Genomic DNA, 111,623 nt, shown 5'->3' on the forward strand with positions numbered 1-111,623 from the left:
GGCAAGGAGAGCCCCAAGCAGGCTCTTGACAACGCTGTCAACGCCGCCGACCGGCTGCTCCAGCAGGGCTGAGGGCCATGGCGACCCCGGTCCGCATCAGGCGCCAACTGCCCGCCAGCCCCTGGTTGTTCGCCGCACCGGGGCTGCTCGTCACCGGCGCCTTCGTGCTCTACCCGTTCGTCTCCACCCTGGTGAACTCCTTCACCGACCGCCGCACCCTGCTGCCGGGCCACTTCGTGGGCCTCGCCAACTTCCGCGAGCTGCTCCACGACGACATGTTCTGGACCGGCCTGCGCAACAGCACCCTGTACATCGTCGGGGTCGTGCCCGCCCTGGTCGTCCTGCCGCTGCTGCTCGCGCTGCTGGTGCAGAAGAACATCCCCGGCATCACCTTCTTCCGCTCCGCCTTCTACACCCCGGTCGTCGCCTCGATCGTGGTGGTCGGGCTGATCTGGGTGTGGCTGCTGGACGAACGCGGACTGGTCAACTCGCTGCTGGAGACGATCGGGATCGGCCGGGTCGGCTTCCTCAGCGACCAGTGGCTGCTCCTGCTGAGCGCGATGGCCGTCACGGTCTGGAAGGGCCTCGGCTACTACATGATCATCTATCTTGCGGCGCTGGCGAACGTGCCGCGCGAACTGCACGAGGCCGCCGCCGTCGACGGCGCGGGCCCGGTGCGCCGCTTCCTCTCGGTCACCGTGCCCGCCGTGCGCTCCACCATGGTGCTGGTCGCCGCGCTCTCCTCGGTCGCCGCCTTCAAGGTGTTCTCCGAGGTGTACCTGATGGCCGGCCCGAGCGGCGGCCCGGCCGGCGAGGACACCACCCTCGTCATGCTCGTCCAGCGCACCGGCACCGGCCTGACCGGCCGCGTCGGCTACGCCTCCGCGCTCTCGGTCGTCGTCTTCGTCGTCACCGTCGCGCTCATGCTGCTCGTGCTGCGCGCCGACCGGAGGGAGGAGTCGTGAGCCTCCTGGAGAAGGTACGCCCCGAGCCGCCGCTCACCGTACGCAAGGAGCCGCGGGTCACCGACGAACACGGCCGTCGTGTCCGCGTCGGCGAGCTTCTCTGGCGCTACCTGCTGCTACTCGCCGTCCTCGCGCTGACCGTCGGGCCGTTCCTCTGGCAGCTGTCCACCTCCCTGAAGGGCCCCACCGAGGACATCTACAGCTCACCGCCCAGCTTCCTGCCCGCCCATCCGACCCTGCACAACTACACGCGGGTCGCCGACACCATCCCCGTCTGGGACTACGCCCTGAACTCCCTGAAGGTCGCCACCGCCAACGTCGTCACCAACTGCGTCGGCTCCGCGCTCGCCGGATACGCCCTCGCCCGGCTGCGCTTTCGCGGCCGACGCGTGACCACGCTGGTGTTCGTGCTGGCGATGCTCGTGCCCGTCGAGGGCATCGTCATCGCCCAGTTCACCACCATGCGCGAACTCGGCCTGAACAACACGCTCATCGGGGTCGTGCTGCCCGGCGCGATCGGCGCGATGAACGTGCTGCTGATGCGGAACGCCTTCCGCAACCTGCCGTACGAGATCGAGGAGGCGGCCTACGTCGACGGCGCCAACGTCTGGCAGCGGTTCCTGCGCGTCGCCCTGCCCTCGGTGAAGGGAACGCTCGCTGTCGTCGCGATCTTCGCCTTCATGGGCGCCTGGGACGACTTCCTGTGGCCCCTGATCGTGCTCAGCGACCCGTCCAAGTTCACCCTCACCATCGGCCTCAACTACCTGCACGGCACCTTCGCCAACGACGAACGCCTCGTCGCCGCCGGCACCGTGATCGCCGTGGCCCCGCTCATCGCGCTGTTCGCCTGCCTGCAGCGGTACTTCTTCCGCGGGGTCGGCGAGGGCGCCGTCAAGGGCTGAACCCCCGTACGTCACAAGGACACTCCATGCCCCCTGCCGTGCGCTTCGGCGTCAACTACACCCCGAGCGTCGGGTGGTTCCACCACTGGCTCGACTTCGACCTGGACCCCGTGCGCGCCGACCTCGACGCGATCGCCGCGCTCGGCCTCGACCACGTCCGGGTCTTCCCGCTGTGGCCCTGCTTCCAGCCCAACCGGACCCTGATCCGCCCGCGCGCCGTCGAGCAGCTCGTGGCCCTCGCCGACGCCGCCGCCGAACGCGGCCTGGACGTCAACGTCGACGGACTGCAAGGGCACTTGAGCAGCTTCGACTTCCTGCCCGCGTGGACGCGCACCTGGCACCGGCGCAACCTCTTCACCGACCCGGACGTGGTCGAGGGCCAGGCCGCCTATCTGCGCACCCTCGCCGCCGCCCTCGCCGACCGGCCCAACTTCATCGGCATGACCGTCGGCAACGAGGTCAACCAGTTCGCCGCCGGCCCGCATCCCGACCCCGACCGCATCACGGCGGATCAGGCCGAACGGTGGCTGGTGCGGATGCTGGACGCCTGCGCCGAGGGCGCCCCGGACCGGCTGCACCTGCACGCCTCCTACGACGCCGCCTGGTACCAGGACGACCAGCCCTTCACCCCCGGCCACTCCGCCCGGCTCGGCGACGCGACCGCCGTGCACTCCTGGGTGTTCAACGGCACCGCCCAGCGCCACGGCCGTACCTCCGTGCCGTCCGAACACCACGCGGCCTACCTGGTGGAGCTGAGCAAGGCCTGGGCCGGGGAGCCGCACCGGCCCGTCTGGCTCCAGGAGGTCGGCGCGCCCGCCCCGCTCGTGCCCGCCGAGCACGCCGCCGCCTTCGCCGAGGCGACCATCGGCAACGTCCTGGACTGTCCCGACCTGTGGGGCGTCACCTGGTGGTGCTCCTACGACGTCTCGCGCGACCTCGCCGACTTCCCCGAACTCGAGTACGGGCTCGGCCTGTTCACCAACGACCGCGAGCCCAAGGACATCGCCCGCGTGCTGGCCGAGGCGGCACACCGGCCGCACCCGGCCCCCGCCCCGCGCACCACGGCCCTCGTCGTGCCCGACGATCCGGGCCGCCGCTCCCGCTGCGCCCCCGGCGGAGCCGTCTTCGACGCCTTCTTCCGGCTCGTCGCCGACGGCGCGCGCCCCACCACCGTCCTCGACACCCGCGCGGACGACAAGGACCACCTCGCCGCGCGGGGCATCACCGAGGTCGTCGCTCCCGATCAGGTACTCCCCACCCCACACGGAGGCACCCGCTCGTGAACCCCAGCAGACGTACCGTCCTGATCGCCGGCGCCGCCGGCCTCTTCCCGCTGCCCGCCTTCGCGGCCGCCCGCCCCAAAGCCGCCGCGACCCCGCCGTACGCCTCCTACTGGTACCCGGACTCGCTCCCCGCCGGCGATCCGGGCCCCGGCATCACCTGGCGCAGCCTGAAGAGCTGGCGCGCGGCCGACGACCCGGACCTCGCCTTCAACGCCGCGTCGGTGCCGCTCGCCGCCCGCTTCACCCCGACCCCGGTGAACACCACGGCCCGCTCCGGCGAGGCCCGCATCCAGGCCCTGGTCTCCTTCGGGCCGACGTCCGCCAACCCCTCCCAGGGCTCGGCCACCGCCGACTACTACGCCCTCACCCACTGGGCCTACCTGGACGAGCTGGTCTTCTGGGGCGGCTCGGCGGGCGAGGGCCTGATCCTCGCGCCCAACGCGCCGATCGTGGACGCGGCCCACCGGCACGGCGTCCCGGTGCTCGGGAACGTCTTCCTGCCGCCGGTGGCGTACGGAGGCCTGCTGCAGTGGACCCGGGACCTCGTGCAGAAGGACGCCTCCGGGCACTACCCGCTCGCCGCGCAACTCGTCGCGGTCGCGGCGGCCTACGGCTTCGACGGCTGGTTCGTGAACGCCGAGACGGGCGGCGGGAACAGCGCGCTGGGCCAGGCCATGCTCGGGTTCGTCAAGGAGCTGAAGGCGCTCGGGGCGGCGCGGGGACAGCGGGTGACCTGGTACGACGCGATGACCGTGAACGGCACGGTCAGCTGGCAGGGCGCGCTGAACAGCCAGAACCAGGCCTTCTTCCAGGCCGCCGACGACATGTTCGTGGACTTCCGGTGGAGCGCGGCCACGCTCGCCTCCTCGGGGACGAACGCGGAACAACTGGGACGAAGCAGCTATGAGTTGTGGGCAGGCGTCGACGTCGAGTCGAACGGGTCCGGTACGTCGGTGGACTGGGACGCGATCGTGCCGTCCGGTGAGCCGCACGTCACCTCGATCGGCTTCTACCGGCCGGAGTGGACCCGCAACCACCTGCCCGCCGACCAGCGCGCTCCGGAGGACTTCCACGCTGCCGACGACCGGTTCTGGACCGGGCGGTCGCTTGACCCGTCCCGGCCGGACGCGAGCGATCCGTGGCGGGCGCCGGCGGTGTCGGTCGCGGACCGGTCGACCGTGACCTCGCTGCCGTTCGCGACCGTGTTCAACACGGGGCACGGGCGGCGCTGGTACGAGGACGGGGCCGTCACCTCCGACGCCGCCTGGAACCACCTCGGGCTCCAGGACCGGCTGCCGGCGCGGCGGTGGGTGGTGCGCACGGCGGGGGAGCGGCCGGCGGTCTCCTTCGACTTCGCCGATGCCTGGCGGGGCGGGAGCAGTGTGCTGGTGGACGGTGAACTCGATCAACCGGTCGTGCTGGATCTGTACGCGACCCGGCTCCCGGTCGGTGTGAACACGGTTGTCGAGCTGACGTACCGGACGGACGCGGGTGCTGTGAACGTCGAGCTGGCGGTGGCGACGGCCGAGCCGAGCGAGGCCGGGGCGACACCCCCGTACACGTATCTGGCTGTGAACTCGATCAACAGGGGCAGGTCTGTGAAGTCGACCAACGGCTGGCAGACCGTGACACTTCCGCTCACCGCGCTCACCGCGCTGACCGGCACCGGCACCATCCACGCCCTCGGCGTCCGGCTCACCGCCGCCGACGGACCGGTGCGCTGGCGCCTCGGCGGCCTCGCCGTCCGGGACACCGTCACCGCCCCCGCGGCCCCCACGGGCGCCCGCGTCACCGTCGCGACCGGCGGCGACCTCCGGCTCGCGTGGAACGCCGCCCCCGGCGCCGTCCGCCACTACGAGCTCCACCGCCTCCTTTCCGACGGCACCCGCCGCTTCCTCGGCGGCACCTGTCAGCGCGCCTACTTCCTCACCGGCCTGCAACCCGAACAGGGAGAGGCCGCCGCACGATTCGAACTGCGTGCCGTGGGGGAGCTCTACAACGCCTCGACCGCCGTCACCGTCACCCACCCCTGGTAACCACCGCCATCACCCCGGAACCCGCAGGGAGCACCCCGCATGCATGACGACCGCACTCTGGTGGAAGCCCGCCTCAGGCGGGTCCTCGACGAACGCATCCGCCCCGCCGTGTACCCCGAATCCGTGCCGCTGCAGGTCGCGGTGTGGCACGCGCCCGGCGAGCCCGTGCCGGTCGAGGAGGGACTCGCCGCCGAGGCCGAGCCGATCGAGGTCGGCGCCCGCTGGGGTGCTCCCTGGGGCACCAGCTGGTTCCGGGTGACCGGGACCGTGCCCGAGGCGTGGGCCGGGAGGACCGTGGAGGCCCTGCTCGACCTGGGCTTCGACGAGAACATGCCCGGCTTCCAGTGCGAGGGCCTGGTCTACCGGCCCGACGGCAGCCCGGTGAAGGGCCTCAACCCCCGCAACCAGTGGGTGCGGATCGGTGCCCCGGTCGCGGGCGGTGAGGAGGTGGTCCTGCACATCGAGGCCGCCTCCAACCCGGTCATCCTCGACTACCACCCCTTCCGGCCTACGCGGCTCGGCGACAAGGACACCGCCGGGCGCGAGCCGCAGTACACGCTCACCCGCATGGACCTCGCCGTCTTCGACGAGGCGGTGTGGCAGCTGGTCATGGACCTGGAGGTGCTCGGCGAGCTGATGGCCGAGCTGCCCGTGGACTCCGCGCGCCGGCACGACGTCCTGCGCGCCGTCGAGCGGGCCCTGGACGCCGTCGACCTCCAGGACGTGAACGGCACGGCCGACCGGGCCCGCGCCGAGCTCACCGCTGTGCTGGCGGCCCCGGCCGTACCGTCCGCGCACCGGATCAGCGCCGTCGGGCACGCGCACATCGACTCGGCCTGGCTGTGGCCGCTCAGGGAGACGGTCCGCAAGGTGGCCCGGACGACCTCCAACATGACCGCGCTGATCGAGGACGAGCCGGAGTTCGTCTTCGCCATGTCCCAGGCCCAGCAGTGGGCGTGGGTGAAGGAGCACCGGCCCGAGGTGTGGGCGCGGGTGAAGAAGGCCGTGGCGGAGGGGCGGTTCGTGCCGGCCGGCGGGATGTGGGTCGAGTCCGACACCAACATGCCCGGCTCGGAGGCGATGGCCCGGCAGTTCGTGCACGGCAAGCGGTTCTTCCTCGACGAGTTCGGCATCGAGAACGAGGAGGCCTGGCTGCCCGACACCTTCGGCTTCGCCGCCGGACTCCCGCAGATCATCAAGGCCGCCGGGTCCAAGTGGCTGCTGACCCAGAAGATCTCCTGGTCGCAGACGAACACGTTCCCGCACCACACCTTCCAGTGGGAGGGCATCGACGGCACCCGGATCTTCACCCACTTCCCGCCCGTCGACACCTACAACTGCTCCATGAAGGGCGGCGAGATCGCCCACGCGGCACGGAACTTCAAGGACAAGGGCCGGGCCCGGCACTCCCTCGCGCCCACCGGCTGGGGCGACGGAGGCGGCGGCACCACCCGCGAGATGGTCGCCAAGGCGGCCCGGCTGCGCGACCTCGAAGGCTCGGCCACCGTCGTCTGGGAGACCCCCCGCGCCTTCTTCGAGAAGGCCGAGGCCGAATACCCCGAACCACCGGTCTGGGTCGGTGAGTTGTACCTCGAACTGCACCGCGCCACCCTCACCAGCCAGGCGAAGACCAAGCAGGGCAACCGGCGCAGCGAGCACCTGCTGCGGGAGGCCGAGCTGTGGGCGGCCACCGCGGCCGTGCGCACCGGATTCCGCTACCCCTACGAGGAGCTGGACCGGATCTGGAAGACGGTCCTGCTGCACCAGTTCCACGACATCCTGCCCGGCTCGTCCATCGCCTGGGTGCACCGGGAGGCGCGGGCGACGTACGAGCGGATCGCCGGGGAGCTGGAGGGGATCACCGGTGCGGCGCAGCGCGCCCTGGCGGGGGAGGGGGCCCGGCACCTGGTCTTCAACGCGGCCCCGCACAGCCGTCACGGTGTTCCCGCCGGAGGTGCCGGCGTGCCGGCCCTGCCGCAGGGAACGCAGGTGTCCCCCCGCGCCGCGGGCGGTCACGTCCTGGGCAACGGGCTGCTCCGCATCGAGATCGACGCCCACGGCCTCGTCGTCTCCGCGTACGACCTCGACGCCGACCGCGAGACCATCGCCCCCGGCCGGGCCGCCAACCTGCTCCAAGTCCACCCTGACTTCCCGAACATGTGGGACGCCTGGGACGTCGACTCCTTCTACCGCAACACCGTCACCGACCTCACGGAGGCCGAGTCGGTGGAGGCCGGCGAGGACGGCGCGTCGGTGCGGATCATACGGAGCTTCGGCGCCTCCCGGGTAACCCAGGTGCTGACGCTGCCGCCGGGCGAGCGGAGGCTGCTCATCGACACCGAGGTCGACTGGCACGAGACGGAGAAGTTCCTGAAGCTGGCCTTCCCTCTCGATCTGCACGCCGAACGGTACGCGTCCGAGACCCAGTTCGGGCACGTCTTCCGCCCCACGCACACCAACACCTCCTGGGAGGCGGCCAAGTTCGAGGCGTGCAACCACCGCTTCGTCCACCTGGAGGAGCCCGGCTGGGGCGTCGCGGTCGTCAACGACTCGACGTACGGCCACGACGTGACCCGCACGGTGCGCACCGACGGCGACCGCGGTACGACGACCACGGTGCGCGTCTCCCTCCTGCGCGCCCCGCGCTTCCCCGACCCCGAGACCGACCAGGGCGTCCACCGCTTCCGGCACGCTCTCGTCCCGGGCGCCTCGATCGCCGACGCGGTCCGCGAGGGCTGGCGGGTCAACCTGCCGGAACGGCACGTCACCGGTGCCCATGAGGTCGCCCCGCTGGTCACCGTCGACAATGAGGCTGTCGTGATCACGGCCGTGAAACTCGCCGACGACGGCAGCGGGGACGTGGTGGTCCGCTTCCACGAGGCCCACGGCGGCCGGGCCCGGGCCACCCTCACGGCCGGCTTCGAGGTCGCGGACGTCACGGCGGCGGACCTGCTGGAACGGCCGACCGGCGACACCGAGCCGCCGCAGCGCGACGGCGACCGGATCACGGTACGGCTGCGGCCTTTCGAGCTGGTGACGCTCAGGCTGCAGCGGGCCTGACGGGGACGCGCACCGGCACCGGTCGGCCTCTTCATCGCCGGTTGCCTGATCTCGGCGAGGTGCGCACGGCGGTGGAGGACGTGGCGGGTGCCCGGGTGCCCGCCGGTCCCGGTCCGGTGGACGGCGTGCACGCTGCGCCGTCGACCGGAACCCGCAGCCAATGCACACTGAGGCCGGATACGCCGGGATCGGGCGGGCGAGCCTAGGCACAAGGGCGACGCCGCCGGCACGCCGGGCGGGCGGCGAGCGCGCACAGCACGGCGAAGCCGTTCGCGGTGCCCACCGGTCGGAGCGCGAACCCGGTGGTGCCGCACGCCCATTGGGCCATCTCGTCGCAGGCGGTGTCGGTGCCCGGCAGCAGCCTAGGGCTGTCCACCAAGCCCGCAGGTCGGCCGTCGCGTCCGGCGCCAGGCCGCGCGCGGCGGCCCGGCCGGGTGGGGCACCGCGGGTCCCGCCGGGGCGGCGGCGAGCGCTGTACGACCGGTGGATGTGCCGGTCCACGGCACGGTGGAGCCGGGGTCTTCCACCATCGGCGAACCAGTGCTCCACCTGGATGGACAAGCCGGGAAAGCGGGGTTGTCGGCTCCGCGCGCGTCTGACGATCAGCCCGGCAGTCTGCCGGGCCCGCTGCCGTCCTGTGCCCCGAGCTGAGCCCGCAGCCACTCCTCCACCTCGCCGACGTGGGCCGCTGCCGCCGCCCGGGCCGCCTCCGGGTCGCGGGCGGTGAGGGCGCGGTGGATGGCGGCGTGTTCGCGGCGGGTGCGGGCGAAGGCGCCCTCCTCCTGGTAGCCGCGCCAGACGCGGGCGCGGAAGGTGCGGGAGGACAGGCCCTCCAGGATGGCGGCCATGGTCTCGTTGCCGGCGGCCGCGGCGATCTCGCGGTGGAAGGCGAGGTCGTGGGCGAGGATCTCCTCGGGGTCGTCGGTGGCGTTCATCGCCGCCAAGTGCTTCTCGACGGCGGCGAGTTGGTTGTCGGTGATGCGCGCGGCGGCCAGCGCGGTCGCCGTCGACTCCAGGATCCGGCGGACTTCGAGGAGTTCCACCAGGCGCGGGCCCCGGGACAGGTCCGCGACCACCCCGAAGGTCTCCAGCAGGTCGCCGGCCTCCAGTGCGGTGACGTAGATGCCGGAGCCGTGCCGGGCCTCCAGGACGCCCATCACGGTCAGGGCGCGGATCGCCTCCCGCATCGAGCTGCGGGAGATGCCCAGCCGGGCCGCCAGGTCCCGCTCGGTGGGCAGCCGCTGGCCGGGCTCCAGCCGGCCCTCGGCGATCATCGCCTTGATCTCCTCGATGGCGCGCTGTGTCACCGTGCCCTTCTGCGGCACCTCTTCCTCGTCCACGCCGCTCCTCCTTCCCCCCGGTGCGCCGCAGTCTAACCAGCCAAGTGGTCCGACCACTACGCCCTGAATCCTCGAATTTTCGCTGCAAGAGGGTGTTGACTCCGCCGATTGGTCTGATAAATATGCGGCGTCTGCTCGAACACCCTCGACGAGGAGCCGCGAGATGCCCGCCAGCACTGTCAGGAAGCGCAGCAGGTCCCGGATCATCGGCGCGGTGGCTCTGGCCGCCGGTGCCTCGCTCATGCTCGCCGCCTGCGGCAGCACCAAGGACACCGCCGGCGCGGGCAGCGGCGGCACCGGCAAGGTCGGCGTGATCCTGCCGCTGCTGACCTCGCCGTTCTGGCAGTCGTACAACGACTACGTGCCCAAGATGGCCAAGTCCGAGGGCGTCGAGGTGCTGAAGACGGTCAACTCCAACAGCGACCCGTCGCAGCAGATCACCGACATCGACAACGAACTCACCCAGGGCGTCAAGGGGTTGGTGGTCGCGCCGCTGGACAGCGCCGCCATCCAGGCCGGACTCGACCAGGCCGAGCGCAAGGGCGTGCCCGTGGTCGCCGTGGACGTCGCACCCGACAAGGGCAAGGTCGCCATGGTGGTGCGCGCCGACAACGTGGCCTACGGCGAGAAGGCCTGCGACTACCTCGGACAGCACGCCGGCAGCGGCAAGGTAGTACAGATCATGGGCGACCTCGCCTCGGTCAACGGCCGCGACCGCTCCGAGGCATTCCGGTCCTGCGTGAAGAAGAAGTACCCGAAGCTCAAGGTGCTGGAGATCCCCGCCAAGTGGGAGTCCGACACCGCGGCCGCCAAGCTGGACACACTCCTCAACGCCAACCCGGACATCAAGGGCATCTACCTGCAGGCGGGTGGCGTCTACCTGGCGCCCACCCTGCAGACCCTGAAGTCCAAGGGCATGCTGAAGCCGGCCGGGCAGAAGGGCCACATCGCGATCGTCTCCAACGACGGCATCCCCCAGGAGTACGACGCCATCCGCAAGGGCCAGATCGACGCCACGGTCTCCCAGCCGGCCGACGCCTACGCCAAGTACGGCCTGTACTACATCAAGGCGGCGATGGCGGGAAAGACGTTCAAGCCCGGGCCCACCGACCACGGCTCCGTGATCGTCAAGCTGCCCAGCGGGATCCTGGAGGACCAGTTGCCCGCGCCGCTGGTCACCAAGGCCAACGTCGACGACCCCAAGCTGTGGGGCAACACGGTCAAATGAGTACGCCGCTTGTGGAAGCCGAGGGCATCGTCAAACGGTACGGCCCCACCGTCGCCCTCGCCGACGGCCGGCTCACCGTCCTGCCCGGCGAGTCCCACGCCCTGGTCGGCCGTAACGGCGCCGGCAAGTCCACCCTCGTCAACGTCCTCACCGGCCTGCAGGCCCCGGACGCGGGCACGGTCCGCTTCGACGGCGAGCCGGCGCCCCCGCTCGCCGACCGGGACGCCTGGCGCCGCAGGGTCGCCTGCGTCTACCAGAAGCCCACGGTCGTCCCGGAGCTGACGGTCGCCGAGAACCTGTTCCTCAACCGGCAGCCGACCGGCCGCGGCGTCATCAGCTGGCGCCGGTTGCGCCAGCAGGCCGCCGAACTCCTCGACACCTGGGACGTGCGCGTCGACCCCGAGGCGCGCACCGCCGACCTCAGGGTCGAGGACCGGCAGATGGTGGAGATCGCACGGGCGTTGAGCTTCGGCGCCCGGTTCATCGTGCTGGACGAGCCCACCGCCCAGCTCGACAACCGGGAGATCGAGCGGCTGTTCACCCGCATGCGCTCCCTGCAGGACTCCGGTGTCACCTTCCTGTTCATCTCGCACCACCTCCAGGAGGTGTACGAGGTCTGCCAGACGGTCACCGTGCTGCGCGACGCCCGCTGGATCACCACCGCCCCCGTCGCCGACCTGCCGAAGGCGGCGCTGGTGGAGGCCATGGCGGGGGAGTCGGTCGCCGAACAGGCCGTACAGGGCGGGACGGCGGACGACGACGCCCCCGTCCTGCTGGAGGCGCACGGGCTCACCTCACCGGCGTACGAGGAGGTCGATCTCACCGTCCGTCGCGGTGAGGTCGTCGGACTCGCCGGCTCCAGCGGCAGCGGCAAGACCGAGCTCGCCGAGTCCTTCGCCGGACTGCACACCCCGACCGGCGGCACCGCCGAACTGGACGGCGAACGGCTGCGGTTCGGGGACGTACGGGCCGCCCTGAGCGCCGGGGTCGGCTGTGTGCCGCGCGACCGGCACGAGCAGGGACTGGTGTCCGGCATGAGCATCGGCGACAACGCCACGCTGAGCGTGCTGGAGCGGCTGGGCCGGGCCGGATTCGTCGCGCCGGACGCAAGGCGCCGGTTCGCCGCCGAGCTGATCGACCGCCTCGACATCCATGCCGAGGGCCCCGACCAGCCGGTGTCCGACCTCTCCGGCGGCAACGCCCAGAAGGTGGTGATGGCCCGCGCCCTCGCCTCCGACCCGCGCCTGCTGGTGCTGATCAACCCCACCGCCGGCGTCGACGTGAAGTCCAAGGAGTCGCTGCTCGCCCGCATGGACAGCGCCCGCGAGGACGGCACCGCCGTCCTCGTCGTCTCCGACGAACTCGACGACCTGCGCCGCTGCGACCGCGTCCTCGTCCTCTTCCACGGCCGTGTCGTCGCCGAGCACCCGGCCGGCTGGCGCGACCACGAGCTGATCGCCTCCATCGAAGGAGTTGACCATGGCTGACACCCGGGCCGCCCCGCCGCTCGCGCCCCCGAAGACCCCGGACGCCCGCTCGGCCCGGACCGTCCTGCTCCGCCGGGCCCGCGAACTCGCCCTCGTCCCCGCCCTGTTGCTGCTCATGGTGCTGGGCGCGGTGGTCAACGACTCGTTCCTGACCGAGCGGAACCTCATCTCGATCCTCGGCGCCTCCGCCGCGCTCGCGATGGTCGTGCTCGCCGAGTCCCTCGTCCTGATCACCGGCAAGTTCGACCTGTCCCTGGAGTCGGTGGTCGGCATCGCGCCGGCCGTCGGCGCCCTGCTGGTGCTGCCCGCGAGCCAGTCCGGCTGGGGCACCGGCTTCCCGGCCGGACTCGCCCTGCTCGCGATCCCCGTGGTCGGCGCGGTCATCGGCGCCTTCAACGGCGTTCTCGTCGTGAAGTTCCGGCTCAACGCGTTCATCGTGACGCTCGCGATGCTCATCGTGCTGCGCGGCCTGCTGGTCGGCGCCACCAAGGGCAAGACCCTGTTCGGCATGCCCGACAGCTTCTACTCCCTGGCCACCACCACCTTCCTCAACGTGCCGCTGTCGGTGTGGCTCGCCGCCCTCGCCTTCGCCGTCGCCGGGTTCGTGCTGAAGTACCACCGCACCGGTCGCGCCCTGTACGCGATCGGCGGCAACGCCGACGCCGCCCGCGCGGCCGGCGTCCGGGTGGACCGGGTCATGCTCGGCGTGTACGTCGTGGCGGGCGTGCTCGCCTCGCTCGGCGGGCTGCTGCAGACCGGGTACGTCGGCGCGATCAGCGCCAACCAGGGCCAGAACATGATCTTCACGGTGTTCGCGGCCGCGGTGATCGGCGGCATCAGCCTGGACGGCGGCAAGGGCACCATGTTCGGCGCCCTGACCGGTGTCCTCCTCCTCGGCGTCGTGCAGAACCTGCTCACCCTCGCCCAGGTCCCGTCGTTCTGGATCCAGGCCATCTACGGCGGGATCATCCTCGTCGCCCTCGTGATCGCGCGCGTCACGACGGGCCGCGCCCAGGACTGACCCAGCCGTCAAGTGCCCGACGACCGAAAGGACTTCAGTGTCCCAGGCCCCCGCCCGCGTCATCGCGGTCGACACCCACGACATCCGTTTCCCCACCTCGCGCGAGCTGGACGGCTCCGACGCGATGAACCCGGACCCCGACTACTCGGCGGCCTACGTCGTGCTGCGTACCGACGCCGCCGACGGGCACGAGGGACACGGGTTCGTCTTCACCATCGGGCGGGGCAACGACGTCCAGGTCGCCGCGATCGACGCGCTGCGGGACCATGTGCTCGGCCGCGACGTGGCCGAGCTGTGCGCCGACCCCGGCTCGCTCTTCCGGGACCTGATCGGCGACAGCCAGCTGCGCTGGCTCGGCCCCGAGAAGGGCGTGATGCACATGGCGGTCGGCGCCGTCGTCAACGCCGTCTGGGACCTCGCCACCCGCCGCGCCGGAAAGCCGCTGTGGCAGCTGCTGGCCGACGCAGAACCCGAGTGGCTGGTCGGGCAGATCGACTTCCGGTACATCGCGGACGCGCTCACCCCCACCGAGGCCCTCGACCTGCTGAGGCGGGGGAGGGAGGGAGCCGGGGAGCGCCGGGTACGGCTGCTGGAGCACGGCTACCCCGCCTACACCACGTCCCCGGGCTGGCTCGGCTACGACGACGACAAGCTCGGCCGGCTCGCCGCGCAGGCCGTCGCCGACGGCTTCACACAGATCAAGCTGAAGGTCGGCGCCGACCTCGACGACGACATCCGGCGCTGCCGGGTCGCCCGCGCGGTCGTCGGACCGGACATCCGGCTCGCCGTCGACGCCAACCAGCGCTGGAACGTGGACGAGGCGATCCGCTGGACCAAGGCCCTCGCCGAGTTCGACCCGTACTGGATCGAGGAGCCCACCAGCCCCGACGACGTCCTCGGCCACGCCACGATCCGCCGCGCGGTGGCCCCGGTGAAGGTCGCCACCGGCGAACACGTGCACAACCGGATCATGTTCAAGCAGCTCCTCCAGGCGGGCGCCCTCGACATCGTCCAGATCGACGCGGCCCGCGTCGCCGGCGTCAACGAGAACCTCGCCATCCTGTTGCTCGCCGCCAAGTTCGGCGTGCCCGTCTGCCCGCACGCGGGCGGCGTCGGCCTGTGCGAACTCGTCCAGCACCTGTCGATGTTCGACTACCTGGCCGTCTCGGGCACCACCGAGGACCGGGTCATCGAGTACGTCGACCACCTCCACGAGCACTTCGTCACGCCCGTCGTCATCCACGACGGCCACTACACCGCACCCACCGCGCCAGGCTTCTCCGCCGCCCTCCGCCCCGAGTCGATCGCGCGGTACACCTTCCCCGGCGGCACCTACTGGGCCGCCGACCCCGAGACCCAGAAGGGACAGGCCGCATGAGCGACTTCGAGGGCCTGAAGGCCCTGGTCACCGGTGGTGCCTCCGGCATCGGCCGGGCCACCGCCGATCTGCTCGCCGCCCGAGGCGCCCGGGTCGCCGTCCTCGACCGGGACCCTGCGGACGTCGACAAGCCGCTCCTCGCCTACCGCGCCGACGTGACCGACGACGCCTCCGTCCGCCTGGCCGTCGAGCGGGCGGCCGAGGACCTCGGCGGGCTGGACGTCCTGGTCAACAACGCCGGGATCGGCGCCCAGGGCACGGTCGAGGACAACGACGACGCCGAGTGGCAACGCGTCTTCGACGTCAACGTCCTCGGCATGGTCCGCACCGCCCGCGCCGCCCTGCCGCACCTGCGCCGCTCGGACCACGCCGCGATCGTCAACACCTGCTCCATCGCGGCCACCGCCGGACTGCCCCAGCGCGCCCTGTACAGCGCCACCAAGGGGGCCGTGTACTCCCTGACCCTCGCCATGGCCGCCGACCACGTCCGCGAGGGCATCCGCGTCAACTGCGTCAATCCCGGTACGGCGGACACGCCGTGGATCGGACAACTGCTGGACGCGGCCCCCGACCCGGCCGCCGAACGCGCCGCCCTGGAGGCTCGCCAGCCCACCGGCCGACTGGTCTCCGCCGCCGAGGTCGCGGGTGCCATCGCCTACTTGGCCAGTCCGCTGTCCGGCGCCACCACCGGCACCGCCCTCGCCGTCGACGGCGGCATGCAGGGGCTCAGGCTGCGGCCGGTGGGACGGTGACGCGACTCGGCCGCAGCCAGGTCGAGGTCACCCCGCTCGGCTTCGGCGCCGCGACACTCGGCAACCTCTACCGTCCGGTGGACGAGGAGCAGGCGCGGGAGGCCGTACGGGCCGCCTGGCAGCGCGGCATCCGGTACTTCGACACCGCCCCGCACTACGGGCTCGGGCTGTCCGAACGCCGGCTCGGCGCCGCCCTGCGCGCCTACGACCGCGCCCGCTTCACCGTCTCCACCAAGGTCGGCCGCCGCCTGGAACCCGCCGCCGGCACGGGCGACGACCTGGCGCACGGCTTCGCCGTACCCGACACCCACCGCCGGGTGTGGGACTTCAGCGCCGACGGCGTCCGCCGCACCCTGGAGGCGAGCCTGGACCGTCTCGGCCTGGACCGCGTCGACATCGTCTACCTGCACGACCCCGACGACCACGCCGAGCAGGCCTTCCGCGAGGGCTACCCGGCCCTGGAGAAGCTGCGCGCCGAGGGCGTCGTCGGCGCGATCGGCGCCGGCATGAACCAGACCGCGATGCTCACCCGGTTCGTCCGCGACACCGACGTGGACGTGGTCCTGTGCGCGGGCCGCTACACCCTGCTCGACCAGAGCGCCGGCGCCGAACTGCTGCCCACGGCCGCCGAGCACGGAGTGTCGGTGGTCCTCGGCGGCGTCTTCAACTCGGGCCTGCTGGCGGATCCGACGCCCGAGTCGACGTACGACTACAGCCGTGTCCCCCCGGAGTTGCTGGACCGGGTCCTGCGCATGAAGGCGGTCGCCGAGCGGCACGGCACCACCCTGCGTGCCGCCGCACTGGCCTTCGCCTCCGCCCACCCGGCCGTCGCCAGTGTCCTGCCCGGACCTCGCTCCGCGCCCGAAGTCCACGACTGCGCCGAACAGTTCGCCTCCACCGTCCCGGCCGAGTTCTGGCAGGAACTGCGGGAGTCCGGCCTGCTGCCCCGAGAGGAGGGCCCGTCATGAGAGTCGCCTTGCACACCGAGGTCCGCGCCGACAGGATCGCCGAGTACGAGGCGGCCCATCGCGAGGTCCCGGAGGGACTGACCCGCGCCATCCGCGCCGCCGGCGTCACCTCCTGGACCATCTGGCGGTGGGGATCCCCCCGCGCGAGCGAAGCCGAGCGTGGGGGAGGCACCGACCTGTTCCATCTGCTGGAGTGCGCCGACCACGCCCGCCTGCTCGCCGAACTGGAGCAGCTGCCGGTCAACGTGGCCTGGCAGGCCCGTATGGCCGAGCTGCTCGACGTCGTGCACGACTACTCCAGCGAGGGCGCGGACGCCGGGCTGCCCGTCGTGTGGGAGCTGCCGTGACCGTCGACGCCCACCACCACGTCTGGGACCTGTCCGTCCGCGACCAGGACTGGATCAAGGGGCCCGAACTCCAGCCCCTGCGCCGGAACTTCGGCCTCGCCGACCTGGATCCGGAGGCCCGCGCGGCCGGAGTGGACCGTACGGTCCTCGTCCAGACCGTCACCGTCGCCGGGGAGACGCCCGAGCTCCTCGCGCTCGCGGCCGGACACGGCCTCGTTGCCGGGGTCGTGGGCTGGACCGACCTCACCCGCCCCGACATCGCCGACGCACTGTCCCGGCTGCGCGAACTCCCCGGGGGCTCTTTCCTGAAGGGCATCCGGCACCAGGTCCAGGACGAGCCGGACCCGTGGTGGCTGCTGCGGAAGGACGTACAGCGCGGCCTCGCGGCCGTGGCGACCGCGGGGCTCGTGTACGACCTGGTCGTGCTGCCCCACCAGCTCCCGGCCTGCGCCGAGGCCGCCGCCCTGCTGCCGCAACTGACGTTCGTCCTCGACCATTTGGGCAAGCCGCCGATCGCCACGGGAGAACGCGAACCCTGGGCGTCCGCCCTGCGGGCACTCGCCGCCCTCCCCAACACCGTCGCCAAACTCTCCGGCCTGGTCACCGAGGCCGACCACGCCTCCTGGACGACGGCCGACCTACGGCCGTACACGGACACGGCACTGGAGGCCTTCGGCCCCGACCGGCTGATGTTCGGTTCCGACTGGCCGGTGTGCACGCTGGCCGCCACCTACACCGAAGTGCGCACCGCCATGTCCGAGCTGACCGCGGACCTCGGCGACGCGGACCGCCATGCCCTCTTCGAGGGCACCGCCGCGGCCGTCTACGGTCTGTGACCCACGGCGTGGGCGACGGGCGCTGTGGGGACCCGTACCTCACAATGGCCGACATGGCCGATGATCAGCACCGCTCGCCCGCCGCTCCCTTGCTGCGCGCCCCCGAGGACGGTGAACGCATCGACGTCGCCGGCGTCGCGCACTTCTTCCGGCTCACCGGCGAGCACACGGGCGGGCGCTTCGCCTTCGAGGAGTTCGGCCTCGCCCCCGGCACCATCGGCGCCAGGCCACACGTGCACGATGCACACGACGAGTACTTCTACGTGCTCGAGGGCGAGTTGACGCTCCACACCGGCGAGGGCGAGGTGACGGCCGGCCCCGGTCACCTGCTCGCCGCGACCCGCGGCACCCCGCACGGCTTCCGCAATGCCGGCCCGGTCCCGGCACGCGCGTTGTGCCTGATGACCCCGGCCGGGTACGAGAACTACTTCCGCGACGTGCACGCCGCCGTGAGCGCCGGGGCCGAGGCGACCGAGGAACTGCTGGCCGAGTTCCGCGGCCGCTACCGGACCCGGTCCTACCCGATTCCCCCGGAGAACCGAAAGGAGCCGTAGGCCGAGCCCTCGGGCCGACCCCCCGTGCCGAAGCCTCCCGTCGGAGGGCCCGGCCGCTCACGACCGCCCGGCCACCTCCGCCAACCGCGTCGGTGGCAGGTACTCCCGGACGTACGTCCGCTCCCAGCACGCCCCGCTGTCCCGCAGCTCCCGCCAGGTGGTGTAGCGGTAACGGAACAGGCGGGCGCGGACATACCGGGGCGGGGTGTCCGAGGGGAACGGGGAGCGGCGCAGCAGGCGCAGGGTGTCGCGGTCGTTCTCCAGCAGGCGTTCCACCAGACCCCCGAACCATTCACCCGCATAGCCCGGGGACAGCGCCGCGAACCACATCAGCCAGTCCAGGCGCAGATGGTAGGGGGCGAACTGGCGGGGCCAGTGCCGGGTGTCGCCCGGTTTGCCGCGGAACTCGTACTCCCGCCAGTCCGAGTCCTCGCGCGGCACGTCGTCCAGCGTGCCCTCGACCACCACCTCGTAGCGGACCCGGCTCACGCTGCCGAACGCGCCGTAGGTGTTCACCAGGTGCAGCGGGTCGAAGGAGCGGTTCATGACCTGACGGCGGGAGATCATGTTGACCACCGGGCGGTAGCTCAGGAAGAGCAGCAGCGCGGCGACCGCGAGCACCAGGACCTCGTACCACAGCGGCGCCGCCGGCACGGAGGGCGCGGACGCGGGGATCCGCAGCGCGGACAGGGCCAGCACGATGGTGATCCAGTTCAGCCAGGAGAAGTTGCCGGACAGCACCAGCCACAGCTGGGTGACGATCATCAGGGCAGCGGCGGCCGAGGCGATCGGCTGCGGGGTGAACAGCAGCACCGGCACGACCAGTTGGGTGACATGGTTGGCGGCCACCTCCACCCGGTGCAGCGGCTTCGGCAGATGGTGGAAGAACCAGCTCAGCGGGCCCGGCATCGGCTGTGTCTCGTGGTGGTAGTCGAGGCAGGTCAGTTTCCGCCAGCAGGCGTCACCGCGCATCTTGATCAGCCCGGCGCCGAACTCGACCCGGAACAGGATCCAGCGCAGCAGGAACAGCACGACGATCGGCGGCGCCACCTCGTCGTTGCCGAGGAACGCGGCCAGGAAGCCCGTCTCCAGCAGCAGCGACTCCCAGCCGAACGCGTACCACGTCTGGCCCACGTTGACGATCGACAGATACAGCGCCCAGGGCACCAGCCACAGCAGGATCCCGGCCCACAGCGGAAGCAGGGAGTCCGCGCCGGCGAGCAGCGCCGCCGACACCGCGGCACCGGCCCAGGCGCACCCCGCGAAGAAGCGGTCGGAGTAGTGCAGATGGAACAGGCTCGGCGCCCGTTTGAAGGGGATCCGTGCCACGAACCGGGGGATCGGCAGCATGCCGCGCTCGCCCAGCAGCGCCCGGAACTGCAGGGCCGCCGTCAGGAAAGCCACCAGGTACAGGGCGGCCAGAGCCCGCTGGAAGACCAGCCGGGTCAGCCAGTAGTCGGGAGCGGTGAACCAGTTCACGGCTGTGCGCGCCCTTCGTCGCGGCTGGACCGCCGGTGTCGCCTTCATCATGACCTGCCCCCGAGTTGCCAGCCAATCGGCCGCGATGCAAACAATGGGGGGAATTCACCCACAGTGATGCGGAGTGTACGGTGCGGATATCCACCGGATTCATCGTCACGGCCTGCGCTCTCTCGGTGGCGCTCCTCGTCGCCGGCTGCGCACGCCTCGGCGTCAAGGAGGCCCGGATGGGCGAGGAGGTCTATCTCCTGCCCGCCGCGATGCAAGGGCCGGACCCCTTCACCGGTTCCACGGTCACCGCACCGACGGCGTCCGGCACCGGGAGCGCCGACCCGACCGCGTCGCCGCGTGCCGGCGCGGTCGAGCCCACGGCCGCCGGACCGCCCGTCACCGGATCCTCCCCGCCTGCACTGGCCGCCGGGCTGGTCGCCGTACCCCCGCGCCCCATGCGCGTGCTGTCCGGAGCGACGCCCGGCCTCTACGGCGGTACCGTCCGCGTCGCCGGCTGCGACGTCGAACGGCAGATCGGGTATCTGACGGCGAACCGGGCCAAGGGTGACGCCTTCGCCCGCGCGGCCGGTGTCTCCGCGAGCGGCGTTCCCGGCTATCTGCGCGGCCTGGCCCCCGTGATGCTGCGCGCCGACACCCGGGTCACCGACCATGGCTACCGCGGCGGGCGGGCGGTCGACTACCAGGCCGTTCTCCAGGCCGGCACCGCGGTCCTCGTCGACGACCGCGGGCTGCCCCGGGTGCGCTGCGTCTGCGGCAACCCGCTGGGCTCGCCCGCGCCGACCGCCGGCTTCAGCGCCCGTGGCAGTGCCTGGTCCGGCTACCGTCCGGACCGGGTGATCGCGGTGACGCCCGCGCCCCGCGCGGTCGACAGCATCACGATCGTCAACGCCGAGACGCGCACCTGGATCGAGCGCCGCATCGGTCACGACGTACGCCACGACCGGGTCGTCCCCGCGCCCGACTGGGCCACCGCCCCGCCCGACGGCGACCCCGACCCCGACCCGGCGGACACCGCCTCCCCCGGCACCGCACCGCCGTACACCCTGCCCAGTCCGCAGCGGAGCGGGCCGGGGACCTCCCCGGGACCGGGCGGCGGGCGGTCCACGCCCGCCACCCTCACGGCACCGGACACGCCCGCCGGACGCGGCGCCCCGGTCCCCGGTACGGCCGACCCGAGCCCGTCGTCCCTCGATCTCGTCCCGGACGCCCCCGGCAGCCACGACCCGCTCTACGACTTCGGCCCACCGGACGCCCGGTCCAGCGCGGTCCCCGACGCGACGGACGGCGAAGTCACCGCGGACCTCTCCGGCGGCTGAGCCGGTTCGGCACGGGCGCTCACGCCCGGGATGCGGCCGGAGGAAGAGGTCGAAGAATCGGATAAATCCTGGCAAGGTGGGCGCATGGCAGTTCGGGGAGCGAGTGCCGTGTCACTCCCGGAGGACTGGCCCGCCCACCCGGATCCGATCCTGGCGCTCAACCGCATGGGCACCTTCGACTGGGACCTGGACACGGGTCTGTTCCACATGGACGCCCAGGCCCACGAGGTGTTCGACCTGCTGCCCGAGGAGTACGACGGACGCCCCGAGTCCCTCGCCGTCCGGGTGCCGCCGACGGAGTCCGCCCGGCTGGACGCGATGGTGGCCCGCGCCATCAAGGACGGCAGCGAGAACTACGGGGCCTACTTCCGCATCCGCTGCCGCGACGGCACCCCGCGCTGGACCCACACGCAGGGCTACATCCGCCGGGACGACACCGGCCGCCCGCGCCGGGTCGTCGGCATCGTCCGCGACGCCACCGAGGAGCTCGCCGAGAGCGGGGCACGCAGCCTGCGGGCCGCCCAGGACGAGGCGTTCCGCCAGCAGACCAACGTCGCGCAGGCCGTCTCCGCCGCCCTCGCCCACGCCCGCAGCGTCCAGGAGGTCATCGACGCCCTCAAGGACACCCGCGGCATCCGCCACCTCGGCGCGGCCAGCCTGGTGATGGGGCTGGTCGAGGCCGGCCGCATCCGGCTGGTCGCGGAGGGACCCGTCGAAGCCTCTGTCCCCGGCACCCAGATCACCCGGATCGACGAGCAGTACCCGATGAGCGAGGTCGTCCGCACGCTCCGCCCGCGGTTCATCGAGTCCCCGGAGGAGTTCGCCGAGCGCTATCCGATCCTCTGGCCGCACCTCACCGACCTGCACGTCACCTCGGCCGCCTATCTGCCGCTGATCGCCCAGGCCCGCGCGATCGGCGGGATGGGGCTGCTCTACAGCGACCGGCGCGGCTTCTCCACCGAGGAGCGCGCCGTGCTGGTCGCGCTCGGCAGCAGCATCGCGCAGAGCCTGCAGCGCGCCATGCTCTACGAGCAGGAGCAGGACCTCGCCCGGGGGCTGCAGCAGGCCATGCTGCCGCGCACCATACCCAGTGTCCGCGGCGCCGACATCGCCGTCCGCTACCGCGCCGGCACCGCCGCGGGCGCCCTCGGCCGGGACATCGGCGGCGACTGGTACGACCTGATCCCGCTGCCCGGCGGCCGGGTCGGCGCGGTCATCGGCGACGTCCAGGGCCACGACACCCACGCGGCGGCCGTCATGGGCCAGCTGCGGATCGTGCTGCGCGCCTACGCCGCGGAGGGACACACCCCGGCCGCCGTGATGGCCCGTGCCTCCGTCTTCCTGCACGAACTCGACACCGACCGCTTCGCCACCTGCCTGTACGCCGAGGCCGACCTGTCCACCGGGGTGGTGCAGGCCGTCCGGGCCGGGCACATCGATCTGCTGATCCGGCACGGCGACGGCAGCTGCCGCCGGGTGCCGGTCGAGGGCGGGCTGCCGCTCGGCCTGTCCGCCGAGTTCGGCCGGCTGGAGTACCCCGTATCCACCCTCGAACTCGACCCCGGCCACACCCTGCTGCTGTGCACCGACGGGCTAGTCGAACAGCCCGGCGCCGACCTCGACGACGGCATACGCCGCCTTCTGTCGCTCGTCGCGGACGGCCCCGAGGACGTGCGGGAGCTCGCCGACCGGCTGATCCAGGTGGCCGAGGAGCGGGGCGGCGACGACGACGTGGCGCTGCTCCTGCTGCGCCGGCGCACCCCGGAGGCCCCGCCCGCCGGCGGCCGGCTCCAGCAGCACGTGGCGCCCGGCGACCCGGAAGCCCTCAGCCAGGCCCGGCACCTGATCCGCGCGGCGGTCCGCTCCTGGGGCCACCGCGACCGGGACGACGAGATCGAGCTCGTCGCCGACGAGCTGATCACCAACGCGCTGATGCACACCGAGGGTTCCGCGATCGTGACCCTGCGGGCCCTCGACGGCGGCCACCGCAGGCTGCGGATCGAGGTCGAGGACTCCTCCAGCGCCCTGCCGCGCCGCCGCGAGGCGGGGGAGGACGGCGTCTCCGGCCGGGGCCTGCTGCTCGTGGAGATGCTCGCCGACGCGTGGGGCGTCGAGGCGCGGGGCGGCGGCAAGGCGGTGTGGTGCGAGTTCCGCCGGGGCGGCTGAGGCGCCGCACCCGGTTTGCCGGTGCCGGATGGCACTCTGGACCCATGCCGGAACTGCCTGAGGTAGAAGCGCTGAAGGACTTCCTCACCACGCACCTGGTCGGCCGCCGGGTGGCGCGGGTGCTGCCGGTCGCCGTCAGCGTCCTGAAGACGTACGACCCTCCGGTCACGGCCTTCGAGGGCGCCGAGGTCACGGCTGTGCACCGGCACGGCAAGTTCCTGGACCTGGCGGCGGACAGCGGGCTGCACCTGGTGACCCACCTGGCGCGGGCCGGCTGGCTGCAGTGGAAGGACCGGCTGCCGTCCGGCCCGCCCAAGCCGGGCAAGGGCCCGCTCGCGCTGCGCGTGGCACTGGACACCGGCGAGGGCTTCGACCTCACCGAGGCCGGTACCCAGAAACGCCTCGCGGTCTACGTCGTCCGTGATCCGCGCCAGGTCGAGGGCATCGCCCGCCTCGGCCCGGACCCGCTGGCCGGCGACTTCGACGAGGACCGCCTCGCCGCCCTCCTCAAGGACGAGAGACGTCAGCTGAAGGGCGCCCTGCGCGACCAGTCCCTGATCGCCGGCGTCGGCAACGCCTACAGCGACGAGATCCTGCACGCCGCGAAGATGTCCCCGTTCAAGCTCGCCGCCTCCCTGACCCCTCAGGAGACCCATCGGCTCTACGCGGCACTCCGCTCGACGCTCACCGAGGCGGTCGACCGCTCCCGGGGCCTGGCCGCCGGACGGCTGAAGGCCGAGAAGAAGAGCGGCCTGCGCGTCCACGGCCGCACCGGCGAGCCCTGCCCGGTGTGCGGCGACACCATCCGCGAGGTCTCCTTCAGCGACTCCGCGCTCCAGTACTGCCCCACCTGCCAGACGGGCGGCAAGCCCCTGGCGGACCGCAGACTGTCCCGGCTGCTGAAATGAGCCCCGGCCGCGATCCGGTGTGACTACGGCGCGTCGACGGACACCAGGCGCTGCCCGTCCGTCGTGCGCACGTCGTAGTGGGCGATCTCGTCGGGGTGCATCGTGGAGGATCCGAGCGCGGTGAAGGTGCCGGTGGCGTGGCCGGGTTCCATCCAGGTGCCGGCGACCTCCTCGGAGCCGTCGCGGCCCACGACGACGAGCCGGCAGGCGTGCGGGCCGGTGCCGTCCTTCACCTTCAGGGTCAGCCGGCTGCCCGTGTCGCCGTCGGCTGCGGTGACCTCGGCCCACACCCCGGTCTTTGGATCGGTCGCCGCGGTGACGTGCGCGGACGGTTCCGCGTGGCCGGCGAAGGCCACGATGCCCGGACCGGCCACGGCCAGCACCACGGATGCGGCCAGGCCGTACAGAAAGCGCCGGCGGCGCGCCCGATGCCGGTGCGCGACCTCGCCGAGCAGCCGGTCCAGCAGCCGGGGACCGGGCTGCGCCATGGGGTGCACAAAGCGCGGCGTGGCCCGGCGGTACAGCATCAACTGCCGTGTGGCGGGACCGAATTCGGTCACCTGTGCCGCGCACTGAGGGCACTCCATGAGGTGGTCCTCGAAGCGGAAGGCCTCCGCCTCGTCCAGCACGCCGAGCGCGTATGCGCCGACGTCGCGATGCCTTTCCAGGGACCTCATGCCGAATCCTCGTGCCGATGGGTGCGGGTGGGGTTACTCCGTGCACCCACCCGTACGCAGCCGACAGCCGAATCACTCAAGCCACCCACAGAATCCCGGACGAGAGATTCGGAGCCGCGCGGCCCGCGGATTGGTCCGATTCCGGAAAACTTCAGAAAGCCCCGGCGCGACGGGTCAGAACAGATGGATCGCGAGGTGCCCGAGGGGCAGCCCGAGCCGCCAGGCCGGGGTCCACACCTTCGGCCCGTCGTCCTCGCCGGCCGGCCCCCCGCCGCCCGGCACCGCGTCCAGGTCCGGCGCGAGCAGCTCGGTCTCCTCCAGCCAGCGCCAGGCGTCGGCGGCGAGGGCCAGGTCGGGCGAGCGGGTGCCGGAGCGCTCGGCCCGCTCGGTCAGCTCGGCCATGCGCTCGCGCACCCAGTCCCGCCACGGCTGGTCGTAGGCGGTCAGGGAGAGCCAGTTCTCCAGCTGGGAGATCACCCGGATGCCGGACAGCTCCCCGTCGGTGTCGGACAGGAAGACGGTGAGCGCCAGCGCGTCCCGGCCGGCCCGGAACTCGAAGGAGGTCGGCGGCATCAGGTCGCCGGTGCGCAGCAGTTCGTCGGCGATGTACTCGGCGTACAACCAGGCCATGGGGACGGCCAGTTCACCGCCGTCGGTGCCGTCCGTGCTCTCGTGCCCTCTGTGCTGCATCCCTTCCTGCCCTTCCTCCGGTACGTGCGCGTCGCCCGAGCCTCGTCGGGGTCGTGGCCCCGGCCGTCTGCCCGGAACGCGGATGAGGACAGCCCATTGCCCGAACGGGGGCCACAGCAAGGCGCTTTACCGAGGTTTGACCCGGCCTCCGGTTTCAGTGCAGGTCGGCCGCATAATCCGGAAGGACCCGGCGCAGCGCGCGCAGCGCGTAATACGCGCGGGACTTCACGGTACCGGGTGGAACGCCCAGGGTCTGCGCCGCTTCCGCCACACTGGCCCCGAGGAAATACACGAGTACCAGGACGTCACGGTGTTCCGGCGTGAGTGTCTTCACAGCCTCCCGGACATCGAGCATCGCGGCGGCCCGTTCGGCGTGATCGGCGGTCACCCGCGCGCTCTCCGGGATGTCGGCGCAGGTCTCCGGGGGCCGGGCCTGCCGGGCCCGCCGGGCGTCGATCGCGAGCCGCCGGGCGACCGTCAGCAGCCAGGGCCGTACCGAGTCGAAGTCCTCGGCGTGCAGCGCCTCGGGATGCTGCCAGGCGCGTACCAGGGTCTCCTGGACCAGGTCCTCGGCGCGCTGCCGGTCCCCGTCGCAGAGCCTGAGCAGCAGGGCGAAGAGCGGTCCGCCGTGCTCGCGCTGGAGCGCGGCCAGTTCGTGCTCGGCGGTCGTGGTCCCGTGGGCCCGTGCCGCCGCCTTGTGGATCAGTGAGGTTCCGGCCGTCATGGCCGTATGGCAGCGCAGGGCACGGCCGGGGGACAGGCCGCGCGCACGGCTCTGCGACGGACGGTCGATCGCGTCGGCGAACGGTCGGACGAACGGTCCTGCCCCCCCGCCGGGGGTTCATTCGGCGGGCCGCACCTCGGCCAGTGCCGAGCGCCGGTAGGAGTAGCCGAAGTAGATCACGCACCCGATCACGAACCACACCGCGAACCGCACCCAGGTCTGCCACTGCAGGAACGTGATCAACCAGACCGAGAAGATGCAGCCCAGTGCGGGTACGACCGGCATCCACGGGGTACGGAAGGTGCGCGGCAGCTCCGGGCGCCGGTAGCGCAGCACGATCACCGCCGCGCACACCACCACGAACGCCAGCAGGATGCCGATGTTGGTCAGCTCGGCGGCCGAGCCGATCGGGACGAACCCGGCGATGGCGGCCGAGGCCACCCCGGCGATCCAGGTCACCCGGGTCGGCACATGCCGCGTCGGGTGGGTCCTGGCGAACCACGGGGGCAGCAGACCGTCACGGGACATCGAGAACCACACCCGGGTCACGCCCAGCATGAACGTGAACATCACGGTGAGGATGCCGATGATCGCGCCCACCGCGATCACGTCCGCGAGCGCGTCCAGGCCCACGGACTTGAACGCGCTGGAGAAGCCGCTCTCCGGGTCGATGGACTTGTAGTTCTGCATGCCCGTCAGCACCAGGCAGGCCGCCACGTACAGCACCATCGAGATCATCAGCGAGTAGATGATCGCCTTCGGCATGTGCCGCTGGGCGTCCTTGGACTCCTCGGCGGCCGTCGACATGGCGTCGTAGCCGAACACCGCGAAGAACACGGTCGCCGCGCCGGTGAAGGCACCGCCGATGCCGAACGGGAAGAACGGGTGGTAGTTCGCCGAGTCGATGTGGAACACGCCCACTCCGATCACCAGCAGCACCACCAGCACCTTCAGTGCGACGACGAACGTCTCGAAGCGGGCCGCGCTGCGCATGCCCAGGTTCAGCAGCCAGGCGATCAGCAGGCACAGGATCGCCGCGAACAGGTCCACCCGGTGCCCGGCCCCGGTGCCCGGCGCCCCCAGCATCCACTGCGGCAGTTGCGCGCCCATCTCCTCGACCAGGAAGCCGAAGTAGCCCGAGATGCCGATCGCCACCACCGCCACGATCGCGGTGTACTCCAGCAGCAGGTCCCAGCCGATGAACCAGCCCGCGAACTCGCCGAGCACCGCATAGCCGTAGGTGTACGCCGATCCCGCCTTCGGGATCAGTCCGGCGAACTCGGCGTACGACAGCGCCGCACAGGCGCTCGCCACACCGGCGATCAGGAACGACACCACCACCGCCGGACCCGCCGTGCCGTTGGCGACCGTGCCCGCGAGCGTGAAGATGCCGGCGCCGATGATGCCGCCCACCCCGATCGCGGTGAGCTGCCACAGTCCGAGCGAGCGGTCCAGCCGGGTGCCCTCGCCGACCTCGGTCTCCTCGATGTGTTCGATGGGTTTGCGCCGGAGAATCCCCTCACCCGCGCGGAGCCTGGCCATGCGCCTCACCTCTTCGCCGACGGCAGCGGCTGACGGCGGATCATGATGGCTCAGGTGCGCCGCACTGGGAAGACGCCACGCACGGCCCAGGCGGGCGTCCAGGTGCGGGACGCGGGCCGGGCCGGCATGCGTGCGGTGAGATGGGCGCGCAGCGCGGCGAGTCCCGGGTGCGTGTTGGCCGCGGCCCAGACCAGGGAGTGCGGGTACACCGGGGTCGGGTCGACGAGCGGGATGCGCCGCAGGTCGTGCCCGGCGGGCCAGACGAGCCGGGTCTGCTCGCCGACGAAGGTGGCGAGCGAGGCGGAGTCCGCGACCGTGTCGAGCAGGGGCTCGGTGCCGAAGTCCGGGCCGACCGAGTCGATGGTCAGCCCGAACTCGGCGGCGAGGGCCGTGTAGTAGGCGGCCCACTCGGTGCCGTCCACGATGCCCGGCATCCAGATCCGGTGCCCGGCCAGCTGCTCGGGCGTCACCGACCGGGCCCCGGCGAGCGGGTGCCGCGGGCCGGTGAGCAGCTGGAGCGGCTCGTCCAGCACCCGGGCCGCCCGCAGCCCCTCGGGAAGCCGGGTGGTCACCGCGCGGAAGGTCGCGTCGATCGTGCCCGCCCCCACGGCGGCCACGGCCGAACCGGCATCGAAGAGCGTCACGACGTCGAGGGCCGTGCCGGGCTGTGCCTCGTGGAAGGAGCGCAGCAGGGCGGCGGGGGCCAGCTTGGCCCCGATCACGTCGACCCGCAGCGCCCGCCGTCCCGGCCGTACCGAGGCCAGCGCCCGTTCCTCGGCCAGCAGCAGCTCCCGGGCGTGCGGCAGGAACGCCTGCCCGTCGATGGTCGGCTGCGCCCCGCGCGCCGTCCGGGTGAACAGCCGCACACCGAGGTCCTTCTCCAGTGCGGCGATCCGCTTGGAGACGGCCTGCTGGGTGATGCCGAGGACGGCCGAGGCCTCCTGGAACTGCCCGGCGTCCACCACGGTGACGAAGGTGCGCACGGCCTTGAGGTCCACACCGCCCACCCTACTTGTACAACCGTTGGTTGTGGCTGATGTCTTCCCGGTTGTTTGATCCAGCGACGGTCCGCCGGATTTCATGGCCGGGGTCAACGGGAGGTTGTGCATGAAGCTGGGGCGGCGGTTCGGATGGCTGTGGGCGGCATACTCGGTGAGCGCGCTCGGCACCTACCTCGCCTTCGACGCCTTCTCGGTGATCGCGGTCCTCGCGCTGCACGTCGGGCCGGCCGAGGTGGCGCTGCTCGCCGCGACCGGGCCCGCGGTGGGTGCCGCGCTGGCGGTGCCGCTCGGGCCGTGGGTGGAGTTCCGGCGCAAGCGGCCGGTGATGATGGCGATGGACCTGGTCAGGTTCGCCGCGCTGCTCACCATCCCCGCCGCCTACGCGTTCGGCGGGCTCGGCCTCGGTCAGCTGCTGTGCGTGTCGGTGATCGTCGCGGCGGCCGACATCACCTTCAACGCGGCCTCCGGCGCCTTCCTGAAGTCGCTCGTGCCGGCCGACCGGCTGCTCACCGCGAACTCCCGGTTCGAGTCCACGAACTGGACCTCGCTGGTCCTCGGACCGCCCCTCGGCGGCGCCGCGATCGGCCTGTTCGGTCCCGTCACGACGGTCGTGGCGAACGCGGTCAGCTTTCTGCTGTCGGCCCTGGGCATCCGGGCCGTCGGCGGCGGTGAGCCGCGCCCCGAGCGCACCGGCGCCGAGCGCCTGCGGGCGGCCGACCTGCTCGACGGCTGGCGGCACATCCTCACCAGCCCGGACCTGCGGCCGCTGTTCTTCAACAACCTCGCGGGCAACGCCCTGATCATGGTCGCCATGCCGCCTCTGGCCGTCCTCATGCTCGGCCCGCTCGGCTTCGCCCCCTGGCAGTACGGCCTCGCCTTCGCCGTGCCCTGCCTCGGCGGCCTCCTCGGCTCCCGGCTGGCCCGGCCCCTCGTCGCCCGCTACGGACAGCGGCGGGTGCTGCACGCCTCGGGCACCCTGCGCGCCGTCTGGCCCCTCGGGCTGGCCTTCGTCCAGCCAGGGCTGCCCGGACTGCTGCTGGTGATGGCCGTGGAGTTCGGGGTGATCACCAGCTCGGGCGTCTACAACCCGGTGTACGCCACCCGCCGTCTGGAGTGCACCCCGGACGACCGGGTCGCCCGCACCCTGTCCGCCTGGTCGATCACCGGCAAGGCCACCACGGCCGCCCTGACCGCCCTGTGGGGTCTGCTGGCGAGCCTCACCGGCCCGCGCACCGCCATCGCCCTGGCCGGCGTCCTGCTGCTGGCGACGCCACCCCTGCTCCTGCGGGACTCGCGGAAGGCTACGGCACGACCGTCACCGGCCAGCGCCCCGCCTTCACCAGCCGGATCGCCACCGAGCCGATGATCCGGTGGCCGGCCTGCTCCGAGGCACCCACGACCACCGCGTCCGCCTTGAGCTCGTCGGCCGCCTTCACCAGCCCGCTGTAGGGATCGCCGCGGAAGGTGTGGAACTCCCAGCGCACCTCGAATATCCCCTTGACCCGCTCGGCCGCCTCCCGGATGTAGGTGACCAGGTCCTCGGCGATCTCGTCGGTCGTCTCCGCCACCGGCGCTCCGAGCGCCGCCCCGGCGGCCAGCACCGGCTGCACGTACACCACGGCCAGCAGGGCGCGCTGCCGCCGGGCGAGCCCGCCCGCGTACGCCGCCGCACGCAGCGAGGAGTCGGAGCCGTCGACCCCTACGACGATGACCTTCGGCCCGTCCGTGCCGCGCTCGAACTGGTGCGAATGCGAGTCCGGCTGCGAGTGCTGTTCCGTCACGGCCGTGAGGCTATCGGAATCCATGGTTCCTGCTAAGACGCGACAGTCTTCCGGCCGGGCCGCGCGGGCGTCCGGCGGACCTGCTGGTCGGGCGGACGAGCGGGGGCGCGGCGCCGTCCGGGGCGGGCGGGCGAGCGGCGGGCCCCTCGGCACCGGCCCGGCGCCCCCTCGACGGGCGAGGCGCGTGACCCCTTCCTACAGTCGGAACCATGACCGCCAGCGCGGAGCCCGCCGCACGGAGGGACCCCACGGCCCCGATACGCCCGCCCGCCGGCGGGCGCCTCGGCTGGGTGCCCGAGGCCTTCGCCACGCTCTTCGCCGCGCTCGGTCTGCTGTGCGCGCTGCTCGCGCTCATCGAACCGCTGCGCCGCCTGCTCCGCCCGGTCGCCCACACCCTCGACCTGCTGCTGGTGCCCATCAGCGCCAACCTGGCCTACGCCGTCTTCCTGTTCCTGCTGGCCGGCGCCACCGCCGCCCGCAAGAAGGTCGCCTGGTGGCTGGTCGTCGTCTATCTCGGGCTGCTGGTGCTCACCGACGCGCTCGGCGTGGGCCTCGGCCTGTACACCGAGTCGCTGCCGTCGCTGGTGCTGTGCGGCCTGCTGCTGATCCTGCTCGTCGTGGCCCGCGGGGAGTTCTACGCCGCCTCCCGGCGCGGTGCCGTATGGCGGGCGCTCGCCGTGCTGCTGGGCGGCCTTGTGGTGGCCATCCTGCTCGGCTGGGGCCTGGTCATGGTGTTCCCGGGCACCCTGCCGGCGAACGAGCACTTGGCCTGGGCGGCCGACCGGGTGTGCGGCGGGCTGGTCTCGGGCCGCTCCTTCTCCGGCCGCCCGCCCCGCAAGGTCACCTTCGTGCTCGGCCTGCTCGGCGCCCTCGCCCTCCTGAACGCCGCTACCGCGCTGTTCCGTTCCCAGCGGCTGGAGGCCGCCCTGCACGGCGACGAGGAGGCCCGCATCCGCGCCCTTCTGGCCGTCTACGGCGAGCGGGACTCCCTCGGCTACTTCGCCACCCGCCGCGACAAGGCCGTCGTCTTCTCGCCCAGCGGCAAGGCCGCCGTCACCTACCGCGTCGAGGCCGGCGTCTGCCTCGCCAGCGGCGACCCCGTCGGCGACCCCGAGGCCTGGCCGCACGCCATCGCCGCCTGGCTGGACGTGGCCCGCCGCTACGCCTGGGCACCCGCCGTGATGGGGGCCTCCGAGGAGGGCGCCCGCACCTACGCCCGCGCCGGACTCGGCGCCCTCCAGCTCGGCGACGAGGCGATCGTGCACGTGGCCTCCTTCGACCTCGACGGCCGCGACATGCGGGTGACCCGGCAGGCCGTGCACCGCGTCCGCCGTACCGGCGCGACCTGCCGCATCCGCCGGCACGCCACCCTCACCGAACACGAGATGGAGGAGGTCGTCGACAAGGCCGACGCCTGGCGCGACACCGAGACCGAGCGCGGCTTCTCCATGGCCCTGGACCGGCTCGGCGACCCCGCCGACGGCGACTGCCTGCTGGTGGAGGCCCTCGGTGAGGACGGCCGGCTCCTCGCCCTGCTCTCCTTCGTGCCCTGGGGCCGGGACGGCATCTCCCTGGACCTGATGCGCCGTGACCGCGCCGCCCCCAACGGGGTCATGGAGTTCATGGTCGCCGAACTGTGCGCCGCCGCCCCCAAGCTGGGCGTCCACCGGATCTCGCTGAACTTCGCCGTCTTCCGGTCGGTCTTCGAGGAGGGCGCCCGCATCGGCGCCGGACCCGTCCTGAGGCTCTGGCGCCGCCTGCTGCTGTTCTTCTCCCGCTGGTGGCAGCTGGAGGCCCTGTACCGCTCCAACGCCAAGTACCACCCGGACTGGTACCCGCGCTTCATCTGCTACTGCGACGCGGCCTCCCTCGCCCGCATCGGCCTCGCCTCCGGCATCGCCGAAGGCTTCGTCTCCGTACCGTCGTTGCGCAAACTCTGGGGAAAGGGGCACCCGAAGGCCGGGCAGCCGCCCGCCACCACCCACGGGCTGCCGCCCCTGACGGCGCTCGGCCTCGGAGGAGGGGACCGGGCCGGGCCCGCCGCACCGGACGCGGGCCTGCCCGACCAGGTCCGCGTGCGGCACCACAAACTCGACCGGCTCCGCGCCGGCGGCACCGACCCCTACCCGGTCGGCGTCCCCGCCCCCACCCACGCCCTCGCCGACGCGCCCCCCGACGAGGACGTCACCGTCGCCGGACGGCTCATGCTCGTCCGCGACTTCGGCGGCATCGTCTTCGCGGTGCTGCGCGACTGGTCCGGCGACCACCAGATCGCCCTCACCCGCGACCGCTCGGCCACCGCCCTCGACCGCTTCACCGCCGGCACCGACATCGGCGACCACATCACCGCCACCGGCCGCACCGGCCTCAGTGACAAGGGCGAACCCACCGTCTTCGTCACCTCATGGCAGCTCACCGGCAAGTGCCTGCGCCCGCTGCCCGACAAACGCCGCGGCCTCACCGACCCCGAGGCGAAGGTCCGCCGCCGCTATCTCGACCTCGCGACCAGCCCCGCCGCCCGCGCCGTGATCCGGGCCCGCTCCGCCGCCGTACAGGCCCTGCGCCAGGGCCTGCTGGACCGCGGCTATGTCGAGGTCGAGACCCCGATGCTCCAGCAGATCCACGGCGGCGCCAACGCCCGTCCCTTCACCACCCACATCAACGCCTACGACCTCGACCTGTATCTGCGCATCGCCCCCGAGCTGTACCTGAAGCGGCTGTGCGTGGGCGGCCTGGAGAGGGTCTTCGAACTGGGCCGCACCTTCCGCAACGAAGGCGTCTCCTACAAGCACAACCCCGAGTTCACGATGCTGGAGGCCTACCAGGCCTACGCTGACTACGACGTCATGCTCGACCTCACCCGCGAGCTGATCCAGGGCGCGGCGACCGCCGCCTTCGGCTCGCCGGTGGTCCGCAAGGGCGGGCAGGAGTACGACATCTCCGGTAAGTGGCCGGTCAGAACCGTGTACGGCGCGATCTCCGAGGCGCTGGGGGAGGAGATCGGCCCCGGTACCGAACTGCTGCGGCTGCACCGGCTGTGCGACCGGGCCGGGGTGCCGTACACCGCCGACGACGGGCCCGGAGACATCGTCCTGGAGATGTACGAGCGCCTCGTCGAGGAACGGACCCAACTCCCCACCTTCTACAAGGACTTCCCCACCGACGTCTCCCCGCTGACCCGGCAGCACCGCACCGACCCACGGCTCGCCGAGCGCTGGGACCTCGTCGCCTTCGGCACCGAACTCGGCACCGCCTACTCCGAGTTGACCGACCCCGTGGAACAGCGCCGAAGGCTCACCGAGCAGTCGCTGCTGGCCGCCGGCGGCGATGCGGAGGCCATGGAGCTGGACGAGGACTTCCTGGAGGCCCTGGAGTACGCGATGCCCCCTACGGGCGGGCTGGGCATCGGCGTCGACCGGCTGGTGATGTTCCTCACCGGCCTGACGATCCGGGAGACCCTGCCGTTCCCGCTGGTGCGCCGCCGCTGAGCCCCGGGTCCCCGGCGGCCGTCCGGTCGCCGCGCCGGGGCAGCGCCAGCAGGGCGATCGCCGCGGCGGTCAGACAGAGCGCCGTACCCAGTTCGAAGCAGTCGCGGAACGCGCCCGAGAGGAAGGCCCGGTAGTCCTTCATGCCGGACAGCGTGACGCCCCCGAACCGCTGCTGGGCGACCGTGACGATCCCGATGAACAGCGATGCGCCCAGTCCGGCGCCGAGCTGCCGGGAGGCGTTCAGGCCCCGGGGCAGCGCCGCGCTCACGGACCGTGCGAAGCCCACCGGCAGCGCGAGCACACCGCAGCCGAAGGCGATCAGCAGCAGCGGCAGCAGCACCTCCGCGAACCGGTAGCCCGCGCCCGGAAGGGCGAGCAGCACGAACCCCACGGCCGACACGGCGCAGGCCCCGGCGACCGTGGCGCCGAGCCCGACGCGGGCCGCGAGGCCGGGCAGGACCAGGCAGCCCAGCACCACACCGGCGACGGCGGGCAGCAGGGCCCAGCCGACCCGCATCGGAGAGAGGCCGCCGACCGTCTGCAGGGCCATGGTGAGGATCAGTACGGCACCGGACAGGCCCGCGGCCAGCAGCGCCACCACGGTGTAGGCGCCGAACGCGGCCCGCTGCCGGTGCAGCCGGGCGAGCAGCTCCGGCACGCCCTCGCCCCGGCCGAACCAGCCGAGCACGGACGGCACCAGCGCACCGGCCACGGCGATCACGATGACCGTGGTCGCGGACACGCTCCGGTCGCCGAGCCAGTCGGCGAACCAGGCCAGGAAGCCCAGCGGCACGACCGCCAGCGCGGCGGCCCCCACCCGGCGCCGGGCCGCCGGCTCGGGCGCGGACTCCGCCAGCGCGAGCGGAACCAGCAGCAGGAGCAGCACCCCGGCGGCGGCCTGCACCCAGAAGATCGTCTTCTCCGTCTCCGAGGCGTCCAGCAACAGGGTGCAGGGCAGCAGCGCCGCCGGGGTGGCACAGGCCACGACCGCGAAGTGCACGTTGAGCGCCCGGTCCCGGCCCGGGCCCGCCGGATGCGTGGCGTCGATCAGGGCCAGCGCACCGGCCGTGATCGCCGCCGCCGCGACGCCCTGCACCGCACGCGAGGCCATCAGCACCCAGGGTGCGGAGAACACCGCGGGGGCCGCAGCGGCGACGCTCGACAGCGCGAGCCCGCCCATCAGCACCCGCCGCTGCCCGAAGGCCCTGCCGAGGGCTCCCGCGAGCACCGGCAGCGCGGCGAAACACACGCTGTACGCGGTCAGCAGCCAGGTCAGTCCGGCGATGGCCAGCCCCCAGTCGCGCGCGACCAACGGCAGCGCCACCGCGAACGACGTCGTGTCGAAGACGACCAGGAACTGGGCGACGGCGAGCAGCACCACCGCGAGCGCGCTGCGCGGCACGCCGTTCGTATACGTTCCCCCGTGTGCGGCCAATTCGGCTCGACCCCCGTGTCCCACTTGGCATTTGCTGCGGACTGACTGCTTGTCCGATTGCTTATCAGAAGCCCGCGCGCGGGACCACCACGACCCCGCACTCGGCTGTTCGGGTGCTTTCCCGCAGCCGCACCGGTGTCGCTGTGGAGCGCCGGAGCCGGGTGGGGCGAGTGATGAGTCATGCAGAAGGATCAGTTGCTCACACGGCGCCGGATGCTCCTGACCGGCGGCGCCGCGCTGGGAGCCGCGGGTACCGCGGGAGCCGTCCTGGCGGGCGGCGCCCAGGACAGCGCCGGTACCGCCGACCCCGCTCCCGGACCGCAGGCCCGTCAGGCACTCAAGCCCTCCGCCTTTCGACTACAGCCGCTCACGGTCTACGGACCGCCGCGTGCCGTGCCGCACAGACTGAGGGTCCGCAAGGAGCCCGTCGTCCACATCTCCGGGCGCGGCCGGCACATGATGCTGACCTTCGACGACGGCCCCGACCCGGACTACACCCCGCACATCCTGGACACCCTCGCCAAGTACGACGTGCGGGCCATGTTCTTCGTGTGCGGCGAGCGCGTCGTGGACAACAAGGAGCTGGTGACCCGGATGGCCGACGAAGGCCATGCCGTCGGCAACCACACCTGGACGCATCCACTGCTGACGACCCTCAACCGCAGGCAGATCCACTCCGAGATGAAGCGCACGAGCGATGCCATCGAGGACGCCTACGGCGAGCGCCCCCAGTGGTTCCGCGCACCCTACGGTGCCTGGAACCGGGCCGCGTTCCAGCTGGGCGCCGACATGGGCATGGAGCCGATGGCCTGGACGGTGGACACCACCGACTGGATGGAGCCCGGCACGGGCGCCATCGTCGACCGGGTGGAGCACGGCGCCGCCCCCGGCGTCGTGCTGCTCTCCCACGACGCCGGGGGCGACCGGTCGCAGACCGTCCGTGCGATCCGTGAATGGCTGCCCCGCCTCCTCGACTCCGGATATCACATGACCGTGCCGCGCCGGCGCGTGTGACCGTTTTCCCGGCTCTTCGCCCGCCTGGTCGCGGTGGCCTCAGTTCACCGCGACCAGGCGGGCGAAGACGACGACGTTTCCGTCGTAACCGTTCTGCTTGGAAAAACCGCCGCCGCAGGTGATGACCCGCAGTTCCGGTGTTCCCTTCGAGCCGTACACGCGGTCGCCCGGAAAACCGCTCTTGGAGACGACCTCGACGCCATAGGTCTCGAACACCGCGGTCTTTCCGTCCTTGCGCGCCACCTCGATCCGGTTTCCCTTCTTCAAGGACCCGAGTCCGTAGAACACGGCCGGGCCCTTCTTGTTGTCGACGTGCCCGACGACGACGGCGGTGCCCTTCTCGCCGGGGGAGACCGCACCGGTGAACCAGCCCGCCAGATTGGGGTCGTCCGGCGGCGGTGCGGCTACCCAGCCGGCCGCGTCCAGACCGACGGGCATGACCGGCGCGTTCACCTGGATGGCGGGGATGCGGACCCGGTCGGCGGCGGAGAACCCGAGCGGCGCCGGAGCCGCGGAGAAGGTACCCGTGCCGGCGCGGCTGTCCGGGGCCGCCGCCGAGGCAGGCTGCGGCGGACCGATGTCGAACTCCCCCGAACCGTTCCGAATGAGCGCCAGACCGGTCAGCAGAGCAAGCGCTATCACGCCCCACGGGGCCCGTTTCCTCCGCCGTTCCTCCTCTTCGGCAAGCTCGGACAGCTCGGACGCAGACATTCGCCTTCCCCTCTCGACGCGGCCCACCACGTCCCTCGCGCATGGGAAAACGCTAAGTCCCGCGCGCGCGACGGGTGACAGGGGTGAGTGGCGAACGGGTGGCCCGGAGCCTGCGCGGTGCGCCATCCGAGTTGCGATTCGCCGATAATCTCTGATGGTCCGTGACCTGCGGCAATATCCGATTGTGTGCTTTTCGTGCGACGTGTTGTGTCACCAGGACGGACGATTCTCGACATGCGGGCGTGTTCCGCGCGTCCGAGGGTCTGTCCGGGAGGCGTTTTTCTCGCCGATCGACCGGGGACGGCTCCCGGGCGCCTCCCGCGGAGGATCGGATGCGAAACCAACGTGCCCTGGCGGCCGCGTGCGCCGCGGTGGCCGTGCTCGGGTTCGCCACCCCTGCCGCCCTCGCGGAGGGCGGGGGCGACGGCAGCGACCCGGACCACGGGATCAGCGGCAATTCCAACGATCGTGATCACTTCGACGACAGCGGGAACAGCGGCCGGGACGACGACTCCGGCGATCGCGATGACGACCTCGACGGCCGTGATGACGGCGGCCCCCGGAACATCGTCGCCCACCCCGGCGTGCTCCCGGCCGGCGGCCGGCTCGCCGTCACCGTGGACGGCTGTGACGACGGCGCCATGTCCTCCCGGGCCTTCGCCACCACCGGGCTCGACCGGCGGCGCGACGACAGCTCGCGCGGAACCGCACACGTCGACGGCGACGCCCGTCCCGGCCGGTACGACATCGCTGTCGACTGCGACGGCAGGACCCTGATCCGTCCGGCGGCGTTCACCGTGCTCGGCGGAGTCCAGGGGGGTGCCGGCGACGGCAGACCCACCGGTTCCACCCCTGCCGACATGGCCATCGGCGCCGGGCTCGTGACCTTGGCGGTCGTCGGGGGCGGCGCGTCCTGGGTGCGCCGCCGGAACGAGAAGCGGAGCTGACACCCCGCCGGCGGCCTTCCTTCGCGCGGCACACGCAGACACGGCGTTCGCCCCGGCCCCGCGCGGGGCCGGGGCGAACGGCCGCTGGTCCAGGGGGCGGTCGGCCGCCGCCCTCCCCGGCGCCGGGGACTAGCCGGTGACTCCCGGGAACAGATTCGTGAACGGTTCCGCGGTCACCGCGATGCCCCGGCTGAAGGGGGCGTCGAAGTCCCAGATGAGGAACAGCATGAACGCGATGGTCGCGGAGAACAGCCCCGCCAGGATCAGTTCACGTCTGGTGCGCCGGATCTGCAGCGCGAACACCATGCCGACGGTGACCAGCGCCCCGGTGAGCAGGCCCCACCACACCACCGGTGGCATGGTGGCCCCGATGGAGTCGGCGCGGGCGTTGCGCGCCTGGTCGGCGGCGGTCATCTGGTCCAGCAGCGGCTGGTAGGCCTGCGCCTCGAAGTCGTTCTTCGGCTGGTAGTCGGTGATGTCCTGGCGGACCTTCTGCAGCAGCTGGGTGCCGCGGTCGCTGACGCGTTCGTCGTGGGACATCGTCCGCCACTCGTGGTCGACGACATAGCCGACATAGGTGTCGATGTCGCTGCGGATCCGGTCACGGACGTCCGGCGGATAGACGCGGACCCGTGCCGAGATCTCGTGCAGCGCCTGCGCCTCGGACTGCACATAGTCCTGCGCGGAGCTGCGGGCCTCCCACACGCCCGCGATGGCGAGGCCCAGGACGATGGCGTACACGACACCGATCCACATCGTCATGTACTCGATGACGTCCGGGGTCTCGCTGGGATCCTCGTCCTCGGGCGCCCGCTTGTGCCGTACGACGGTGACGACCACCACCACAGCACAGGCCGCCAGCATCGCGAGGACGAGAACAAGCCAATCCGGCAACGGATACCTCCAGAAGGTGAGCGGGCCGGCGCGTCAGCGCGGGCGCAGGGCCGCGACGGCGACGATCGCCGGAACGGTGATGAGCAGGACGTAGGTGACCGGCGTGGTGTGGCCGGGTGCGACGTGTGCGGTGCGGTGCGGGTGGTACGCCGGGTAGCTCACCGGGGACGCCGAGGGCCGCGGAGTGGGCTTCGGCTTCGGCGGTGGGGGCTGGGCCGGCGGTGGAGGCGGCGGGGTCGGCGTCGGTGTGGGCCGTGGTGCCGGCGGAGCCGGGGCGGGCCGGGCCGGCGGCCTCGGTTCCGGGGTGGGCTTGGGCGTGGGGTGCGGAGTCGGCGTGGGCTTCGGTTTCGGCGGTGGTGGTGAAGGCGGCGGGGTCGGCGTCGGTGTGGGCGGGCACGGGGGCGGGGTGGGCGTCGAACAGGGCGGCGGCCAGTGGTCGCCGCCTGCGTAGGCCACCGCCACCGTGCCGTCCGGGCCCGTGGAGGCGTACGCACAGGCGTCGGCCGAGGCACTGCCGGCCGGGCAGCCCATCAGGGTCCAGGTCAGCGCCATCAGGGCCAACACCCGTGCGGCGGGCGCCCATCGGGTCACGTCGGGTCCATGCACCCGACGATCATGGGGTGCGGAACCAGGCCGTAGGCCGCGGTGCGTCCGGAATGATCCGAAGGAAGGACATGATGCGATCGATGGTTTGACGCGAAGAAGAGAGCGATTCGTGTGCCGCGTACGCCCGTACGAGCCCTGTGCGACGGCATCTGCGACGGTGCGGGTCACAGGATGCGGAAAGAATTTCCCGAAGAACTTCCCCTCCCCGTTGAACGCTCCCGCCCCCTCGGTGCGTACCCATGGCCGTGCGGCGGCGCGGCAGAGCGCTGCAACAACCAGGCGAATATGGGGAGTTGGACATGAAGACCTCCTGGCGGACCGCCTCATTGGTGGCCACAGCCGCTGCGGTGCTGGCGCTGACGACGGCGTGCGGTCAGGACAACAGCACCACCCCGTCGTCGGCGGCCCAGAACGTCGGGGCCACCGCGCCCGCGGGCAGCCCGACCATCGGTGCGGGTGTCGGCACCGGGTCGGGAAACGGTTACGGCGCCGACGGCAACCAGAGCTCCAGCTCCCCGTCCCCGGCCGCCCCCGCGGGCAAGCTGACCGTGGCCACCAACCCCGACCTCGGCAGTGTGCTGACCGACGGCTCCGGCCTCACCCTGTACCGGTTCGACAAGGACACCGCCAAGCCGCCCAAGTCGAACTGTGACGGCGACTGCGCCACCACCTGGCCGCCGGTGCCCGCCGACGACGCCACGGCCGGGGCCGGCATCGACAAGGCGCTGCTCGGCGAGGTCACCCGCGCCGACGGCACCAAGCAGCTCACCGTCGGCGGCTGGCCCGCCTACCGCTACGCCAAGGACGTCAACGCCGGGGACGTCAACGGCCAGGGCGTGGGCGGCAAGTGGTTCGCGCTGGCCCCGAACGGCAAGAAGGCCTCCCTGGCGGCCCTGCCCGGCCTGTCCGTCCGCAAGGACCCCAAGCTGGGCGACATCGTCGTCGACAAGAACGGCATGACGGTCTACCGCTTCCTCAAGGACAAGGCCTGGCCGAAGTCCGTCTCCAACTGCACCGGGACCTGCCTGGAGAAGTGGCCGGCCGTCGGCATCGTCAAGCCCGAGGACACCCAGGGCGTCAAGAAGAAGGGGCTGATGGGCTTCACCCGTCCCGACGGTGTGAAGCAGATGACGGTCAACTGCTGGCCGATCTACACCTTCTCCGGGGACAAGGCCCCCGGCGACACCAACGGTCAGGGCGTGGGCGGCACCTGGTACGCCGTCTCGCCCGACGGCAAGCCGGTCGGCGCACCGGGCAACTAGATCACCTCCCCAGGGTCGATCGCCCCGCCCGGCCCGGAGCGCCACCGAAGGTCCGCCCCCTCCGCACCGCACGGAGGGGGCGGACCGTTGTGCATGGGGCGGCGCCGCGGGAAGGCGCGCGCATGTGGGCAGGAGCGGGCCAAGTGGGCACAGCCGTGACGCAGCGGGGTCATACGGGCACTTGCCACAGGCAGTGGCGGGGAACGGACGGTCAATTTCCGGTTCGGGTCGCCCCTTTGGCGGGCGATCAGTAGCCTCAGCTCGAACACCGGATCGCCTGTCCCTGTCGCCTAGCCTCGGAGAGATACATGGAGCGTCCCGCCTGGGCCCCACGGAGCATCGACATCTCGGTGCCGAGCATCTCGCGGATCTACGACTTCTACCTGGGCGGCTCGCACAACTTCGAGGTGGACCGGGAAGCGGCCCGCAAGGCGATGGAGTTCATGCCGGGCCTGCCCAAGATCATGCAGGCCAACCGGGCGTTCATGCGCCGCGCCGTGCGGTTCGCGGCCGGGGAGGGCATCACCCAGTTCCTCGACATCGGCTCCGGCATCCCGACGTTCGGCAACGTCCACGAGGTGGCGCAGGCGGCCGTACCGGACGCCCGCGTGGTCTACGTCGACCACGATCCGGTCGCCGTCGCGCACAGCCAGGCGGTACTGGCCGGTAACGACGCCGCGGACGTCGTCGCCGCGGACCTGCGCAAGCCCCAGGAGATCCTCTCCAGCCCCCAGGTGGAGCGGCTGATCGACCGGAACCGCCCAGTCGCCCTCCTCCTCGTTGCCATACTGCACTTCGTGGAAGACGCGGACGACCCCTACGGTGCGGTTGCCGAGCTGCGCGACGCGCTCGCGCCCGGCAGCCTGCTGATCCTCACCCATGCCTCGTACGAGGGAATCCCGCTGCCCGCCGAGCGGGCCGAGGGCGCGGTGGACGTATACAAGGACATTCGCAATCCGCTCATCATGCGCTCGCGCGACGAGATCGCGCGGTTCTTCGAGGGGTACGACATGGTGGAACCGGGACTGGTGCCCATGCCGCACTGGCGGCCGGAGTCGGCGCCGGAGGACGAGGACCCGTTCGCCTTCTCCGGATTCGCCGGCGTGGGGCGTACCGCGTGAGCGCCGAGCCGGACGGGCCGGAGGACAGACTGCGCCGGTTCACGACGATCTGGAGCCGGGCGGTCTACCCGGTGACCTCCACGTCGCTGACCCGGAGCGAGTTCGAGGAACGACTCCTGCCGCTCGCACGCCGGTTGAGTGAGCTGCTGCGGGCGCGCGGCTTCGACGCGGACGGCGCGAAGGCGGTCGGCGCCGCCCTGGTCGGCGCGCACTGCACCGACCCCGAGGCGCTCACCCGCACCCTGGACTGCGTGGACGCCTATCTGGTGCTGTACTGCGCCGGGGACGGCCCGCAGGACGAACCGCGCCTGCGCTGCTCGCGGTTGCAGCACGCGATGGCCGCCGGATACGCCGAGGCGCTGCGCGAGCGCACGCTCGCCGAGCAGGAGTCCATCGCCCAGGCCGCGCTCAGGGCCCAGGGCGTGGTCGCGCAGGCGCTGCACGCCAGCGAGGCCCGCTTCCGCGCGGTCTTCGAGGGTGCGGCGATAGGGATCGGCATCGCCGACCTCGACGGAAACGTCCTGCAGGTCAACCAGGCCCTGCTGCGTATGTTCGGGCTGACCGACCAGGCCCTGCGCGGCCGTCGCGTCCAGGACTGGGTGCACCCCGAGGACGCGCCGCAGACCTGGAAGCTCTATGACGAACTCGTCCGCGGCGAGCGCGAGCACTACCACCTCGAAAAGGCCTTCAACCGCCCCGACGGCACGGTCCTGTGGACCAATCTGACGGTCTCCCTGCTGCGCGACGCCGACGGCGATCCGCAGTACCAGCTGGCCCTCATGGAGGACACCACCGAGCGCCGGCTGCTCAACCTGCGGCTGCGCTACGAGGCCACGCACGACGCGCTCACCGGACTGCCCAACCGCACCCTGTTCTTCGAGCGCCTGGAGAAGGCGCTGAACGCGGGCGAGGGCCAGCGCTTCGGCCTGTGCTACCTCGACCTGGACGGCTTCAAGACCATCAACGACAGCCTCGGGCACGCGGCCGGCGACCGGCTGCTGGTGGAGGTCGCCGACCGGCTGCAGTCCTGTGCGACCGCGCCCGGCGAGATGGTCGCCCGGCTCGGCGGCGACGAGTTCGTGGCCCTGACCACCGGGCCGGGCACCGAGCGCGAGATCGACGAACTCGCCGAACGCATCATGAGCGCCCTCGTCACCCCCGTCAGCATCGACGGACGCGACCTGCTGGTGCGCGGCAGCCTCGGCATCGTCGAGGGCCCGGCGGGCGAGCGCACGGCGGCGGAGGTCCTGCGGAGCGCCGACATCACCATGTACCGGGCCAAGTCCGCGGGCGGCAACCGTTCCGAACTCGCCGACCCGGAGGCCGACGCCCGCGCGATCACCCGCCACGGCCTGACGACCGCCCTCCCCACGGCGCTGGAACGCGGCGAGTTCTTCATCGAGTACCAGCCGCTGGTCCACCTCGGCGACGGCAGCGTCCGCGGCGCCGAGGCCCTCGTCCGCTGGCTGCACCCGCAGCACGGTGTGCTCGGCCCCGACCGCTTCATCCCGCTCGCCGAGCACACCGGACTGATCGTGCCGCTCGGCCGCTGGGTCCTGGAGGAATCCATCCGCCAGGCCCGCGCCTGGCGAGAGCGCCACGGCGAGGAGACCACCGCCGGGCCCCTGCGCATCAACGTCAACCTGTCCCCGTGCCAGCTCAGCCATCCGGGCCTGGTGCAGGACACCGTGGACATCCTGGAGCGCGCGGGTGTCGCCCCGGACGCCCTGTGCCTGGAGGTCACCGAGTCCGCGCTCATCGGCGCCGACGACGACCTGCTCAAGCCGCTGCACCGGCTGGCCGAGATGGGCGTGGACATCGCCCTGGACGACTTCGGCACGGGGTATTCGAACCTGGCGAATCTCCGCCGCCTGCCGGTGAGCATCCTCAAACTGGACCGCTCCTTCACCCAGGGCATGCAGCGGTTCCCCGCCGACCCCGTCGACCTGAAGATCGTCGAGGGCATCGTCTCCCTCGCCCACAGCCTCGACCTGGCGGTCACCGTCGAGGGCGTGGAAACCGGCGCCCAGGCCGAACAGCTCCGCATACTGGGCTGCGACACGGCCCAGGGCTGGTACTACGCCCGCCCCGGCCCACCGGAGCGGCTGCACGACCTGGCGCTCGTCGACGCGACGGGCTGACGGCCGCTGCGCCGGGCCTGGGCCGGCGCACGGTCGGCTTTCGGCTGCGGATCCGACGCGGCCGGTCGCGCAGTTCCCCGCGCCCCTGCGGTGCCGCAGCCGGCCACACTCGCATGCGCGGCAGCGCTTGGCCGGCGCGGACGGCCCGGCGCGGCGATGTGAGGGCGCATTCGCGCGGCGACATCCGTCGCCGCTCCAGCAGCGTTCGCTGCAATTCCCTCGTGGCCCGGGGCGGAGCGACATCGCTCTGGTGTTGTGCGGTTCCCTGTGCCCCTGGGGTGCCGCGGTCGGCCACGCTCGCATGCGCGGTGGCACTTGGCCGGCGCGGACGGTCCGGCGCGGCGGTGTCGGGGCGTATCCGCGCGCCAGCATCCGTCGCCGCTCCAGCAGCGTTCGCTGCAACTGCCTCGTGGCCCGGGGCGGAGCGACATCGCTCTGGTGTTGTGCGGTTCCCTGTGCCCCTGGGGTGCCGCGGTCGGCCACGCTCGCATGCGCGGTGGCACTTGGCCGGCGCGGACGGTCCGGCGCGGCGGTGTCGGGGCGTATCCGCGCGCCAGCATCCGTCGCCGCTCCAGCAGCACCGCTGCAACTGCCTCGTGGCCCGGGGCGGAGCGACATCGCTCTGGTGTTGTGCGGTTCCCTGCGCCCCTGGGGTGCCGCGGTCGGCCACGCTCGCATGCGCGGTGGCACTTGGCCGGCGCGGACGGTCCGGCGCGGCGGTGTCGGGGCGTATCCGCGCGCCAGCATCCGTCGCCGCTCCAGCAGCACCGCTGCAACTGCCTCGTGGCCCGGGGCGGAGCGACATCGCTTCGGTGTTGTGCGGTTCCCTGCGCCCCTGGGGTGCCGCAGTCGGCCACGCCCGCATGGGCGGCGGCTCACGGCCGGCGCGGACGGCCCGGATCGGCGATGTCGGGGCGTATCCGCGCGGCGACATCCGTCACCGCTCCAGCAGCATCCGCTGCAACTGCCTCGTGGCCCGGGGCGGAGCGACATCGCTTCGGTGTTGCGCGGTTCCCTGCGCCCCTGGGGTGCCGCAGCCTGCCACGCCCGCATGGGCGGCGGCTCACGGCCGGCGCGGACGGCCCGGATCGGCGGTGTCGGGGCGTATCCGCGCGGCGACATCCGTCACCGCTCCAGCAGCATCCGCTGCAACTCCCTCGCGGCCCGGGGCGGAGCCACATCGCTGCGGTGAGCCAACGCGATGGTCCGATGCAAACCGGGTCGAGCCAACGGGGTGACGCGCAGGCCGCGTCCCGCTCGGGTCGCGACCATCTGCGGCACCACGGCCACGCCGAGCCCCGCCCGCACGAATCCCAGCACCGCGTCCATCTCGCCCCCCTCCACCGCGAACTCCGGCTCGAACCCGGCGGAGCGGCACGCGGCGACGGTCAGTTCGCGCAGGTCGTAGCCGTGCCGGAACATGACCAGGCGCTCGCCCTCCAGATCGGTGATGTCGACCACCCGCCGTGCGCCGTGACCCGGCGCCGGCGCCTCGGGTGAGGACACGACCACGAGGTCCTCCCGCAGCAGCTCCACCGTGGTCAGCGCGGGCGCGGGCGTCGGCAGGGGCAGCACGAGCAGCGCGAGGTCGAGGGCGCCCCGGGCCAGGTGCCGGACCAGGTCGTGCGAGCCGCCCTCCTCGATCAGCAGCTGGATGCCCGGGTAGCGGTCGTGGAAGGCGCGCAGCACGTCCGGCAGCAGGCCGGTGCACAGACTCGGGGTCGCCCCCAGCCGCACCCGGCCCCGCCGCAGCTGCACCAGCTCCTGCACCTCGTGCCGGGCCGTGTCCGCGTCGGCCAGGATCCGCCGGGCCAGCGGGAGCAGGGCCTCACCGGCGTCCGTGAGGCTGATGTTGCCCCGGGCGCGCAGGAACAGATCCGCGCCCAGCTCCCGCTCCAGCGCCTTGATCTGCTGCGACAAAGACGGCTGGGCGACATGCACCAGCTCGGCGGCGCGGGTGAAGTGCCGGGTCTCGGCGACGGCGACGAAGTACTGGAGCTGCTGGAACTGCATCCTGCAATAATAGCTTCCGGCTATGGAAACGAGCTGGACCATGTCTTGGACCGATCGGGACCTTCGGCCCTAGCGTGCTGGTCATGGCTCTGGCAACGCGGACGGACCGACGGCCGTCCATGGCACGCACGATGTGGGACTCCTCCGTCGGCAAGAAGACGGTGATGGCCGTCAGCGGCGTGATCATGCTGCTGTACCTGGTCGCCCATGTGATCGGCAACCTGAAGATCTTCTTCGGGGCGGGCGTGTTCAACCACTACGCCCACTGGTTGCGCACCGTCGGCGAGCCCTTCATGCACTACGAGTGGACGCTCTGGCTCATCCGGATCGTCCTCGTCGTCGCCGTGGTCGCCCACGCCACGTCCGCGTACCAGCTCAGCCGCCGCGACATCAGGGCGAGGCCCAGCAAGTACGTGCACAGCAAACCCCGGGCGAGCTACGCCACCCGCACCATGCGCTGGGGCGGCGTCATCCTCGGCCTGTTCATCGTCTGGCACATCCTGGACCTGACCACCGGCACCGTGCACTCCGGCGGCTTCCAGGAGGGCCACCCGTACCAGAACGTGGTCGACACCTTCTCCACCTGGTACGGCGACGTCATCTACATCGTCGCGATGCTCGCGCTCGGCCTGCACATCCGGCACGGCTTCTGGAGCGCCGCGCAGACCCTCGGCGTCGGAAGCCGCGCCCGCGACCGTGCCCTGAAGACCGTCGCCAACGTCCTCGCGCTGCTGCTCACGGCCGGCTTCATCGCCGTACCCGTGGGCGTCATGACCGGAGTGGTGAGCTGACATGACCGAATACGTGAACTACGCGACGGGCGAGCCGGTCACCGACTCCAAGGCCCCGTCCGGCCCGATCCACGAGCGCTGGGACAAGCGCCGCTTCGAGGCCAAGCTGGTCAACCCCGCGAACCGGCGCAAGCACACGATCATCGTCGTCGGCACCGGCCTCGCCGGCGGCTCCGCGGGCGCGACCCTGGCCGAACAGGGCTACCACGTCGTCCAGTTCTGCTACCAGGACTCCCCGCGCCGCGCCCACTCCATCGCCGCGCAGGGCGGCATCAACGCGGCGAAGAACTACCGCAACGACGGCGACTCGATCCACCGGCTGTTCTACGACACCGTCAAGGGCGGCGACTTCCGCGCCCGCGAGTCCAACGTCCACCGGCTGGCGCAGATCTCGGTGGAAATCATCGACCAGTGCGTGGCCCAGGGCGTGCCCTTCGCCCGCGAGTACGGCGGTCTGCTCGACACCCGCTCCTTCGGCGGCGTCCAGGTCTCCCGCACCTTCTACGCCCGCGGCCAGACGGGCCAGCAGCTGCTGCTCGGCGCCTACCAGGCGCTCAGCAGGCAGATCGCGGCGGGCAACGTGGAGATGCACCCGCGCACCGAGATGCTGGACCTGATCGTCGTGGACGGGCGGGCCCGCGGCATCGTGGCCCGGGACCTGATCACCGGCAGGATCGACACGTACTTCGCGGACGCGGTCGTCCTCGCCTCCGGCGGTTACGGAAACGTCTTCTACCTGTCGACCAACGCCATGAACTCCAACGCGACCGCCGTCTGGCGGGCGCATCGGCGCGGCGCCTACTTCGCCAACCCCTGCTTCACCCAGATCCACCCCACCTGCATCCCGCGCACCGGCGACCACCAGTCCAAGCTGACGCTGATGAGCGAGTCGCTGCGCAACGACGGCCGCATCTGGGTGCCCAAGGCCAAGGGCGACACCCGCCCGCCGAACCAGATCCCCGAGGACGAGCGCGACTACTACCTGGAGCGCATCTACCCGTCCTTCGGCAACCTGGTCCCGCGGGACATCGCCTCCCGCGCCGCGAAGAACGTCTGCGACGAGGGCAGGGGAGTGGGCCCCGGCGGGCAGGGCGTCTACCTGGACTTCGCCGACGCCATCCAGCGCATGGGGCGCAAGGCGGTCGCGGCCAAGTACGGCAACCTCTTCGACATGTACCAGCGGATCACCGACGAGGATCCGTACGAGGTGCCGATGCGCATCTACCCGGCCGTGCACTACACGATGGGCGGCCTGTGGGTCGACTACGACCTGCAGACCACCATCCCGGGCCTGTTCGCGATCGGTGAGGCCAACTTCTCCGACCACGGCGCCAACCGGCTCGGTGCCTCCGCGCTGATGCAGGGCCTGGCCGACGGCTACTTCGTGCTGCCGGCCACCATCAACGACTACCTGGCCCGCAACCCCCACCAGGACCCGGTCACCACCGAACACCCGGCCGTGCGGGAGGTTTTGGCCGAGACGGAGGACCGGCTGAACCGGCTGCTGTCCGTCGACGGCGACCGCACCCCCGACTCCTTCCACCGCGAAGTCGGCGAACTCATGTGGGAGTTCTGCGGCATGGCCCGCACCGACGCCGGACTGCGCAAGGCACTGGAGCGCATCCCGCAGATACGCGAGGAGTTCTGGCGGCGCATCAAGGTCCCCGGCACCGGCGAGGAGTTCAACCAGTCGCTGGAGAAGGCCAACCGGATCGTCGACTACCTGGAGCTGGCCGAGCTGATGTGCCTCGACGCGCTGCACCGCGAAGAGTCCTGCGGCGGCCACTTCCGTGAGGAGTCCCAGACCCCGGACGGCGAAGCCGCCCGCAAGGACGACGAGTTCGGCTACGCGGCGGCCTGGGAGTTCACGGGCACCGGTGAGGCACCCGTCCTGCACAAGGAAGACCTGGTCTTCGAGTACGTCCATCCCACCCAGCGGAGCTACGCATGAAGCTCACCCTGCGCGTCTGGCGCCAGAAGAACGCCGACGCAGAAGGCGCCATGTCCACGTACGAGGTGGACGGCATCTCGTCCGACATGTCCTTCCTGGAGATGCTGGACGTCCTCAACGAACAGCTCATCCTGTCCGGTGAAGAGCCGGTCGCCTTCGACCACGACTGCCGCGAGGGCATCTGCGGCGCGTGCTCGCTCGTGATCAACGGCGATGCGCACGGGCCGGAGCGCACCACCACCTGCCAGCTGCACATGCGGTCCTTCAAGGACGGCGACACGATCGACATCGAGCCGTGGCGGGCGGCGGCCTTTCCCGTGATCAAGGACCTGGTGGTGGACCGGTCCGCGTTCGACCGGATCATCCAGGCCGGCGGATACATCACCGCGCCGACCGGCGCCGCTCCGGAGGCGCATGCCACGCCGGTGCCCAAGGCCGACGCCGACTTCGCGTTCGAGCACGCGGAGTGCATCGGCTGCGGGGCGTGCGTGGCCGCGTGTCCCAATGGCGCGGCGATGCTGTTCACCTCCGCCAAGGTCAACCATCTGAACGTGCTGCCGCAGGGCGCGCCCGAGCGGGAGACCCGGGTGCTGGACATGGTGGCGCAGATGGACGCGGAGGGCTTCGGCGGGTGCACGCTGACGGGGGAGTGCGCCACGGCCTGTCCGAAGGGGATCCCGCTCGTGTCCATCACGAACATGAACAAGGAGTGGCTGCGGGCCACCCGGAAGGCGGGAAAGCGGTAGCGTCCCACTGAGCGGAAGACGTTCGTCGCACAGACGAACGGGCGGGGCCGGCGATGGTGCTCACCGGCCCCGTCTCGTTTTCGGTGATCGCCGGTATCCCGGCGTTCAGCATTCCCACATCCCCTCTCCGGGCACAGGTCACGCGCACGCCAACCGGCGTCGGAAGAACTGGAGCGGCGGGCCGTACGCACCCGCTCGCCGCCGTCGCCGAACCGGCCCGTGACCAGGAGAGAGCCATGACCGGCGTTTCCACCCTCGACCGCCCCCCACAGCCCGAGGCACCGACCCGCTACACCGTCACCCTCGCCCGTGACGAGGACGACGTGCGGGCCGCGCAGCGGCTGCGGCACGACGTCTTCGCCGGTGAGATGGGGGCCCTGCTGGCCACGCCGCGGCCGGGACTGGACGTCGACGCCTTCGACGCCTACTGCGACCACCTGCTCGTACGCGACACCGGCACCGGGCAGGTCGTCGGCACCTACCGACTGCTGCCCCCGGAGCGGGCCTCGGTCGCCGGCCGGCTCTACTCGGAGGGCGAGTTCGAGCTGGGCGCGCTCGACCCGATCCGGCCCGGACTGGTCGAGGTCGGCCGCTCCTGTGTGCACCCCGACCACCGCGACGGCGCGGTCATCGGCCTGATCTGGGCCGGGATAGCCCGGTACATGGTCGACCGCGGCCACGAGTGGCTGGCGGGCTGCTGCTCGGTGCCGCTCGCCGACGGCGGGACGCTTGCGACGGCCACCTGGGAGCGGGTGCGCGCCAAGCACCTGGCACCCGAGGAGTTCCGGGTACGGCCGCTGCTGCCCTGGATCCCGAACGCCGAGGCCCCCGCCGGGCACAGCGAGCTGCCCGCCCTGCTGCGCGGCTATCTGCGCCTGGGCGCCTGGGTGTGCGGCGAGCCCGCGCACGACCCGGACTTCGGGGTCGCCGACATGTTCGTGCTGCTGTCGATGCGCCGGGTCAACGCCCGCTATCTGCGGCACTTCCTCTCCCTCGTGCCGGCCTGATGAGCGTCTGGCTGCCCAGCGCGCCCTGCACCCCGGGCGCCTGTGTGGAGCCGGCCCGGGCGGCCGTGGCCACGCCCAGGGCGGTGCTGCGGCTGACCGCCGTCGCCGTCTTGGTGCTGGCCGGGATCGCGCTGTCCCCGCTCGGTGGGAGGATCCCCGCCGAGTGGGTCAGGCGGTGGTGCCGGGCGATCGTGCGGGCCATGGGGGTCCGGGTCCGCTTCACGGGCACCACCGCGCCGGACGGCGGGCTGCTGCTGGTCGCCAACCATGTCTCGTGGCTGGACATCCCGCTGCTGACCGCCGTGCGCCCGGCCCGGATGCTCGCCAAGACCGAGATCCGGCAGTGGCCGGTCGCGGGCCCGCTGGCCGCACGCGGCGGGGCCCTGTTCATCGAGCGGGACCGGATCCGCGCCCTGCCCGAGACGGTCGCCCGGATCGCCGAGGCGCTGCGGGAGGGCGCGGCCGTCGCCGCGTTCCCGGAGGGCAGCACCTGGTGCGGGCGGGCCCACGGCCGCTTCCGCCGGGCCGTGTTCCAGGCCGCGCTCGACGCCGGCGTACCCGTGCAGCCGGTCAGCCTGCGCTACCGGCAGGACACCGGCGGCGGCCCGAGCACGGCGGCGGCGTTCGTCGGCGAGGACACCCTGCTCGCCTCCCTGTGGCGGGTGGCCCGCACCCGGGGCATGGTCGCGGAGGTGGAGGTACGGCCGGTGATCCGGCCCGGTGCCCATCCCGACCGCCGCGCCCTCGCCCGGGCGGCCCAGCCGGTAGCTCACGAGCCGGCCTGGACCCATGCGGTCCTGGTCGCGGGCCGGCCCGCGCACGCCGCGCCCGTCCGGACGGGGTAGCCGTTCACAGCAGGGGGCGTACGGCCAGCTCCGCCAGCCGCAGATATGCCTCCACCGTGCCCGCGCGCAGATCCTTCAGCTCCCAGCGCGGCGACTGCAGCGCGCTGTCGAAGGGCACGAGCAGCACCTGGGCGGGCGGGACGGTCAGCTGCCGGACGAAGGTGTCGGGCAGGGTCCGGCGGTAGGAACCGTCCGTCCGGGAGGCCACGACGACCGCCTCGTCCGCCAGTTCGGGGCGTCCGGCGTCCCGGATCCTGCCGAGGAGGCGCGCCGCGTCGTCGCGGAAGGAATCGGTGGTGCCGCAGCACACGATCAGCCGGTCCGTGTGGTCGAGGATCACCTCCAGCGTCGCGTCCACGCGCACCGGCGCCCAGTCGGTCAGCACGAACGAGTAGTACGGCGCCGTGTGCGCCAGAACACGCATGTACTGGTGGGTGTGCGTGGAGTTGGGCCCGTAGTGCCCCGGGCGGTGCGCGAGCACCTCCAGGCCCGAGGGAAGGCGCGTGGTGTGGGCGCGGATCTGCTCGTACGACGGGCAGCGCGAGAGGTCGGCCAGATCCCGGGGCACCGCTTGGTTGCGCTCGTGGGGCAGGAAGGCGTCGAGCGCTCCCTCGGTGGGGGCCCCGTCGACGGCGAGGACGGGTTCCGACCGTATGGCGGCCAGTACCGAGCCCAGTGCCATCGTCGCGGTGGCCCGGCCGCTGTAGTGGTGGGCGCCGACCAGCGTCAGCCGCCTGCTGAACAGCAGCGGCTCGCGCAGCAGCGCGAGGCGTTCCCGGACGCGCCCGCGGGCCGCCTTGAAGCGGGATAGCGGCAGCTGCCGTCCGGCCTGCGGTGGCGTTGGGGGCGGGGTCAGCGGTACGGGCGCCGACAGCCTGCTGCCTGCCGGCATGACGGGGGACAGCGAGTCGTCGCCGGTCCGCAGCCGGGCCAGGGCTATGTACCGGGCCAGGGCGTCGGCGACCTCGCCCGCGGTGGGGCGGACGGCCGGATCGTCGTCGAGGCAGCGCAGCACCAGGCGGCGCAGCTGCTCCCAGCCGTCCCCCTGCCACAGGTGCATGCCCTCCGGCAGATTCGGCACCTCGACGCCCGCCTTGCTGCTGATCAGCTGCAGCAGCGCGCCCAGCGCACGCATGCTGTCCGCGACGGTCGGCGCCGGACCGGACCCCAGATACCGGTCGTCGACGGCGTAGTCGGACAGATCGGCGAGCGCCACGGTGCGGCGCAGCACGTACACGCTGTCCGTTCCGAAGTCGGCGGGCACCAGCCCGCCGGCGTGACACAGGGCGAGGGCGTTGGCCAGATGCCAGGAGACCAGCAGGCCGCGCACGAGGTCGAACGGGGCGGTGCCGTCCGCCAGGGCTCCCGCGAACACCTCGGACAGGCGCGGCGGCGCGGCGTTTTCGGCGTCCTGGTCGCCGATCGGCGCCATCGCGAGCCAGGGCGGGGAGTCCTCCAGACCGGTGGCGAGCAGCGCGGGCGCGTACTGGCCCTGCAGCCGGGACAGCGCCTCCGCCTCCATCGCGATCAACTGGGCGTTGGCCGCCGGGAGATCGGGGCGCGGGGTGCGCAGTACCGCCTCGGTGCCGTGCGCGTCGGTGCCCCGGTACAGAATCGTACGGCGGCCGCGGCGCCGGTACCGCAGGGTGTAGGGGCCGAGCCGGACCGGGTCCGCGTCGGTCAGCGGAGCCCAGCCGTCGGCTCCCGCGGGCGTGCGCTCCGGCTCGCGGGAGGGCAGGCCGGGTACCCGCTCGAACGACACCCCGAAGCGGGCGAGCAGCCGGCGTTCGACGCTGGTGAACGGCTGGTGGGAGCCCGGCAGATGGGCGGAGCCGTCCGGATGGGCCAGCCAGGCTGGGAAGTCGGGCGAGTTGCCCGCGAGTTCCTCCAGATGGCGGCCGATCCGGCGGCTGGTGCGCAGGAGTTCGGCCTGCGGGACGGAGTCCAGGAGCACCGACTTGGACTCCTCGGCGAAGTCGAACACCCGGTGCTTGGCGGGCAGCGGTCCGGGCACCGGGGCCGGGTGCGGCCGGACCAGGCCGCCCAGGAACACCTCCGCCAGATGCGAGGTCGTGGCCGGCCAGGGCACCGCCGACTGCACCAGCCTCATCACCGGCACCGACAGCGGGGAGACCGCGGCGAGATGGGCCGCCAGCCGGTAGGCCTCGGGGGTGGCCGAGTCCCGGAAGTGCTGGGCGCTGGTCAGGTCCCGGGCGTCGGCCACACTGCCGTACGGGTCGGGGTGGGCCAGCAGGGGCAGCTCCACGGTGGTGCCGGGGGAGGCGAGCAGCCGGGCCCAGTCCCGCAGCGACTCGGGGGTCGGCTCCAGCACGGGCACGGGCACCCCGTCGAAGGCGGACAGCTCCGGCGGCAGCACCGGATCGCTCACCTCCCAGGCGGCGTTGGCGCCACCGATCCGCCGAGTGGTGGCCTGCCAGCGCTCGGCGGCGATGCCGGAGGCCTCCCACATGTCGGGCGGCAGTGTCTGCAGGACCGCGGTCGGTCCGCGGGACGCCCAGCGGGCCAGCAGCCCGTGCAGGGCACCGGAGCGCCAGGCGGCGCCCATGCCGTCGCTGACGACGAGGACCAGGGTGCGGCCCGAGGGGTCGTTGACCGTGCTGAGCGGCAACTCACCGCTCTCGGGCCGGAACGGCCGCGTGTGCAGGCGGGGTTCGCGGGCGGCACGGGTGTCGAGACCGAGGACACGGGTGGTGGCGAAGGCGCCCAACCGCTCCAGCAGGGTGCGCAGTTCGGTGCCGAGCCGATGCCACAGCAGCATCGACAGACCGTCGTCCACGAGCAGCGCCAGATTCAGCCAGCGCTCGCGCACCGGCCGTTCCACCACGTCGGGCAGCCCCGTCTCGGCCAGCTGGGCGGCGGTGCGCTCCTCGTCGATCTCCGTGCGGTAACGGCTGTCGCGGCGGCGGCGCAACGGCCGAAGCGCCCGGCCCAGGGCCAGCTCGTCGGCGAGGGCCTTGTCCTCGGGCACCCGCACCGGCATCGCCCGGCGCGGCTCGGGCGCGGACGGGGCGAGCCGCACCTCGGGCGCCGGACCGCGCCGGGCCGCCCCGTACAGGGCGGGGGCGGTGAGGTCGGGCAGGTCCGGGTCGTCGGGGTCCGGCGTGGGGGCCTGCGCGGCGGCCGGGCCGGGATCCGGCGCGGGGCCGGGCGCGGGGCGGCCCGGCACCGGCGGGGGTTCGCGCCGGAGCGGTGCCTCGGTGTCGGCGGGCAGGCGGCGGGCGAGCCAGAGCACGTCGAGGACCTGGTCCGCGTCCAGGTCGTGCCCGCAGGACGCCAGCACCCGCAGTGCCTCGGTCAGTCGCCCGCCCCCGCCCGCCACGGTCACATCGCCCCGGTGAGCTGGTGCAGTACGGCGTCCAGCAGGCCCTCCGCGTCCAGGTCGACGCCCCCGGTGCGCAGGAACACGGCGTTCAGCAGCTGGTCGGTGGCGAGTTCGCCGAGGGCGCGGCGGCGCAGGAAGGCGTCGATGAGGTCGTCCGCCTCCCGCAGCGCCTCCTCGCCCAGATGCGCGGCGACGATGGTGCGCAGCCGCTCCTCGTCGGGCACCGGCAGTTCCAGCCTGAGGCAGCGGCGCAGGAACGCGGGCGGGAAGTCCCGTTCACCGTTGCTGGTGATGATCACGACGGGGAACTCGGCGCACTGGACGAGGCCCTGGTGCACCCGGACCGTGCCCCGGTGGTCCGAGGTCTGCACCTCCACGTCGGCGCTGTCCTCCGGCAGCCGGACCAGCTCCTTGATCTCGAAGTAGCCCTCCTCGAACACGGTGAGCAGATCGTTGGGGAGGTCGACGTCGCCCTTGTCCATCTCGTCGATGAGCAGACAGCGCGGGCCGGCCGAGGCCACCAGCGCGGTGCCGAGCGGCCCGAGGCGGATGAACTGCCCGATGGACGGCTCGCGGTCGCCGCGGTCCCGGCTGAGCGTGGTCTCCCGCAGCCGGCCGATGGCGTCGTAGACGTAGAGGGCGTCCGGCACGGTGGAGCGGCTGGTGACGGACCAGCGCAGCAGATCGCCGAGGCGCAGTTCGAGCGCGACGGCACGGGCGAGCGACGACTTGCCGGTGCCCGCGGGACCGGTCACCAGCAGCGGACGACGCAGGTGCAGCGCCGCGTTGACGATGTCGGCGTGTCGCGGGTCGATCACGTACGGCAGCTTCGGGCGCGGCGCGCGCACCGGGGCGAAGCGCCGCCACGGCGGGGCGTCGGGCAGGGTGACCTCGCGGGGCACGCCGTCGCCTCGGAACAGTCGCCATGCGGCGTCGGCGGCGGATGTCATGGACCCTCCTGGGGTTCGGACAGGTGCAGGCGGGGGACGGTGCGGTCGGCGTCGGCCCAGGCGAGGACCGGACGGCCGGGGAACTCGGGCGGATTGGCCCAGGCGCCCGCCCGGTAGCTGTGGACGCCGTCGGGCAGCTCCCGGGTGGCGACCCGCGCCATGTGCCGGACACTGTGCGAGGGCCCGTCCTCGCCGCGGTCCCACATCACCACAGGTATGCCCAGCGCCAGGCAGGTCTGCACGATGCGGTCCCGGGGAGGACCGGGCGGTACGTCCACGGAGACGCGTACCGTGTCGAGTTGGTTGACGAGCTGCGAGTAGAGCGTGTCCCGGTCGGCGGGGTCCGAGACGACGAGTGCCTTGCCGGAGTCCAGGCGGCTCCATCTGCTGCGCCAGCGGGAGACGAACCGCCCGTTGCGGCGCAGCAGTTCTGGGCAGTGCACGACCAGCGGGTACTCCACCCCGAGCACCCCGGGCACCAGCTCCGCACGGCCCTGGGCCGCCCACTCGTCGACGGGCAGGTTCAGGCCGCCGCGGTCCACGAGCACCTCCACCAGCGGCGGACGCTCGTCCTCGGGCGGGGGCGTGAGCGAGTCCAGGACCCGCAGCACCTCTCGTGCCGCTTCGGAGGCGGTGTACGTCCGCACGCTCTCGGTGGACACCTGCCGGGGCCCGGCGCCCTCGTCGCACCAGATCCGCAGCCGGTGCCGGCCCCGCCCGACCTTCGTCACCTGGACCAGGACGCGCACCCTGGCGGCCCGTCCGCGCACGGAACGCGCCCATTCCTGGGCGTCGTAGCGCCGCTCGCCCAGTGCCGAGCGCCCGATGCCGAGACGGCCGGCCACCCGGTCCGACCACATCCGGAGCCGGGCCCGCGGGGTGTCGGGGGCGAGGGCGGCGACGTACTCCACCACCCGCAGCAGCGCGGGCACCCGGCGCTCGCCGTCGCTCGCGTGGCCGTCGCCGGGGAGGATCTCCAGGCGGTCGACGAGCGCGTCCACGCTGTCGCCGCCCGGCTGGGTCGCCAGATGCGGTAACGCGGCGCGGACCGCCTCGGGGAACCGCGCGCTCACGGCGGGGTCGAGGGCACGCAGATGCCCGCGCAGGTCCGCGTACTCGGACGGGGACAGCAGCCGGGGAGTGCGGGACAGGGCGCCCGCGGCCAGCAGCCGGTCGGTGGACCTCGGGTCCTCCCGGCGCAACAGCCCGGTCAGTGCCGCGAGCGCCCGCGGATGCGTCAGCAGGAACGCGGCGAAGTCCTGCGCGGACGGCGGCCGCACATCGCTGCCGTGCTCCACTCCGCACAGCTGGGCGAGCCGGCGGGCCCGGTCGCCGCGCCCGGTGGGGGACGGAAGGGCGTCCTCGATCGCCTGCAGCAGCAGCCCGAAGGCGTGCTCGTCGGTGTCGGGCGGCACGGGGCGGCATGCGTCCAGCACACCGAGGGGCCGCAGTTCGGCCTCGACGGCCTGCCAGGGGATGACCCAGCTGCGCCGGATGACGTTCTGGAAGTCGAGCGGGAGTGGATGTCCGGCGGCGTCGACCGGCAGGAAGTGCCCCGCGACGAGGCCGACCACGGCGTTCTCCTCCTGACACCACAGGGGGCCGCCGCTGTAGCCGACGTCGACCGCCATGCCGGTGGGCGCGCCGTCGACATAGCCGTGCGGACCGTGCACGGCGGCGACGGTGAGCCGGGCCACGGTGGCATCGGCACCGCTGCCGTGCCAGGCGCGGAGCTTCTGGCCGACCGACAGGGCGGCCTGGCCGGGGCCGTCGGGCAGACCCGGGGCCGGGACGTCGACGCGGAGTACGGCGAGGTCGCCGAGCCACTCGCGGGCCCCCGGCCGCACCGGCCCGCCGTCCGGGGCACGGGGCGGGATCCAGTGGGCGACCCGGGCGAGGTGGCGCTGCGAGCCGACGGCGGACCTGCTCACTTCCACGGGTACGTCCACGGCCATCGGTGCCCGGGTGTGGAACATGTCCCGGCCCAGCGCGGCATTCACGACATGCGCGCAGGTCAGCACGGTGTCATGGCCGAGGACCAGCCCCGCGCCCGCCGTCCTGCCGTCCTCGGTCCGCCGCACCGTCACGACGTACCGGGACGGGTCGCGGCCACCGGCCCCCGCGGTGTGGAACCAGCCCACGCGTCACTCCGCGGGGTTCGTGCCGGTGTCCGGGGCGGGCTTCCAGCTGGCGGTGACGGTGAGATGGGCCTGTCCGGCGGCGCCGACGATCCCGAACTTGAGGTCCTGGCCCACCTGCACGCCGAAGGTCACGCTCAGCTCGGTCGGCGGCTCGGGCACCGCCGTGGCGGCGTCGTGGACCTCCTGCAGCAGCGGACCGAGCGGACGCAGCGCGCCGCGCAGCGCGCCGGCCGCGAGGTTCGCGACGGCCCGGCCGCCCGCCCCGACCGGCACCACTGTGCCCAGGCCCGCGGGGAGGTCGTCGTCCCGGCTGACAGGGGGTGCGCCCGCCGCGGGGGCGAGGAAGAAGCGGACCGGCGTGCCGTCGTCGAGTTCGAGTTCCGGTGAAGTGGCCACCGTCACATTATCGTCAAGGAGCGGGCAGGGGCCGACCCAATGCTCCAACTCGGTTACCACATCGATGCATTGGGCACGGGTCGGTGAGGACGGAACTCAGGGCATGACCCGCGCCAGGTACGGTGCCGTGGCGCTGCCCTCCGCCCGCGCCACCCGCTCCGGAGGGCCCGCCGCCACGATCCGGCCGCCCTGGTCGCCGCCGCCGGGGCCCAGGTCGATGACCCAGTCGGCGCCCGCGACCACCGTCATGTCGTGTTCCACCACCACGACCGTGTGCCCGGCGTCGACCAGTCCGTGCAGCCGGTCCATCAGCACCTCCACGTCGGCCGGGTGCAGCCCGGTGGTGGGCTCGTCCAGCAGGTACAGGGTGTGGCCGCGCCGGCCGCGCTGCAGCTCGCTCGCCAGCTTGATCCGCTGCGCCTCCCCGCCGGACAGCTCGGTCGCCGGCTGCCCGAGCCGCAGATAGCCGAGGCCGACGTCGAGCAGCGTGCCGAGGCTGCGGGCGGCGGCCGGGATGCCGGCGAAGAACTCCGCCGCGGCCTCCACGGTCAGATCGAGCACCTCGGCGATGTTCCGTTCCCGGTAGGTCACTTCGAGGGTCTCGGGGTTGTAGCGGGCGCCGCCGCAGTCCGGGCAGGGCGCGTAGGTGCTCGGCAGGAACAGCAGCTCGACGCTGACGAACCCCTCGCCCTGGCAGGTCTCGCAGCGCCCACCGGACACGTTGAAGGAGAACCGGCCGACGCCGTACCCGCGCGCCCGTGCCTCCTCGGTGGCGGCGAACACCTTGCGCACGACGTCGAACAGGCCGGTGTAGGTGGCCAGGTTGGAGCGCGGGGTGCGCCCGATCGGCCGCTGGTCGACCCGGACCAGCCGGTCCACGCCCGGAAGCTGATCCGTCAACTCGCCGATGAGCGTGGACTTTCCGGAACCGGAGACGCCGGTGACGGCGGTGAACGCGCCGAGCGGGAACTCGGCCGTCACCGCGCGCAGGTTGTGCCGGGTCACCGGACCCACCCTCAACCAGCCGCGCGGAGAGCGGACTTCACGTCCCGGGCCGGGTGACTCGTCGAACAGGAACACGGCCGTCGCCGACTCCGCCACACACGCCAGCTCGGCCGGCGGCCCGCTGTACAGCACGCGTCCGCCGTGCTCGCCCGCGCCCGGACCCACGTCCACCAGCCAGTCGGCGCCGCGCACCACCTCCAGGTGGTGCTCCACCACGAACACCGAGTTGCCGGCGGCCTTCAGCCGGTCCAGCACGGTCAGCAGCGCCTCGGTGTCCGCCGGGTGCAGTCCGGCGGACGGCTCGTCCAGCACGTAGACGACGCCGAACAGCCCGGAGCGCAACTGGGTGGCGAGCCGCAGCCGTTGCAGCTCGCCCGTCGACAGGGTGGGGGTGGAGCGGTCGAGGCTGAGGTAGCCGAGGCCCAGTTCGACCACCGGCGCGATCCGGGACTTCAGGTCCTCGGTGAGGACCCGCGCGGTCTCGGTGCGGCCGTCGAGCAGGGCGGCCAGGTCGGTCAGCGGCAGCGCGGCCAGTTCGGCGATGGTCCGGCCGCCGAAGGTCACCGCCATCGCCTCCGGCCGGAGCCGGCTGCCCCCGCACACCGGGCAGGGGGCGCTGGTCAGGAACCGCTCCGCCTTCGCCCGCAGCGACGCGGACTTGGTGTCCGAGAACGTCTTCAGCACATACCGGCGCGCGCTCATGTACGTGCCCTGGTACGGCCGTTGGATGCGGTCGGCGTCCCGGACGGGGTGGACGGTGACGACGGGCTGCTCGTCCGTGAACAGGATCCACTCCCGTGCCTGCGCAGGCAGCTCGCGCCAGGGCCGGTCCACGTCGTGGCCGAGCGCGTCGAGGATGTCGCGCAGGTTCTTGCCCTGCCAGGCGCCGGGCCAGGCGGCGATGGCGCCCTCGCGGATCGACAGGGAGGGATCCGGGACCAGCAACTCCTCGGTGGTGTCGTGCACTTGGCCCAGGCCATGGCACTCCGGGCAGGCGCCGGCCGCCGTGTTCGGCGAGAACGCGTCCGAATCGAGCCGCTCCGCGCCCGGCGGGTAGTCCCCGGCGCGGGAGAACAGCATGCGCAGGGAGTTGGAGAGATTGGTGACCGTGCCCACCGAGGAGCGGGAGGTGGGGGCCGCGCGGCGCTGCTGCAGGGAGACCGCGGGCGGCAGCCCGGTGATCTCGCCGACCTTGGGCGCCCCGACCTGGTGGATCAGTCTGCGCGCATACGGCGCGACCGACTCGAAGTACCGCCGCTGAGCCTCGGCGTAGATCGTGCCGAACGCCAGGGACGACTTCCCCGAGCCCGACACGCCGGTGAACACGGCCAGGGCGTCGCGGGGGATGTCGACGTCGACGCCTTTCAGATTGTGTTCGCGGGCGCCGCGGACGCGGACGTACTGGTCGGATGGGCTGTGCATAGAGGCACAACTCTATCCACGCCCGTGCGCTGCTACTGCGGAGGGTTGTCGCGGCGGTTCTGGTCGATGTACTGGTCCGCCCGCTTCTGCGCGGCGTCGACCTGGGAGCCGTACCTGTCCTGGGTCCTCTGGTCGATCATGTCGCCGGCCTTGTCGACGCCCGTCTTGGCCTGGTCCTCATGGCCCTTGAGCATCTGCTTGATCTTGTCCATCATGGACATGGCAGCCCTCCTCGTCGCTTGAGGCTTCCCCTCCCAGGGTCACCGGCCCCGGCCGGGTCCGCATCTCGGGGCCGTCAGAGCCCCGGCGCGAAGAGCGCGGCGAGCCGCCGGTAGGAGCCCAGCAGCGCCGTACGGTCGTAGGAGCTGGTGGTGACCAGGACCTCGTCGGCGCCCGTCTCCTTCAGCACCGTCTCCAGCTCGTGCGCGACCTGGTCCGCGGTGCCGGCGATGTGCCCGGCAAGCCCCGCCTCGTAGAGGCCGCGCTCCTTCGCGGTCATCGTGCGGGCCTCGATCTCGTCGGCCGGGGCGAGCGGCGGGAAGGTGCCGCGGGTGCGGGCGTACGCCATCGACCAGGCCTCCGGGACCAGCAGCCGCCGCGCCTCCTCCTCGGTGCCGGCGACCGCGACCGTCCCGGAGATCACGACGTACGGCTCCGGCGCCCAGGGGGAGGGCCGGAACAGCGAGCGGTACTGGTCGATGCCGCGCAGCATCTTCTCCCGGCCGCGCAGATCGCCGATCACCATCGGCAGTCCGGCGCGGGCCGCGATCCGCGCGCCCTCGCCCATGGCCAGCACGAACGGCGGCACCCGCAGCCCTTCCGCGGGACGCGCCCGCACCCCGGTCGGCGAGCCGCCCTCGAACCAGCCCAGCAGCTCGCCGAGCTGCCCCGCGAAGTCCTCGGCGACCTCCTTGTCCCGGCCGAGGGCCTTGCGCACCCCGTCGGTGAAGCCGACGGAACGCCCGATCCCCATGTCGATCCGGCCGGGGAACAGGGACTCCAGGACGCCGAACTGCTCGGCGACGACGAGCGGTTGGTGGTTGGGCAGCATCACACCGCCGGTGCCGACCCGGATCGTCCGTGTGGCCGAGGCGACCGCGGCGGCCAGCACGGTCGGCGCGGAACCGGCGACGCCGGGTACACCGTGGTGCTCGGACACCCAGTAGCGGTGATAGCCGAGTGCCTCGGCCTCCCGCGCCAGTGCGACGGTGTCCCGCAGCGCCTCGGCGGGCGGGTGTCCCTCGCGGGTGCGCGAACGGTCGAGGACGGAGAACCGGGTCCGGGCGATCACAGTGCTGCTCACCCAAGGTTCAACGCGCATGTGAGCCGGGAATTCCTGGCCCGTCGGCGCCTGGCTAAGGTGGCCCCGTGACCGACAGCACCAGGCGTCCGCTCGCCGTGTTCGACCTGGACAACACCCTGGCCGACACCGCGCACCGGCGGCACTTCCTGGAGGTACGGCCGAAGAACTGGGCCGCCTTCTTCGCCGCCGCGCCCGCGGACCCGCCCCTCGCCGAGGGCATCGCGCTCGCCGTGGAGAGCGCCCGCGAATGCGAGGTGCTGTATCTCACCGGCCGCCCCGAGCGGTGCCGGCGCGACACACTGGACTGGCTCGCGGCCCATGGGCTGCCCGAGGGGCGCGTGTACATGCGGAGCAACGCCGACCGCAGGCCCGCCCGGTTCACCAAGCTGGAGATCCTGCGCCGGCTCGCCCAGGACCGCGAGATCCGTGTCCTCGTGGACGACGACGAGATGGTCTGCGACGACGCCGAGCGCGCCGGGTTCACCGTCGTACGTGCCCGCTGGACCGCGAAGTCCGCGGCGCTTGAGGAGGCTCAGGAGCGAGAGGGCCGCACCTGACGCCGGGAGGCGGTCAGTCCGCGTCCTCGAGGCGGAAGCCCACCTTCAGCCCCACCTGGTAGTGCTCGATCCGCCCGTTCTCGATCTGGCCCCGGACCTCGGTGACCTCGAACCAGTCCAGATTGCGCAGCGTCTGGTCGGCGCGGGCGATGCCGTTGCGGATGGCCTGGTCGATGCCCTCGTGCGACGTGCCGACGATCTCGGTGACCCGGTAGGTGTGATGCGTCATGAGGGTGCTCCTCTCCTGTCACGCCGTACTCCACCGTGCCCCATCCCCGGCCCGCCCGCACGGTGTCCGCCGCCTGCGCGGGTAGCCCCTGGCCCTCTTGACCCTCCGCATTGGTCCATACCAAAATCCAGCACACCCGTACGAGCCGTGCCGCTCGTCCCCCCACGTCGGGCCCCCACGCCTGTCCGCACCCCTGCCAGACAGAACAGGACCCCTCGTGAGACGTCGTCTGCTCGCCCTCCTGTGTGTCACCGGTTCCCTCGTGAGCGCCTGCGGGATGCTCCCGGGCGGCCACGAGCGCAAGACGGTCACCGTGTGGCTGATGAAGGACAGCGCTTCCAAGGAGTTCCTCCGGCGTTTCACCGAGGACTTCGAGCGCACCCACAAGGATCTGCGCCTGGACATCCGCATCCAGGAATGGACCGGCATCGTCGACAAGGTCCGCGCGGCGCTCAAGGACGACTCCGGAGACGGACCCGATGTCATCGAGGTCGGCAACACCCAGGTGCCGCTGTACGCCGACGGCGGCAAGCTCGCCGACCTCACGCTGGAGTCGATGCGCGACTGGGGCAAGGACAAGTGGCTGCCCGGCCTCGCCCAGCCGGGCAAGGACGGCAACGCGCAGTACGGCATCCCCTGGTACGCGGCCAACCGCGTCGTCATCTACCGCAAGGACCTGTTCGAGGCGGCCGGCATCACCCGCCCGCCGAAGACCCGTGAGGAGTGGCTCGCCGACACCGAGAAGCTGAACTCCGGCGGCAACCAGGGCATTTACCTGGCCGGCCAGGACTGGTACACCCTGTCCGGCTTCGTCTGGGACGAGGGCGGCGACCTCGCCCGGCAGAAGGACTACCGGTGGGAGGGCGCCCTCGACACCCCGGCCGCGCTGCGCGGCATGGACTTCTACCGGCGGCTGCAGGCGCTGGGCCGGGGCCCGGCGGACTCGGACGAGGAACACCCGCCCCAGGCCGGGGTGTTCGCCGGCGGCAAGGTGGCGCAGATCATCGCCGTACCGGGGCTCGCCCAGTCGATCGTGCGGCAGAACCCGGACCTGAAGGACGAGCTGGGCTTCTTCCCGGTGCCCGGGAAGACCGCCGCGCGGCCCGGCGCCGTCTTCACCGGCGGCTCCGACCTCGTCGTCCCGGCGGGCACCGAGGACCAGTTCGCGGCGACCGCCGTCGTCGGGGCGCTCGTCGGCGCCAAGTGGGACACCGAACTCGCCCGCACCATGAACTACGTGCCCAACAAGACCACGCTGGCGGGCGCGGTCGCGGGGGAGGAGGGGGTCGCCGCCATGGCCGCGGGCGCGGCTCAGGGCCGCGCGACCCCCAGCACCCCTCAGTGGGCCGACGTCGAGGCCGACAACCCGATCAAGGAGTACATGACCCGGGTGCTCCAGGGCGCGGACCCGGCGACGGAGGCCCGCCGGGCCTCCGCGAAGATCACCGGGGAACTCGCGCCGGACGTGTGACTCACCGCACCACGCTCAGCGACAGCGCGAAGCGGTCCTGCGCGTCCGTCCACCAGTGAGTCAACTCAAGCCCCGCCGCAGCCAGTTCGGCGGTCACGCCCTCCTTGCGGAACTTCGCGGACACCTCGGTGCGCAGCTCCTCGCCGGCCGCGAAGTCCACGGCCAGGTCCAGCGCGGGCACCTTCACCGTCTGCGCGATACGGGAGCGCAGCCGCATCTCGATCCACTCCCGCTCGGGGTCCCACAGGGCCACGTGGTCGAAGGCGTCCGGATCGAAGTCGGCGCCCAGCTCACGGTCGACCACGGCCAGCACGTTCTTGTTGAACGCCGCCGTCACGCCGGCCGCGTCGTCGTACGCCCGGACCAGCACCCGCTCGTCCTTGACCAGGTCCGTGCCGAGCAGCAGCCCGTCGCCGGGTGCGAGCAGGGAGCGCACGGAGGCCAGGAAGCCGGCGCGTTCGGCGGGCAGCAGGTTGCCGATCGTGCCGCCGAGGAAGGCCAGCAGCCGGGGCCCGGGAGTCGCGGGCAGGGTCAGCGGGGCGGTGAAGTCGGCGATCAGCGCGTGGACCTCCAGGTCCGGGCGCTCCACGACGAGCGCCTTGCCGGCCTGGGTGAGGGCGCTCTCGCTGACGTCGACCGGGACGTACGCCGCGGGCGCGAGCGCGTCGAGGAGAAAGCGGGTCTTCTCCGAGGAGCCCGAGCCGAGTTCGATCAGCGTGCGGGCACCGCTCGCCGCGGCGATCTCGCCGGACCGGCCGGCCAGGATCTCCCGCTCGGCGCGGGTGGGGTAGTACTCGGGCAGCTCGGTGATCTGCTCGAACAGCTCGCTGCCGTGGGCGTCGTAGAACCACTTGGGCGGCAGCCACTTGGGGTTGTCGGTGAGGCCGCCCAGAACGTCGGCGCGCAGCGCGGCCTCCGTCGCGTCCTCGGGGAGTGTGCGGGTGACGTGCAGGGGGCTCACGTACAGGGCTCCTTCGATGATGGGGACGCCCCCGCTCGAGCGGAGTCGAGAGTGGGGGAGGGCGCCGGATCCTCCAGCGGTGCGAGCAGCACGCCGGCGCGGCTCGCGGTGAGGACGGTGCGGTCGGGGACCTCCTGCCAGAGCGGGTCGTCGTCGTAGGGCTCGGAGGCGACGACCGTGCTCCGGCCGGGCTCCGTGCGGTACCAGAGGGTGTCGCCCCAGGTGGTGCCGGCGATCGTCGTGCCGTCCGTCAGCAGCAGGTTGAGCCGCGAGGCCGGGGCCGCCCCGGCCAGCTGACGAACCGTTTCGCCGAGGGCCTGATCGGGCTCGTCCCCCGAGCGCAGCCGGTGCAGGACCAGCGCCCACACGAACGCCGAGTCGGTACGGGCCTGCAGCGACAGCAACTCGACCGGGGGCAGCGCGGACACCAGCGGGGCGACCGAGTCGGGCCAGCCCGCGAGGGCGCCGTTGTGGCTGAACAGCCAGCGGCCGGAGGCGAAGGGCGCCGCGGCGGCCTCGGCGTCGGCGCCCGCGAGCGTCGCGTCCCGTACGGCGGCCAGCACGCTGCCGGAGCGCACCACCCGCGCCAGGTCGGCGAAGGACAGGTCCGCCCAGATCGGCCCGGCCCGCCGGTAGCGTGCCGGGAGAGGGTCGTCCTGGGCGTACCAGCCGACCCCGAAACCATCGGCGTTCACCGTCCCGTAGCGCTGCCGCCGGGGCGCCCACGACTGGCGCACCAGGCTGTGCTCCGGCTCCAGGAGGAGCCGGCCGAGCGGCTCCTCGGGCCCCACATAGGCCAGATGGCGGCACATCAGACGGCCTCCGAGCGGGCGGTGCGGAACCCGGAGAAGATCTGCCGCCGGATCGGGTAGTCCCAGTTGCGGAACGTGCCCCGGCAGGCCACCGGGTCCACGGCGAACGAACCGCCGCGCAGCACCTTGTACTCGGACCCGAAGAACACCTCCGAGTACTCCTTGTACGGGAAGGCCTTGAAGCCCGGGTACGGCAGGAAGTCGCTCGCCGTCCACTCCCAGACGTCACCGATCAACTGCCGTACGCCGAGAGGCGACGCGCCGGCCGGGTAGCTGCCGGCGGGCGCGGGCCGCAGATGCCGCTGGCCCAGGTTGGCGTGCTGTGGTGCCGGGTCCGCGTCGCCCCACGGGTAGCGCGTGGAGCGGCCGGTGGCCGGGTCGTGCCGGGCGGCCTTCTCCCACTCCGCCTCGGTGGGCAGCCGCCGCCCGGCCCAGCGGGCGTAGGCGTCGGCCTCGTACCAACTGACGTGCAGCACCGGCTCGTCGGGTGGCACCGCCTCGGTGACGCCGAAGCGCCGCCGCAGCCAGTGGCCGCCGTCCCGGCGCCAGAACAGCGGCGCGGTGATCGCGTGCTGCTTGATGTGGGCCCAGCCCTCCGGGGTCCACCAGCGCTCGGTGTCGTAGCCGCCGTCCTCGATGAACGCCTGGTACGCCCCGTTCGTCACCGGCGTGGTGTCGATCCAGAACGGGGCCACCTCCCGGACGTGCGCCGGGCGTTCGTTGTCCAGCGCCCACGGTTCGGCCGAGGTGCCCATGGTGAACGGGCCACCGGGGACCAGGACTTCGGCCGGACCGGTGAACAGCGGGGCGGGTTCCGGTTCCGGAGCGGTCAGGGCCTGCGGGCCCTTGCGGAGCTGATGGGTGATCAGCATGGTCTCGTCGTGCTGCTGTTCGTGCTGGGCGATCATCCCGAAGGCGAATCCGGCCTCGGTCAGCCGGGTGCCGTGGAAGTCGGCGCCCGCCAGCAGGTCCGTGACCCGTCCGCGCACCTCGGCCGCGTACCGGCGGGCCTCCGCGGGCGGCAGCAGCGGCAGCGAGGGCCGCTCGGCCCGCGGGTGTTCGAAGGCGTCGTACAGGCTGTCGATCTCGGGCCGCATGGCGTCCCGGCCGCCGACCGCCCGGAGCAGCCACAGCTCCTCCTGGTTGCCGATGTGCGCGAGGTCCCACACCAGCGGGGACATCAGCGGCGAGTGCTGGGTGGTGAGGTCGGGCTCCTCGACGCAGCTGGTCAGCAGCGTGGTGCGGTCCCGGGCGGCGGTGAGGGAGGCCAGCACCCGCTCGCGCAGCGTCTCGGTGTCCACCTCGGTCGTCGCGGTGTCGGTCTCGGGGGCCGTCATGTGCGGATGTCCTTCCTCCGGTGGGCGGTGCGGCCGGGCCGGGACGGGCGCAGGTCGCGGCGGGCCGTCCGGTCCAGCAGATCGTCGGCCGGGCAGCGGCCCCGGGCGACGTAGCGGTCCAGGTACGCGGCCACCGCGTCGGTCACCTCGGCGGTGGCGCCGATCCGGGGCAGGGCCTGGAGCGCCGCCGCGAAACACACGACGGCGACCTCGCGCAGTTCCGGGTCGGCGAGACCGAGGCGGGCCGCGTCGGTCCACAGCGGGTTGTGCGGGGCGGGCAGGTTCAGGGACCGTTCCGCCAGGCGCTTGACGCTGCGGTACGCCGTCTCGGCGGCCGCCGGGTCGTCGAACAGCGCCGCCGTCACCGCGAGCGGCACGATCCAGCCGTCGTCGCCGGGCTGCGCGTCCATCATCCGCAGCTCCAGGTGGCCGCGCGGCCGGACCGGCGGGAACAGGGTGGTCAAGTGGTAGTCCAGATCCGCCCGCGTGGGCGGCCGGGGCGACCGGGAACGGGTCCACTCCCGGAAGGTGAGCCCGTCGGGCACGTACCACGGCCCGCTGTCCCGGCGCACACACATCACCGGCGAGTCGAGCACATGCCGGGCCCAGGCGGTGCGCGGCTCGCCGTCCAGCGGGGGAGCGCCCGCGCGCCCGGCGCCGATCTCCATCCACATCAGCTGCCGGGTGGACCGCCAGCCCGTGGGCTCGTGGCCGAGCAGCGGGGAGTTGGCGAACGCGGCCACCAGGACCGCCCCCAACTGATGGGCCAGCCACCAGCGGCGCCGGTACCCGAGCGGGCCCGGCTCCTCGTGACCGGCGTCCACGCAGACCTGCACGGAGGCGGAGGCACACATCATGTGCCGGCCCGCCGGACCGGTGCGGTCCAGGCAGGTCTCCATCGCGTCGTAGCGCGGCTCGCGCAGGAACCGGCGGGGCTTGTGCCAGGGTTCGTGGCCGATGCCGACCAGACCGAGCCCTTCCTCGGCGAGGGCGGCGCGGACGGTGTCCAGGTCGGCGGAGACGGTGCCGATGCACTCCATCAGGGAGGCGGCGGGCGGCGAGCTCAGCTCCAGCTGGCCGCCGGGTTCGACGGTGAGCGGTGACCGCAGGGGCAGGGCCCGCAGGGCGGTGTACACCGCTGTGAGTCGTTCGGGTGTCACGGGGAGCTGCGGAGTCCGCAACTCATGGATGAGCCACTCCAGCTCGACACCGAGCGAGCGGGGCGGCCCGGTCTTGAAGCAGATGCCCTGGACCAGGGCTTCCACCTCGGCTTCGGTGACGGCGGTGCGATGCGGCGTACAGTCGCCACCGTCACTCTGTGAATCGGACATGTCGGGATCCTCCTGAGATTCCACCATGCCATCGGCCCGGTTCGGACGTGGGGCCGGGCGGGCACTCGTTCCACCCAAGACCCTCGGGCCGGTTCGCACAAGGGTGCCCCTGGGGACGTTCCGGTTCGGTCATCTCCGTTTCCGTAGGCGTTCTCCGGACCGTTCCGGGGCGGGAAACTCCGTTGCACCGCATCACCAGCATCACCCAGGATGCCTGCATGAGCACGACGGGGGAGACCGCGCAGGCCGCGGCCACGGCGCCCACGGGGGTGGCGCCGTGAGCGCGCGCCTGCGCGGGATCGCCGCGGAGACGGAGCGGATCGTGGCGGCGGGCCGGTATCGCGCGCCGGACGGCCGCGACGTGTCCCTCGCGGCCGAGATCGAGGCCGCTCGGGCCGGCACGCGGATGTTCGGTCCGGAACCGGTTCGTGTACGGCAGTCGGGTGACGCCGGCGCCTCCGGTGGCGCGGGCTCGGGGCTCACGGCGGACACCGTTGTCGAGGTCACCGGGGAGAGCAGTCTCCAGGCCGCCCGCCGGCTCGCCGGTGCCCCGGTCGCCGTCCTGAACTTCGCCTCCGCCCGGAACCCCGGCGGCGGCTACCTCAACGGCGCGCAGGCCCAGGAGGAAGCCCTGTGCCGCGGCTCCGCGCTGTACACCTGCCTGCTGACGGCCGGCTCCTTCTACGACCACCACCGCGCCCACCGCGACCCGTTCTACACGGACCGGGTGATCCACTCCCCGGCCGTCCCGGTCTTCCGTGACGACCGGGGCCGGCTGCTGGCCGAGCCGTACCTCGCGGGCTTCCTGACGGCGGCGGCCCCCAACGCGGGCGTCGTACGGCGTACGGAACCGCAGCGCGCCGCCGAGTTGCCGGGCGCGCTCGCGGTGCGGGCCGAGCGCGTTCTGGAGACGGCCGCCGCCCACGGCTACGGCCGGCTGGTGCTCGGCGCCTGGGGCTGCGGAGTCTTCCAGAACGACCCGGCACAGGTCGCCGGCGCGTTCCGGGCCCTGCTCGGCCCCGGCGGCCGGTTCGCGCGCACGTTCGAGCACGTGGTGTTCGGCGTGCTGGACCGGACACCGGGCACGGTGGTGCGGGAGGCGTTCGCTCGGGCGTTCCCGGAAGCCCGGGCCGCGGCGGCGTACTCCGGTCAGGTCCAGCCGTAGCGCTCGTGCAGCCGCTGCCGGACGAGGTTGAACCGCATCCGGTCCAGCGCGCAGGCCTCCCGGCGCATGCCGTCCTCGTGCAGCCGCAGCACGCGGTCCACGTCCACCCACGAGTCCCGGCCCGACCGGTCCCACGGCCCGCTGCCGATCGCGACCCACTCCCGGTCGCCGTCGTGCCGCTTGCTCGACAGCTGTACGGCGAGGAAGGTGCCGGCCGCCTCGCGGGCGACGACCAGCACCGGGCGGTCCTTGCCCCGGCCGTCGTTCTCCTCGAACGGCACCCAGGTCCACACGATCTCGCCGGGGTCCGGGTCGCCGTCGTGGGCGGGGGAGTACTCGGTACGCACCCGGCCGACCTCGCGCGGGTCGGCCTCGGTGGTCGCGTGGGGGCCGTAGCGGCCGGGGACGTTCTCATCGGTAAACGTGGTCACGGGGGCACCCTAGTGGGCAGTCCCTGCGGGTCAACGGGCGCCCGCCGTCGGCGGTGGGCAGCTCCCGCTGGGCAAGGGGCGCCTGGCTCGGGGGCGTTGTGCCGGTGAGGGGTGAGGGGAGTGGCCGGGCGAAGCGTAGTGGCCTGAACTGTGAGGCTTTGGGGCGGACTTTGTGCCGGTGGTCGATGGTGTCGGGGGTGTGGCCGGTCAGGGCCGGCGGCGGGTGCCGATCTGCATGCCCGGGCGGCGTCGATGCACGGTCACATAGGTCAGGCCCGCCTCGCCGGCGGTGATGCTGCGCCGCGCCCCGTGCGGCAGCCAGGCCAGGGCGCCCTCGGCGAGCGGCTGTGCCTCGTCGGCGGGGCCCGCGCCGAGCACGCCGTCCCCGGACACGACCAGGAGCATCACATCCAGCTGTATCTCCGTGTGCGCGGTGATCCGGTCGCCCGGGGCGAGCCGGACCACGTTGGCGTCGAGCTGCCGTCCGCTCTCGGCCAGCTTCCACAGCACTCCGCCGGGCTGCGGTGGCGACTCGGCCAGTGCCCGGGTGTCGCACAGCACACGGGCATCGGCGGCGGTGCGGCCGGCCGGCCCGCTGTCGGTCGCGGAGAGCGACGTCATCTGGTGTTCCCCTCGACTCTTCCATTTCCCTGCGAACAGGTACCCACTGCTGACCCGCCTGTCCACCCTACAATTAATACATGTAGGCTTCGTGAAAAATCGGCAGAGGTGGGAGAGGGGTTCGCAGATGGCCACGCGGGAGAGTCCGCGCCGCCGAGAGGTCCTCGACGTACTGCGCGCCGCACCCTCGCCGCTCGGCGTCGCGGAGACGGCCGAGCGCATCGGCGTCCACCCCAACACGGTGCGCTTCCATCTGGACATCCTGGTGGCCGAGGGCCTGGTCGAGCGCCGGGCCGAGCCGTCCCCGGGGCCCGGCCGTCCCCGCACCGTCTACACCGCCCGGCCCGGCATGGACCGCGGCGGCATGCGGGACTACCGGCTCCTCGCACGCATCCTGCTCAGCCGGTGGGCGTCCGCCGACCCGGCGACGGCGCGCGAGGAGGCGGTCCAGACGGGCCGGGCGTGGGGTGCTCACCTGGTGCAGCCGCCGCCCCCGTTCGGCGAACCGACGGCAGAGCGCACGGTGGCCGCGCTCCTCGCTCTGCTCGGTGAGTTGGGCTTCGCGCCGCGGGCGGAGGGAGCGGAGGAGTCCGGCGGGCCGCCCCGGCGGATCCGGCTGCGGCACTGCCCGTTCCTGGAACTCGCCGAGGAACACGGGAGGTTGGTGTGTCCGCTCCATCTGGGCCTGATGCAGGGAGCGTTGGACCGGCTGGACGCCCCGCTGACGGCCACCGGCCTGGAGCCCTTCGCCGAACCCGACTCCTGCGTGGCCCACTTGGCCGAGACCAAGGCCGCCTAGCCGGCGCACCCCCGCTTCACGCACCGCACCGCCGGTCCCGGCGGAGAAAGGCCTCCGCACATGAACGTCACGTCCGCCGCCACCGCGAGCGCTCTCACCTTCGTCTGGCTCGGCATGGTGCTGGCGATCTCCTTCCTGGAGGCCCCGCTGAAGTTCCGCGCACCGGGCGTGACCATCCCCGTCGGCCTGGGTATAGGCCGGCTGGTCTTCCGCGCGCTGAACGCCGTGGAGGCGGTGCTGGCCGTCGTCGTCATCGCGGCGGTCGCCGTGGGCGGTGCCCCGGTGGGGATCACGGCGCTGACCGCGGTCGTCGCGGTGCTGCTCCTCGCCCAGCTGGCCGCCGTCCGGCCCTACCTCAACCGCCGGTCCGACCGGATCCTCGCCGGGGAGGAACTGCCCCGCTCCCGCAGCCACTTCTGGTATGTGGGGCTGGAGTTCCTGAAGGTCATCGCGCTGATCGCCCTGGGAATCGGCCTGCTCACGGTGTGACGGCGTAAAGTCGTCGCCCGGGCCCGCGAGGGTGGTTCGCGTACGGGGGGAGACGGAAGGCATGCGCACGCCCGGCCGGATCTGGGAGGACGCCGATCTGCCCACGCGCCGGCTCGCCGGGCTCGCCCTCAACCCGTCGGCGCCACCGGACGTCCTGCTCCGGCTGCTCGCCGAGGCCCCGCTCGCCGTACGGATGGTGCTGTGCCGGGACCGGGATCTGCCCGTCTCCGTGGTGGACGCCGTGATCGAGCACCCCGACCGGCGCACCCGGGGCTTCTTCGCCGTCAACCCCCACGTCGACCCGGCCCAGCGGGCGCGACTGGTGGACGATCCGGAGTGGTTCGTCCGCGCCCACCTCGCCGAGGGGCCGCGCACGACCGAGCCGGACTGGCCCCGGCCCCGGCCGCTGCCCGATGCCACCGTGGTCCGCATGCTCGTCACGTACGAGGCCGAACACCTCTGGTCGCTGTACCGGCAGATGTCCGCCGAGCTGGTCCGTGCGCTGCCCGCCCACCCGGTCGCCGAGGCGCGTCGCCACGGCGTCTTCCGCTGGACCTGGATGTCCGGCGCCGAGCGGGCCGCGCTGCTGGCGGACCCGGACGAGCGGGTCCGCGAGGCGGCGCGGGCGTGCGCGCGTTACGACGATCCGGCGTGGGTGGAGAGCGAGCTGCCGGACCGCCCCTGTCACTCCCGCAGCCACCTGCTGCTGCACTCGGCGCTCAGCCGCGCCGTCGTGGACGGCGTCCTGACCTCGCCGGCCGGCGAGGACGACAAGGCGATGATCGCCCGCAACCCCACGCTCCCGCCCGATGCGGTCGTCCTCCTGGCCGCCGACCCGGATCCGAAGGTACGGCAGGAGATCGCGGGCCGCCGCGCCGATCTCCCGCCCGCCGAACGTCACGCGCTCGTCGCGGACCCGCACCCGAACGTCCGCAGGGCCGTCGCCCGTCACCCGGACCTCGACGCGGACGAACGCCGTACGCTCGCCGCGGATCCCGATCCGCGGGTACGGCTGGCCGTGTCCGTCCACCCGTCCTTCAGCGAGGAGGAACGCGCGCGCATCGACTACACGGTCCAGACGGACTGCCGATTGGGCGCTTTCGGCGAGGGCAGGACACCCCGCGACCCCGAAGCCGTACGCCAGGACGCGCTCTCCGGGCACCCGCTGCTGCGCAGGGAGGCCGCCAAGGAACGCACGCTGGCGCCGGACCTGGTGACCCGCCTGGCGGACGACGACGACCTCGGCGTGCGGGTGCTGCTGGCCCAGAACCACCCGGACGCGCCCCCGGCCTTGTTGCTGCGCAGCTTCCTGGAGTACACCGGCCCCGAGCGTGCCCGCCTGACCACCCGGCCGAACTTTCCGCGCGCCGGTCTTGCCGCATACGCCGACCATGCCGACCCGCAGGTCCGGGCCCTGGCCGCACGGGACCCCGAGACACCGCCCGCCACCGTGGAACGGTTCACCGGGGATCCCGACCCGCAGGTCCGGGCCGCGTTCGCCCGGCACCCGAACCTCCCGCCGGTCCGGCTGGCACACCTCCTCGCCGACGAGGAACTCGCCCACCCGGCCGCCGCGAACCCGGCGCTGCCCCCGGCCACGATGAACCGACTGCTGGCGTCACAGGGCCGGGACTTCCCGGTGGCGGGCTGACCGGGATGCCGCCGCGGTCAGCGGACCAGGGGGAGGAAGACCGTGTCGACGATGTCTTCGAGGACGTCGTCGGGCACGGGGGCGAAGGTGGTGAGGATTTCGTGGCGCAACAGGTCGAAGGGCAGGGACTTGACGCGTTCGGGCAGGTGCTCCCGTTTGATCTCACCGCGTTCGACGGCGCGGTCGAAGAGCACGTCGAGGGCCTCCTTGCGCCCCGTCACGAGGGGGTCGCGCAGGTCGCCGGTGCTCGTGCCGGTCGCCTTGTGGCAGGCGGCCAGGTGCACGCTCATGACGATGATGAGCTGGACGCGGGTGGCGTTGATCTCCCGCATCAGGGTGAGGACGTCCTCCCGCAGGCTTCCCGTGTCGGGGATGTCGAGGCGGTGCTCCCTCAGGGCCTGCGTGATGGCCGCCCGGACGAGTTCGTCGCGGTCCGACCAGCGGCGGTAGAGAACGGGGGGGCTGGTGCCCGCGCGCTTGACGACGGCGTCCATGGTGAACCCCGCGTAGCCGTTGTCCGCGAGCTCTTCCCAGGCCGCGTCGAGGAGAGCCTTCTCCAGTGCCGCTCCGCGGCGTCGCTCGGGCATCCGCCCCTCCATTAGATAGATTTGCCTATCTTACTTTAGCGCCCTACTCTGACCACCGTAAGAAAGAGGACTCTATCTTAAGGTGGCTGTTCGTGAGCACTTCCAGCCGGACCGGAACCGCGCCCGCGGCGGCGGACCCCGAGCATGTGGACTCCGCCGTGTGGCGCACGGCGATCACCATCGTCGTGGGCGCCCTCGCCGTCGTCTTCGACACCACCATCGTCAGCGTCGCCCTCAACGACCTGGCGAAGGACCTCGACGCCCCGCTGTCCACGATCCAGTGGGTGAGCACCGGCTACCTGCTGGCGGTGTTCGTCACCATCCCGCTCGCCGGGTGGGCCCAGCAACGGCTGGGCGGCAAACGTCTGTGGATCGCGTCCCTGGGCGTGTTCCTGCTCGGCTCGATCCTGAGCGCGCTGGCGTGGGACGCGACCGGCCTCATCGTCTTCCGCGTCGTCCAGGGCATCGGAGGCGGCATGATGATGCCGCTCACGGCCACGCTGATCATGCAGGCCGCCCAGGGCCGCAACATCGGCAAGGTCATGTCCCTCATCACCGTGCCCACCGCCCTCGGCCCGATCCTCGGCCCGGTCCTCGGCGGCCTCATCCTGCATCTGGCCGACTGGCGCTGGATGTTCCTCGTCAACATCCCCTTCTGCGTCGTCGGCGGCGGGCTCGCCCGGCGCAACCTGCCCGACGACCGCCCCGCACCCGACGGCCCCCGCGCCCGCCTGGACGTCATCGGCGTGCTCCTGCTCTCCCCGGGCGTCGCCGCCCTCATCTACGGCCTCTCCCAGGCCGAGGGCGGTGCGGGCTTCACCGGCGCCAAGGTCCTCGTCCCGCTGCTCGGCGGCTTCGCCCTGGTCGGCGGCTTCACCGCATGGGCAGTGACCCGCACCAGCGGCGCCCTGGTCAACCTGCGGCTGTTCCGGCACCGCGCGACGGCGTCCGCTTCCACCCTCCTCTTCCTGGGCGGGTTCTCCCTGTACGGGGCGATGATGCTGCTGCCGCTGTACTTCCAGCAGGTCCGCGGCGAGGACGCCCTCGGCGCCGGGCTGCTGCTCATCCCGCAGGGCGTCGGCGCGCTCCTCGCCCGCGGCCTGGCAGGCACGTACACCGACCGCGTCGGCCCGCGCCGGGTCGCCGCCGCCGCGTTCGCCGTCGTCGCCGCGGCCACCGTGCCGTTCGCCTTCGTCACCGCCGACACCAGCGAGGTCCTGCTCATGGCCGCGCTGCTCGTCCGCGGCATCGGCCTGGGCGCCGCCATGATCGCGCCCACCGGCGCCGCCTACGTCGGCCTGGAGCACAAGGAGATCGCCGACGCCAGCATCATCACCCGCGTCGCCCAGCAGATCGGGGGCTCGGTGGGCATCGCCGTCCTCGTCGTCATCCTGCAGCACACCGTCGGCGACGCCCACACCCCGGGCGGCCTGGCCGACGGCTTCGACGCCGCGTTCTGGTGGTCGGTGGCCTTCACCGCCGCCGCGATCCCGCTGTGCCTGCTCCTGCCCGGCCGCCCCAGGCCGGTGGCCCCCGCCGACAACGCCGAAGCCGAAGTCGCCGTCGAGGTCTAGGTGCCCCGTGCCGGGACCGTCCTGGGGGACCGTTCCCCGCCAATCGGCCGTCAGGCGGCCCGCGTCGCCGGGGCGGGCTCCGGTGGCCACCGGTCGTGCCAGCGCAACTCCGCTTCCAACTGGGCCGCGACGGACACCAGCAGCGGCTCGCTGTGGGCGGGCCCGAGGAGTTGCGCGCCCACCGGGAGGCCGTCGCCGACGAATCCGGCGGGCACGTTCACGCCCGGCCAGCCCAGCACGTTCCACGGCCAGGCGTACGGGCAGGCGGCGATCATCGCCCGGTCCGTGGCCAGCCCGCGCAGCCGGTACAGGGCGCCTATCCGGGGCGGGGGAGCGGCCGTCGTCGGCGCGAGGATCACGTCGTACCGCCCGAAGAACCGGCCGATCCGCCGGTGCAGCACGGCCTCCGCACGCCGGGCCGTCCTGAGCGGGGCACCGCCGAGCAGCCGGCCGAGCCGGGCCGCGTCCCGGGTGCGCCGATCGAGCAGCATCGGGTCGGGGGCGTCGCGGACCCACTCGGCGATACCGACGGTGGCGCGCGGCACGAAGGTCAGCCCGATCTGCCCGTACGGCGGATCGGCCTCCTCCACGTCGTGTCCCAACTGCGCCAACTCCTCGGCGAGTTCGACGACCCGGGCGCGGACTTCCGGGTGCAGGCGGGCCGGTACGGCGGTGAACGGAGGCTTCAGGGACAGGGCGATGCGCAGCCGGCCCGGGTCGCGGCCGACCGCGTCCGTCACCGTCAGCGCGGGCGGCCGGTGCGGGTCCCGGTCGTGGTTGCCGCTCGCCGCGTCCAGCAGCAGGGCCGCGTCGGCGACCGTCCGGGCGAGGGTGCCGTTGACCGTGATGCCCTGGAAGGACTCGCCGCGCGGCCAGGTGGAGATACGGCCGCGCTGCGGCTTGATGCCGATCAGTCCGGTCCACGAGGCCGGGATGCGCACCGAGCCGGCACCGTCCGAGCCCAGCGCGGCGGGGACCAGCCCGGCGGCGACGGCGGCCGCCGAGCCCCCGGACGAACCGCCGGGCGTGTGCCCGGGGTGCCACGGATTACGGGTGTCCCCGAAGGCAGGTCCCTCGGTGAACGGCCACTGCCCCAGCTCACAGGTGTTCGTCTTGCCGACGATCACGGCACCGGCCGCGCGCAGCCGCCGTACCGCCTCCCCGTCCTCGGCGGCCGGCGGGAACTCGCCCCGGCAGCCGAACGCGGTCGGCTCCCCGGCCACGTCCATGTCGTCCTTCACCGCGACCGGCACCCCCAGCAGCGGACGCCGCGCCCCCTCGGCCAACTCCCGGTCGGCGGCGTCCGCTTCGGCGAGCGCGGCCTCGGCCCGCACGACACGGAAGGCGTTCAGCGTCCCCTGCGTGGCCTCGATCCGGGCCAGCGCCCGCTCCACCAGCGCACGGGAGGTCACCTCCCCGTCGGCGAGCGCACGCCGGGTCTCGGCGAGTCCGGCGGAACGGTCGTGCGTCATGGGCGGGTACCTCCGGGAGACTCCGGGACCGATGTCTACCGAACGGTAACGTCACAACCGAGCAGCTGTACGGCTTTCGCCGGCGCCGGCAACCGCCGTCCGCCCGCCGGCCCGTGCGCCCAGGTGCCGTACCAGGGCCAATGCGGTCAGCAGCGCGACCAGGGTGCACACCCCGGACCAGCCGTACCGCGTGTACGCCCGGGAGCCGAGCCAGGAACCGAGACCGCCGCCCAGGTAGGCGCAGGTCATGTAGGCGGTGTTGAGGCGGCTGCGGACGCTTGCGGCGAGGGCGTAGACGCGCACCTGGTTGGCGACCATGCCGGACTGCATGCCGACGTCCAGCAGCAGCGTGCCCGCCACCAGGGACAGCAGGCCAGGGGTGCCGCCGAGCCCGCCGAGGGCGAGGATCGCCGCGGACGCGAGGACCAGCAGGAAGCACACCAGGTTCACGACGTCGGCGCCGCGCCGGTCCACCAGCCGGCCCGCGACCGGCGTGACGAGCATGGTCACCGCGTTGACCAGCGCGAGCAGCCCGACCGCGTCCGCCCCGAGCCCGTACCCCGGTCCCGTCAGCAGCAGCGCCACCCCGGTCCACACGGCGGAGAAGCCGGCGAACACCGTCGCCTGGTAGAAGGAGGAGCGGCGCAGGGCCGGTTCGGCGCACAGCAGGCGGACGGGCTCGGTCAGCAGCCGCGGGTAGCGCTGCCGGGACGGCGCCGCCGTGGCCGGGAGCGCGCGGGCCAGGAGCAGCGCCACCGCAAGTGTGAGCAGCGCCGCCAGGACGTACGGCGCCCGCCAGCCCAGCCGGTCGCCGAGGGCGCCGCCGGCCGTGCGGGACAGCAGCATGCCCGCGAGGGCCCCGCTCAGCAGCGTGCCGCCGACCACGCCCCGCCGCTGCGGCGGGACCAGTCCGGCCGCCAGCGGACCGGCCAGCGGGGCGATCACGGTGCTCGCCCCGACCAGCACGCTCGCCGCGAGCAGCGGCGGCAGCGCGGGCGCGGCGGCCGCGGCGCACAGGCCGAGCCCGGTCACGGTGAGCAGGGTGACCAGCAACGGGCGGGGCGGCAGCCGGTCGCCGAGCGGGACGAGCAGGAAGATGCCGGCGGCGTACCCGAACTGGGTCGCGGTCACCACCCCCGCCGCCGTGCCGGGAGAGATGCCGAGGCCCGCCGCCACGAGCGGGGCGACGGCCTGCGGGAAGTACACATTGCCGACCGCGACCCCGCAGGCCAGCGCCAGCAGCGCGACGAGCCGCGGGGTACGCTGCCCGGTGTGGTGATCCGTCATGTGCCGAAGTCCACGCCCTCCGCGGGCGGTTGGCGAAGGATGTAGCCGGGGGCTAAATGATCAGCTTCCGGCTCGGGGTCGACGACCTCGCCGACACCCGGTTCGCGATCTCGCCGCTCGGCGAGCTGATGGAGAGCCTGCGCGTCCTGCGGGCCCCCGCCCTGCACCCCCTGCACCGCGACTGGCGCCGCACCGTGCTCGCGGCCCTCGACCCCGCCGATCTGCCCCTGCTGGCGGCCCTGGTCGGTCCCGCCCTGGCCCTGCCCGACTTCCTGACGCCCCGCCCCACCCGCTACGCCCCCACGCTGGACGAGGAGTTGACCGTCGTACGGGCCACGCCCCCGGACGTCGTACGACGCGACCTGCGCGCCGCGTACGCCCCGCGTCCGCTCCCCGGCCCGCTGCGGCCGGCCGCCGAGCCCGGTGACGGCGCTGCCCTCGAACTCCTCGACGCCCTCTGCTCGGTGCTGCGCCGGTACTGGCAGACCGCCCTGCTGCCCCACTGGCCCCGGATCCGGCTCGTGCTGGAGGCCGACATCACGCACCGCGCGGGCCTGCTCGCCACCGGCGGTGCCCGGTCGCTGTTCTCCGGTCTGCATCCCAACCTCGGCTGGCGGGACGGCGTCCTGACCATCGACAAGATGATCGGCCGGCACGCGGTCGACGGCGCCGGGCGGGGGCTGCGGCTCGTCCCCTCGGTGTTCGCGCACAAGCCGGCGCCCCCGATCAGCGCCGACGCGCCGCCGATGCTCGCCTACCCGGGCCGGGGCACCGCCACCCTGTGGGAACCGGAACCCGCGCCCGACGCCTCCGCGCTCACCGCCCTGCTCGGCGCACCCCGCACCACCTTGCTGCGGCTGCTCGCCGAACCCCTGCCCACGGTGGAACTCGCCCGCCGGCTCGGCGTGACCCCGAGCGCCGTCTCCCAGCACCTGCGGGTACTGGACGCCACGGGCCTGGTGACCCGCGCCCGGGACGGCCGACGGGTGCTGTACCGGCGCAGCGCGCTGGCCGAGCGGCTGGTGTCCGGCGGGTCTCCCGTGCGCCGTTGACTTCGAGAGCGCTCCAGCACCTAGCGTCGGTGGCCTCGACCAACGGGTCCGGACGGACGGAGACGGCCATGCGCGTGGGTGTACACATCAACCGGTTCGACCATCCCGGGGGCGGGCCCGCGCTCGGCGCCGAACTCGCCGCCGCCGGGGCCGCCGCCGAGGTGGCCGGGGTGAGCTGGCTGTCGGTGATGGACCACTACTTCCAGATGGAGTTCAACGGCGGCGCCGAGGCTCCCATGCTGGAGGCCTACACCACGCTCGGCTACCTCGCCGCCCACACCTCCACCGTGCGGCTCGGCGCCCTGGTGACGGGGGTGACGTACCGCCGTCCCGGACTGCTCGCGAAGATCGCCACCACGCTCGACGTCCTGTCCGGCGGCCGGGCCACGCTGGGCATCGGGGCCGCCTGGTACGACCGTGAGCACCATGGCCTCGGTGTGCCGTACCCGCCGCTCGCGGAACGTTTCGAGCGGCTGGAGGAGACGCTGCGGATCTGTCTGCAGATGTGGGACCCGGAGGACAACGGCCCGTTCGAGGGCCGGCACTACCGGCTGGCGGAGACCCTGTGCGTGCCCGCGCCGGTGAGCACCCCGCACCCGGAGATCATGATCGGCGGCGGGGGAGAGAAGAAGACCCTGCGCCTGGTGGCCCGGTACGCCGACGCCTGCAACGTCATCCCGTCCTCGGCCGAGGAACTGCGCCACAAGCTGGAAGTGCTGCGCGGCCACTGCGAGAGCGCCGGACGGGACTACGACAGCATCCGCAAGACCGTCGCCTACACCGGCGAGCCCGCCACCACGGGCGACCTCGACGGCTTCCTGCGGGACGTGGAGGGCTACAGCAAGCTCGGCATCGACACGGTGATCCTCTGCCCGCGGCTCGGCGCGACCTCCGCGTGGATGGAGCGCTTCACGGCCCCGGCGGTGGAGCGACTGGCGGGCCTCGACTGAGCCACGCGATGCCGAACGCCGACCGGGTGACGCGGACGCGAGAAGGGGCCGGACGGATCCGGCCCCTTGGCGGTGCGCGCGTACGGCTCAGGCGGCCGCGACCTCGCCCACGTTGCCGTGCAGACGGGCGACGACCTCGGTCAGCTGGGCGGCGACCTCGGCGTCGTCCACCGGGTGGGTCTCGGCGAAGCGGGTCAGGGAGCCCGGGATGGACAGCTTGATGTCCTCGATCACCTTGCCGCCGGCGATGCCCACGGCCTTGCGGGCCTCGTCCTGCGCCCACACGCCGCCGTACTGGCCGAACGCGGTGCCGATCACGGCGACCGGCTTGCCGCCGAAGGCGCCGGCGCCGTACGGGCGGGACAGCCAGTCGATGGCGTTCTTCAGGACGGCCGGGATGGTGCCGTTGTACTCGGGGGAGAAGAGCAGGAAGGCGTCGGCGGCCTGCGCGGCCTCGCGCAGCTTGGCGGCGGTGGCCGGCACGCTGCCCTCGACGTCGATGTCCTCGTTGTAGAAGGGGATGTCGGCCAGGCCGTCGAACACCTCGACCTCGGCGCCCTCCGGAGCGAGCTTGACAGCGGCCTCGGCGAGCTGGCGGTTGGTCGAACCGGCGCGAAGGCTGCCGACGAGCGCGAGGATGCGAACAGACATGGGAACTCCAAGGGGCTGAAACATCGCCGTTACGATCCGGACCGAGGTCCGTTTAGCTTTTGTACCACCGTAAGCGGACCGTGGTCCAGTTCTGTTCCCCATGCTTTACGCTGTCTTCATGCCCAGCGCGCTGCCGCCGTTTCCGCCACCTCAAGAGCCCCTTGACGCCCCCCAGTTGATCGAGGTCGGCATGGGGCCCGAGGAGCCGTGCCTGCGCGCCGACGCGGCGCGCAACCGGGCCCGGCTGCTGGAGGCCGCCGCCCGGCTGATCGCGGAACACGGAGTGGCCGGGGTCACCATGGAGGCGGTCGCGGTGGCGGCCCAGGTGGGCAAGGGGACGGTCTTCCGCCGCTTCGGCGACCGGACGGGTCTGCTGATGGCCCTGCTCGACCACTCGGACCGGCAGCTGCAGGCCGACTTTCTGGGCGGGCCGCCGCCGCTGGGGCCCGGAGCACCGCCGCTGGACCGGCTGCGGGCGTTCGGCGTGGCGGTGCTGTACCGCTCGGTCGAGCGGCTCGACCTGCAGCTCGCCGCGCAGCCGGAACCCACCCGCCGGTTCTCCCACCCGGCGGTCACCGCGCTGCGCACGCACGTCACGATGCTGCTGCGGCAGATCGTGCCGGACGCCGACTGCGAACTGCTGTCCCAGACCCTGCTCAACTCCCTCGACCCGGCCCTGATCCACCACCAGACCAAGCAGTGCGGCATGCCCATGGCCCGACTGGAGGCCGGCTGGATCGACCTGGTCGCCCGAGTCACGGGCACCCGCCCACCCGACTGACCCCGGTCCGACCCCACCCGACGACAACGCCTGCCGAGCGCGGCCGCTGGGCGACGTGTGGCAGCCCGGCCGAGCCTGCACCCGGCGGACCGCATTCGGTCGCTTCGCTGAGCGCCGATCCGCCCCCGCATGGGCCCCCGTTCGAGCGTCTCTCAGCCGCTCAACCCCGTGAACATGTCGAGCAGCCCCTGTGGTGCGTCCGGGCGGAACAGCAGCGTGGTGTTTCGCGCCGACTCCGCTGCGGATGTCTCGGCGCGGCGGAACATGCGGTCCTCGTAGGCGGTCAGCGCGGTCTCGGTGTCGTCGGGGTGGGCGGCCAGGGCGCGGCCCAGTTCGGCGCCGTCGAGCAGGGCCAGGTTGGCGCCCTCGCCCGCGAAGGGGGACATCAGATGGGCCGCGTCCCCGAGCAGGGTGACCCCGGGCACACGGTCCCAGCGGTGGCCGACCGGCAGCGCGTGTATCCGCCGCGGCACCAGCGGTCCGTCCGCGTCGGCGACCAGGCCCCGCAGGCTCTCGGCCCAGCCGTCGAACTCCTTCAGCACCGCCGCCTTCGCCGCCTCCGTGTCGTCGAAGTCGATGCCGTCCAGCCAGTCCTCCGGCGCCTCGACGGCCGCGTACACATGCAGACTGCCGTCGGTCTCGCGGTGCCCGAGGAAGCCCCGGCCCGCGCCGAGCGCGAAGAGCATCCCGCCGCCGACGACCGCCGCGCTCTCCGGGTGGCGCCGATCCGCCTCCAGCAGGTCGGCCTCGACGAAGGACACCCCCGTGTACGCGGGCCGGGCAGGGGAGAGGAGCGGGCGGACGCGGGACCACGCGCCGTCCGCGCCGACCAGCAGGTCCGTGGTGAACACGGTGCCGTCGGCCAGCGCGACCTCGTGCCGGCCCTCGCCCAGGGGGCGGGCGCCGGTGACCTTGGCGCCCCAGCGGACCGTGCCCTCGGGCAGCGAGCCGAGCAGCAGCTCGCGCAGGTCGCCGCGGTCGATCTCGGGCCGGCCGCCGGCGCCGTCGTCCTCCTCGGCGAGCCGCACGGTGGCGTGCCGGTCCAGGACACGCAGGGCCTGGCCGCCGGGGTGGACCAGCTTCAGGAACTCCTCGTGCAGCCCGGCCGCCCGCAGCGCCTCCTGGCCGGAGTCGTCGTGGATGTCGAGCATGCCGCCCTGGGTCCGGGCGCTCGGCGCGGGGTCCAGGTCGAACAGGGCGGCGTCTATGCCGTGGACGTGCAGGACACGGGCGAGCGCGAGCCCGCCGAGGCCCGCGCCGACGACGGTGATCGGTTGGTGGGGACGGCTGGTGGTCATGGGGGCCTCCTGGCCGGGTCAGTCGGGTACGGCGGTGCGCTCGATGCCGTTGATCAGGGTCTGGAAGGCCCACGAGAGGCGGGCCCCGGGGGCGCCGGAGAGCAGTGCCCCGGCGCTCGCGGCGATGTGCGGATAGGTGTCGGCCGGCGCCTCGCGCAGGGCGCCGGCCAGCGCCTGCAACTCGCCCTGGGAGTCCTCCCCGGCGTGCTCGGCGGCGGTCGCGGTGGCGTGCTGCAGCAGCAGGTCGACGCCCCACGCGGCCTGGGCCCGCGGCACCCCGCCCGACTGGAGCAGCTCCAGCAGGGTCTCGATGAGCCGCAGATAGTTCGGGCCGCTCGGCCACGCGGTCAGTGCCGAACGGGCCAGGCTCGGATGCTCCAGGAGCATCGCGGTGTAGTCGGTGAGCACCTTCTCCAGCCGCTCCCGCCAGTCGCCCTCGGCCGGGACCGGGCCGAGCGTGCCGAGGAGCTCGTCCAGGACGGCCGCGTGCAGCTCGTCGGTGTTGCGGACGTAGACGTACAGCGAGGCCGGGCCGGTGTCGAGTTCCTGTGCCAGCCGCCGCATGGTCACCTTGCGCAGTCCTTCCGCGCGCAGGATCGCGACGGCGGCGGCGACGATGCCCTCCCGTGTCAGGGCGGGCTTGGCGGGACGCTCACGGCGGGAACGGGGAGCAGCGGTCATGCCTCTACGGTAACGAACATGTTCGTTGCGAACAAGTTCGTGACGAACGCGTTCGCGCCAGCACCGCCGCTCCCGATTTCGTCGAACCGTGAACCACGTCGCCCCGCCGCCTGCCGGCCCCGGCCCCTCTGCCAAGATGCGGTCTGTCATGGTGCAGATACCGAACACGCCCACGAGTGCCGATGTGGCCCGCCTGGCGGGCGTCTCGCGCGCGACCGTGTCCTACGTCCTCAACAACACCAGCGCCGTACGGATCAGCGAACCGACGCGCCGCCGCGTGCGCGAGGCCGCGCGGGAACTGGGGTACGTCCCCCACGCCGCCGCCCGCAGTCTGCGCGCCGGACACAGCCGTATGGTCCTCATGCCCGCCCCGGCGATCCCGGTGGGCCCGCTCTACAGCCGGTTCCTCGGCGATCTGCAGCGGGAGCTGGGAAGGCTCGACTACACCGTCGTGCAGTACGGCACCGTCGGCCTCCAGGGCGACGAAGCCGCCCGCGCCTGGGCGGAGTTGCGGCCGGTCGCCGTCCTGGTGCCCGGCGCGGGACTCGGGCCGCAGGGCGTCGGGGTCCTCAAGCGCTCCGGTGCCCGGGCCGTGGTCACCCTCGGCCCCGGACGCGTCGACGGCGCGCACGCCCTGCTCATGGACCACGACGCCGTCGGCGCGTGTGCGGGCGCCCATCTGTACGCCCGGGGCCGGCGGCGGATCGGTGTCGTGGTGCCCGAGGAGTCCGGCCTGGAGGCCTTCTCCCGGCCCCGGCTCGCCGGTGTGCGTCAGGCGCTGCGCGGCAAGGACGCCGCCGTCACGGAGCTCCCGCTCGCGTACACGGAGGAATCCGCCGCCCGACTCGCCGCCGACTGGCGGGAGTTGGGGCTGGACGCGGTGTTCGCCTACAACGACGAGTACGCGATGCTCCTGATGCGTGCCCTGCAGGACGCGGGTGTGCGCGTCCCCGAGGACGTGGCGGTGATCGGCGCCGACGACCTGATGCTCGGCCGGCTGCTGCGGCCCCGCCTCAGCACGGTGCACATCGAACTGCCCTCGGGCCGCGGCCTCGCCGAACTGGTCGACCGGGCGGTCCGTGACCCCGGTGCCGAGCCGGAGGTGCACAAGGTCCTGGGCGCCTCGGTGATCCGGCGCGAGTCCAGCTGACCCGCTCCTCGGCCGTCGCCCGGCTTCCGGATCACCGTGTCCGCGATGTAGTTTCGCGCTCAACCAAGTAGCGTCGGGGCAGGAGTTCCGTACCGCCCGGCGATCGATCGGAGAGCCGTATGCCGCTGCTCGACCCGAAGACCTGGCAGGACCGCAGCCTTGCCGGACCTGCCCACACCGTCACCGAGCCCGCCACCGGCGACGCGCTCGGCACCGTCACCCTCGCCGCTCCCGGGGACGTCGAACGCGCCGCGCAGACGGCCCGTGCCGCCCAGGCCGGCTGGGCCCGCACGCCGCACTTCGAGCGGGCCCGGGTGCTGCGCAGGGCGGGGGACCTGTTCACCGAGCACGCCGACGAACTGCGCGAGTGGCTGGTGCGCGAGTCCGGATCCATCCCGGGCAAGGCGGACTTCGAACTCCATGTGGCCGCCCAGGAGTGCTACGAGGCCGCCGCCCTCGCCTCCCGTCCGACCGGCCAGGTGCTGCCCAGCGAGGCCCCCCGGCTGTCGTACACCCGCCGGGTCCCGGTCGGCGTGGTGGGCGTGATCTCCCCGTTCAACGCGCCGCTGATCCTGTCCATCCGCTCCGTCGCGCCGGCCCTCGCGCTCGGCAACGCCGTGGTCCTCAAGCCGGATCCGCGCACCGCCGTCTGCGGCGGCCTCGCCCTCGCCGCCGTCTTCGCGGCGGCCGGCCTGCCCGAGGACCTGCTGCGGGTGCTGCCCGGCGGCGCGGAGACGGGCCGGGCGCTGGTGGAGGATCCGCTCGTCCCCGTCATCTCCTTCACCGGATCCACCGCGGCGGGCCGCGCCGTCGGCGAGGCGGCCGGCCGCCACCTGAAGCGGGCCCACCTCGAACTCGGCGGAAACTCGGCCCTGATCGTGCTGGAGGACGCCGACCTCGACGCCGTGATCTCCACGGCGGCCTGGGGCTCGTTCTTCCACCAGGGCCAGATCTGCATGACGACCGGACGCCACCTCGTGCACGCCTCGCTGTACGACGAGTACGTCGAACGGCTCGCCGCCAAGGCCGACTCGCTCGCCGTCGGCGACCCCCACCGCGAGCAGGTCCACCTGGGCCCGGTCATCGACGCGGGACAGCTCGCCAAGATCGACGGCCTGGTGCGCACGAGCACCGCCCGCGGCGCGAAACTCGCCGCGGGCGGCACCCATGAACAGCTCTTCTACCGGCCGACCGTACTGGCCGACGCCGGTGACCACACCCCGGCCTACGCCGAGGAGGTCTTCGGCCCGGTCGCACCGGTCCGCTCCTTCACCACCGCCGACGAGGCGGCGGCGCTCGCCGCGGACACCCCCTACGGCCTCTCCCTCGGCATCGTCACCCGGGACACCGCCCGCGCCCTCGACCTCGCCGAGCGGATCCCCACCGGCATCGTCCACGTCAACGACCAGACGGTGAACGACGAGGCGGTGGCCCCCTTCGGCGGCGTCGCCGCGTCCGGCACGGGCGCCCGCTTCGGCGGCGAGGCCAACCTGGAGGCCTTCACCGAGCTGCGCTGGACGACCGTACGCGGCGACGTGGCGCCGTACCCCTTCTAGGGGCGGCCGTACCCGGGCCGGGGACTACTGCGCGGTGCCCCCCTGGGCCTCCTGCGCCGCGATGTCCTTGCGGACCTGGTCCATGTCCAGCTTCCGGGCCTGACCGATGAGGTCCGTCAGCGCGGGCTCGGGCAGCGCGCCCGGCTGGGCGAATACGGCCACCTTGTCCCGCACGATCATCAGCGTCGGGATCGACTGGATGCCGAAGGCCGCGGCCAGCTCCGGCTGGGCCTCGGTGTCCACCTTGCCGAAGACAAGGTCCGGGTTGTCCTCGGCGGCCTTCTCGTACACGGGTGCGAACTGGCGGCACGGCCCGCACCAGGCAGCCCAGAAGTCGATCAGAACGAAGTCGTTGTCGGTGACCGTCTGGTCGAAGTTGTCCTTGGTCAGCTCCACAGTGCTGCTCATGGCGTGAGTCCCTCTTCCTGGTGTGGGGTGTGCCGACGGGGGAAACACGGCCGCCGGACCGCCTATTCCACACGTGCACGTCTGTGTTCCGCGCGCGTACCCGTGTGGCCGTCGCGCACACCACCCACCAGACTGAACCCCATGACGGAAACGGAATCCATCGCGTACGACGTCGTGGTGCTCGGGGCCGGGCCCGTGGGGGAGAACGTCGCCGACCGCACCCGTGCGGCCGGCCTCACCACCGCGGTCGTGGAGAGCGAGCTGGTCGGCGGCGAGTGCTCCTACTGGGCGTGCATGCCCAGCAAGGCCCTGCTCCGGCCGGTGCTCGCCCAGGCGGACGCCCGCCGGCTGCCCGGCCTCGCCCAGGCGGTCCAGGGCCCCCTCGACACCCCGGCCGTCCTCGCCCGCCGGGACGAGTACACCTCCCACTGGAAGGACGACGGCCAGGTCGGCTGGCTCGACGGCATCGGCGCCGATCTGTACCGCGGCCAGGGGCGGCTCGCGGGCCCCCGCACGGTCACCGTGACGGCCCCCGACGGCACGGTCACCACCCTCACCGCCCGGCACGCCGTCGCCGTCGCCACCGGCACCCGCGCCCAGCTGCCCGACCTGCCCGGCCTCGCCGAGGTGAAACCGTGGACCAGCCGCGAGGCGACCAGCGCCAAGGCCGCCCCGGACCGGCTGATCGTCGTCGGCGGCGGCGTCGTCGCCACCGAGATGGCCACCGCCTGGCAGGCCCTCGGCTCCAGGGTCACCCTCCTGGTGCGCGGCAAAGGGCTGCTCAACCGCATGGAGCCGTTCGCCGGGGAACTGGTCGCCGAGGCGCTCACCGAGGCGGGCGCCGACGTCCGCACCGGCACCTCGGTGGAGTCCGTCTCCCGCGAGAACGGCACGGTCGTGGCCGTCACCGCCGCCGGCGACCGGATCGAGGCCGACGAGATCCTCTTCGCCACCGGCCGGATCCCGCACACCGACGACATCGGCCTCGACACGGTCGGCCTGGAACCCGGCTCCTGGCTGGACGTCGACGACACCCTCCGGGTGACCGGAACCGACTGGCTGTACGCGGTCGGCGACGTCAACCACCGCGCCCTCCTCACCCACCAGGGCAAGTACCAGGCCCGCATCGCGGGCGCCGCGATCGCCGCCCGCGCGGCCGGCGACTCCGTGGCGGACGAGTCCTGGGGCGCGCACGTGGCCACCGCCGACCACCACGCCGTCCCCCAGGTGGTGTTCACCGACCCCGAGGCCGCCGCGGTCGGCCTCTCCCTCGCCGAGGCCGAACAGGCCGGCCACCGCGTCCGCGCCGTCGACGTCGAGTTCTCCGCCGTCGCGGGCGCGGGCCTGTACGCCGACGGCTACAAGGGCCGTGCCCGCATGGTGGTCGATCTGGAGGACGAGATCCTGCGCGGCGTCACCTTCGTCGGGCCCGGCGTCGGCGAGCTCATCCACTCGGCGACCATCGCCGTCGCCGGCCGGGTCCCGGTCGGCCGGCTGTGGCACGCCGTCCCGTCGTATCCGACGCTGAGCGAGGTGTGGCTGCGGCTGCTGGAGGCCTACCGCGACAACTGACCGTCCGATTACGGCAGTTCGAACCCGAGGGCGTCGGCCGCCGCCCTCGGGGTCGGTGCGCTCCACAGCGCGGCGACCGCCTCGTTGGTCGACAGGGAGCGCGGCTCGGCGCGGTCCAGGTACAGCGTGCCGTCCAGGTGGTCCGTCTCGTGCTGCACGATCCGGGCGGGCCACCCGGTGAACACCTCGTCCAGGGCGCGCCCGTGCTCGTCCTCGGCGCGCAACCGCACCTCGGCGTGCCGGGCCACCACCGCCTGCCAGCCCGGCACGCTCAGGCAGCCCTCGAAGAACGCCGCACGAGCGGTGCCGACGGGCTCGTAGACGGGGTTGACCAGGACACGGAAGGGCTGCGGCACCCGGCCCCTGGCCACCGCGACCTCCTCGGGCACCGGCGCCGGATCCTCCATGACCGCGATCCTGAGCGGCACGCCGACCTGCGGTGCGGCGAGGCCCACGCCGGGCGCGGCGTGCATGGTGACGCGCAGGGCCTCCACGAAACGGGCCAGCAGGGCGGGGGCGAGCTGACCCTCGTACGGCTCGGTGCCGCGCCGCAGCACCGGCTGTCCGGCGGCGACGATGGGCAAGGGGCCGCCGGCGGCGAGGAGTTCCTCGACCCGCTCGGCGAACGGTGCGTGATCACGGAGAGAGGCCATCGCGTCAGCATGCCATGCCGGCCGGCCACCGACGGGGGCACCTGGTCGTGAGGCCGTGAAGCAGCGTGGTCCGACACGCCGGCGCCGACTCCGGCGTCCAGGCGATGAACAGGGCCACTCACGAGAGGGAACGGCACATGGCGCGGGAAGGCGGCCGGGCCCGGCGGCGCGGCCAGGGCGAGCTGGAGGGCCAGGTGCTCGGCGCGCTGCGCGAGGCGGACGGGCCGGTCACCGCCGCCTGGGTGCGGCAGCGCCTCGGCGGCGGCCTTGCCTACACCACCGTCGTCACGATCCTGACCCGGCTGCTGGCCAAGGACGTCGTCTCCCGCGAACGCCAGGGCCGGGCCTTCGTATGGACGCCGACCGCAGACGTGGCCCGTCTCGCCGCCCTGCGCATGCGCCGCCTGCTGGACGGCGAACGCGACCGCGAGGCGGTCCTCGCCAGCTTCGTCACCGCCCTGCCGCCCGGCGACGAGCAGATCCCGCGCGCCCTGCTCGACGCCGCGGACAGCGGTCTGCCGCGCTCCACGGACACGGGGGAGGGCCGTAGGGAAGACTGACGGCCCATGGGGGTCTTCGTCTTCCTGCCGCTGGTGCTGCCGCTGTCAAACACCGCCGCGCCTACGAGTCGGCCGCCCCGACCCCGCCCGACTGGCGGATCACCTGCTTTTTCGTGCACCGCGCCCGGCGTCGCTCGGGTGTGGCCTCGGCCGCGCTCGACGGCGCCCTGCGCGAGATCGCCCGGCTCGGCGGCGGCACGGTGGAGAGCTACCCGCAGGACACCGAGGGCACCCGGGTGTCCGCGTCCTTCCTGCACAACGGCACCCTCGCGCGGTTCGAGAGCAGGGGCTTCACCCGCACCCGGCGGCTGGGCAAGAACCACTGGGTGGTGACACGCACGGTACGGCCGTGCCCCTGAGGCATGCCGAGGGCCCGGTCCCTGCCGGGAACCGGGCCCTCGTTCCGCGGCTCCGCGCCGCGCCTCATTCCTGCGGGAAGTCGCCCGCGAGCGCCGAGGCGATCCGCAGATGCCGCTCCGCCTCCTCGTGCCGGGCCTGCCGCTGGAGCGTCCGGCCCAGCATCAGCCGGGCGTAGTGCTCCACCGGGTCTCGCTCGACGACGATCCGCAACTCGGCTTCCGCGCGGCGCAGTTGGGCCGAGTGGTAGTAGGCGCGGGCCAGCAGCAGCCGGGGTCCGGTCTGCTCCGGCACCTCCTCGACCAGCCCGGTCAGCACCCGCGCCGCGCCCGCGTAGTCCTTGGCGTCGAAGAACTGCTGCGCGCGCTCCCAGCGCTCGGCCGGTGTGCCGTGGTCGTAGTACGTGGTCTCCACTTGCGTCTCCACTCGTGACCTCCTTCGACGGCCACAACGGAACGCAGTTGTTCAATATTCCACTAACGGTGCCGGGGGTGGCGGCTCAACCCCTGCGGGCCTCCAGGGCGGCCAGTTCCGCGTTGGCGCGCTCGGTGATCAGGGTCAGCACCCGGCCGGTCACGGCGCGGTCCTCCTCGGAGAGGCCGGCGTAGATCCGGGCCGTCACCGGTGCCGTCTCGGCCGAGGTCTTGGCGTACAACTCCCGCCCGGCGTCGGTGATGTCCAGGCGGGACGCCTCCGCGGCGACGAGCAGCCCGGCCGCGACCAGTTCGTCGATCGTCTTGTGGGCGTCCGCCGCGTCGACCTTCAGTGCACCGGTCACGCCGTCGACCAGCGTGAGGCGCTCGACCGGCCCGTCCGCGACGGCGGCGAGCCGCAGGGTGACGTTCTGCTGGAAGGTGGTGCCGTAGGAGGCCAGCACGCGCTCCAGGACGGCGCGAGCGGCGTAGTGGGCGAGGGCGATGGTGCGCGGGTCGACCAGGGGTGCGCTGGTGGTCATGACTGCTCCGTCTCGTGATCGGTGGTGCCGAACGGGTCAAGCGGTGCGTCGAGCAGGATCGTCAGCTCCCGGGTGAACTCCCGTGCCCGCGGGCTGCCGAGGCCGCCGAGCGGCGCCAGCAGTTGCCGCAGCAGCCCCTGGACGACGTCGATCGCCTTCCGGGTGACCTCGCGTCCCTGCTCGGTGAGTTCCAGCTGCACGGCGCGCGGGTCGCCGGGGTCCCGGGTCCGCTGGAGCAGGCCGGCCGACTCGAGACCGCGGGCCAGCTTCGAGACGTACAGCGCCTCCAGGCCGGTGTGATCGGCGAGCCGGCGCTGGCTGGGTCGCAGACCGGAGTGATGCATGCCGTACAGCGACGCCACCAGTGCGTACTGCGCGTGGGTCAGTCCCAGCGGGGCCACGGCGCGGTCCACCGCGACCCGCCACTTCATGGACAACCGCCACACCAGGAATCCGGGCGTGGCTCGTTCGGAAGCCTTGCTCATGACAGATACCGTACATGGCTACTATGTACATGGCTACTATTTTCCGAAGGGCTGCCTGTGGTGAGCGGGTCAGGATGCCGGTGCCGAGGTGGCGGCGCTCCGGATCCGGGTCAGTCGCTGTTCGAGCCTCGTGCGGCAGTCGGGCCACTCCGCCGCGGTGATCGAGAAGATCGCGGAATCGCGGAGCAGGCCGTCCTCACCCGGCACCCACGACCGGGACCAGTTCCGCAGCACTCCCTCGAACCGTGCCCCCACGCCCTCGATCGCCGCCCGTGAACGGCCGTTGCGCGCGTCCGTCTTCAAGTCCACGCGCGCGACGCCCCAGTTCTCGAAAGCGTGCCGGAACAACAGGAACTTGGCCTCGGTGTTCAGTCCCGTGCCCTGCGCGGAGGCCGCCAGCCAGGTGAAGCCGACCTCGATCGCGCAGAGACCGTCACCGCTCGGCCAGGGACGCGGATCCCAGTAGGCGGTGGCCCCCACGGCCCGTCCCGACGACTTGTCCACCTGTGCGTACGGCGCCAGCTTCCCGGCGGCGGCACGGGCGTGCTGCAGGTCGATGTACTCCTCGACCTCGGCCGCCCGCGGCACCCAGGTGAACCCGTAGGCGCTCCGGTCCTCCTCGGCCGACGCGGCCAGGTCCGCGGCGTGGCGGTGGTCCAAGGGCTCCAGGCGCACGAGCCCTCCCTCGAGAACCGGGCCTTCCGGCGTGAAGCCGGCGCGCTCGTGCGCCGGTGGTGGCAGGAGCGGCTGCGGCTCAGTCATCGGGGCCCACCTGTGTGGTGAGGAAGTCCAGCAGGGCGGTGTTGAAGGCCTCGGGCTGCTCGGCGCCGGGCAGATGCCCCGCCTTCTCGATGACGGCCATGGCCGCGTGGGGGACGAGGCGGTGCATCGCCTCGGCATCCGCGACGGGCGTGTAGACGTCGTCCGCGCCGACGACGATCAGGACCGGTTCCCGTACCCCGGCCAACGTCTCCCGGTGGTCCGGGCGTTCGGCCCGCCCGCGCAGTGCCGCCGCTGCACCGCGGGGGTCGGTGGCGCGCATCATGTCCAGGACTCGCCCGGCGACATCCGGCATCGCGGTGACGTTGTACGGGGCCAGCATCTTGTCGATCACCTCGCCCGCGTAGCCGGCCATCCCCTCGGTGAGGAGCCTGTCGGCCAGCCGGTTGCGGAACTCCTTGCCCTCGTCGGTCTCGGCGGGGGCGGAGGTGTCGGACAGCACCAGGGCGCGCACCCGCCGCGGGTGACGGCGCTGGAACTCCATGGTGATCTGACCGCCCATGGACACACCGCCGACCACCGCTCGTCCGATGTCCAGGTGGTCGAGGAGCGCGGCGAGGTCGTCGGCGAAGTCGGAGAGGAAGACCTTGCCGGGGGTCACGCTGCTGCGGCCGTACCCCCGCAGGTCGGGGGTGACGACCCGGTAACCCGCCTCGGCCAGTGCCTTGGCCTGGGGCGCCCACAGCGTGCGGTTGAAGGGGTGCCCGTGGATCAGGAGCACCGGCAGCCCGGCCGAGGGCCCGAGGTCGTCGTAGTGGATGGTGGCGCCACGCAGGGCTACGGCGTTGATGTCAGGCACACGGACTCCATGATCGGCGGGTCGGCTGCGCGCAGCGTAAACCCTGCCCCCAGGGGCAAGGTCAACTCCCGCCCCCAGACGGTCGTCCGTGGCCTGCGATGCGAACTGCTCGTCGGCGATTGCTCCTCGGCACCGGGTCGTACGAGACGCCTGGTTCGGCGGAGGATGAGGCCGGTTTGTTCGCCGCCGCCGATGTCGTCGCCACCGTGGTGACCGGCCCGGTCGCGGCGTGCGTCGGGATGTCTGTCGCGGAGGCGCTGTGGACATGAATCAGCCGGTGTCCGAAAAACGGGAGACGGGCCGGCCGTCGGCGGGGATGGGGCCGTGGCGGTTCGTGGTCTGGTTCGGCACCGTCAGTCCGCTCGCGGACTTCGTGTACGAGGGCGCCCGCTCGATCACCGGCCCACTGCTCGCCTCGCTGGGCGCGTCCGCCCTAGTCGTCGGCGTGGTCACCGGCGCCGGTGAGGCGGCGGCGCTGGGATTGCGGCTGGTGTCGGGCCCGCTGGCCGACCGTACTCGCCGCTTCTGGGGGCTGGCGATCGCCGGGTACGCCCTGACGGTCGTCTCGGTGCCGCTACTGGGCGTCGCGGGGGTGCTGTGGGCCGCGTGCACGCTGGTGATCGCCTGGGGGTGCCCCCAGGCCGTTCAGGCACTGGGGGAGGGTCGGCAAGGCCGTGCGCTCGCCCGCCAAGGACACGCTGCTCTCGCACGCCACCGCCGCCACCGGGCGGGGCCGCGGCTTCGCCGTCCACGAGGCGATGGAACAGATCGGCGCTCTGGTCGGCCCGCTGCTGGTGACCGGGGTGCTCGCGCTGACCGGGAACGACTACGGCCCCGCGCTCGGTGTGCTCGCCATCCCCGGTGTCGCCGTACTGCTGCTTCTGTTCCGGCTGCGGGCCCGGATGCTGGACCCGGAAGCCTACGAACGCGAGGTGACGGCCGCAGCACCCACGACACCGCTCGGGCCGGACGGGCGACTTCCGAGGGCGTTCTGGACCTACGCCGGGTTCACGGCGGCCACCACCACCGGGTTCGCCACCTTCGGTGTGCTCTCCTACCACCTGGTCCAGGGCCATCTGCTGTCCGCCGCGTGGGTGCCGGTGCTGTACGCGGCGGCGATGGCCGTGGACGCCGTCGCGGCGCTGGCGACGGGCCGGCTGTACGACCGGCACGGCCCACGCGTGTTGATCGCCCTGCCCGTTCTCACGGCGGCCGTGGTGTGCCTGGCGTTCACCGACACGGTCGCCGTCGCGGTGGCCGGGTCGCTGGTGTGGGGCGCGGCCCTGGGCATCCAGGAGTCGACCCTGCGCGCGACGGTCGCGGACCTGGTGCCCAGCGGGCGGCGGGCGTCCGCGACGGCCTGTTCGCCGGCGTGGCCGGCGCGGCGAGCCTGGCCGGCGGCGCGCTCACGGGCGGCCTGTACGGCTACTCGATCCCCGTGCTGATCGCGGTGGTTGTCGCCGTCCAGGTGCCGGCCGTGGTGTTGCTGCTGGTCACCGGGACGAATCGCCGTTGAGGCACGGGCGCGCCGGGCCCGTTCCCGACGGACCGGTTCGGAAGCGGTCGGTCATCTCCTCGGCGCAGTCGATGAGTTGGTCGCTGGGGCAGGGTCTCGACCGCCATCGAGCAGCGACAGGCCGCTCTTGGCGCTCGGCCGGTTCGGACGGCGCTCTGTTGCCGCCCCGGCCGTCCGGCAGGAGACTGCTGGTATCCGGCGATGGGGCTCGCCGCCGACCGCACCGACGCGGTGCCGATGGCCTCTACCCGCTGACCACGCTCACGTCCGAGGAGGTCAGGGCCATGCCCCGGATCACCGTCGACATCGACGCCACCGCTTCCTCCACCATCCGCACGTCCGACGACGGCGCCTCCGGCCGCCTGACCTCGACGGGCTGGCCGGTCGGACACGGACGAGTTCCCGACACCCTCGACGACGACGGCCTGCCCCTGGACGCCCTGGTGCTGATGCCCGAACCCGCCCTGGCCGGCACCACCGTGCCCGCCTGGCCGCTGGGCGTCCTGCACCGCATCGGTGCACAGGCCGCGCCCGCCGCCCCGGTGCTGCTGTGCGTGGCCGAGGATCCTTCTTTCATCGACCTCGTCGACACCGACGACCTGCCCCGCTGGCACGCCGAGGCCGACGCCTGGGCCGCGGTTCTGGAACGCTTGCAGCGCCGGGCCGTCGGCCAGGTCGCCTACTGCGGCACCCGCGCCGAGGCCGAGCATCTGGTCAGCGACGCCCATCACGCCTACGAGCGGCTCACGGGATGCCTCGAATGACGGCTCACGGAACGCCCGCCACATAGGCGATCGCGTCCGTCGGCCGCCCCGGAGCGCCGCGACGGCTCGCCGAAGTCGCCCCGTCGCGCCGACACAGACCGGCAACGGGTCCGTCAAGATTCACCCAAGCGCCGCACAGGAAACCCTTAGGTGAGGCTCACCTAACCTATGCTCACGTGGTCCCCAGGCAGCCCGCCCCCACCAGGCCGCCACCAGAGCACGACCCGGAGTCCTCCCCATGTCCAGCGCCAACATCGCCCTGCTCGGCGCCATCGCGGGCCTCACCATCTACCTCGGCCTCCCGCTCGGCCGGCTGCGCACACCGACGCCCCGCCTGAGGGCCGGCCTGAACGCCGTCGCCATCGGCATCCTCGTCTTCCTCGTCTGGGACGTCCTCACCCACGCCTGGGAACCGGTCGACGAAGCGCTGAGCGACCACCGCTGGGCGACGGTCGCCTCCGGCGGACTCGTCCTCGCCGCCGGACTCGCGGTCGGCCTCGCCGGACTCGTGTACTACGACGCCTGGACCGCCCGCCGCCGAGCCGCCGCCGCGCGTCCCGCCGGTCCCGGCGCCGCCGTGGCCACGGAGCCGGCGCCGAAGACCCGCAGCCAGGCGGCCTCCCTCGCCCTGATGATCGCGACCGGCATCGGCCTGCACAACTTCGCCGAGGGCCTGGCCATCGGCAACTCCGCCGCCAAGGGCGAACTCTCCCTCGCCGTGCTGCTCATCATCGGCTTCGGCCTGCACAACGCCACCGAGGGCTTCGGCATCGTCGCCCCGCTCGCCGCCGAGGGGGAACGCCCCTCCTGGGCCGCCCTCCTCCGGCTCGGCCTGATCGGCGGCGGACCCACCTTCCTCGGCACCCTCGTCGGTCAGCACCTCGTCAACGACACGCTCTCCATCGCGTTCCTGGGTCTGGCCGCCGGCTCCATCCTCTACGTGGTCATCGAACTCCTCGCGGTGGCCCGCAAGGCCGACCTGAAGACGCTCACCACCTGGTGCATCCTCCTCGGTCTGCTCCTCGGCTTCGCCACGGACGCGGTGGTGACCGCGGCCGGAGCCTGAGCGCTCCCCGCCCGTCCGGCGGCCGCCGGGCCCCCTCGGCTTCCAGGATCGGCGCGCCTTCATGGCGGGGCGTCAGTCGTGCGGCGGAAGGTGGCCGATCTGGTGGTCGGCGATGTTCAGCGCCTCGTCGACCAGGCGGCGCAGATGTCCGTGCCGCAGGGCGTACACGACCCGGCGCCCCTCCTTCCGGGTGGTCACGAGCCCGGCCAGGCGCAGCCGGGCCAGATGCTGGCTGACCGACGTCCGTGAGGCGTCGGTCGCCCCCGTCAGCGTCGTGACGTCGGCCTCCCCCTCGCCGAGCCGCCGCAGCAGAGCCAGCCGGGTGCGGTCGGCGAGCAGGCCGAGCACCTCCACGGCGACCGCCAGGCGTTCGCCCTCGTCTGTCTGTTGCGAGGGGTGTGCACCTGATAGATGCATGCGTGCGTTCATACGCACATAATGGAGGGACAGCACTACCGGCGTCCACCTTCGGCCCGCCCGCCGTCGTCCGCGAAAGGCGCACCGTGAAAGAGCAGTCCCACACCCACGAGCCGCACGGGCACCACCACGATGGTCACGGTTACGGTCACGGCCACGTCCACGGCCATGACCACCCGCACGGAGGCGGGCGTTGGCCGAAGGTGCGGCACCAGCTCGCTCACCTGGTCACCCCGCACAGCCACGAGGCGATGGACAAGGTCGACTCCGCGATGGAGACCTCCCGCGAGGGGATGCGCACGCTGTGGCTGTCGCTCGCCGTCCTCGGGGCGACCACCGTGGTCCAGGCGGTGATCGTGGCGGTGTCCGGGTCGGTCGCGCTGCTGGGCGACACCATCCACAACGCGGCCGACGCGCTCACCGCCGTACCGCTCGGCATCGCGTTCGCCCTCGGGCGGCGGGCCGCCAACCGCCGCTACACCTACGGATACGGCCGCGCCGAGGACCTGGCCGGCATCGCCATCGTGCTGACCATCGCGGCCTCCTCCGCGCTGGCCGCCTACGAGGCCGTCGACCGCCTGCTGCGCCCTCGCGACGTCGGCCATCTGTGGGCCGTCGCCCTTGCCGCGCTGGCCGGCTTCATCGGCAACGAGTGGGTGGCCCGCTTCCGCATCCGCACCGGCCGCAAGATCGGGTCCGCCGCGCTGGTCGCCGACGGCCTGCACGCCCGCACCGACGGCTTCACCTCCCTGGCCGTCCTGCTCGGCGCCGGCGGCGCCGCCCTCGGCTTTCGCTGGGCCGACCCGGTCGTCGGGCTGCTGATCACCGCCGCGATCCTCATGGTGCTCAAGGACGCCGCCCGCGAGGTCTACCGGCGCCTGATGGACTCCGTCGACCCCGCCCTGGTCGACCGTGCCGAGCGGGCCCTGCACACCGTCGAGGGCATCGAGCACGTCGGCTCGGTGCGGATGCGCTGGATCGGCCACTCCTTGCGCGCCGAGACCGACATCGTCGTCGACCCGCAGCTGAGCGTCGCCCGCGCCCACGCCATTGCGGTCGCGGCCGAACACGCCATGATCCATGCGGTGCCCCGGCTGACGGCCGCCACCGTACACACCGACCCGCACCCCACCGCCGGCACCGGCGATCCCCACGCGGCCCTCAGCCACCACGCCGCCCGATGACGCCCCTGCCGGCACCGGTGACCGGCTACTGCCGCGCCGTCCTGAGGCCCGCGCCCGGCGGTGTGGTCGAGGTGAGCCAGGCGATGACCCGGCTGACGTCGGAGCTGGTGACGATGCCGACGACGCGGCCGTCCACCAGCACCAGGGCGCGGCGGGCGGGACTGGCTTCCAGGGCCGGCACGAGCTGGGCCAGGGGCTCGTCGGGGCCGGCGGTGGGGATGTCGCCGAGGGGCACCATCACGGCGTCGAGCGAGGTCGAGTCGCGGTCTTCCACCGGCACTTGTCCGGCCTGCCGCACGCTGACCAGCCCCACGGGACGCCCCGCCGGGTCCGTGACCGGGAAGGCCGAGTGCCGATAGCGCCACGGCGGACCGCCGAGGAACTCCCGGACGGTCGTTCCGGCCGCGGCGGTGACCGGATCCGCGCTCATCGCCTGTCGGACCGGCACCGAACGCAGCAGTTCACGAAGTTTTGCCTGGCTGCCCTCCATGGTCGCCATGGCGACCATGAACCAGCCGATGAGCAGCAGCCACAGGCCGCCCGCGAACCCACCGGCCAGGGCCTCGTACACGCCGGTCGCGACCAGGATCCAGCCCAGCGCGCGTCCCGCGCCGGTGGCGACCTCGGTGGCACGCAGCCGGTTGCCGGTGCGCCACCACACCAGCGCGCGCAGCAGTCGCCCTCCGTCCAGCGGCGCGGCGGGCAGCACGTTGAACAGGGCCAGCAGGATGTTGATGCCCGCGAGCCAGGCCAGCGCCTCCACCAGCAGCCCCGGGCTGTGCAGCGCGTGCGTCCACCAGGTCAGCAGGGCGAAGAACCCGCCCAGCAGCAGGCTCACCAGCGGCCCGATGCCCGCGATGCGCAGTTCCGCCGTCGGGGTGGGCGCCTCGTCGTGCAGACGCGCGGCCCCGCCCAGCAGCCACAGCGTGATCTCGTCGGCGCCGACGCCGTTGCGGCGGGCCACCATGACGTGGCTGATCTCGTGGGCCAGCAGGGCCAGCAGGAACACCACGGCCGTCGCCAGGGCCGTCAGCCAGTACGCCCAGGCCGGACTGCCCGGGTGGGCGCGGGGCAGGCGCCCCTGCGCCAGCCCTATGGTGATCAGCGCGAAGACGACCAGCACGCTCCAGTGCACGCCGACGCGGACGCCCGCCACACGGCCCAGGGAGAATGTCGCGCCCACGGCCGGTACCTCCTTCGTCGCGACGCACGGGTACCCCGGCGCTGCACGGCGTATCCGAGCGCGGCGTCACGGGGGTTTTCGGCGAGGAGCCCGGCCGGCACCGCAGTCAGAGGGAAGCCGGCACCGCAGTCAGAGGGAACGGGCGGCGCGCGTCCGGGGGCGATTGGCCTTGCGGACCGCGTCGAGCAACGACCGACGCGGCACCCCGCGGCCCCCCGTCACACACTGTCCTTGCGTCACACGCTGTCCTTGCGTTCGACGACAAGGACGCGGGCCTCCGGACTGGGGTGGGCCACGTGGGCGTCGCCGGGCTCGACGCAGCACACGCGGCCGGGCACGAGCCGCTCGACGCGTTCGGCACCGTCCACGCGGTAGTGCATGTCGACCGCGCCGTCGAGGACCACGAAGACCTCGGGCCCGTCGTTGACGTGCCAGACGTACGGCTGGTCGGTCCAGTGCAGCCGGACCGTCGCCGTGTCGAATTCCGCAAGGTCCAGCGCACCCCAGGGGCGGTCGGCGGTGTGGGATGCGGCGTCGAGGAAACGCATCGGCTGTGCTCCTGAACGAACGAGAGATTCGGGACCGCCGCGGGCCTGTCCCGCGACCGCTTCACCCTCTCCGGGCAGCGGACCCGAGACCAGTGGCAGCAATGCCCATGTTCGTAAGATTGCTGCCATGCATCATGTGGTGGCGCTCGCCCTCCCGCGCGTGGTCGCCTTCGACCTCGCCATACCCGCGCAGATCTTCGGCGGTCCGGGCGGGCCGGGGGCCTATCGGTTCACGCTGTGCGCCGCCGCGGCCGGACCCGTGCCGACCACCACGGGCTTCGACCTCGTGGCGCCCCGCGGCCTCGACGCGCTCGGCGAGGCCGACACCGTGGTCGTCCCCGGCTACCAGCCGCTGACCCCGCCCGAGCCGCCCGTCCTCGACGCGCTGCGCGCCGCGGCGGCCCGCGGTGCGCGCATGGTTTCCGTCTGTACCGGCGCCTTCGCGCTCGCCGCGGCCGGGTTGCTCGACGGCCGACGTGCCACGACGCACTGGATGGACGCGGACGAACTCGCCCGTCGTCACCCGCTGGTCGACGTGGACGCCGACCTGCTCTACACCGCCCGGGAACCCGTCCTGACCAGCGCCGGATTCGCCGCCGGGATCGACCTGTGCCTGCATCTGGTGCGCGAGGACCACGGCGCCCAGGCCGCGGCGGACCTCGCCCGCCGGCTCGTCGTACCCGCGCACCGGGACGGCGGACAGGCCCAGTACCTGACCCGCGCCATGCCCACCGAGGGCACCGGCATGGCTTCCGTGTACGCCTGGGCCCTCCAGCACCTCGACCGGCCGCTGACCGTCGCCGATCTGGCCCGGCAGGCCGGCGTCTCCCCCCGCACCTTCGCCCGCCGCTTCGTCGCCGAGACCGGCACGACACCCCTGCGGTGGCTCAACGGGCAGCGCCTGCAGGAAGCCCGCCGCCTGCTGGAAGCCACCGACCTCACCGTCGAGGAAGTAGCCCGCCGCTGCGGTCTTGGCACCGCCACCAACCTCCGGCTCCACCTCGCCAGGGACGCCGCCACCACTCCCACCGGCTACCGACGCACCTTCCGTGCCCGCACCACACCGCCCCCGGCATGACCGTCCCCGCTCAAGCCCGGGGACGCACTCAGCCGGCGAAGAACTCCAGCAGCTCCCGGAGTACCACCTCCGGTTGCTCCTCCGGCAGAAAGTGCCCGCATTCGGTCACCGCCCGGCCACGGACGTCGTCGGCGTACCCTCGCCAGATCTCCAGCGCCGGCAGCTCGCCCAGCAGCCCCTGCGCGCCCCACAGGGCCAGCACCGGCATGGTCAGCCTGCGCCCCGCCTCCGCGTCGGCGCTGTCGTGTGCGTCGTCGGCGGGGAACGCCGCGCGATAGTCGTCGAATCCCGCGCGGAGGGCTCCCGGTGCGGAGAAGGCCCGTACGTAGGTGTCGATGGTCGCCGGGTCGAAGACCTCGCGCCGGTACGTCCAGCGCTCGAAGAAGTAGCGGAGGTAGCCCGCGACGTCCTTGCCGGCGAGGAGTTCGGGCAGATCGGGCTGGAGATGGAACATCCAGTGCCAGTAGGACGCGGCCAGCCGCGTGTCCCAGCGCTGCCAGAGGGCGTGGGTGGGCACGATGTCCAGCACCGCGAGCCGCCCCACCTGCTCCGGACGGTCGAGCGCCCACCGGTGCCCGACGCGAGCTCCCCGGTCGTGGCCGACCACGCCGACCGCACCGCCGAAACCGAGCGAGACGACGAGTTCGGCGACGTCACGGGCCATCGTCCGCTTGTCGTAGCCGTCCGGCGGCTTGTCGCTGTGTCCGTAGCCGCGCAGGTCCGGGGCGATGACGGTGTACGTCTCGGCGAGCGGACCGGCGAGGAACCGCCAGCAGTGCGACGTCTGCGGCCAGCCGTGCAGCAGCACCATCGGTGGCCCGTCCCCGCCCCGCGCATAGTGCATGCGGATGCCGTTCACTCTCGCCGTGCCCGGCTTCATGGCCTGTTCCTCTCCCGCCGTTTTCCTCGCGTCTCCATCGGGGCGCCGTTGATCACCGTCGTGTGTCACCAGTCGTCGGGCCCGGTGTAGGCACGAGCCCACAGGGTGACGTGGAGCAGCACCGCCTTCGTCCACGCGGCGTACATGTGCTCGACCTCGTCCTGGCTGTGCCCGTGTCCTTGCAGGAACGGCTTGGTGGTGAGGATGACCGGGGCGGTGAAGGCCAGCAGATGGCGCAGGGGGATGTGGTCGGGGGCGTCCGTGCCGTCGGTGCGGTTCTTCGCGGTGCGGGTGTGGCGCAGGCCGATCTCGTGCTGGTGGTCCAGCCAGTTCCGGTCGTACGGGCGGGTGCAGACGTCGCTGATCCACTGGACGAAACGCGGCTTGGACGCGGCCGAATACCGCGGGTCGGGCCGCCCGTCGGGGTGGGCGGAGTACGCGGCCAGGTGCGGGTGTCCGGCGATGAGGGCACGCCAGGCGTCCACCATCGCCTCGGCCTGGGGGGAGAGGACTTCGGCCGCCAGGCACAGGTAGTGCTCGTCCTCCTCGGTCAGGCCCACGGTCCCGCGCAGTTCGTCGAGTTCGGCGAGGGACACGGGGGAGCGGGCCACCTCGTCGGTGCCGTAGGTGTAGCCGGCCGGGTCAGGCATGGCGCTCCTTCACTCGTCCGTTCCGCTGCCCGCTCGTCGTCGGCGTGTCCGCCGCGTCTGTGTCTCCCCGGGAAGCAGGTCACCGGGCAGCAGACGGAGCGCGAGGACGGCGGCGGCGACGTAGAGCAGCGCCGAGCCCAGGGCGACGGTGTGGAAGCCGTGCACGAAGTGCGCGCCGCCGGGCCGGCCGGCGACGGCACCGGCCACCGCGATGCCGATCGCGCCGCCGGCCTGGCGCGCGGTGTTGTTGATGGCCGAGGCGAGACCGGAGCGTTCGCCGGGTACGGCGGCGATGGCCGCGGCGACGACGGCGGGGGTCAGCAGGCCCAGCCCGATGCCCCACAGCAGGAACGCGGGCAGCATGGCGCCGTAGCCCGACGACGGTGTGACCCGGGTCAGCAGCGCCAGGCCCGCCGCGGCGAGGAGCAGTCCGGCACCGGCCGGCAGACGGGACCCGATCCTGCTGGTCAGCCGGCCGCCGAACGGCGCCAGCACGGCCAGCGGCGCGAACAGCGGAACGATCGCCAGCCCCGCTTCCAGCGGTGGGCGATGCTGGAGCGACTGCAGGAACAGCATCAGGACGAACAGCGTGCCGAGGGTGCACAGGTTCATCGTCCCGGCCGCCGTGTTCGCCACGCTGAATCCCGCGCGCCGGAACAGCGCCAGCGGCAGCATGGCCTCGTCCCCGCGGCGCCGCTCGACGAGGACCAGCGCGACGAGCGCCGCCAGTGCCACCACCGCGGTCGCGACGACCGCCGCCGATCCGGCGCCGTAGCGCCCGCCCTGGATGAACGCGAACGTCGTCGCCAGCAACAGCAGGCTCCCCACCAGCAAGCCGGGCAGATCCAGCCTCCTGGCCTGCGGCTCCCGGCTCTCCCGGACGATCGACCCGGCCCAGGCCAGGGCCAGCAGCACGATCGGCACGTTGAGGAGGAAGATCGCCCGCCAGCCGAAGCCGTCGACCAGCGCCCCGCCCAGCAGCGGCCCCGCGGGCAGCGCCAGGCTGCCGATGCCCGCCCACACGCCGATCGCCCTCGCCTGCCCGGCCCCCTCGGGGAAGGCGTCACTGATGATCGCCAACGTGCCGGGCAGCAACAGCGCGGCTCCGATTCCCTGGACGACGCGGGCGGCGACCAGCACCGCGACGCCGGGGGCCAGGCCGCAGGCGAGCGAGCCCGCCCCGAAGACGACCAGCCCGATCAGCACGATGCGTTTGTGGCCGTGCAGATCGCCCAGCGTGCCGGCGGTCAGCATCAGCGACGCCAGCGCCAGCGCGTAGCCGTCGACCACCCACTGCAGGCCGCTCACGTCGGCGCCGAGCCCGGAACCGATCCGCGGCAGCGCGACGTTCACGATCGTCACGTCGAGCAGCACCAGAAAGTAGCCGACGCACATTACGACCAGCACGGTGCGCGGCGAGCCGGCTTTCCCGGCCCCGGGCACCGTACGCCGCAACAGACTCACCGCGGCACCGGCCACCCGGGCTGCGTACCCCCGGGCAACGCATCCATTCCCAGGGAGGCGATCGCCGCTCGGCGGTTCGACGGGTCAGCCGGAGATGGGCCGGTCGTCCCGGTGGGCCCCTTGAAGTGCTCTCCTCCTCTTGTGGGCGTAGCGGACATTGGTCGGTTCACGGCGCGGGGACCGAGGCGCAGTCGGCGGACGGGCATGAGGTTGTTGAGGACTGCCCGGCCGATGGCACCCACGAGGTCGATGGTAGTGCCGGCGATCACGCCGGCTGCCTGGACGACCTGGTCGCGGACGGTGTGGAGAGCGATGCTGAAGCCGGCCCGGTCCGGGTCGGCCCCGGGGACGGTGCTGGTGGCGTCGGCGATGGCGATCCTTATCGCCTGGTAGACGGTTAGCAGGGCGTAGATTTCCTGCGCGATGCCCGGCAGAGTGCGGGCCCGCAGCACGCGTCGGCCGAGCACCGATTTCTTGATCGCGAAGTAGGCGGACTCCCCTTCCCATCTCTCGTGATCCAGCCTGACCAGCTCGAAGGCCGGATAGCGGTGGGGATCGAGCAGGGTAGTGGCCAGGCGGTAGACGCCGCTGTGTCGTCCGGCGGTGGTGGCGATGGTGATCTCGCATTCGATGAGGCGGACCTGGACACCGCCCGGGGCCGCGAGATGCTGGAGCGCGACCGTCGCGGCTTCTGCCCGTACCTGTGGACGACGTGGTCACCGGGGTGGGAGATCGCCGACACCGACTTCGATCGAGCGGCCACGGCCTGGGACAACCCCGACTGGGCCGAGATCAGCGCCCACGCCTATCTGCACCGCTGGGGCGAGGCTCCCGGTGACCCGGCCTACCAGGACCTGGAGCACCGCCTCGCCGAGCCGCCACCGGTCCGGGTCCCGTCCCTCGTCCTGCACGGCGAACGTGACGGCGACAACCTCGCCGAGACCACGGAAGGCAAGGACGACCTGTTCGCCGAGCACTACCAGCGCATCCTGCTGCCTGACGTCGGCCACTTCCCACCCCGCGAAGCCCCGCAGCCACAGCGGAGGCGATTCTGCGCCTGACTCCCACGACCGGTCCTTGAGTGTGGCCGTTTCCGGCGCGTGTCACAGGGAACCCTGCACACCTGCAAGCTGCTCCGACCCTGATGGGAGGGCGGGCATGACCGGCCAGAACAACCACCGCGGGGACCGCTACGACCGGGCGCGCAGCGAAGAGGAGCCCGGAGCGCACTCGGGCTCCGAGAGCCAGGCACGGGAGCGGTCACTGCCGGGTACGGCGAGTGCGAAAGAGGGCTACCAGCCGGAGCGCGGTACGACGGCGGGCAACCCACTGGAAGGCGTGGAGGCCGCCGAAGGGACCGAGGGCGAGCCGGAAGGCGAGGGAGAGACCGGCCGCCGTCGGCAGGCTCCCTGACGGGTGCAGGCGGTCCACCGGTCACATGGCATCGTGGCGGTCATGGCGATCGACGTGGACGTGGCCGTGCTGGTCGGGCTGCAGGCGTCCGGAAAGACCACCTTCTACGCGCGGTGTCTGTCCGGCCGGTACGCCCTGGTCAGCAAGGACCTGTTTCCGCGGGGCGCCAGGAACAAGCAGCGGCGGCAGATGCGACTGGTGGAGGAGCACCTGGTGGCGGGGCGGCCGGTCGCCGTGGACAACACCAACCCCTCGCCACAGGAGTGGGGCCCGCTGGTGGAGCTGGCCCACACGCACGGGGCGACGGTCACGGCCTACTGGTTCCCGCCTGACGTGACCGGCTCGCTGCGACGCAACGCCGCACGTGAGGGCCGTGACCGAGTCCCGGACGTCGGCGTCCTCGCCACGCTGAAGCGGCTGCGCGAACCATCGACGGCGGACGGGTTCGACGACGTCCGGGAGGTACGGTTCGACGGGCGGGGCGGCTTCGACGTGCGGGGATGAGGTGAGCGCCGGAACGGCCGAGGCGTTGGATGCCATGCCCTCGGGACGCGGAGCCGGCGCATCCTCGCGCGTCCTACCCGTCCTGAGCCTCGTCGGCCTGCGCCTGCTCCGCACACCGAAGGGACAGTCGACGCATGGGGATCCGATGTCGGATCGAGTCCACCCGCGCGCGGTCGGCGTTGGGGAACACGGCCTGGAACCGGGTATGTTCCGGGAAACACGAGGTCAGCTCGTCATGTGCCCCCACCGCGGGCCGACCAGGTCCCACTCCGCGTCCCATCGCTCCATGCGCCGCCGGTCGAGCCACCACCGTCCGGCGCTCCCGACGGCGAACACCAACCCGCTCAGCGCAAGGGCGGCCGAGGCTCCCAGGAGTCCCGCCTCGACAGCCGCCTTGCCGGGAGCCGGTGGCCGGGCGCTCGGCTGCCCGTTGTGATCGATCCAGATGGTGAGCGTGGAGCCTGCTTTCCGCCCGCTGTCCACTTGCGCCGTGCCGGTGCGGGTGGAGCCGTCAAACGCCGTCCAGCGGACCTTCGCCGAGACCAGGTCCCGGCCCGTCCCCGACACCGCCGTGTACGGGACATCGGTCAGGAGTACGGCGTGGACGAGGGTTCGCTCGGCGCGCTGCCGGGCGAACGACCGGTCGGCGGCGTGGGCGGTCATCGCACCGGCCACCGTTCCGCCCACCACGACGAGCAGCCACATGGCGAGCAGGAGCCATGCCTCCAGGACGTCGTCACGCCGTCGGATCGGATTGCTCCGCCACCGCCACAGCGGCAGCCTCGTGCGCTTGGGCTCGCTGCCGGCCGGCTTGTCGTCGCGCATCTCTCCACCCCTCCTCGTCCTCAGACGAAGACGGTGACAGCACGCGCCGTACCGTCACATGGGCCGACCAGCCGCAGGCCGAGGGCCGAAGGGGCCAACCGGTGAGATGGTCCGGCCATGGACGACGAGAAAGGGCGGTTGGTCCCTTGCTTGGCGCCCTTCCTACGGCCGCTCTCCGGCGCGGGAGGGACCGGTGGCCCCTCATCCGCGGCCGCCACCCGGGTCAGCATGGAGCGTAGATCCCCAACTCGGAGAGAGACGGGCCGGCTCATGTACCCGAACGATGGTTTCCGCGAACTCGGTCGCGAGGAGTGCCTGCGCCTGCTGGCGACGGTTCCCGTCGGTCGGATCGTCTACACGCGCAAGGCGCTGCCCGCTGTCCTGCCGGTCAATTTCCGCCTGGACCACGACGGCGCGGTGGTGCTGCGCACCGCGGCGGCTTCGGAATCGGCTCGCGCGGTCGACGGCGCGGTCGTGGCCTTCGAGGCGGACGCGGTCAACGCCCTCGCGCAGGCCGGCTGGAGCGTGGTCGTCACAGGCCGCGCCGAGGTCGTGACCGACGAGGCCGAGCGGCAACGCCTGGAAGGGATCGGCCTGTGTTCCTGGGTGCCCGCACCCGAGGAGGTGTTCGTGCGCATCGAGCCCGAACTGGTCACCGGGCGTGAACTCCTCGCGGGCCGCACCCTCTACGGCTTGCACCTCTCCACGTGAGCCCGCCCCGCTGCCGTCGTGCTCAGGCGGCTCCGGGCTCCTCGGCCGCGGTGAGACGGACGCCGGTGATCAGGTCGGGGCGGATGCGCACCGCGTAGTCCATGGTCTGGTTCACCCAGGGATGGAGCAGGGCCTGGTAGCGGGCCAGTTCATGGGGATCGGTCACGAGGTGGGCGTAGCCGGTCACGACCACACTCCAACCCAGGTGGGTGTGCGGGTCGATGGTGTCGGCCTCGTAGGCGACGACGACGCCGGGGGCGCCCGCCTGCCGGGTGTGCGAGGTCAGGGCCGCGCCTTCATGGGTGCGGATGACGATGTCGCCGCCGTCCAGGAGGTGGTTGACCGGGCGGACGGTGGGCAGCGCCTGGCGGGTGAAGACGACCCTGCCGAAGGAAACGCTGCCCAGCAGCCGCAGCGCTTCGTCGCTGTCGAGCTCGACGCTGCGGCGCGGTCCGGTGGAAACGGTCTGGACGTTGTCGGTGGTCATGGCGGGCTTCCGTACGGACTCGCTGCTCACTGCGGTGTGTCTCCGGCCGGCGTGGCGGGGTTCGCACGCGCCCGGCCGCCGTCGCGACGGCTGGTGCGCCGGTATGGCATGTGTGCTGTCCTCCAGGGCGCGGGCGGCTGCCTGTCCACGGCGCCGGCGAGCCGGAGGCCACGGACAGATCGATCAGGTCATTGGAACGGCACCGGGTCTCCTCACACCAGGGCCGTTCGGCCCTGCTTCGCGGCCGGGCGGACCCTCGCTGCCCCGGCGGACCCTCACTGCGCCGGCAAACCCTCCTCCGCATCCCGTCGGCCAGGCGATCGGCCGTCGTCGGCTGCGAACCTCAGGTGGTTCAGCACACCGACCACCCCGTCCACCCGCCAGGTCGACCGGACCAGCGACGCGACGTCACCGCGATCGGGGAGACACCCTTCCAGCACGACCATGCCCTCTCGGACGGAGACGGCGACCGCACCGGATGGCAGGCCGAGCGTGCCGGGCAGCACCTCGTCGATCACCTGCCGGCGAATCTCCTCGTCCGTACGCAGGAAGGCCCGCAGCAGGTCCCGACGGGTGGCGATGCCGATGATGCGGTCCTCCTCGTCCACCACCGGGAGTCGGTCGACCCCGTGACGCTCCATCACCCGTGCGGCGTCCGAGACACGTTGCTCGGGGTGAACCGTGACCGCGGGGGTCGTCATCAGCTCGCCCACAGCCGTGGCCGCCGAGCCACGCGGGCGGGCTCGGGCCGTCCAGCCATGCGCGAGGTCGGTGCCGGAGACCACGCCGACCACCTTGTCGTCGTGGTCCACGACCGGAAGCGCGCGAATGCGGTGCCGGTTCAGCAACCGCAGCACGTCCTCGGGCGACGTCTCCCGGCTCGCGCAGACGACGTCGCTGGTCATGATCTCGCCGACGGTGTGTGTCCTCATGGGGCCTCCCTCCTCGACCGAGCACGAGTGAGAGGCCGTGGAGCCGCGCTCCATACGGCACCACACCTTCTCTGCCCGAGCCGCGCCGCACTCCTTGCTCCGGCGCCTCTTCAGCCTCGCAGCCGGCCGCGCCAGGGGGCAGGGCCGGAAGTGACAGGAAGGGGGGCCGACCCGCCTCGCACCGCGGGGACGGATGGCTCTAATGCCGCTTGCCGTCGGTTGGGCCGCCACGCCACGGAGGCGGAGTGGCCGTCCGGCGTGCGCCGTCCCCGCGGTGTACGGCGGTCTCGACCTGGCCGCGCAGCCGGTCCTGCAGCCGGTCCGCGAGTTCTCGGGCGCTCGCCTCCTCCGCGTGCACGACCACGCGGGCGCTGCCCACACGGAGCTCGGCCCCGGCGGACCACGGCCGCTCGACGTGGTGCGCGGCGGCCCTCGCGACGCTCACCTCGCCGGTGACCTCCGGAAGTACCGGCCGGCCGAGAGCCGCGTCGACCTTGGCCCGGACGTATGGGCGTCGGCTCCACACTGCTGCAGGTGCCGGTCGCGACCCAGGGCTTCCAGGCCCCGGGGACAGGGCCGAGCGGCCCCTCCGCGTGCACGTCTCCCGCGTGTGGGGACCGCGACGGCGGCGCCGGGCACGGCAGCACGACCCGTGGACCTGTCGTGGCGAACGCCGAATGAGGGCCGACCGGCCCTGGTCCTCAGGTCCCGAAACGAGAAAGATCTCGGTGGACAGGGTCGCTCCTGTCCACCGGCGGACATCGGTACACAACGCAGGACAAGGAGTCTTCGATGGCGGACGGCGAGCAGGACAGCACGATCCGGGTCTTCCTGCTGGACGACCACGAGGTGGTGCGGCGCGGCGTGCGCGACCTGCTGGACGACGAGCCGGACATCAGCGTGGTCGGCGAGGCCGGCACGGTGGAGCAGGCCTTGGCCCGGGTCCCCGCGCTGCGCCCGCAGGTGGCCGTGCTCGACGTCCGCCTGCCCGACGGCGACGGCGTGACCGTGTGCCGGGAACTGCGCTCCCGGATGCCCGAGCTGACCTGCCTGATGCTGACCTCCTTCGACGACGAGGAGGCCCTGCTCGACTCGATCATGGCGGGCGCGGCCGGATACGTCCTGAAGCAGATCCAGGGTTCGGACCTCGTGTCCGCCGTACGCACCGTGGCCGGCGGCCAGTCCCTGCTCGACCCGAGCGCCACGACCAAGCTGATGGCCCGGCTGCGCGGCGGTCAGCAGCAGGAGCAGGAGCCGGACGAGCTCAAGGGCCTGACGGAACGTGAGCGGGAGATCCTGGCCCTGATCGGCGAGGGGCTGACCAACCGTCAGATCGGTCAGCGGCTGTACCTGGCCGAGAAGACGGTGAAGAACCACATCTCCCGCCTGCTCGCCAAGCTCGGCGTCGAGCGGCGTATCCAGGCCGCGGTCATCGCCACCCAGGTCCAGGACCGCCGCCGGCAGGAAGGCGACTGAAGTCCCTGGACCGGAGCGCGCCGGACGAGGCGCCCGGTCGGCCCGCCTTCCTCACCGAGCCGGGCTTGCGGACGCGGCCTTTCCAGCCGAGGCGAGATCCCAGTGCTCTCATCCCGGGTACCCGAGCATGGGTCACCGAACGGGAAAGACGAGGGCGCGGATGAGCACGGCTCACCTGCCTCCACTGGCGGGCGCCGAGGCTCTGGACCACTTCCAGGAGGGCCTGCAGCAGCTCGCTCACGCCACGGCCGGCTGCGCTCCCTGCTGGACGCCGTACTGACCATCAGCAGCGCCCTGGAGCTGGAGGTGGTGCTGCACGCCATCGTGGACTCCGCCCGGAACCTGGTCGACGCGCGGTACGCCGCCATCGGCGTCCTGGACGAGGACGGCGACTTCACCGAGCTGATCACCGCCGGGTTCGGAGCCGACCAGCTCCGCCAGGACGCGGGTGCCGAGCTGCCCCACGGCACCGGGCTGCTCGGCGACTGGTCCGCCATCCCCAGCCCCTGCGCGTGGAGGACCTGGCCGCCGACCCCCGCGCCGCGGGCTTTCCCGAGGGCCACCCCGTCATGACCACCCCGCTCGGTGTGCCGATCCGGGTGCGCAGCACCGTCTACGGCAACCCGTACCTCGCCGACAAGCGCAACGGCGCCTTCACCGACGACGACCAGGAGATCCTTACCGCGCTCGCCGGCGCGGTCGGCGTGGCCATCGAGAACGCCCGCCTCTACGGGCGCCTGCGCCAGGCCACCGAGGAGTTCCAGCGCCGCCTGCTGCCCACCCTCCCCGCACTGCCCCATCTGGAACCGCAGGCCCGCTGCCAGCCCTCCAGCGATGCCCCGCGCATCGGCGGCGACTGGTACGACCTGATCCACCTTCCCGGCGACGTCCCCTTTCTGATGGTCGGCGACGTCATGGGTCACGGCCTCGAAGCCGCCACGCTCATGAGCCAGATCAGCAACGTCCTGCGGGTGGTCGCTTATGACGAGCAGGAGCCGCCCAGCCGGATCCTGCACCGCCTCGACGAGATCCTGCACGACCTGCACGGCGGCCCCATGGCCACCGTGGTCGTCGCCCG

The 111,623-nt window shown here is 72.8% G+C and carries 107 protein-coding genes and 1 pseudogene (2 of these 108 running past the window's edge); 57 read left to right on the plus strand and 51 right to left on the minus strand.

Going from position 1 to position 111,623, the window contains the following annotated elements; all coding sequences use genetic code 11:
- The 6 genes in view from ACQPXS_RS40465 to ACQPXS_RS40490 are tightly spaced (at most 39 nt apart) and all read left to right on the plus strand, a layout consistent with a single transcriptional unit that may run on beyond the window.
- Positions 1–72 carry the final stretch of an ABC transporter substrate-binding protein gene (locus ACQPXS_RS40465; RefSeq protein WP_433454507.1) on the plus strand. The gene continues 1,215 nt to the left of window position 1, outside the view, so 72 of the gene's 1,287 nt are visible here — the last part of the coding sequence; the start codon falls outside the window, past its left edge; it ends in the stop codon at positions 70–72.
- Positions 73–77: 5 nt separating this feature from the next.
- Entirely contained in the window at positions 78–965 is an 888-nt protein-coding gene (locus ACQPXS_RS40470) for a carbohydrate ABC transporter permease (protein WP_365324536.1), read from the plus strand.
- A complete protein-coding gene (locus ACQPXS_RS40475; RefSeq protein ID WP_433454508.1) occupies positions 962–1,867 on the plus strand; it encodes a carbohydrate ABC transporter permease in 906 nt (301 codons plus the stop codon). The genes ACQPXS_RS40470 and ACQPXS_RS40475 overlap by 4 nt, the downstream gene beginning before the upstream one ends.
- A gap of 26 nt (positions 1,868–1,893) precedes the next feature.
- Complete coding sequence (locus ACQPXS_RS40480) at positions 1,894–3,150, plus strand: glycoside hydrolase 5 family protein (protein WP_433454509.1); 1,257 nt, start codon at positions 1,894–1,896, stop codon at positions 3,148–3,150.
- The gene (locus ACQPXS_RS40485; protein WP_433454510.1) at positions 3,147–5,186 is read left to right on the plus strand and encodes an endo-beta-N-acetylglucosaminidase; all 2,040 of its coding nucleotides are present in this window, start codon (positions 3,147–3,149) and stop codon (positions 5,184–5,186) included. Before ACQPXS_RS40480 ends, ACQPXS_RS40485 begins: the two co-directional genes overlap by 4 nt.
- 39 nt (positions 5,187–5,225) lie before the next feature.
- The gene (locus tag ACQPXS_RS40490; RefSeq protein WP_433454511.1) at positions 5,226–8,246 is read left to right on the plus strand and encodes an alpha-mannosidase; all 3,021 of its coding nucleotides are present in this window, start codon (positions 5,226–5,228) and stop codon (positions 8,244–8,246) included.
- Positions 8,247–8,848: 602 nt separating this feature from the next.
- Here ACQPXS_RS40490 and ACQPXS_RS40495 read toward each other — a convergent pair.
- Positions 8,849–9,586, minus strand: coding sequence for a FadR/GntR family transcriptional regulator (locus tag ACQPXS_RS40495; protein WP_433454512.1), 738 nt, complete (start codon positions 9,584–9,586; stop codon positions 8,849–8,851).
- Positions 9,587–9,749: 163 nt separating this feature from the next.
- Between ACQPXS_RS40495 and ACQPXS_RS40500 the strand changes: the two genes are divergently transcribed.
- From ACQPXS_RS40500 to ACQPXS_RS40540, 9 genes are read left to right on the plus strand one after another with little or no spacing between them, the layout of a single operon-like run.
- Positions 9,750–10,814 carry a sugar ABC transporter substrate-binding protein gene (locus tag ACQPXS_RS40500; RefSeq protein ID WP_433454513.1) on the plus strand — a complete coding sequence of 355 codons (1,065 nt, stop codon included), beginning with the start codon at positions 9,750–9,752 and terminating at the stop codon, positions 10,812–10,814.
- Positions 10,811–12,301, plus strand: a complete 1,491-nt coding sequence (locus ACQPXS_RS40505; protein WP_433454514.1) for a sugar ABC transporter ATP-binding protein — start codon at positions 10,811–10,813, stop codon at positions 12,299–12,301. Before ACQPXS_RS40500 ends, ACQPXS_RS40505 begins: the two co-directional genes overlap by 4 nt.
- On the plus strand, positions 12,294–13,322 hold the full coding sequence (locus ACQPXS_RS40510; RefSeq protein ID WP_356307047.1) for an ABC transporter permease: 1,029 nt from the start codon (positions 12,294–12,296) through the stop codon (positions 13,320–13,322). The genes ACQPXS_RS40505 and ACQPXS_RS40510 overlap by 8 nt, the downstream gene beginning before the upstream one ends.
- Positions 13,323–13,359: 37 nt before the next feature.
- Complete coding sequence (locus ACQPXS_RS40515; RefSeq protein WP_433454515.1) at positions 13,360–14,700, plus strand: L-fuconate dehydratase; 1,341 nt, start codon at positions 13,360–13,362, stop codon at positions 14,698–14,700.
- Positions 14,697–15,452 carry an SDR family NAD(P)-dependent oxidoreductase gene (locus ACQPXS_RS40520; protein ID WP_433454516.1) on the plus strand — a complete coding sequence of 252 codons (756 nt, stop codon included), beginning with the start codon at positions 14,697–14,699 and terminating at the stop codon, positions 15,450–15,452. Before ACQPXS_RS40515 ends, ACQPXS_RS40520 begins: the two co-directional genes overlap by 4 nt.
- Complete coding sequence (locus tag ACQPXS_RS40525) at positions 15,449–16,420, plus strand: aldo/keto reductase (RefSeq protein ID WP_433454517.1); 972 nt, start codon at positions 15,449–15,451, stop codon at positions 16,418–16,420. Before ACQPXS_RS40520 ends, ACQPXS_RS40525 begins: the two co-directional genes overlap by 4 nt.
- A complete protein-coding gene (locus ACQPXS_RS40530) occupies positions 16,417–16,767 on the plus strand; it encodes an L-rhamnose mutarotase (protein WP_433454518.1) in 351 nt (116 codons plus the stop codon). The genes ACQPXS_RS40525 and ACQPXS_RS40530 overlap by 4 nt, the downstream gene beginning before the upstream one ends.
- Positions 16,764–17,603, plus strand: a complete 840-nt coding sequence (locus ACQPXS_RS40535) for an amidohydrolase family protein (RefSeq protein WP_433454519.1) — start codon at positions 16,764–16,766, stop codon at positions 17,601–17,603. Before ACQPXS_RS40530 ends, ACQPXS_RS40535 begins: the two co-directional genes overlap by 4 nt.
- Positions 17,604–17,656: 53 nt before the next feature.
- Entirely contained in the window at positions 17,657–18,157 is a 501-nt protein-coding gene (locus tag ACQPXS_RS40540; RefSeq protein WP_433454520.1) for a cupin domain-containing protein, read from the plus strand.
- A gap of 57 nt (positions 18,158–18,214) precedes the next feature.
- Here the strand turns inward: ACQPXS_RS40540 and ACQPXS_RS40545 are convergent, their stop codons facing one another.
- Positions 18,215–19,636: a lipase maturation factor family protein gene (locus ACQPXS_RS40545; RefSeq protein ID WP_433454521.1), complete on the minus strand. Its 1,422-nt coding sequence runs from the start codon at positions 19,634–19,636 to the stop codon at positions 18,215–18,217.
- Between the two features lie 131 nt (positions 19,637–19,767).
- On the opposite strand from ACQPXS_RS40545, the gene ACQPXS_RS40550 reads away from it, so the two are divergent.
- From ACQPXS_RS40550 to ACQPXS_RS40560, 3 genes are all read left to right on the plus strand, one after another.
- Positions 19,768–20,964, plus strand: coding sequence for a DUF6777 domain-containing protein (locus ACQPXS_RS40550; protein ID WP_433454522.1), 1,197 nt, complete (start codon positions 19,768–19,770; stop codon positions 20,962–20,964).
- 84 nt (positions 20,965–21,048) lie between these two features.
- Positions 21,049–23,130, plus strand: coding sequence for a SpoIIE family protein phosphatase (locus ACQPXS_RS40555; RefSeq protein ID WP_433454523.1), 2,082 nt, complete (start codon positions 21,049–21,051; stop codon positions 23,128–23,130).
- 44 nt (positions 23,131–23,174) lie between these two features.
- Positions 23,175–24,038, plus strand: a complete 864-nt coding sequence (locus ACQPXS_RS40560) for an Fpg/Nei family DNA glycosylase (protein WP_433454524.1) — start codon at positions 23,175–23,177, stop codon at positions 24,036–24,038.
- Positions 24,039–24,061: 23 nt separating this feature from the next.
- Here the strand turns inward: ACQPXS_RS40560 and ACQPXS_RS40565 are convergent, their stop codons facing one another.
- From ACQPXS_RS40565 to ACQPXS_RS40585, 5 genes are all read right to left on the minus strand, one after another.
- Positions 24,062–24,715, minus strand: a complete 654-nt coding sequence (locus ACQPXS_RS40565) for a zf-HC2 domain-containing protein (RefSeq protein ID WP_356307069.1) — start codon at positions 24,713–24,715, stop codon at positions 24,062–24,064.
- 174 nt (positions 24,716–24,889) lie between these two features.
- A complete protein-coding gene (locus tag ACQPXS_RS40570) occupies positions 24,890–25,405 on the minus strand; it encodes a hypothetical protein (protein ID WP_365324578.1) in 516 nt (171 codons plus the stop codon).
- Between the two features lie 154 nt (positions 25,406–25,559).
- Entirely contained in the window at positions 25,560–26,129 is a 570-nt protein-coding gene (locus ACQPXS_RS40575; RefSeq protein ID WP_356307073.1) for a sigma-70 family RNA polymerase sigma factor, read from the minus strand.
- Positions 26,130–26,246: 117 nt separating this feature from the next.
- Positions 26,247–27,671, minus strand: coding sequence for an amino acid permease (locus ACQPXS_RS40580; RefSeq protein WP_433454525.1), 1,425 nt, complete (start codon positions 27,669–27,671; stop codon positions 26,247–26,249).
- A 50-nt stretch (positions 27,672–27,721) separates the two neighbouring features.
- Positions 27,722–28,669 (minus strand): LysR family transcriptional regulator, encoded by a 948-nt coding sequence (locus ACQPXS_RS40585; protein ID WP_433454526.1) that lies wholly within the window; start codon positions 28,667–28,669, stop codon positions 27,722–27,724.
- Between the two features lie 109 nt (positions 28,670–28,778).
- Between ACQPXS_RS40585 and ACQPXS_RS40590 the strand changes: the two genes are divergently transcribed.
- Positions 28,779–30,038: an MFS transporter gene (locus ACQPXS_RS40590; protein WP_433454527.1), complete on the plus strand. Its 1,260-nt coding sequence runs from the start codon at positions 28,779–28,781 to the stop codon at positions 30,036–30,038.
- Here ACQPXS_RS40590 and ACQPXS_RS40595 read toward each other — a convergent pair.
- Positions 29,974–30,477 (minus strand): universal stress protein, encoded by a 504-nt coding sequence (locus tag ACQPXS_RS40595; protein ID WP_365324587.1) that lies wholly within the window; start codon positions 30,475–30,477, stop codon positions 29,974–29,976. The genes ACQPXS_RS40590 and ACQPXS_RS40595 overlap by 65 nt on opposite strands.
- A gap of 185 nt (positions 30,478–30,662) precedes the next feature.
- On the opposite strand from ACQPXS_RS40595, the gene lysX reads away from it, so the two are divergent.
- Positions 30,663–33,941: a bifunctional lysylphosphatidylglycerol synthetase/lysine--tRNA ligase LysX gene (gene lysX, locus ACQPXS_RS40600; protein WP_433454528.1), complete on the plus strand. Its 3,279-nt coding sequence runs from the start codon at positions 30,663–30,665 to the stop codon at positions 33,939–33,941.
- Here the strand turns inward: lysX and ACQPXS_RS40605 are convergent.
- Complete coding sequence (locus ACQPXS_RS40605; RefSeq protein ID WP_433454529.1) at positions 33,886–35,343, minus strand: MFS transporter; 1,458 nt, start codon at positions 35,341–35,343, stop codon at positions 33,886–33,888. The genes lysX and ACQPXS_RS40605 overlap by 56 nt on opposite strands.
- A gap of 213 nt (positions 35,344–35,556) precedes the next feature.
- On the opposite strand from ACQPXS_RS40605, the gene ACQPXS_RS40610 reads away from it, so the two are divergent.
- Complete coding sequence (locus ACQPXS_RS40610; protein WP_433454530.1) at positions 35,557–36,390, plus strand: polysaccharide deacetylase family protein; 834 nt, start codon at positions 35,557–35,559, stop codon at positions 36,388–36,390.
- Between the two features lie 39 nt (positions 36,391–36,429).
- On the opposite strand, the gene ACQPXS_RS40615 is transcribed toward ACQPXS_RS40610, so the two are convergent.
- Positions 36,430–37,101: a class F sortase gene (locus ACQPXS_RS40615; protein ID WP_433454531.1), complete on the minus strand. Its 672-nt coding sequence runs from the start codon at positions 37,099–37,101 to the stop codon at positions 36,430–36,432.
- A 332-nt stretch (positions 37,102–37,433) separates the two neighbouring features.
- On the opposite strand from ACQPXS_RS40615, the gene ACQPXS_RS40620 reads away from it, so the two are divergent.
- Positions 37,434–38,048 (plus strand): hypothetical protein, encoded by a 615-nt coding sequence (locus ACQPXS_RS40620; RefSeq protein ID WP_433454532.1) that lies wholly within the window; start codon positions 37,434–37,436, stop codon positions 38,046–38,048.
- Positions 38,049–38,177: 129 nt separating this feature from the next.
- Here the strand turns inward: ACQPXS_RS40620 and ACQPXS_RS40625 are convergent, their stop codons facing one another.
- Together ACQPXS_RS40625 and ACQPXS_RS40630 are read right to left on the minus strand one after the other, a co-directional pair.
- A complete protein-coding gene (locus ACQPXS_RS40625) occupies positions 38,178–38,942 on the minus strand; it encodes a DUF4239 domain-containing protein (RefSeq protein WP_390680212.1) in 765 nt (254 codons plus the stop codon).
- A gap of 33 nt (positions 38,943–38,975) precedes the next feature.
- A complete protein-coding gene (locus ACQPXS_RS40630; protein WP_433454533.1) occupies positions 38,976–39,533 on the minus strand; it encodes a hypothetical protein in 558 nt (185 codons plus the stop codon).
- A gap of 314 nt (positions 39,534–39,847) precedes the next feature.
- Here ACQPXS_RS40630 and ACQPXS_RS40635 point away from each other — a divergent pair, with 314 nt between their 5' ends.
- The 3 genes from ACQPXS_RS40635 to ACQPXS_RS40645 all read left to right on the plus strand — a co-directional run bounded on the left by ACQPXS_RS40635 (position 39,848) and on the right by ACQPXS_RS40645 (position 44,072).
- A complete protein-coding gene (locus tag ACQPXS_RS40635) occupies positions 39,848–40,810 on the plus strand; it encodes an SCO0930 family lipoprotein (RefSeq protein WP_433454534.1) in 963 nt (320 codons plus the stop codon).
- A 308-nt stretch (positions 40,811–41,118) separates the two neighbouring features.
- Positions 41,119–41,931 carry an SAM-dependent methyltransferase gene (locus ACQPXS_RS40640; protein ID WP_433454535.1) on the plus strand — a complete coding sequence of 271 codons (813 nt, stop codon included), beginning with the start codon at positions 41,119–41,121 and terminating at the stop codon, positions 41,929–41,931.
- On the plus strand, positions 41,928–44,072 hold the full coding sequence (locus ACQPXS_RS40645) for a putative bifunctional diguanylate cyclase/phosphodiesterase (protein WP_433454536.1): 2,145 nt from the start codon (positions 41,928–41,930) through the stop codon (positions 44,070–44,072). The genes ACQPXS_RS40640 and ACQPXS_RS40645 overlap by 4 nt, the downstream gene beginning before the upstream one ends.
- A gap of 1,125 nt (positions 44,073–45,197) precedes the next feature.
- Here the strand turns inward: ACQPXS_RS40645 and ACQPXS_RS40650 are convergent.
- Positions 45,198–46,085 (minus strand): LysR family transcriptional regulator, encoded by an 888-nt coding sequence (locus tag ACQPXS_RS40650; RefSeq protein ID WP_433454537.1) that lies wholly within the window; start codon positions 46,083–46,085, stop codon positions 45,198–45,200.
- Between the two features lie 119 nt (positions 46,086–46,204).
- Here ACQPXS_RS40650 and ACQPXS_RS40655 point away from each other — a divergent pair, with 119 nt between their 5' ends.
- The 5 genes from ACQPXS_RS40655 (at position 46,205) to ACQPXS_RS40675 (ending at position 51,425) form a co-directional block, all read left to right on the plus strand.
- Positions 46,205–46,876: a succinate dehydrogenase gene (locus ACQPXS_RS40655; RefSeq protein ID WP_433456170.1), complete on the plus strand. Its 672-nt coding sequence runs from the start codon at positions 46,205–46,207 to the stop codon at positions 46,874–46,876.
- Between the two features lies 1 nt (position 46,877).
- The gene (locus ACQPXS_RS40660; RefSeq protein ID WP_433454538.1) at positions 46,878–48,827 is read left to right on the plus strand and encodes a fumarate reductase/succinate dehydrogenase flavoprotein subunit; all 1,950 of its coding nucleotides are present in this window, start codon (positions 46,878–46,880) and stop codon (positions 48,825–48,827) included.
- A complete protein-coding gene (locus ACQPXS_RS40665) occupies positions 48,824–49,573 on the plus strand; it encodes a succinate dehydrogenase/fumarate reductase iron-sulfur subunit (protein WP_356307107.1) in 750 nt (249 codons plus the stop codon). The genes ACQPXS_RS40660 and ACQPXS_RS40665 overlap by 4 nt, the downstream gene beginning before the upstream one ends.
- A gap of 236 nt (positions 49,574–49,809) precedes the next feature.
- Complete coding sequence (locus ACQPXS_RS40670; protein ID WP_433454539.1) at positions 49,810–50,580, plus strand: GNAT family N-acetyltransferase; 771 nt, start codon at positions 49,810–49,812, stop codon at positions 50,578–50,580.
- The gene (locus tag ACQPXS_RS40675) at positions 50,580–51,425 is read left to right on the plus strand and encodes a lysophospholipid acyltransferase family protein (RefSeq protein WP_433454540.1); all 846 of its coding nucleotides are present in this window, start codon (positions 50,580–50,582) and stop codon (positions 51,423–51,425) included. Before ACQPXS_RS40670 ends, ACQPXS_RS40675 begins: the two co-directional genes overlap by 1 nt.
- Positions 51,426–51,429: 4 nt before the next feature.
- On the opposite strand, the gene ACQPXS_RS40680 is transcribed toward ACQPXS_RS40675, so the two are convergent.
- The 7 genes from ACQPXS_RS40680 to ACQPXS_RS40710 form a co-directional block, all read right to left on the minus strand.
- Positions 51,430–54,771, minus strand: a complete 3,342-nt coding sequence (locus ACQPXS_RS40680) for an SAV_2336 N-terminal domain-related protein (RefSeq protein ID WP_433454541.1) — start codon at positions 54,769–54,771, stop codon at positions 51,430–51,432.
- Positions 54,768–55,718: an AAA family ATPase gene (locus ACQPXS_RS40685; protein ID WP_388633361.1), complete on the minus strand. Its 951-nt coding sequence runs from the start codon at positions 55,716–55,718 to the stop codon at positions 54,768–54,770. The genes ACQPXS_RS40680 and ACQPXS_RS40685 overlap by 4 nt, the downstream gene beginning before the upstream one ends.
- Positions 55,715–57,859, minus strand: a complete 2,145-nt coding sequence (locus tag ACQPXS_RS40690; protein ID WP_433454542.1) for a trypsin-like peptidase domain-containing protein — start codon at positions 57,857–57,859, stop codon at positions 55,715–55,717. The genes ACQPXS_RS40685 and ACQPXS_RS40690 overlap by 4 nt, the downstream gene beginning before the upstream one ends.
- A gap of 3 nt (positions 57,860–57,862) precedes the next feature.
- Complete coding sequence (locus tag ACQPXS_RS40695; RefSeq protein ID WP_433454543.1) at positions 57,863–58,255, minus strand: CU044_2847 family protein; 393 nt, start codon at positions 58,253–58,255, stop codon at positions 57,863–57,865.
- A 96-nt stretch (positions 58,256–58,351) separates the two neighbouring features.
- Positions 58,352–60,682 (minus strand): ATP-binding cassette domain-containing protein, encoded by a 2,331-nt coding sequence (locus ACQPXS_RS40700; RefSeq protein ID WP_433454544.1) that lies wholly within the window; start codon positions 60,680–60,682, stop codon positions 58,352–58,354.
- A gap of 32 nt (positions 60,683–60,714) precedes the next feature.
- Entirely contained in the window at positions 60,715–60,903 is a 189-nt protein-coding gene (locus ACQPXS_RS40705) for an antitoxin (RefSeq protein ID WP_356307115.1), read from the minus strand.
- A 74-nt stretch (positions 60,904–60,977) separates the two neighbouring features.
- Positions 60,978–61,985, minus strand: coding sequence for an LLM class flavin-dependent oxidoreductase (locus ACQPXS_RS40710; protein ID WP_433454545.1), 1,008 nt, complete (start codon positions 61,983–61,985; stop codon positions 60,978–60,980).
- Between the two features lie 65 nt (positions 61,986–62,050).
- On the opposite strand from ACQPXS_RS40710, the gene ACQPXS_RS40715 reads away from it, so the two are divergent.
- Complete coding sequence (locus tag ACQPXS_RS40715) at positions 62,051–62,542, plus strand: LNS2 domain-containing protein (RefSeq protein ID WP_433454546.1); 492 nt, start codon at positions 62,051–62,053, stop codon at positions 62,540–62,542.
- Between the two features lie 13 nt (positions 62,543–62,555).
- Here ACQPXS_RS40715 and ACQPXS_RS40720 read toward each other — a convergent pair whose 3' ends face one another.
- On the minus strand, positions 62,556–62,771 hold the full coding sequence (locus ACQPXS_RS40720) for a dodecin (RefSeq protein WP_356307121.1): 216 nt from the start codon (positions 62,769–62,771) through the stop codon (positions 62,556–62,558).
- Between the two features lie 217 nt (positions 62,772–62,988).
- On the opposite strand from ACQPXS_RS40720, the gene ACQPXS_RS40725 reads away from it, so the two are divergent.
- A complete protein-coding gene (locus ACQPXS_RS40725; RefSeq protein WP_433454547.1) occupies positions 62,989–64,242 on the plus strand; it encodes an extracellular solute-binding protein in 1,254 nt (417 codons plus the stop codon).
- 1 nt (position 64,243) lies between these two features.
- On the opposite strand, the gene egtD is transcribed toward ACQPXS_RS40725, so the two are convergent.
- Genes egtD through egtA form a run of 4 tightly spaced genes read right to left on the minus strand, consistent with a single transcriptional unit; the run spans position 64,244 to position 68,683 of the window.
- Positions 64,244–65,203: an L-histidine N(alpha)-methyltransferase gene (gene egtD, locus ACQPXS_RS40730; RefSeq protein ID WP_433454548.1), complete on the minus strand. Its 960-nt coding sequence runs from the start codon at positions 65,201–65,203 to the stop codon at positions 64,244–64,246.
- Positions 65,200–66,015: an ergothioneine biosynthesis protein EgtC gene (gene egtC / locus ACQPXS_RS40735; protein ID WP_433454549.1), complete on the minus strand. Its 816-nt coding sequence runs from the start codon at positions 66,013–66,015 to the stop codon at positions 65,200–65,202. The genes egtD and egtC overlap by 4 nt, the downstream gene beginning before the upstream one ends.
- A complete protein-coding gene (egtB, locus tag ACQPXS_RS40740) occupies positions 66,015–67,352 on the minus strand; it encodes an ergothioneine biosynthesis protein EgtB (protein ID WP_433454550.1) in 1,338 nt (445 codons plus the stop codon). Before egtB ends, egtC begins: the two co-directional genes overlap by 1 nt.
- Entirely contained in the window at positions 67,349–68,683 is a 1,335-nt protein-coding gene (gene egtA, locus ACQPXS_RS40745) for an ergothioneine biosynthesis glutamate--cysteine ligase EgtA (RefSeq protein ID WP_433454551.1), read from the minus strand. The genes egtB and egtA overlap by 4 nt, the downstream gene beginning before the upstream one ends.
- Before the next feature lie 277 nt (positions 68,684–68,960).
- Between egtA and ACQPXS_RS40750 the strand changes: the two genes are divergently transcribed.
- Positions 68,961–69,848, plus strand: coding sequence for a TIGR02452 family protein (locus tag ACQPXS_RS40750; protein ID WP_433454552.1), 888 nt, complete (start codon positions 68,961–68,963; stop codon positions 69,846–69,848).
- Here the strand turns inward: ACQPXS_RS40750 and ACQPXS_RS40755 are convergent.
- Both ACQPXS_RS40755 and ACQPXS_RS40760 read right to left on the minus strand, forming a co-directional pair.
- Positions 69,833–70,279, minus strand: a complete 447-nt coding sequence (locus tag ACQPXS_RS40755) for a type II toxin-antitoxin system PemK/MazF family toxin (RefSeq protein WP_356307133.1) — start codon at positions 70,277–70,279, stop codon at positions 69,833–69,835. The genes ACQPXS_RS40750 and ACQPXS_RS40755 overlap by 16 nt on opposite strands.
- 207 nt (positions 70,280–70,486) lie before the next feature.
- A complete protein-coding gene (locus ACQPXS_RS40760; protein ID WP_433454553.1) occupies positions 70,487–70,900 on the minus strand; it encodes a cupin domain-containing protein in 414 nt (137 codons plus the stop codon).
- A gap of 127 nt (positions 70,901–71,027) precedes the next feature.
- Between ACQPXS_RS40760 and ACQPXS_RS40765 the strand changes: the two genes are divergently transcribed.
- From ACQPXS_RS40765 to ACQPXS_RS40775, 3 genes are all read left to right on the plus strand, one after another.
- Entirely contained in the window at positions 71,028–71,699 is a 672-nt protein-coding gene (locus ACQPXS_RS40765; RefSeq protein ID WP_433454554.1) for a helix-turn-helix transcriptional regulator, read from the plus strand.
- A gap of 60 nt (positions 71,700–71,759) precedes the next feature.
- Positions 71,760–72,188 (plus strand): hypothetical protein, encoded by a 429-nt coding sequence (locus tag ACQPXS_RS40770; RefSeq protein WP_433454555.1) that lies wholly within the window; start codon positions 71,760–71,762, stop codon positions 72,186–72,188.
- Between the two features lie 61 nt (positions 72,189–72,249).
- Positions 72,250–73,839 (plus strand): hypothetical protein, encoded by a 1,590-nt coding sequence (locus ACQPXS_RS40775; protein WP_433454556.1) that lies wholly within the window; start codon positions 72,250–72,252, stop codon positions 73,837–73,839.
- Positions 73,840–73,856: 17 nt separating this feature from the next.
- On the opposite strand, the gene ACQPXS_RS40780 is transcribed toward ACQPXS_RS40775, so the two are convergent.
- A complete protein-coding gene (locus ACQPXS_RS40780) occupies positions 73,857–74,426 on the minus strand; it encodes a TetR/AcrR family transcriptional regulator (RefSeq protein WP_433454557.1) in 570 nt (189 codons plus the stop codon).
- Positions 74,427–74,518: 92 nt separating this feature from the next.
- Between ACQPXS_RS40780 and ACQPXS_RS40785 the strand changes: the two genes are divergently transcribed.
- Positions 74,519–76,000, plus strand: coding sequence for an MDR family MFS transporter (locus tag ACQPXS_RS40785; RefSeq protein ID WP_433454558.1), 1,482 nt, complete (start codon positions 74,519–74,521; stop codon positions 75,998–76,000).
- 50 nt (positions 76,001–76,050) lie between these two features.
- Here the strand turns inward: ACQPXS_RS40785 and ACQPXS_RS40790 are convergent, their stop codons facing one another.
- Positions 76,051–77,472, minus strand: coding sequence for an amidase (locus tag ACQPXS_RS40790; RefSeq protein ID WP_433454559.1), 1,422 nt, complete (start codon positions 77,470–77,472; stop codon positions 76,051–76,053).
- Between the two features lie 51 nt (positions 77,473–77,523).
- On the minus strand, positions 77,524–78,759 hold the full coding sequence (locus ACQPXS_RS40795) for an MFS transporter (RefSeq protein WP_433454560.1): 1,236 nt from the start codon (positions 78,757–78,759) through the stop codon (positions 77,524–77,526).
- A 56-nt stretch (positions 78,760–78,815) separates the two neighbouring features.
- Here ACQPXS_RS40795 and ACQPXS_RS40800 point away from each other — a divergent pair, with 56 nt between their 5' ends.
- On the plus strand, positions 78,816–79,811 hold the full coding sequence (locus ACQPXS_RS40800) for a metalloregulator ArsR/SmtB family transcription factor (RefSeq protein ID WP_433454561.1): 996 nt from the start codon (positions 78,816–78,818) through the stop codon (positions 79,809–79,811).
- A 68-nt stretch (positions 79,812–79,879) separates the two neighbouring features.
- Positions 79,880–80,761 carry an LLM class F420-dependent oxidoreductase gene (locus ACQPXS_RS40805; protein ID WP_433454562.1) on the plus strand — a complete coding sequence of 294 codons (882 nt, stop codon included), beginning with the start codon at positions 79,880–79,882 and terminating at the stop codon, positions 80,759–80,761.
- An 87-nt stretch (positions 80,762–80,848) separates the two neighbouring features.
- Here the strand turns inward: ACQPXS_RS40805 and ACQPXS_RS40810 are convergent, their stop codons facing one another.
- Positions 80,849–81,412 carry an NADPH-dependent FMN reductase gene (locus ACQPXS_RS40810; protein ID WP_390680179.1) on the minus strand — a complete coding sequence of 188 codons (564 nt, stop codon included), beginning with the start codon at positions 81,410–81,412 and terminating at the stop codon, positions 80,849–80,851.
- A 100-nt stretch (positions 81,413–81,512) separates the two neighbouring features.
- Here ACQPXS_RS40810 and ACQPXS_RS40815 point away from each other — a divergent pair, with 100 nt between their 5' ends.
- Positions 81,513–82,193, plus strand: coding sequence for a TetR/AcrR family transcriptional regulator (locus ACQPXS_RS40815; RefSeq protein WP_365324666.1), 681 nt, complete (start codon positions 81,513–81,515; stop codon positions 82,191–82,193).
- 152 nt (positions 82,194–82,345) lie between these two features.
- Here ACQPXS_RS40815 and ACQPXS_RS40820 read toward each other — a convergent pair whose 3' ends face one another.
- Positions 82,346–83,491, minus strand: a complete 1,146-nt coding sequence (locus ACQPXS_RS40820) for an FAD-dependent oxidoreductase (RefSeq protein ID WP_433454563.1) — start codon at positions 83,489–83,491, stop codon at positions 82,346–82,348.
- Positions 83,492–83,509: 18 nt separating this feature from the next.
- A complete protein-coding gene (locus ACQPXS_RS40825; RefSeq protein ID WP_433454564.1) occupies positions 83,510–84,172 on the minus strand; it encodes a TetR/AcrR family transcriptional regulator in 663 nt (220 codons plus the stop codon).
- A gap of 148 nt (positions 84,173–84,320) precedes the next feature.
- Between ACQPXS_RS40825 and ACQPXS_RS40830 the strand changes: the two genes are divergently transcribed.
- Both ACQPXS_RS40830 and ACQPXS_RS40835 read left to right on the plus strand, forming a co-directional pair.
- Positions 84,321–85,322, plus strand: coding sequence for a LacI family DNA-binding transcriptional regulator (locus ACQPXS_RS40830; RefSeq protein ID WP_433454565.1), 1,002 nt, complete (start codon positions 84,321–84,323; stop codon positions 85,320–85,322).
- A gap of 119 nt (positions 85,323–85,441) precedes the next feature.
- Positions 85,442–86,878, plus strand: a complete 1,437-nt coding sequence (locus ACQPXS_RS40835; protein ID WP_433454566.1) for an aldehyde dehydrogenase family protein — start codon at positions 85,442–85,444, stop codon at positions 86,876–86,878.
- Positions 86,879–86,902: 24 nt separating this feature from the next.
- Here the strand turns inward: ACQPXS_RS40835 and trxA are convergent, their stop codons facing one another.
- Positions 86,903–87,286 (minus strand): thioredoxin, encoded by a 384-nt coding sequence (gene trxA, locus ACQPXS_RS40840; protein WP_356307164.1) that lies wholly within the window; start codon positions 87,284–87,286, stop codon positions 86,903–86,905.
- Between the two features lie 141 nt (positions 87,287–87,427).
- Between trxA and ACQPXS_RS40845 the strand changes: the two genes are divergently transcribed.
- A complete protein-coding gene (locus tag ACQPXS_RS40845) occupies positions 87,428–88,858 on the plus strand; it encodes a dihydrolipoyl dehydrogenase family protein (protein ID WP_433454567.1) in 1,431 nt (476 codons plus the stop codon).
- A gap of 8 nt (positions 88,859–88,866) precedes the next feature.
- On the opposite strand, the gene ACQPXS_RS40850 is transcribed toward ACQPXS_RS40845, so the two are convergent.
- Positions 88,867–89,511, minus strand: coding sequence for a peptide deformylase (locus ACQPXS_RS40850; RefSeq protein WP_433454568.1), 645 nt, complete (start codon positions 89,509–89,511; stop codon positions 88,867–88,869).
- A gap of 137 nt (positions 89,512–89,648) precedes the next feature.
- Between ACQPXS_RS40850 and ACQPXS_RS40855 the strand changes: the two genes are divergently transcribed.
- Complete coding sequence (locus tag ACQPXS_RS40855; protein WP_433454569.1) at positions 89,649–90,071, plus strand: BlaI/MecI/CopY family transcriptional regulator; 423 nt, start codon at positions 89,649–89,651, stop codon at positions 90,069–90,071.
- Positions 90,072–90,184: 113 nt separating this feature from the next.
- Positions 90,185–90,430: a hypothetical protein gene (locus ACQPXS_RS40860; protein ID WP_433454570.1), complete on the plus strand. Its 246-nt coding sequence runs from the start codon at positions 90,185–90,187 to the stop codon at positions 90,428–90,430.
- Between the two features lie 64 nt (positions 90,431–90,494).
- Here the strand turns inward: ACQPXS_RS40860 and ACQPXS_RS40865 are convergent, their stop codons facing one another.
- From ACQPXS_RS40865 to ACQPXS_RS40885, 5 genes are all read right to left on the minus strand, one after another.
- On the minus strand, positions 90,495–90,842 hold the full coding sequence (locus ACQPXS_RS40865) for a tetratricopeptide repeat protein (protein WP_356307321.1): 348 nt from the start codon (positions 90,840–90,842) through the stop codon (positions 90,495–90,497).
- 85 nt (positions 90,843–90,927) lie between these two features.
- On the minus strand, positions 90,928–91,383 hold the full coding sequence (locus ACQPXS_RS40870; protein WP_433454571.1) for a MarR family transcriptional regulator: 456 nt from the start codon (positions 91,381–91,383) through the stop codon (positions 90,928–90,930).
- On the minus strand, positions 91,380–91,868 hold the full coding sequence (locus ACQPXS_RS40875) for a MarR family winged helix-turn-helix transcriptional regulator (protein ID WP_433454572.1): 489 nt from the start codon (positions 91,866–91,868) through the stop codon (positions 91,380–91,382). Before ACQPXS_RS40875 ends, ACQPXS_RS40870 begins: the two co-directional genes overlap by 4 nt.
- Positions 91,869–91,937: 69 nt before the next feature.
- A complete protein-coding gene (locus ACQPXS_RS40880; RefSeq protein ID WP_433454573.1) occupies positions 91,938–92,630 on the minus strand; it encodes a GNAT family N-acetyltransferase in 693 nt (230 codons plus the stop codon).
- Entirely contained in the window at positions 92,623–93,438 is an 816-nt protein-coding gene (locus tag ACQPXS_RS40885) for an alpha/beta fold hydrolase (protein WP_433456171.1), read from the minus strand. The genes ACQPXS_RS40880 and ACQPXS_RS40885 overlap by 8 nt, the downstream gene beginning before the upstream one ends.
- 683 nt (positions 93,439–94,121) lie before the next feature.
- Here ACQPXS_RS40885 and ACQPXS_RS40890 point away from each other — a divergent pair.
- From ACQPXS_RS40890 to ACQPXS_RS40900, 3 genes are all read left to right on the plus strand, one after another.
- Positions 94,122–94,892: an MFS transporter gene (locus ACQPXS_RS40890; RefSeq protein ID WP_433454574.1), complete on the plus strand. Its 771-nt coding sequence runs from the start codon at positions 94,122–94,124 to the stop codon at positions 94,890–94,892.
- Between the two features lie 355 nt (positions 94,893–95,247).
- Positions 95,248–95,727, plus strand: coding sequence for an inorganic diphosphatase (locus ACQPXS_RS40895; RefSeq protein ID WP_433454575.1), 480 nt, complete (start codon positions 95,248–95,250; stop codon positions 95,725–95,727).
- 238 nt (positions 95,728–95,965) lie between these two features.
- Positions 95,966–96,793, plus strand: coding sequence for a ZIP family metal transporter (locus ACQPXS_RS40900; RefSeq protein WP_433454576.1), 828 nt, complete (start codon positions 95,966–95,968; stop codon positions 96,791–96,793).
- 72 nt (positions 96,794–96,865) lie between these two features.
- Here the strand turns inward: ACQPXS_RS40900 and ACQPXS_RS40905 are convergent, their stop codons facing one another.
- Positions 96,866–97,222, minus strand: a complete 357-nt coding sequence (locus ACQPXS_RS40905; protein WP_356307188.1) for an ArsR/SmtB family transcription factor — start codon at positions 97,220–97,222, stop codon at positions 96,866–96,868.
- A 191-nt stretch (positions 97,223–97,413) separates the two neighbouring features.
- Here ACQPXS_RS40905 and ACQPXS_RS40910 point away from each other — a divergent pair, with 191 nt between their 5' ends.
- Positions 97,414–98,394: a cation diffusion facilitator family transporter gene (locus ACQPXS_RS40910; RefSeq protein ID WP_433456172.1), complete on the plus strand. Its 981-nt coding sequence runs from the start codon at positions 97,414–97,416 to the stop codon at positions 98,392–98,394.
- A gap of 25 nt (positions 98,395–98,419) precedes the next feature.
- On the opposite strand, the gene ACQPXS_RS40915 is transcribed toward ACQPXS_RS40910, so the two are convergent.
- Positions 98,420–99,577, minus strand: a complete 1,158-nt coding sequence (locus ACQPXS_RS40915; protein WP_433454577.1) for a site-2 protease family protein — start codon at positions 99,575–99,577, stop codon at positions 98,420–98,422.
- Between the two features lie 236 nt (positions 99,578–99,813).
- Positions 99,814–100,125 carry a hypothetical protein gene (locus ACQPXS_RS40920; protein ID WP_433454578.1) on the minus strand — a complete coding sequence of 104 codons (312 nt, stop codon included), beginning with the start codon at positions 100,123–100,125 and terminating at the stop codon, positions 99,814–99,816.
- 127 nt (positions 100,126–100,252) lie between these two features.
- Between ACQPXS_RS40920 and ACQPXS_RS40925 the strand changes: the two genes are divergently transcribed.
- The gene (locus ACQPXS_RS40925; protein WP_433454579.1) at positions 100,253–101,203 is read left to right on the plus strand and encodes a GlxA family transcriptional regulator; all 951 of its coding nucleotides are present in this window, start codon (positions 100,253–100,255) and stop codon (positions 101,201–101,203) included.
- A 28-nt stretch (positions 101,204–101,231) separates the two neighbouring features.
- Here ACQPXS_RS40925 and ACQPXS_RS40930 read toward each other — a convergent pair whose 3' ends face one another.
- The 4 genes from ACQPXS_RS40930 to ACQPXS_RS40945 all read right to left on the minus strand — a co-directional run bounded on the left by ACQPXS_RS40930 (position 101,232) and on the right by ACQPXS_RS40945 (position 104,664).
- Complete coding sequence (locus ACQPXS_RS40930; protein WP_433454580.1) at positions 101,232–102,083, minus strand: alpha/beta fold hydrolase; 852 nt, start codon at positions 102,081–102,083, stop codon at positions 101,232–101,234.
- Between the two features lie 65 nt (positions 102,084–102,148).
- On the minus strand, positions 102,149–102,733 hold the full coding sequence (locus tag ACQPXS_RS40935; protein ID WP_433454581.1) for a protoglobin domain-containing protein: 585 nt from the start codon (positions 102,731–102,733) through the stop codon (positions 102,149–102,151).
- A gap of 9 nt (positions 102,734–102,742) precedes the next feature.
- Positions 102,743–104,197 (minus strand): MFS transporter, encoded by a 1,455-nt coding sequence (locus tag ACQPXS_RS40940; RefSeq protein ID WP_433454582.1) that lies wholly within the window; start codon positions 104,195–104,197, stop codon positions 102,743–102,745.
- Positions 104,194–104,664 (minus strand): hypothetical protein, encoded by a 471-nt coding sequence (locus tag ACQPXS_RS40945; protein WP_433454583.1) that lies wholly within the window; start codon positions 104,662–104,664, stop codon positions 104,194–104,196. Before ACQPXS_RS40945 ends, ACQPXS_RS40940 begins: the two co-directional genes overlap by 4 nt.
- Positions 104,665–104,709: 45 nt before the next feature.
- Between ACQPXS_RS40945 and ACQPXS_RS40950 the strand changes: the two genes are divergently transcribed.
- The 3 genes from ACQPXS_RS40950 (at position 104,710) to ACQPXS_RS40960 (ending at position 106,114) form a co-directional block, all read left to right on the plus strand.
- The gene (locus ACQPXS_RS40950; protein ID WP_433454584.1) at positions 104,710–105,258 is read left to right on the plus strand and encodes an alpha/beta fold hydrolase; all 549 of its coding nucleotides are present in this window, start codon (positions 104,710–104,712) and stop codon (positions 105,256–105,258) included.
- Positions 105,259–105,355: 97 nt separating this feature from the next.
- Entirely contained in the window at positions 105,356–105,610 is a 255-nt protein-coding gene (locus ACQPXS_RS40955) for a hypothetical protein (protein WP_365324728.1), read from the plus strand.
- Positions 105,611–105,652: 42 nt separating this feature from the next.
- Positions 105,653–106,114 carry an AAA family ATPase gene (locus ACQPXS_RS40960; protein WP_433454585.1) on the plus strand — a complete coding sequence of 154 codons (462 nt, stop codon included), beginning with the start codon at positions 105,653–105,655 and terminating at the stop codon, positions 106,112–106,114.
- A gap of 225 nt (positions 106,115–106,339) precedes the next feature.
- Here ACQPXS_RS40960 and ACQPXS_RS40965 read toward each other — a convergent pair whose 3' ends face one another.
- Positions 106,340–106,939, minus strand: a complete 600-nt coding sequence (locus ACQPXS_RS40965; RefSeq protein WP_433454586.1) for an Rv1733c family protein — start codon at positions 106,937–106,939, stop codon at positions 106,340–106,342.
- A gap of 270 nt (positions 106,940–107,209) precedes the next feature.
- Here ACQPXS_RS40965 and ACQPXS_RS40970 point away from each other — a divergent pair, with 270 nt between their 5' ends.
- Complete coding sequence (locus ACQPXS_RS40970) at positions 107,210–107,650, plus strand: pyridoxamine 5'-phosphate oxidase family protein (RefSeq protein WP_433454587.1); 441 nt, start codon at positions 107,210–107,212, stop codon at positions 107,648–107,650.
- A 22-nt stretch (positions 107,651–107,672) separates the two neighbouring features.
- Here ACQPXS_RS40970 and ACQPXS_RS40975 read toward each other — a convergent pair whose 3' ends face one another.
- The 3 genes from ACQPXS_RS40975 to ACQPXS_RS40985 form a co-directional block, all read right to left on the minus strand.
- A complete protein-coding gene (locus ACQPXS_RS40975) occupies positions 107,673–108,137 on the minus strand; it encodes a pyridoxamine 5'-phosphate oxidase family protein (RefSeq protein ID WP_433454588.1) in 465 nt (154 codons plus the stop codon).
- A 275-nt stretch (positions 108,138–108,412) separates the two neighbouring features.
- Positions 108,413–109,069 (minus strand): CBS domain-containing protein, encoded by a 657-nt coding sequence (locus tag ACQPXS_RS40980; protein ID WP_433454589.1) that lies wholly within the window; start codon positions 109,067–109,069, stop codon positions 108,413–108,415.
- Positions 109,070–109,268: 199 nt separating this feature from the next.
- Positions 109,269–109,514, minus strand: a complete 246-nt coding sequence (locus ACQPXS_RS40985) for a hypothetical protein (protein ID WP_433454590.1) — start codon at positions 109,512–109,514, stop codon at positions 109,269–109,271.
- A 347-nt stretch (positions 109,515–109,861) separates the two neighbouring features.
- Here ACQPXS_RS40985 and ACQPXS_RS40990 point away from each other — a divergent pair, with 347 nt between their 5' ends.
- From ACQPXS_RS40990 to ACQPXS_RS41000, 3 genes and pseudogenes are all read left to right on the plus strand, one after another.
- On the plus strand, positions 109,862–110,545 hold the full coding sequence (locus tag ACQPXS_RS40990) for a response regulator transcription factor (protein WP_365324740.1): 684 nt from the start codon (positions 109,862–109,864) through the stop codon (positions 110,543–110,545).
- A 482-nt stretch (positions 110,546–111,027) separates the two neighbouring features.
- Positions 111,028–111,201, plus strand: a pseudogene (locus ACQPXS_RS40995) (GAF domain-containing protein); the annotation flags it as partial.
- A 48-nt stretch (positions 111,202–111,249) separates the two neighbouring features.
- Positions 111,250–111,623: the beginning of a PP2C family protein-serine/threonine phosphatase gene (locus ACQPXS_RS41000; RefSeq protein ID WP_433456174.1), read on the plus strand. 523 nt of this gene lie beyond the right edge of the window; 374 of the gene's 897 nt are visible here — the first part of the coding sequence; it begins with the start codon at positions 111,250–111,252; its stop codon lies off the right edge, out of view.

Origin of the sequence: Streptomyces sp. CA-142005 (assembly GCF_050942335.1) — a bacterium.
In the GTDB taxonomy this organism is placed as follows: Bacteria; Actinomycetota; Actinomycetes; order Streptomycetales; family Streptomycetaceae; genus Streptomyces.

Excerpts from the sequence above, each read along its gene's own strand:
- ACQPXS_RS40980 (WP_433454589.1), bottom strand. The coding sequence starts at position 109,069 with ATGAGGACACACACCGTCGGCGAGATCATGACCAGCGACGTCGTCTGC.
- ACQPXS_RS40795 (WP_433454560.1), bottom strand. The coding sequence starts at position 78,759 with ATGACGGATCACCACACCGGGCAGCGTACCCCGCGGCTCGTCGCGCTG.
- ACQPXS_RS40955 (WP_365324728.1), top strand. The coding sequence starts at position 105,356 with ATGACCGGCCAGAACAACCACCGCGGGGACCGCTACGACCGGGCGCGC.
- ACQPXS_RS40990 (WP_365324740.1), top strand. The coding sequence starts at position 109,862 with ATGGCGGACGGCGAGCAGGACAGCACGATCCGGGTCTTCCTGCTGGAC.
- ACQPXS_RS40530 (WP_433454518.1), top strand. The coding sequence starts at position 16,417 with ATGAGAGTCGCCTTGCACACCGAGGTCCGCGCCGACAGGATCGCCGAG.
- ACQPXS_RS40875 (WP_433454572.1), bottom strand. The coding sequence starts at position 91,868 with ATGAGCAAGGCTTCCGAACGAGCCACGCCCGGATTCCTGGTGTGGCGG.
- ACQPXS_RS40805 (WP_433454562.1), top strand. The coding sequence starts at position 79,880 with ATGCGCGTGGGTGTACACATCAACCGGTTCGACCATCCCGGGGGCGGG.
- ACQPXS_RS40705 (WP_356307115.1), bottom strand. The coding sequence starts at position 60,903 with ATGTCCATGATGGACAAGATCAAGCAGATGCTCAAGGGCCATGAGGAC.
- ACQPXS_RS40590 (WP_433454527.1), top strand. The coding sequence starts at position 28,779 with ATGAAGCTGGGGCGGCGGTTCGGATGGCTGTGGGCGGCATACTCGGTG.
- ACQPXS_RS40790 (WP_433454559.1), bottom strand. The coding sequence starts at position 77,472 with ATGACGCACGACCGTTCCGCCGGACTCGCCGAGACCCGGCGTGCGCTC.
- ACQPXS_RS40640 (WP_433454535.1), top strand. The coding sequence starts at position 41,119 with ATGGAGCGTCCCGCCTGGGCCCCACGGAGCATCGACATCTCGGTGCCG.
- ACQPXS_RS40775 (WP_433454556.1), top strand. The coding sequence starts at position 72,250 with ATGCGCACGCCCGGCCGGATCTGGGAGGACGCCGATCTGCCCACGCGC.
- ACQPXS_RS40720 (WP_356307121.1), bottom strand. The coding sequence starts at position 62,771 with ATGACGCATCACACCTACCGGGTCACCGAGATCGTCGGCACGTCGCAC.
- ACQPXS_RS40565 (WP_356307069.1), bottom strand. The coding sequence starts at position 24,715 with ATGAGGTCCCTGGAAAGGCATCGCGACGTCGGCGCATACGCGCTCGGC.
- ACQPXS_RS40700 (WP_433454544.1), bottom strand. The coding sequence starts at position 60,682 with ATGCACAGCCCATCCGACCAGTACGTCCGCGTCCGCGGCGCCCGCGAA.
- ACQPXS_RS40685 (WP_388633361.1), bottom strand. The coding sequence starts at position 55,718 with ATGACATCCGCCGCCGACGCCGCATGGCGACTGTTCCGAGGCGACGGC.
- ACQPXS_RS40470 (WP_365324536.1), top strand. The coding sequence starts at position 78 with ATGGCGACCCCGGTCCGCATCAGGCGCCAACTGCCCGCCAGCCCCTGG.
- ACQPXS_RS40760 (WP_433454553.1), bottom strand. The coding sequence starts at position 70,900 with ATGACGTCGCTCTCCGCGACCGACAGCGGGCCGGCCGGCCGCACCGCC.
- ACQPXS_RS40975 (WP_433454588.1), bottom strand. The coding sequence starts at position 108,137 with ATGACCACCGACAACGTCCAGACCGTTTCCACCGGACCGCGCCGCAGC.
- ACQPXS_RS40615 (WP_433454531.1), bottom strand. The coding sequence starts at position 37,101 with ATGTCTGCGTCCGAGCTGTCCGAGCTTGCCGAAGAGGAGGAACGGCGG.
- ACQPXS_RS40610 (WP_433454530.1), top strand. The coding sequence starts at position 35,557 with ATGCAGAAGGATCAGTTGCTCACACGGCGCCGGATGCTCCTGACCGGC.
- ACQPXS_RS40870 (WP_433454571.1), bottom strand. The coding sequence starts at position 91,383 with ATGACCACCAGCGCACCCCTGGTCGACCCGCGCACCATCGCCCTCGCC.
- ACQPXS_RS40660 (WP_433454538.1), top strand. The coding sequence starts at position 46,878 with ATGACCGAATACGTGAACTACGCGACGGGCGAGCCGGTCACCGACTCC.
- ACQPXS_RS40770 (WP_433454555.1), top strand. The coding sequence starts at position 71,760 with ATGAACGTCACGTCCGCCGCCACCGCGAGCGCTCTCACCTTCGTCTGG.
- ACQPXS_RS40620 (WP_433454532.1), top strand. The coding sequence starts at position 37,434 with ATGCGAAACCAACGTGCCCTGGCGGCCGCGTGCGCCGCGGTGGCCGTG.
- ACQPXS_RS40845 (WP_433454567.1), top strand. The coding sequence starts at position 87,428 with ATGACGGAAACGGAATCCATCGCGTACGACGTCGTGGTGCTCGGGGCC.
- ACQPXS_RS40570 (WP_365324578.1), bottom strand. The coding sequence starts at position 25,405 with ATGCAGCACAGAGGGCACGAGAGCACGGACGGCACCGACGGCGGTGAA.
- ACQPXS_RS40880 (WP_433454573.1), bottom strand. The coding sequence starts at position 92,630 with ATGACTGAGCCGCAGCCGCTCCTGCCACCACCGGCGCACGAGCGCGCC.
- ACQPXS_RS40780 (WP_433454557.1), bottom strand. The coding sequence starts at position 74,426 with ATGCCCGAGCGACGCCGCGGAGCGGCACTGGAGAAGGCTCTCCTCGAC.
- ACQPXS_RS40765 (WP_433454554.1), top strand. The coding sequence starts at position 71,028 with ATGGCCACGCGGGAGAGTCCGCGCCGCCGAGAGGTCCTCGACGTACTG.
- ACQPXS_RS40520 (WP_433454516.1), top strand. The coding sequence starts at position 14,697 with ATGAGCGACTTCGAGGGCCTGAAGGCCCTGGTCACCGGTGGTGCCTCC.
- ACQPXS_RS40560 (WP_433454524.1), top strand. The coding sequence starts at position 23,175 with ATGCCGGAACTGCCTGAGGTAGAAGCGCTGAAGGACTTCCTCACCACG.
- ACQPXS_RS40670 (WP_433454539.1), top strand. The coding sequence starts at position 49,810 with ATGACCGGCGTTTCCACCCTCGACCGCCCCCCACAGCCCGAGGCACCG.
- ACQPXS_RS40930 (WP_433454580.1), bottom strand. The coding sequence starts at position 102,083 with ATGAAGCCGGGCACGGCGAGAGTGAACGGCATCCGCATGCACTATGCG.
- ACQPXS_RS40655 (WP_433456170.1), top strand. The coding sequence starts at position 46,205 with ATGGCACGCACGATGTGGGACTCCTCCGTCGGCAAGAAGACGGTGATG.
- ACQPXS_RS40830 (WP_433454565.1), top strand. The coding sequence starts at position 84,321 with ATGGTGCAGATACCGAACACGCCCACGAGTGCCGATGTGGCCCGCCTG.
- ACQPXS_RS40960 (WP_433454585.1), top strand. The coding sequence starts at position 105,653 with ATGGCGATCGACGTGGACGTGGCCGTGCTGGTCGGGCTGCAGGCGTCC.
- ACQPXS_RS40490 (WP_433454511.1), top strand. The coding sequence starts at position 5,226 with ATGCATGACGACCGCACTCTGGTGGAAGCCCGCCTCAGGCGGGTCCTC.
- ACQPXS_RS40970 (WP_433454587.1), top strand. The coding sequence starts at position 107,210 with ATGTACCCGAACGATGGTTTCCGCGAACTCGGTCGCGAGGAGTGCCTG.
- ACQPXS_RS40665 (WP_356307107.1), top strand. The coding sequence starts at position 48,824 with ATGAAGCTCACCCTGCGCGTCTGGCGCCAGAAGAACGCCGACGCAGAA.
- ACQPXS_RS40815 (WP_365324666.1), top strand. The coding sequence starts at position 81,513 with ATGCTTTACGCTGTCTTCATGCCCAGCGCGCTGCCGCCGTTTCCGCCA.
- ACQPXS_RS40895 (WP_433454575.1), top strand. The coding sequence starts at position 95,248 with ATGCCCCGGATCACCGTCGACATCGACGCCACCGCTTCCTCCACCATC.
- trxA (WP_356307164.1), bottom strand. The coding sequence starts at position 87,286 with ATGAGCAGCACTGTGGAGCTGACCAAGGACAACTTCGACCAGACGGTC.
- ACQPXS_RS40820 (WP_433454563.1), bottom strand. The coding sequence starts at position 83,491 with ATGACCACCAGCCGTCCCCACCAACCGATCACCGTCGTCGGCGCGGGC.
- ACQPXS_RS40965 (WP_433454586.1), bottom strand. The coding sequence starts at position 106,939 with ATGCGCGACGACAAGCCGGCCGGCAGCGAGCCCAAGCGCACGAGGCTG.
- ACQPXS_RS40500 (WP_433454513.1), top strand. The coding sequence starts at position 9,750 with ATGCCCGCCAGCACTGTCAGGAAGCGCAGCAGGTCCCGGATCATCGGC.
- ACQPXS_RS40580 (WP_433454525.1), bottom strand. The coding sequence starts at position 27,671 with ATGGCCAGGCTCCGCGCGGGTGAGGGGATTCTCCGGCGCAAACCCATC.
- ACQPXS_RS40635 (WP_433454534.1), top strand. The coding sequence starts at position 39,848 with ATGAAGACCTCCTGGCGGACCGCCTCATTGGTGGCCACAGCCGCTGCG.
- ACQPXS_RS40905 (WP_356307188.1), bottom strand. The coding sequence starts at position 97,222 with ATGAACGCACGCATGCATCTATCAGGTGCACACCCCTCGCAACAGACA.
- ACQPXS_RS40480 (WP_433454509.1), top strand. The coding sequence starts at position 1,894 with ATGCCCCCTGCCGTGCGCTTCGGCGTCAACTACACCCCGAGCGTCGGG.
- ACQPXS_RS40510 (WP_356307047.1), top strand. The coding sequence starts at position 12,294 with ATGGCTGACACCCGGGCCGCCCCGCCGCTCGCGCCCCCGAAGACCCCG.
- ACQPXS_RS40540 (WP_433454520.1), top strand. The coding sequence starts at position 17,657 with ATGGCCGATGATCAGCACCGCTCGCCCGCCGCTCCCTTGCTGCGCGCC.
- ACQPXS_RS40675 (WP_433454540.1), top strand. The coding sequence starts at position 50,580 with ATGAGCGTCTGGCTGCCCAGCGCGCCCTGCACCCCGGGCGCCTGTGTG.
- ACQPXS_RS40555 (WP_433454523.1), top strand. The coding sequence starts at position 21,049 with ATGGCAGTTCGGGGAGCGAGTGCCGTGTCACTCCCGGAGGACTGGCCC.
- ACQPXS_RS40810 (WP_390680179.1), bottom strand. The coding sequence starts at position 81,412 with ATGTCTGTTCGCATCCTCGCGCTCGTCGGCAGCCTTCGCGCCGGTTCG.
- ACQPXS_RS40850 (WP_433454568.1), bottom strand. The coding sequence starts at position 89,511 with ATGGCCTCTCTCCGTGATCACGCACCGTTCGCCGAGCGGGTCGAGGAA.
- egtB (WP_433454550.1), bottom strand. The coding sequence starts at position 67,352 with ATGACGGCCCCCGAGACCGACACCGCGACGACCGAGGTGGACACCGAG.
- ACQPXS_RS40650 (WP_433454537.1), bottom strand. The coding sequence starts at position 46,085 with ATGCAGTTCCAGCAGCTCCAGTACTTCGTCGCCGTCGCCGAGACCCGG.
- ACQPXS_RS40595 (WP_365324587.1), bottom strand. The coding sequence starts at position 30,477 with ATGGATTCCGATAGCCTCACGGCCGTGACGGAACAGCACTCGCAGCCG.
- ACQPXS_RS40920 (WP_433454578.1), bottom strand. The coding sequence starts at position 100,125 with ATGCGTTTCCTCGACGCCGCATCCCACACCGCCGACCGCCCCTGGGGT.
- ACQPXS_RS40835 (WP_433454566.1), top strand. The coding sequence starts at position 85,442 with ATGCCGCTGCTCGACCCGAAGACCTGGCAGGACCGCAGCCTTGCCGGA.
- ACQPXS_RS40575 (WP_356307073.1), bottom strand. The coding sequence starts at position 26,129 with ATGACGGCCGGAACCTCACTGATCCACAAGGCGGCGGCACGGGCCCAC.
- ACQPXS_RS40800 (WP_433454561.1), top strand. The coding sequence starts at position 78,816 with ATGATCAGCTTCCGGCTCGGGGTCGACGACCTCGCCGACACCCGGTTC.
- ACQPXS_RS40505 (WP_433454514.1), top strand. The coding sequence starts at position 10,811 with ATGAGTACGCCGCTTGTGGAAGCCGAGGGCATCGTCAAACGGTACGGC.
- egtA (WP_433454551.1), bottom strand. The coding sequence starts at position 68,683 with ATGTCCGATTCACAGAGTGACGGTGGCGACTGTACGCCGCATCGCACC.
- ACQPXS_RS40855 (WP_433454569.1), top strand. The coding sequence starts at position 89,649 with ATGGCGCGGGAAGGCGGCCGGGCCCGGCGGCGCGGCCAGGGCGAGCTG.
- ACQPXS_RS40925 (WP_433454579.1), top strand. The coding sequence starts at position 100,253 with ATGCATCATGTGGTGGCGCTCGCCCTCCCGCGCGTGGTCGCCTTCGAC.
- ACQPXS_RS40825 (WP_433454564.1), bottom strand. The coding sequence starts at position 84,172 with ATGACCGCTGCTCCCCGTTCCCGCCGTGAGCGTCCCGCCAAGCCCGCC.
- egtC (WP_433454549.1), bottom strand. The coding sequence starts at position 66,015 with ATGTGCCGCCATCTGGCCTATGTGGGGCCCGAGGAGCCGCTCGGCCGG.
- ACQPXS_RS40900 (WP_433454576.1), top strand. The coding sequence starts at position 95,966 with ATGTCCAGCGCCAACATCGCCCTGCTCGGCGCCATCGCGGGCCTCACC.
- ACQPXS_RS40935 (WP_433454581.1), bottom strand. The coding sequence starts at position 102,733 with ATGCCTGACCCGGCCGGCTACACCTACGGCACCGACGAGGTGGCCCGC.
- lysX (WP_433454528.1), top strand. The coding sequence starts at position 30,663 with ATGACCGCCAGCGCGGAGCCCGCCGCACGGAGGGACCCCACGGCCCCG.